Below are 115,343 nucleotides of genomic sequence, written 5' to 3'. Positions count from 1 at the left end.
ATCAGCTGCTAAGGCGGTTTGAGCTGTAGCGATAAAGTGAAGAGTATTTCGGCTGTCTTTTCCTTCTCGTAAAGGAGTGACATCAGGGTTTCCTGTATAAAAGGTGTTACCTTTTGATAAAAGATTGATTGTGTTGGAAACAAGTTCAACATGACCAAATTCTTCCGCTGTAATACTAGCAACCAGATCATAAAATGGTTTTAGCTTATCTTTTCTCCGAAAGTTAAATGATTGATACATATAGTTGTTAAGTGTGGACATCTCACCGAATTTTCCACCCAACAGCTCCTGTACGGCAGCAGCTGCGTTAGGATCTCCGTGTTCCGGGACAGGCAGGGCAATCAGCATTTTGTTTTCGCGTTTAAACATCGTACTCCTCCTTTACCCTTTTGGAATAACCCAGATAATTTGTTGAGTACGAATATAGAAAGGAGAACCACCGGATTCGACAACAATGTGATCAGGCATAACCGTTTTAAGCTTACCGGAAACTGAGCCGCGGATTGTTTGAACTACAACGAAAGCACCTGTGATACCTTGAAGAGTTTGATACACATATGGATCGATGTGACTAACAAAAGATGGGGTTTGTTGATTCATGATGATTTCACTCCTTTGTTGACTACTTAAACAGTTCAATATATGAAGGAGATAGGAGAGTTATTACATGGGTTCAGAAGGGAAATGGAGATTAAATCAAAAAAGGCCGACCGATTATGTCAACCTCCAGTAAGTTAAGTTGTATCGCCGCGAATCAATTCAACATCAATAACAGTATTATTTGCAAAATCTGGGCTTTCATTTTCGATCTGATCGATTAGTGCAGAACAAAGGGCTTTGCCGATGCGATCTAAAGGCTGCCTAACTGTTGTTAGTTTGGGATGCTGCATTAGACGTGTAAAACTATGATAATCGTAGCAGCCTATAATCTTTAGTTGTTCAGGTACTTTTATGCCCTTTCTTGTGGCGTATACATAGAGGGTATATGCCATGATATCGTTACTGCAAAAAACACCATCATAATTTCCTAACTGTGGGGAAATTACTTGTTCGAAAAAATCCCAATTATCTTGAAATGCAGCTTTAATGTGTGCGCCTTCAATAATGGTGAAATGGACATTGTTTTTCAAGCATGTCAATTGAAAAGCATCGCTTCTTCTATTTGGCAACAAGTCATATTTCAGAGGGCCTGAAATATGAAGCAGGTTTCTGCATCCGTTTTCAATTAAATGTTTTGTTGCAATTTCTCCACCTTTATAATTATCACCTGCAACATAGGAAATGGAAGATGAAATAATGCGATCAAAGGAGACGATTGGCATAGATACTTTCAAATAAGATTCAATTTCTAGAGAATGACTGCACATAATAATGCCATCAACCCTGTTTTGTCTTAGCATACTAATATAATTTGCTTCTTTATCTGAATCTTGTAGAGAGTTGCAAACAAGAATTTTGTAATTTCTTTCATTGGCGTACGCCTCAATCCAATTAATTAATTCTGAAAATAATGGATGACTTAGATCTGGCACAATGACGCCGATTAAATAAGATTGATTTTTTAATAGTGCTCGAGCTATTTGATTTATATAAGCGGTTACATTAAACGCTTTCTTAGACTGATAGAAAATTAGTTTAATGAAAGTCAGATGTATATAAATATGGTGAATGTCACATCTTATCACTATAGAAAATAATCCTTTCAGTTTAGGCAAGCGTTTGCGTCGAATTTTAATTACTTAATAGGAGTGAACAGGATGAAGAGTAAAAAATTATATTCTAAATTAGTTTCAACTTTAGCGGTATCTGGACTACTTTTGGCTGGTTGTGGCTCTGGTGGAGATGCTGGTAACGGTGCAGCTTCAGAGGATCAAATCACAATTGATATTTTCCAAGGAAAAGTTGAGTTTAATGATCAATTCAATGCATTAGCAGAGAAGTATGAAGAAGAAAATCCTGGCGTGAACATTAACATCACAAGTGTTGGTGGTGGAACAGATTATATTAGTTCATTAAAATCTCAGTTCTCATCAGGTGAAGAACCAGAAATCTTCAGTATAGCCGGTCCTTCTGAGGCAGATCAATTTAAAGAGTATCTAACGGATTTATCAGATACAAAATCTGCTGAAGCAGCTCTTGAAGGTACATTAACTGCAGTTACTGAAGGTGAGAAAGTATTAGGATTACCATTTAACCAAGAGGGTTATGGTCTTATCTATAACAAAGCAATGTTTGAAAAAGCGGGAATTAATCCGGAAGAAATTTTAACATATGATGATTTAGAAAAAGCTGTAAAAACATTAGATAGCAAAAAAAAGGATTTAGGTATTGAAGCTGTATTTGCATTACCAGCTAAAGAAAAGTGGGTTGTCGGTAACCACCTTGCAAATGTATACTTCGCTCCAGAATTTAATCATGACGTTTTAGAAGCTTTCAATGCTGAAACAGTAGGGTTTGAAAAAGGCTCTGAAATGCAAAGAATGCTTGATTTACAGAACAAATACTCAGTTCAGCCTTCATTAAGTCTTGATTATTCACAACAAGTTGAAGAGTACTTCTCTTTAGAGCAAGTGGCAATCATTCAACAAGGAAACTGGATCTACCCATCAGTTTACGAAATGGATTCTGAATTTGCCGAGAACAATGTCGGCATCCTACCAATCCCGGTTGAAGGATTTGAAGGCAGCCTTCCAGTAGGTATTCCTAACTATTGGGCTGTAAATAGCAACAGTGATGAAAAAACGGTACAAGCTTCTAAAGATTTCTTAGATTGGTTGTACACTTCTGACACTGGTAAAGAAGCAGTATTGAACGACTTTAAATTTATCCCTGCATATGAAGGATATGATACATCAAAAATTTCAGATCCTATTTCAAAAGAGATTTATGAGTATGCATCAGCAGGAAAAACAATTGGATGGGTGTTCCTAGGCTATCCTAGTGCTTGGGGAGATGATCTTGGAGCTAACATGCAAAAATACCTTAGTGATGAAATGACTTGGGAAGAACTTGAAGCGAATTCAATTAAGAAATGGGAAGAAAAACGAAAATAATAAAAGCTAAAAGCAGCTAGCAAAGTGTGAAAGCTTTGTTAGCTGTTATTTCAATACTAGATACCCGTTTATTATTTAGGTTTTAAAAATCCCTGAGAAGCTATCTTGTTGTAGTGAAGTCTTATGTAGAAACAATTTTGGAGGGATTAGCATGCGAAATCGAGATTTATCATTTTGGTTATTTTTGTCACCGGTATTACTAGGTTTAGGGCTGGTTGTCATTGTGCCATTAATCATTGGAATTTACTATTCTTTTACAGACTGGAATGGACTAAGTGCATCTCAGTTTTTAGGATTTGAAAATTACATGAGAGTATTCCAGGACGATAGTTTTCGGTCAGCCTTATGGTTTACTATAAAGTTTTCAGTTGTAACCGTTATATTGTTAAATGCATTAGGTTTAGGTTTAGCGATATTAGTTACGAGAAATATAAAATCGAATAATTTTTTACGTACAGTGTTCTTTATGCCTAACTTAATCGGCGGGTTAATTCTTGGATTTATTTGGCAGTTTATTTTCATTAGTGTGTTTGATGACATTGGGAAAGTCCTTGGAATTGAAGCTTTAAGTGGATGGCTGTCTACAACAAATACAGGTTTCTGGGGATTAGTTATTTTAACATGCTGGCAAATGGCCGGTTATATCATGATAATTTATATCGCCTATTTAGAAAGTATTCCACATGACTTAATTGAAGCGGCGCAAATTGATGGAGCGAACAGTTTCCAACGATTTAAAAACATCACGTTCCCGCTTGTTGCACCAGCTTTTACGGTTAGTATGTTTTTAACATTATCAAACTCATTTAAGATTTATGATCAGAACTTATCATTAACAAATGGTGGTCCGTTTGATTCGACACAAATGGTAGCGATGGATATCGTAAAGACGGCTTTTACTAGTAATGAGATGGCTTTAGGTCAAGCAAAGGCTGTTGTGTTCTTTATTATTGTTGCATTAATTGCTATTACACAGGTTTATTACAACAAGAAACGGGAGGTTGACATATAATGAAGAGCAGTAAACGTAATTTATTTTTAATTGAAATATTTGGTCTCTTGCTCGGACTACTATGGCTCTCACCGTTTTACTTAATGCTTGTTAATGCCTTTAAAACGAAGAAAGAAATCTTTATGAGTGTTCTTAGTTTCCCTGAAGCATTAGCAACAGAAAACTTTGTTCGTGCATTTGATGATTTGGATTTTGTTAATTCACTTGTGAACTCTTTGATCATTTCGGTTTGTAGTATCGCTGTAATTGTCATTTTCTCTTCAATGGCAGGATATGCTTTAGCCCGTAATAAAAGTAAGCTTAGTTCAGCCCTGCTATTAGTGTTTGTTGCTGCGATGCTTATTCCGTTCCAATCTGTCATGATCCCGCTTGTTTCATTATTCGGTAGTGCGAATATGTTAAATCAAGCTGGCCTTATCTTTATGTATTTGGGCTTTGGGTGCAGTTTATCAATTTTCCTATACCACGGAGCAATGACAGGGATCTCAAAATCTCTTGATGAAGCGGCTATCGTGGATGGAGCAAATAAGTTTCAAGTTTTTTGGTTTATCATTTTCCCATTGTTAAAACCAATCTCAGTTACTGTTGCAATCCTTAATGTCATTTGGATTTGGAATGACTACTTATTACCATCGTTAATTTTAGGTGAATCAAGTGCCACGATTCCTTTAAAGATGTTCTTTTTCTTTGGGCAGTATACAAAACAATGGCATTTGGCTTTAGCTGGTTTAACATTGGCGATTATTCCGGTTATTATTGGTTACTTCTTTGCGCAAAAGCAAATTATTAAAGGTGTGGCAGAAGGGGCCGTTAAGTAGTGAGGAACTGATGTTTTAGTTGATTACATGGTTTACATCCTTTATGTGCTAAAGATGGTACTTGGAGTTTGTAGACCTGTATATCTTTTCTTGGAGGTGAATGAATTGAGAGAATCAGGATTTGTGGGTGGTCTTCATTATCTTAGTGTATGGATTATGAGGCTGGGAATGATTAATATTTTATGGTTTCTAAGTAATCTCCCAATCATGATTATTAGCTTTATTCTACTATTTGCAGAAGATATGGGTGTTGTTCTAGTCTTATATTTGCTTCTATTTATACTCGCTCCGATTATGTTATTCCCTTCAACAGCTGCCCTTTTTTCTTCCGTTAGAGAGTGGCTGGTCATGAAAGAAGATCAATCTCCCTTATTTAGTGGTTTTATAAGATTTTATAAAGAGAATTATAAGAAAAGCTTTGCGGCAGGATGTATCATGTCTTTACTCTGGATGATATGGTTGGTCGATTATTATTATTTCAGTCGAAAAAATGTCATTCTGCTCATGGTATTTCTTTTGATGGGAATTATGTTGTTTGTTGTAACGATTAACTTTTTTTCTGTGAATGCCCACTATAATATGACTGTACTAGGTACATTGAAAAATGCCCTTATTTTAACTGTAGGAAGGCCTATTTTAACGATTATTATTGTATTGAGTAGTTTGTTAATTGGATATACAAGTTTAGTGAAGGTGCCTCCATTCATTCCTTTCTTTTCGATGTCTCTCATTGCATTTATCTCTTTTTCTTCCTTCTTTAGTTTCTATTTGAAGGTCAAGCAAGCATTATAGTAAAAGGTCATATCGATGGGAGAGTGTGAATTATGAAAAAGCACCAAGAAATGATAGAGAAAGCTCATGAAGAACTGAACAAGTATGAGAAAAGTGTGTCTGATCATGAGTGGAGTTTGCAATATCATGTGATGCCGCAAGCAAACTGGATGAATGATCCAAATGGATTTTCAATGTTTAATGGGGAGTACCATTTGTTTTATCAGCATCACCCATATTCACCTAAATGGGGTCCGATGTACTGGGGACATGTTAAAAGCAAAGATTTGGTTCATTGGGAACACCTCCTGATCGCTTTAGCTCCAAGTGAGCCGTATGATATTGATGGGTGTTTTTCAGGGAGTGCGATTGAAAAAGATGAAAAATTGTATTTGTTTTATACAGGTAATAGGTGGACAGGCCCTGACCAGGACAAGGATTTGAAACAAGTCCAATGTTTGGCTGTTAGTGATGATGGTATTCATTTTGAAAAAATAGCGGAAAATCCTGTGATAGAAGCAGCACCTTCTGGTGATATACATCCATTTCATTTTAGAGATCCTAAGGTTTGGAAAGAAGGAGACTATTACTACTGTGTATTAGGTTCACAAACAAAGGAGCGAATTGGGCAGGTATTGCTTTATCGTTCACCAGATTTATTAAAATGGGAATTTGTTAATGTGATGGCAAGAGGAACTGGAAATACGGGCTACATGTGGGAGTGTCCTGATTTATTTTCTCTATATGGGCAGGATGTGTTGGTTATGTCACCACAGGGAGTGAAACCTGAGGGGGATTTATATCACAATTTGCATCAATCGGTTTATGTGTTGGGGAAATTGGACTTAAAACAGGGTAAGTTCCAATTTGATCAGTTTCAGATCTTGGACTATGGGTTTGATTTTTATGCACCACAGACAACTGTAGATCATCTTGGAAGAAGGATTTTAGTAGGTTGGATGGCGATGTGGGAAAGTGAGATGTCTGAACAAGAGTATGATTGGGCAGGAGCTATTACGATCCCTCGTATCATGTCTATTGAAGAGCATCGGGTGAAATGTGTTCCTGCTCCGGAATTGGAAGCTCTGCGTTTTAATCAGGTTTCATATTCTAACGTGTTAATGGATGGAAGCAGAAATTTTGAAGGTGTTGATGGTGATTGCTTAGAGTTGAATATATTACTTGATATGAAGCAAGCATCACAATTCGGGATCAATCTTCGTATGGATACAGCACGTACCGAAAAAACAATGTTAACGTTTGATTGTCAAAATCAAAAACTGACTCTTAATCGTGATCATTCTGGAAAGGGACCTGGTGGTGAACGAAAAGCACCAGTTGAACTAAATAAGGGAACATTACAGCTTACATTGTTTTTGGATAAATCATCAGTAGAGGTCTTTATCCAAAATGGTGAGAAAGTAATGACGGCAAGAATTTATCCTGGTGAACAATCGACAGGAATTGAATTTTTTTCAGATGGAGAAGTCGAACTTCTCAAACTTGATAAATGGTCGTTAAGAAGAAGTATTTCCTGATTCTTATACTTTTTGGGAAAGGAGGTTTTGATATGGTTACGATTAAAGATGTGGCAAAGTTGGCAAATGTAGCACCATCTACTGTTTCAAGGGTGATTGCGAATAATCCAAGAATTAGTGAAAAAACAAAAAGACGCGTTCGGGAAGTTATGGAGGAATTAGGGTATCACCCTAACTTTCAGGCGAGAAACTTAGCATCAAAGAGCTCAAAATCAATAGGAGTCATTATGCCTAATTCTACATATCATGCCTTTCAAAACCCATTTTTCCCGGAGGTTTTAAGAGGAATCAGTATGAATGCTCACGAAAACCTATTCGGCATATATCTATCCACAGGTTCTACGGAAGAGGAGATTCATGAAGAAATTGTTTCAATGGTCCAAGGGAGACGAGTAGATGGTATCGTCATGTTGTATTCACGCGTGAATGATCAATCAATGAGATACTTACATGAGTGTCAATTTCCATTTACTGTTGTAGGAAGGCCTTATGAAAATGAGGATAGAGTGACATTTGTGGATAATGACAATATTTATATAACAAAGCAAGTGACAAATTATCTTATTCAATTAGGACATCGAGATGTTGCGATTATAGGTGGAAGTAAAGAGTTTGTCGTTACTCTTGATCGCATTAATGGATATAAAAAAGCATTAGAAGAAGCTGGTATTGCCTTTCGCTCTGAATTTATTGTGCAGGAAGATTCAACAAAAAACAGTATTAAAGCAGCTGTTACATCGCTAATGGCGCTGTCATCGCCTCCAACTGGAATTGTAACAATGGATGATATGGTTGCATATGAGGCTACTAGTCATTTAGAAAAGCTTGGTCTGCTTGTTCCTAACGATATCTCAATTGTTGGGTTTAACAATTTAATGTTATCAGAGCATTCCAAACCGTCGCTAACATCTGTTGATACATCTACTTATGAGCTGGGATACCAAGCGGCAAATTGCTTAATTGAAAAAATTAGGGAACCAAGCATGCTGGCCAAAAGAATTACGATCCCAACTAAGTTTATTGAACGAAAATCTTGTGCGCAAAGAGGAACTCATAATATCTAAATTTTTATCTTGGTTGGTTTCGCGAAGATTATTGCACATGAGTAATATTATTACTCTATAGTGAAATGGCGCGGAAGACACTTGACTCCTGCGGGAAGTAGAGGAAAGGCTGAGACCCCGCAGAAAGCAAGTGTCTGGAGCGCGATGGAACGAACTATATTTTCAACTTTAATAGATTAAATAATAACAATGTATGCAAAGATAACTTTAATTTTTAAGTGATAATATTGAAATTTTATATATAAATTTGAAAAAGAGAGGTCAATCATCATGAAGAAACATTGGTGGAAAGAGGCAGTAGCATATCAAATATACCCAAGAAGCTTTATGGATACAAATGGAGATGGGATTGGTGATTTACAAGGAATTATCTCTAAGCTTGACTATATAAAGGACTTAGGAATCGATGTGATTTGGATCTGTCCGATGTACAAATCTCCTAATGATGACAATGGCTATGATATTAGTGATTATCAAGACATAATGGATGAATTCGGGACAATGGCTGATTTTGATCAATTATTAAAAGAAGTACATGACAGAGGGATGAAACTGATTATCGACTTAGTAATAAATCATACAAGTGATGAACATCCCTGGTTTGTTGAGTCCCGCTCTTCTAAGGACAATCCAAAGCGTGATTGGTATATATGGAGAGATGGAAAAAACGGGAAAGAACCGAATAACTGGGAAAGTATTTTCAGCGGATCTGCATGGGAATTTGATGAGGAAACAAAGCAGTATTATATGCATATTTTCTCAACAAAACAACCTGATCTCAATTGTAAGAATCCAGAGGTCCGTCATGCATTATACGATATGATCAATTGGTGGCTTGATAAAGGTATTGATGGTTTCCGCGTAGATGCCATTAGTCATATTAATAAAGAAGAGGGCCTAAAAGATATGCCCAATCCAAAAGGATTAAAATATGTACCGTCTTTCGATAAACATATGAATGTTGAAGGTATCCATACTTACTTAAAGGAATTAAAAGAAGAAACCTTTGCGAAGTACGATATTATGACAGTCGGTGAAGCAAATGGAGTCAAAGTAGAGAATGAGCAAGATTTAGAAGAGTGGATTGGAGAAGAAAAAGGAAAGTTTAATATGGTATTCCAATTTGAGCATTTAAGTCTATGGAGTGCAGAAAAAAAGAAAAAGCTCGATATCGTGGGCTTAAAAACAGCCCTTACAAAATGGCAAAAGGCTCTTGAAAATAAAGGGTGGAATGCTTTGTTTATTGAAAACCATGATCAGCCGCGAAGGGTTTCGACTTGGGGAAATGATACAAAATATTGGTATGAAAGTGCAACAGCATTAGCAGCGATGTACTTTTTGATGCAGGGAACACCATTCATCTATCAAGGTCAGGAAATAGGAATGACGAATGTGAAATTTGCTTCTATTGATGAATATAACGATGTTGCAGATAAGAATATGTATCGCTATAAGCGTGAAGAAGGTATAGCACATGAAGACATCATGTCTATTATATGGGCGTCAAGTCGTGATAATTCAAGAACACCGATGCAATGGTCTTCAGCAAAAAATGCTGGTTTCACTTCAGGAACACCATGGCTTGGGTTAAATGATAATTATCAAAAAATCAATGTAGAGGATCAGCTGAAAGATAAAGGATCAATTTTAAATTTTTATAAGAACATGATAAAGCTTAAAAAGAGTCATGATGTTTTTACGTATGGGGTGTATGATTTGCTCTTAGAGAATCATCCTCAAATTTATGCTTATACTCGTACATTGGAGAATGAAAAGATAGTTATTATCTCAAATCTTACAGATGAAACGGCAGAAACAGGAGAGTTTTCAATCTCTGTTTCCAGTGAGAAATTACTGCTGTCAAACTATAAGGTTGAGAATCATGGGGATGTTGACCAATTCTCGTTAAAGCCTTTTGAAGCGAGAGTTTATCGAGCTTAATCTAATGAAATGAATGAAGAAAGGGAAAGGTGCAAGTCAGGGGAATAATCGGTATAGAACTTGTTCCTTTTCTTATTATTTGGGAGAGATAGGTTGAGAAAGACAGGCATTTCCTAATTCATTCACTAAGCGATATACTTGATTAGTAGAATTTTATTAGGAGGAATTTTCTTTGCAATTAAACCCTAAAGCCATATTTTTAGATATGGATGGAACGATATTAAATCATCAAAATAAAGTCAGTATTTTAACAAAAGAAATAATCGATAAATTAAGGGAGAAAGGAATATATGTTTTCATTGCAACCGGTAGAGCACATGATGAAATAGAGGAAATAGTTCCTGAAGGATTTAAAGTTGATGGTGTGATATCCTCGAATGGGATGGCGGGTTATATAGACGGTGAGGCAGTTTTTGAACATTCGTTATCCCGGGAGTTAGTTGATATTCTTATTGAAAGAGCCAGGGTTAATAAGGTATACTATGAGCTTTTTCCTTATCGGGCAGCGCGAATATCTTTAATGCAGGATCAACGATATATGCTTGATGAAATTCAAGATCCAAAGCCTGATAGTGTTGGGATTAATGAATGGTTATCTCGTAAAAAAGCGATTAAGGAAGAAATATCTTGGGAAACAGAAGTGTCGGGGGATAAGTTTTCAAAATTTTATTTTTTTGCCAGAACAAAGGAACATATTCATCATTGGAAAGAAGAGCTTGAACAATTAAAGCGAGAAATCGATTTTACCATGTCAGTTTCATCAGAGCATAATGTAGAAGTTATGGTAGCAAATGTAAATAAAGCAACTGGCATTCAACAGATGATAGAGTCTTTTAATGTAAAGATAGAAGAAGTAATGGCTATTGGTGACAGTGATAATGATATCCAAATGCTTCAATCTGTTGGCTATCCAGTAGCAATGAAAAATGCACCTGATCGGATAAAAAAGATGGTTAGTGATGTGACTGATTTCACTTGTGACGAAGATGGAGTTTATCATTATCTTTGTAAGTGTTTTACATAATAATCTTGGGCTGGTAGCTTTTTTTGCTGGCCCTTTTGTTTGATAAAAAATCGAATTCTTTAAAATATGTAAGTTTTTATTAAAAATTTATATAGATTGAAATCAAACTTTTCTATTATAATAATGGAAGATAAGTAAAGCGTTATCATTTTAAAATATTTATTTCAAGATGATGGTTTAGTTGTAGGTCTTAATCATTATTATTTTATTTAAAGTAGAAATGAAAATATTAATATAAGCCCCTTGACTTTTAAAGGAAAATAGGTAAAAATTAAGTAAAATATTTTACTAAAAGATTTCGTATCTCATTTTGGTTTTATATAGCATCTAGTTTGTTTTGAAGTGAAAAGGGGTGGTTGGAATGGCGAAAATAAAAGATATTGCTGAAGAAACAGGGTTTTCGATTTCTACAGTTTCCCGTGTGCTGAATAATGATCAAAGCCTTTCTGTACCGGATGAAACACGTGAAAAGATCTTTGAAGCAGCAGAGAAATTAAATTATCGTAAAAAAACAGTAAGGCCAATAGTGAAAAATATTGCTTTTTTATACTGGTTAACAGATAAAGAAGAACTTGAAGATGTGTATTTTAAATCGATGAGGCTGGAAATAGAGAAGTATGCGAAAAAACATAATATTGAGCTAACTACTTACAAAATTACAGATGGGATTAATGCGATACCTGAAAACATAGAAGGTTTTCTAGCGGTTGGGACTTTTTCTGATAAAGAGCTGGCACATCTGAGAGGACTGACGCCGAATGGAGTCTTTATTGATACAACGCCGGACCCGAATCACTATGATTCTGTGAGACCTGACTTAGCTCAAATTACGATGAAAACAGTCGACTTCTTAATTGAAAAAGGTCATGAAAATATCGGCTTTGTGGGCGGTACTTATCATAATCCGAATACTGATAAAGATGAAATGGATATACGTGAGAAAACATTCCGGCAATATATGCAGGAAAAAGGTTTACTGCAGGAACATTATATTTATTGTCATCGTGGGTTTTCGGTTGAAAATGGCTATAATTTAATGAGTCAGGCAATTGAAAAACTTGATGGTAAGTTGCCGACGGCGTTTTTTGTTGCTGGTGATCCAATTGCTGTAGGTTGCCTGCAGGCATTGAATGAACAAGGAATTGCGATTCCAAATCGTGTGAGTATCGTAAGTATTAATAATATTAGCGTTGCGAAGTATTTATCTCCTCCTTTAACTACGTTTGATATCGATATGAAGGAGATATGCAAGAATGCTATTGAGTTTCTGTTGGAAAGAGTGTTGGAGAAACGGAAGATTGTAAAAACATTGTATATTGGTTCAGAGTTAATCATTAGAAAAAGTACAAACTAATAATATGAAGTTTAAAGGGCGATCTACCATGTAATAGTGGGGATTGCTCTTTTTTTGTCGCTTTGGAGCTTTTAACATTGTGATTAGTAGAAAAGTAATAGGTTTTCTTGTTTTCGTAAAATATTTTACCTATTAATAGTAAAATATTTATTTACATATTTTCTAAACGGTGATATATTTATCTTGTGAAACGCTTTCACCTAGAATGTTTGAAACTTACTTGAAAGGATGATTTTCAATGAAGAGTTATAAAAAATATGCTGGTATTATTAGTACTATCGCACTAAGTTTAGCTTTAGTTGCTTGTGGACCTCAGGAAAGCAGTGAAGAAGGTTCAGGTTCAAAGGAAGCAAATACAAACAAAGAATACGATTTACTAGTTTGGGAAGATATTGAAAAAGCAGGCGGGATTGAAGATGCTGTTGCGAAGTTTGAAGAAGAACATGATGTAACAGTAAAAGTTGTAGAAAAAGCATATGCCCAACAAATCGAGGATCTACGTTTAGATGGTCCAGCCGGAACAGGTCCGGATGTTTTAACAATGCCTGGTGACCAAATTGGTACAGCTGTAACAGAAGGATTAATTAAAGAATTGGACGTTCCTGAGGATGTTCAATCTATTTATACAGAAGTTGCTATGCAATCACAAAAAGTAGACAACAAGGTTTATGGATTACCGAAAGCAGTAGAAACAACAATGCTTTATTATAATAAAGATCTTGTATCAGAAGAAGAATTGCCAACAACTTTAGATGAGTGGTACGAGCTGTCTAAAGAAATGACAGATGGAGAAAAATACGGATTCCTGGCATTATTCGATCAAATTTATTATGCCCAAAGTGTTTTGAGCGGATATGGCGGATACATTTTTGGTACTGATGAAAACGGCGGATTTAATGGTTCTGATATTGGTTTAAATAATGAAGGATCTGTTGAAGGTGCTCAGTATATTCAGAAGTTCTATAATGAAGGTTTATTCCCGGCAGGTATTATCGGTGAGCAGGGAATCAATGTGTTAGAGTCATTGTTCACAGAAGGTAAAGCAGCTGCGATTATCTCTGGTCCATGGAATATCGATCCATTCACAAAGGCTGGAGTAAACTTTGGTGTAGCGAAATTACCTGAGTTAGCAAACGGTGAAAACATGAGTTCATTTGTTGGAGTAAAAAGCTACAATGTAAGCAGTTATTCAAAGAATGCTGAGCTTGCTGAAGAATTTGTAGAGTTCGTTGCAAATGAAGAAAACTCTAAAACAAGATTTGAAGTAACAAAAGAAGTTCCAGCTGTACAAGCTTTAGCTGATGATCCGGTTGTAGCTGAAAGTGAAGCAGCTCAAGCTGTTGCAGAGCAGTCTCAATTTGCAGAATTAACACCAAACATCCCTGAAATGAATGAAGTTTGGACACCTGCAGATGCAGCATTACAAACAATTGCAACAGGCAAAGCTGAGCCAAAAGAAGCGTTAGACCAAGCGGTTGAAACGATTCAAGGACAAATCCAAGCCAAACATGGCGGTAAATAAGTAGAAATGAATAATGGTGTCAAACAATGCTTATGTTTGACACCATTTACTATAAGGACACAGTTTGTGAAAATCAATTGATGTCCGGTCTTATAAAGAGGTGAAAATAGTGCAACATCGTAGAATAGCCTTACTATTATCAATCATTCCGGGCCTTGGCCAATTCTATAATAAGCAATGGATAAAAGGTCTTATGTTCCTTATTCTTGGGGTGTCGTTCTTTGTTGTATTCGGAGATCTGTTGAATATGGGATTTTGGGGCTTATTTACGTTAGGTACAGAGGTGCCGCGTGATAACTCTGTGTTTCTTTTAGCAGAGGGGATTATCGCATTGATTGTTACATGCTTTGGTCTAGCTGTTTATTATCTTAACTTACGTGACGCGTTTAGAAATGGTAAATTACGTGATGAAAACAAAGGTTTAAGTTCTTTGAAAGAGCAGTACTATAATCTGATTTCACAAGGATATCCTTATGTGATTAGTGGCCCATCTTTGTTTATCTTAATCTTTGCGGTTATTTTCCCTATTCTATTTAGTTTTGCATTAGCATTTACAAACTACGACTTATATCACTCTCCACCTGCTAATCTAGCTGATTGGGTAGGCTTGCAAACCTTTGCTGAAATTTTCACAGTTGATATTTGGCGTGCAACGTTCTTTGATGTATTAGCTTGGACAGTTATCTGGACGCTGGTAGCTTCTACACTTCAGGTTAGCTTAGGTGTTTTCCTTGCAGTATTAGTGAATCAAAAAGAAATCCGTTTTAAAAGGTTCTTCCGTACAATCTTAGTGTTGCCTTGGGCAGTACCTGGATTTGTAACCATCTTAATTTTTGCCGGTTTATTTAATGATAGCTTTGGTGCAGTGAATAACGATATTCTTGCTGCATTTGGAATCGATGCAATTCCATGGTTAACAGATGCAAACTGGTCAAGAGTAGCCCTTATCCTAATGCAGGGATGGTTGGGTTTCCCTTATATTTTTATAGTAACAACTGGTGTCCTTCAATCAATCCCTGATGATTTATATGAGGCGGCAACAATTGATGGAGCATCAATGTTCGCGAAATTTAAAAATATTACATTGCCAATGATTTTAATCGCTATGGCACCAATTATTATTACGCAATATACCTTTAACTTTAATAACTTCAATATTATTTATCTATTCAATGGCGGAGGTCCTGCGGTTCCTGGATCAACAGCTGGTGGAACAGATATATTAGTTTCTTGGATTTACAAATTGACGATGCAGTCAAGTCAATATTCTTTAGCAGCAGCATTAACAATTCTTTTATCAGTCTTTGTCATTGCGATCGCACTATGGCAATTCAGAAGAACCAATTCATTTAAAGAGGGGGCTTAAGTGATGCTGACAAACATGAAGAGAAAAAAATCGATCAGTCTCCTAATTTCATATACAATTTTAGCATTTATGGCTGTTATCATCATTTATCCCTTACTTTGGACAATTGGTGCAAGCTTCAATCCTGGGAATAGTTTAATTAGTACATCAATCATCCCGAAAAATCCGACTCTGGATCACTATAAAGAATTATTTGCAGGAAAAGAAAGCTTGCAATATGGACAGTGGTATTTAAATTCCTTGAAAATTAGTGTCTTTACAATGATTGGAACGATTCTAAGTGTTTCATTTACTGCATATGCCTTTTCTCGCTTCCGTTTTAAAGGAAGAAAAAACGCATTGACACTATTTTTATTGTTGCAAATGATTCCGCAATTTTCAGCTTTAATTGCGTTATTTGTCCTTGCGCAGATTTTAGGAATGATGAATAGCCATTGGTTATTAATTCTTTTATATATCGGTGGGCAAATCCCAATGAATACGTATTTGATGAAGGGCTATATGGATTCGATTCCAAGGGATTTAGATGAAAGTGCCATGATCGATGGGGCAAGCAATACAAGAATTTTCTGGCAAATTATTATGCCATTATCAAGACCAATGATAGCAGTAGTTGCGATGAATGGATTTACTGGCCCATTAGGAGATTTCGTTCTCTCTTCTACCATTTTGAGATCTCCCGAAGCTTATACATTACCGATCGGTTTATATAACTTAGTTAACGATGTAATGGGAGCAAGCTATACGACGTTTGCGGCAGGAGCAATTTTAATCAGTATTCCAATCGCCATTATCTTTATCCTTTTACAAAAGAACTTTGTATCAGGTTTAACAGCAGGTGGAACAAAAGGATAAGAAATTTCTTTTTAGAGGGAGAGAATTATGTCAAAGGTTGAAAAGACTTATACAACAAAAGCAAACTTTATGCTTCACGGCGGAGATTATAACCCTGATCAATGGTTAGATAGACCTGACATCTTAGCGGATGATATTGAGTTGATGAAGCTTTCACATACAAATACATTTTCTGTCGGTATTTTTGCGTGGAGTGCACTAGAACCGGAAGAAGGAGTTTATAACTTTGAATGGTTAGACCAAATTTTTGAAAACATCCATGGTATTGGAGGGCGGCTCATCTTAGCTACTCCAAGTGGTGCCCGTCCTGCTTGGATGTCTCAGAAATATCCTGAAGTTCTACGTGTGAATGGCAGCAGAGTGAAACAGCTTCATGGCGGAAGACATAATCACTGTTTTACATCTGAAGTTTATCGTGAGAAAACCGGGCAAATGAATCGACTATTAGCTGAAAGGTACGGTAATCACCCAAGCTTGTTGATGTGGCATATCTCGAATGAATATGGTGGGGAATGTCATTGTCATAAGTGTCAACGTGCTTTTCGCAATTGGCTAAAAGAAAAATATAACAATGACCTTAAAGCATTAAATGATGCATGGTGGGGTCCGTTCTGGAGTCATACGTACAGTGATTGGTCACAAATTGAATCACCGTCTCCGATTGGTGAAAGTGCTGTGCATGGCTTAAATTTAGATTGGCGTCGATTTGTAACAGATCAAACCATTGATTTTTATAAAAATGAAATTGTACCGTTAAGAGAAATCACACCACAAATTCCGATCACAACAAACTTTATGGCTGATACATTTGACCTGATACCGTTTCAATCACTTGATTATAGTAAGTTTGCTAAACATCTGGATGTCATCAGCTGGGATGCCTATCCTGCTTGGCATAATGACTGGGAAAGCACAGCAGATTTAGCTATGAAAGTAGGCTTTATTAATGATTTATACAGAAGCCTAAAGCAACAGCCGTTCTTATTAATGGAATCAACGCCAAGTGGTGTAAACTGGCATGAAGTGAATAAAGCGAAACGTCCGGGAATGCATTTGCTCTCATCTATGCAAATGATTTCACATGGCTCGGATAGTATATTGTATTTCCAATGGAGAAAGTCACGCGGTTCATCCGAAAAATTCCACGGTGCTGTTGTTGATCATGACAATAGCTCAGAAAACCGTGTATTTAAAGAGGTAGCAAAGGTTGGGCAGACGTTAGAAAAGTTATCTGATATTGTCGGAACAAACCGTCCTGCAGATGTTGCTATCCTTTATGATTGGGAAAGCAATTGGGCTATCAACGATGCGCAAGGATACGGTTTAAAAACAAAGCAGTATCCACAAACATTACAGCAGCATTATCGTCCATTCTGGGAAAAAGATATCCCTGTTGATGTTATTACGAAGGAACAGGATTTTGCTCATTATAAATTGTTAATTGTTCCGATGCTCTATTTAGTTAGTGAAGATACGATTGCTCGTTTGAAAACATTTGTACAAAATGGCGGAAAATTAGTCATGACCTATATTAGTGGTATTGTGAATGAACATGATCTCACATATTTAGGTGGATGGCACAAAGATTTACAAGAGATATTCGGAATGAAGCCTGTTGAAACAGATACGTTATATCCAAAGGATCGTAACCGTGTCACATATCGTAATCAGTCATATGAGTTGAAGGATTATGCAACTGTCATTGATGTGAATACAGCAACTGTAGATGGAACATATGAAGAAGATTTCTATGCAACGACACCTGCTGTAACGAGACACAACTTTGGTGAAGGTGCATCCTACTATATTGGCGGACGATTAGACCCTCAATTCCATGACGACTTTTACCAAGAGCTAATAGATGAGCTTCAGCTTAAACCTGTTCAAACAGTAAAACATGGTAAAGGTGTATCTGTGCAAGTAAGGCAGGCACCTGAAAGTGATTACCTGTTTGTAATGAACTTTACTGAGGAGAAACAACCTATCAGTCTTAATGATAAGGTTAAGGACTTGGTGAGTGGTGAAGAAGTCACAGGTGATCTGACATTGGATGTATATGAAGTAAGAATCCTGGAAAAATCTAAGTAAAACGAAATGAAACAACAAAAGAGAGCGAGAATGACTTGATCATTCTCGTCCTTCTCTATGCCTTAATTTCATCATTGTTGAGCACATGAAAGGAAGCGCTTACGGTTAACTGATAGATTAATAGGGAGATGAAAATTGATGAAAAGAAACAGAATGTTGTTATCAATATTGTTAGCCATTGTTATGATTGTGAGTACACTACCCCTTCAAAATCAAAAAGGTCTCGCAGCAACAAAGGAACCCAATCTTTTAATAAATGGGGGATTTGAAACAGATATTTGGGATGGCGACTCATGGACAATAGATAATATAGATTGGGAGCAAGCTGAGGTTATACATTTTCCGTATTCTGACGATCCCTACATTACTAGTCATGAAGGACAATACGCATTTAAGTATTGGATCAAAGACACTGCAACAGGAGATCAAACATTAACAGTGAAACAATCCATTGACTCATTACCGGCAGGAAGCTACATGCTGACTGTTAGTGCGATGGGTGGTGATGGGGCTGAAGCAGCCGATATTACATTATTCGCAGGAGAACGAAAGATGGAACCAGTTGCCACGAAAGGTTATAACAATTGGGACACAATTACATATTCATTTGAATTAACCGAGGAAACAAAGAATGTAGCAATCGGTGCTACGATTAAAGGTGCTCAGAATGCATGGGGGTACTTAGATCAATTCCAACTTAGTTCACAAGATGGTTCGAGCCAACCTGTTGAAGCGGATATCTTTGTGGAAAAAGTGGATGGATTAAGTGACGACTTCATTAAAGGAGTAGACATTTCCAGCATTATTTCATTAGAAGAAAGCGGAGTGACGTTCAAAAATGAAGGTGGAGAACAGCAGGACATTTTTCAAACGATGAATGAAGCTGGTGTGAACTATGTTCGTGTACGAATTTGGAATGATCCTTATGATTCTGAAGGTCGAGGTTATGGTGGAGGAAATAATGACTTAGAAAAAGCGATTGAAATTGGAAAAAGAGCGACAGCAAACGGAATGAAGCTGTTAGTTGATTTCCATTACTCTGATTTTTGGGCTGACCCTGCTAAGCAACAGGCACCAAAAGCATGGCAGAACTTAAGCTTTGAAGAGAAAAAGAATGCTGTTTATACCTATACGAAGAATAGTCTTCAAGCCTTACTTGACGCAGGCATTGAGGTTGGTATGGTTCAGGTTGGAAATGAAACAACAGGCGGGTTTGTTGGTGAAACAGACTGGACAAAGATGAGCGAATTGTTCAATCAAGGTAGTAAAGCGATTAGAGAAATAGATTCATCTATTTTAATAGCTTTACATTTTACAAATCCTGAGAGTGCAGGGAGATATTCTACGATTTCAAAAACACTTGATCAAAATAATGTGGATTATGATGTTTTCGCGAGTTCCTACTATCCGTTCTGGCATGGAACTTTAGATAATTTAACATCTGTCCTAAAAAACGTAGCAGATACGTATGGAAAAAAAGTGATGGTAGCCGAAACTTCGTATACGTACACCGCTGAAGACGGGGACGGTCATGGAAATACAGCACCAAAGGATTCAGGTCAGACATTACATTATCCGATTACTGTTCAAGGACAAGCTACTGCTGTTCGGGATGTAATTGAGGCAGTTGCAAATGTAGGAGAAGCGGGGATTGGTGTTTTTTATTGGGAACCTGCATGGATTCCTGTAGGTACGAACCTGGAAGAAAATAAAGTGAAATGGGAAAGAGACGGTTCAGGTTGGGCTACAAGTTTTGCAGCTGAATATGATCCGGAGGATGCAGGTCACTGGTATGGAGGCAGCGCAGTTGATAACCAAGCATTATTTGATTTTGAAGGAAAACCACTATCATCTTTAAACGTCTTTAAATACGTCGATACAGGAGCAAAAGCACCACTTGAAATCGATGTGATAAAAGACATTTCAATCCATGCTGTTTTAGGGGAAGAGATTACTCTACCGGATCATGTCACGGTTACCTATAATGATGGAAGTGAAGGAACTGCAGCTGTTACGTGGGATATAACTGCATTAACACATGCAATCAATAATGGTGTTGGCACATATGTAATAGAAGGTGAAGTAGAAGGGGGAGGTAAAGTAAAGGCGAATCTCCAAATCACCCCTCAAAACTTTGTGTTGAACCCAAGTTTTGAAGATGAGGATCGCAGTATGTGGAAGATCATTCATAAAGATGAATCTGCCCCACATGCTACTTATCAACAAAAAGCTTCAGATGCCAAATCCGGAGAATACGCTGTTCACTTTTACTCAGATAATGCAGTAGATTTTAAAGTTGAGCAAACGATTACTGGTTTAGAACCGGGCTACTATAACCTCTCTATGTTCTTACAGGGTGGAGATGCTGAAGAATCGAATATGTTTCTTTATGCTAAGACAAGCAGTGATGAGATAAAGGACGAGACAGCGGTAAATGGCTGGGTGAACTGGAGTAATCCTGCGATTGAGGAGATTTTAGTTGTTGATGGAACACTAACAATCGGAGCAAATATTGAAGCGGGTCCAGGGGCATGGGGAACAGTGGATGATTTCTCCTTAACTAAAGTAAAAGATTATGAAGAAGAAAAAGAAGTAGATAAAGAAATAGATCCTCTTCCAGAAGAAGACCCAACAGTTCCAGATCTAAACGATGATGGCGAAGATCAACCGATAGGGAAAGAAACGGATAAAGACAGTAATAATCAGAAAGAAAATAATGATCCAGTCATTCCTAATGATGATGCTGAGCCTTCTGATAAACAACTAAATAATGGAAAACAGCTGCCGGAAACGGCAACAACTTTATATAACAGTCTATTATTAGGTGGTCTATTAATTGGAATTGGCTTTGTCGCCATGATATGGATAAGAAGAAAAGGTGTAGTTAAATAAAGAGTAGGAACTTAAAAGGCTGTCGCACATGTGTGATAGCCCTTTAGCGTTTATTGATTTCCTTTTTACGTTTAATAAAGAAGCACTGTCAGTTACCCTTAATCCTGTCAATAAATAGATAGGTAGATACTCTCACATAGAGTTTATTGAATTTTTCCAATTGGGATATAATTCTAGTTCAAATATGCTATGATGAAAGAAAAATCTAGGTGAAGAGGATAACAGGATGAATCGATCAGGACAAATTATTCTGGTGTTAATATCGATATTGTTTACAGCCTATCAAACAGTGATGGATCAGGAACCATTTTTTACAGTGGATTTTTTTATTTTTACAATTATTGCATTTTTCGTAGGAAGACAGTATGACTTAGCTAGATTTTATGCAAAAAAGGCAAAGCTAAAGGATGAAAGTTATAAAAAGCTGATCGATTCATTTCCGGAATCGATTATTATTCATGACGAATTTAAAATTTGTTATGTGAACTATGCAGCTGTGAAGATGATAGGGGCTGGAAGTAAAGAAGATTTGATTAATCGTTCAATCCTGGATTTTATTGTTCCAAAGTACATAGGACGTGCTGGAGAAAGAATTAAAATGATTAAAAAGAAAAATTCTCCATTGAGTTGCATTGAGTATGAATTAATGCGAGGTGATGGAACAACATTTTTCTTTGAAGGTTCATCAATGAATATCTCGTATGGAAAAAGTGAAGCAATCTTAACAATTGGTAAAGATATTACAGAAAAGAAGGAACAAACAGAAAAGCTGTTGCTAAAGTCTGAAAAACTGGCGTTGTTAGGTCAAATGGCAGCTGGAATTGCTCATGAAATACGAAATCCGCTTACATCCATAAAGGGATTTATTCAATTGTTTAAATCAAACCATCTACAAGAAGAATATTATAATATTGTGTTGTCAGAGCTTGATCGTATTAATGCAATAGTCGGGGAATTCCTTGTTCTTTCCAAACCAAGTGCCTCCATATTTGTTGAAAAGGATCTTAATGAGTTAATTAAAGATGTGATTACGTTAATGAGTACACAATCCATATTAAATAATGTGCAAATCTTTTCGGAGGTTGAATCGGATTTACCTATGATTTGTTGTGAGGAAGCACAATTAAAGCAAGTGTTTTTGAACCTGTTTAAAAATGCAATTGAAGCGATGCCTGATGGAGGAAATATCTATCTGAAGATGAAGGGAAATGAAAAGGGTACCATTGTTATTCAGGTAATTGATGAGGGGGTAGGCATTCCACCCGAGCGAATTCCTACACTAGGTGAACCGTTTTATACCACGAAAGAAAAAGGAACAGGCTTAGGACTCATGACCTGTTATAAAATCATTGAATCACATAAGGGACAGTTATCAATACATAGTGAAGTAAACAAAGGAACAAGAATAGAAATCGTGATCCCTACAATGACACAACCGCTATTAAAAAGGGAATTTGTATAAAAGATGAAACAACGCATAGATAAGAATCTATGCGGTTATTTTTGTATCTCCTTCAGTTTTTTTACTAACTCATGGAAAAGCTCTTCGTTCCGATCATCAAGTGCCTTGTTAATTTGACTTTTCAGTAAAGCAATTTCAACAACTAGGTCGGTAGCTTTTGCGTCCTTTTCAGATTGCTCAAATTGTTTGATAGAATGAATGCGATGTGTTTCAACAAGTTGTGTATAACGATGATCAGAATGTTTCCCAAAATAGTGAAGAATGATGAATATCTTATCTGCCGGGTTATTCATTAATGATCCAAAAGCTCTTGAAACATCTTCGGTTTTGAAACCATTGGAATAGAAGTGGAAGCCGGGTTCATCAGAACTAATACTGGAGATCATGATGGTGCGTTCTTTAGGATGTACTGACTCGGTAAAAGATAGGTTCTTGAGGAGATGATGATTCTTTTGAATATATTCAATAAGTCTCCGCGCTTCCTTGTTTTTTAATTGATGATGGTCTAAAAACCATTTTAGAAATTCACCTTTTTTAGTGGTTGATATCCAATTCATTATAGCCCACCTAACTATCAATCTTTTTTAAATACTTTAAGTAAGTTTAACTATATTAAAAGATTAAAGGATAAGAAAAGACATCGACTTCGGCCATTCCTTTCGGTAAATCGTGTTTTTCTAATCATAACATACTGTTGCAAAGGAGAAAACGAATGGCAGAAAAGACATATGACAGGTTACTTAACATTGATACAGATGATGAACAAAAGGGATTTCATAAATCCTTTCATTATCACCGGTATGAACCTACTCCCTATCAAGGACTGGAACAATTATTTCATCACTATAAGCTGACAGAAAATGATCGCTTAGTTGATTTTGGTTGTGGCAAGGGGAGGTTGCCACTATTTGTCCATTACTTATTTCACATACCGGTTGTAGGAGTTGAGATGGATCTTCTTTTTTACGAAAATGCTGTGAAGAACCGTACCCGTTATATCACGAAAACAAAACGGAATGGTAATCAGATTATTTTTCATCATTGTTTAGCAGAGGAATATCCAATAAACCAAGCAGACAATCGTTTTTATTTTTTTAATCCTTTTTCCGTTCAAATCTTTATGAAAGTAGTCCGTAATATTCTAAAGTCGGTTGAAAAAAGAAACCGTAAAGTCGAATTGATTTTATATTATGCAGCAGAAGACTATCTTTTTTATTTGGACAACCAAACTTCTTTTGTATTAAAAGAAGAGGTGAAAATAAATGGACTATATGAGCATAACGCCAATGAGAGGTTTTTAATTTATCAATTGGAAAGGTATGGAGTCTAAGAAGTCTCGGTACATGTTACATCTTTAATATGAAATACTAATAAAAAATTTTGTATTAAGGGAAGTGTTTTTGTGCCTGAATTACCTGAGATGGAAAATTATAAACGGATTTTTGAAAAAAAGCTTGTCGGAAAAACCATTCAGTCAGTAGAAGTGACGAGAGAGAAGTCGATCAATAAAGCGATTCCTGCTTTTATAGATGAAGTGAAAGGGAGGAAGCTAGTTGCAGTTGAGAGACGGGCAAAACATTTGGTTTTTAAATTGGATTCGGGTGGTCATTTATTGCTGCATCTTATGCTGGGAGGGCTCATGTATATCGGAAATGAGCAAGATAGTCCTGATAGAACAAAACAGGTTACCCTCACCTTTGGCGACTGCCAATTGTTTTTTATTGGGCTAAGATTAGGGTACCTTCATCTTCTTACCGCTCAAGAGGTTGAAAAGGAATTTCTTGATTTAGGTCCTGAACCCCTTGATTCGAGCTTTCAATTATCAGAATTTGATGAACAGCTTAAAAAGAAACGCGGGACATTAAAATCGAATCTTGTTAATCAAAAGTTTATTGCTGGTATTGGAAATCATTACTCTGATGAAATCTGTTTTGAAGCAAAATTGTTACCTATGCGAATAGGAGATGAACTTTCATCTAGGGAAAGAGCTTCACTATTCCATGCGATTCAAACGATATTAAATAGAGGTTTGACATATGGCGGATATATTGAAATGCCTGTATTTAAAGGGGACGAGTTAACAGGGAAGTATAATGAACATTGTTATGTTTATGACCGGGAAGGTGAGCCTTGTCCTCGCTGTAAGACTACAATCATAAGAGAAGAGATTTCTTCAAAAAAATCATTCTTCTGTCCTCAATGTCAGATTTGATGTAGTGCCAATCAACATCCCCTTTAGAATATAAACCATAGGAACCAAGACGGACATTTTCCAATATCCTATAAAGAGGGGGGAAATCCTATGAAAGAAAAGGAGTACCAATTTGCCACAAAGGCAATTCACGCAGGTTATGATCCAAATAAGCATCAAAATAGCTTAACCCCGCCAATCTACCAAACATCAACATTTACCTTTCCCACAGTGGAACATGGAGCGAACAGATTTGCAGGAATAGATGAGGGGTATATTTACTCCAGATTAGGTAATCCAACGGTGACAGTATTAGAAGAACGAATTGCACAATTGGAAGGCGGAGAAGCTGCACTGGCGTTTTCATCAGGAATGGCTGCTATTTCAGCTGTTCTCATCGGCATAACAAAAGCGAATGATCACATTATTTGTTCAAAAGGAATTTACGGCTGTACGTTTGGTTTATTACAGCTTTTAAAGGAAAAGTACAAAATTGACTATACTTTTTCTGAGCTATGTTCAGAGGAAGATATTCTTGCACAGATAAAGAAAACGACACGCTGCATATTTATTGAAACTCCTATGAACCCTACAATGAACTTAATTGATTTAGAAAAGGTTGTCTCGATTGCTAAGGAACGAAACATTAAGGTGGTTGTAGACAATACGTTTTGTTCTCCATATTTACAAACACCAATTACGCTTGGATGTGATCTGGTTATCCATAGTGGAACAAAATATATTGGTGGTCACGGAGATGTCATTGCGGGTCTGGTAGTAGGAGACAAAAATACGATCGATTCCTTAAAAAAGACTATACAAAAGGATATAGGTGGAGTTATCTCTCCATTTGATGCATGGTTACTACTTAGAGGGTTGAAAACATTAGCTGTTAGAATGGATCGTCATTGTGAGAATGCAGAGAAAATTGCGATGAAACTAAAAGAGCATCCAAAGGTTAAAGCCATTTATTATCCCAAGGATCCCGATCATTCCCACTATCAAATCATGAAAAAACAAATGAAAAATGGCGGAGGATTACTATCATTTGAAGTAAAAGGGACATTTGAGGATGCTGTTAAATTTGTGAATCATTTAAAGTTAATACCCATTGCTGTAAGCTTAGGTGATGCAGAAACATTAATTCAACACCCTGCTTCTATGACACATGCTGTTGTTCCCGCACATATAAGGAGGGAAATGGGAATTTCAGATATGTTGATGCGTCTCTCTGTAGGTCTTGAAGCCTGGGAGGATATTTGGGAAGACATACAATCAGCATTAAATCATATATAGCTAGTGGCATCATGCTACTAGTTTTTCTGGTTTATTAGAAAAAACAAACAAATAGATAGAATAGGAAATATTTTTAGGACGTATAGGTATATCCTTTTGCATCCATAAGTAAATAGAAGGACAGGGAGTTCTTGATTGACTCTTGCTCATAGAGGATCTGTCCTATAAATTAACTACATGACTTTAGAAGTAACTGTGTTTCTAGTATTAGTCTGTCTAATTCTTCGCTATACTTAATTGTTTCAGGGTTGTTCATTCCTTTTGCCTGGGCAGTAGCGATCATTAATCTTCTCACTAAATCTATTTTATGACCCAGATCTTGGTTCACATTATTCATCATTTTTCATGGCTCCCTATGCTTAACAGATCGTATATACCTATTATTATTGATTTCTTCCCATTTTGGAATGCCTTCGACAATCATTCTATCAAATAGACAAAATTTTTATTGTTTTAGACATAATTTATCTTTATATGCACGGATCGTTTTGAGTGTTCAAAAATAAACACAGAAAGATTTTGGTTCTTTCATACTAAAAAAACCACATTTGTCCATAATAAACCATATATTAGAAGGAATTAGTTCATTTTATCATTTCAAATATGGTTAAGGTGTGTAGCCAATGAGAGCTGTTATGTTTTTTACAATATTTATCCTGCTTAGCTTATTGATTGCTCAGATTGATGCGTATCTTTATAGCAGTAATTTAATTAACCAATATAAGACACTTTTAGCGATGGATCCGGGATCTAATAAATGGATGATCTATGTTTTTCTACTAGTTGGATTTCTTTATTCTGTAGGGAAAAGTGTGAAAGAAAAATTACAAAAAATAAAAAACATTGGAAGTAAGTAGAGTAATGAAGCAACTGGTAGAGAAAATTTCACTCTGGCAGCTTTATATCCTTATTGTTTGTTTTCAAATTGGTAGTGCTGCTTTAGTAGGAATAGGAAATGAAGCAAAGCAGGATGCTTGGATTGCTGTCATCATTGGAACTTTTTTTGGAATGGCTATTATGCTTTATTATTTGTTTCTCCTTTCAAAAGTACCTGGTAAGAACTTATTTGAGCTATTTGTCTTTTGTTTTGGAAAGTGGATCGGTAAATTTTTCACACTATTATATGTTATCTACTTCTTTTATGTATCTGCCAGGGTGTTGAGGGATTTTTGTGAACTTTTAGTTTCTACAATTTTTGAGGTCACACCATTAGAAGTTATCTCTATCACGATGATGCTTGTCATCGTTTATATATTTCAGCATGGATTAGAGGTGCTGGGGAGAACAAGTGAGGTATTCTTTCCATATGTTGTCGCTTTTATTGTTATGACTGGTTTAGGTATATGGTTCTCGGGTGAGTTTGAAATAAGCAATATCCAGCCGATCTTAGCTGATGGATTTAAACCTATTGTAAATGCACTTTTTCCGCAGTTAATAACCTTTCCTTTTGGAGAAGTAGTGACTTTTATGGTGATAAGCGCCTATATTGGCACAAAAAAGCATATAAAAAAGGTGAGTGCTGCCGGTGTTTTTACCAGTGGTGTTTTGCTTGCATATGGTGCTCTCATTCAAATATCTACTTTAGGAGTTGATGTAAAGGAACGGGCAAACTTTCCTTTATTAAGTGCTTCACGTGAAATATCCTTATTGAACTTTATAGAACGAGTAGATTTGATTATTGTGTTTTTCGTTATGTTCGGAATCATCGTAAAGGTGGGGATCTTTTTTTACGGAGGTTTAAAGGGTCTAGAACTAATTACGAATAAACCATATCGAAGCATGACACTTCCAATGGGATCACTCATTGCCTTTTTTTCAGCTGTTATTAGTCATAACTTTGTTGAACATCTTAAGGAAGGGCTAGTGTTCGTGCCATTCTTTATGCATATCCCTTTTCAATTCGGTATTCCTTTGCTTCTACTGCCCTTTATTTTATGGAAAACAAGGAAAAGAAAAAAGGAGTCTAGCTCATGAGTAGTTTTTCATCTTTGTTTACAAGAAGAAAAAACAAAAATAGGGGAAGAACCTCTGAAAAAGAGATATATGATCAAGAGGGGATACCAAAGCATTATGACAGAAAGCTGGATCGAAATTTATGTAGTATTCAAGAGTTATTTAAACAGACGACTGATTATGAAGAAATCCATATTAAAGTTGGAGATCTAAGGGGATGTGTTTGTTACTTAGGTACAATGTTAAATAAAAGCGAGCTGAATATGCAGGTTTTAGAACCGCTGAGAGAAGCATTTAAGCAGCCGAAAGCAGATGCACACAGAGATTTAGACTCTTTAAGAGAAGCCTTTTTTCCTGCTGTTTCTTATGAATATGCGGAAACACTTCATCAGCTTGTTTGGCAAATGTTAAACGGTTATGCTGTTGTCATGATAGATGAGCATAGTAAGGCCTTGGCGTTAAACATAGGAGGAACAGATAAGCGTTCCATTTCGGAGCCTAGTACTCAAACGATTATTCGTGGCCCGAAGGAAGGGTTTATAGAGGATATTAACACGAACATAGGTCTAATTAGGAAAAAAATAAAAAGTCCCAGGTTGGTTTTTGAAGATTTTAGAGTTGGAAGTGACTCAAATACCAACCTATCAATTGGATATATGAAAGGAATTGTAAATGAAGATATCTTAAGTGAGGTAAAGCTAAGGATAAATAAGATAAATGCTTCAGGTATACTTGATACTGGGAATGTAGAAGAGCTTATTACAGATGAAACCTTTACCTTTTTCCCTCTTATTTATAATAGTGAACGACCAGATAGCATTAGCGGAAATATTTTGGAGGGGAAAATCGCTATTCTCCTTGACGGTTCACCATTTGTGTTGATCGTTCCCTCTGTTTTTACAGATTTTTTTCAGTCTACAGAGGACTATTATCAACCATTTTTTATGACAAGCTTTATAAGAATTATCCGGTATGTGTCATTTATGATTACCCTAACATTTCCTTCTTTATATGTGGCGATTACGACTTATCATCATGAGTTAATGCCAACACCGCTTTTAATAAATATACAAAGTCAGAGGGAAGGGGTACCATTTCCTGCAGTTATTGAAATATTAATGATGGAGCTTACCTTTGAAGTATTAAGGGAAGCGGGAGTTAGAATGCCGCGGGCTGTTGGCCAAACATTATCTATTGTTGGAGCGCTAGTTATCGGACAAGCTGCAGTTGAAGCTGGTTTGGTTTCTAATGTTTTAGTTGTCATTGTTGCATTCTCTGCCATTGCCAGCTTTGTGTCTCCTATTTATAATTTTTCTATTGCAGCAAGGTTAATTCGGTTTATTTTGATTATTATGGCTGCATCATTAGGTTTATATGGAATTCTTTTATCGCTCATTGTTATGGTTATTCACTTAGTAAGTTTGCGAACATTTGGAATCCCATATTTAACTCCTGTTGCTCCGTTCAGACTAAAAGATCAAACAGATGTGTTTGTCCGTGTCCCAATTTGGGGAGACCGGTATCGCCCTTCCTATTTGATGACTAAAGCACCGGTAAAAAATAAAGATTCTTCTCGACCATCTTCTCCAGATCAAAACACTGGGGGTAAGAAGGAAAATGACTAAAAAAATCCTACTGCCTTTTTTTGCACTACTATTATTTCTAACAGGGTGTTGGGATCGGGAAGAGCTTGATGAGATAGCAATTGTGGCAGGTATTGCAGTGGACAAAGGAAAAGAAAAAAAGTATCGGATGACAGTAGAGGTTATTAACTCCGCGGAATTTGGAAAACAAAGTGCACAAGGAAATGCTCCTGTTAACATCTATACATTAGAAGGGAATTCTCTCTCGGAATTATCAAATAAAATGAATGTGGGACTAACCCGTAAGCTCGTATTTTCACATACAAGGGTTCTTTATATAAGTGAAGAGGTGGCAAGAGATGGGATTTTTGGATTTTTGGATTTTCTTGATCGAAGTGGACAGTTTCGAAATGACTTTAGTATTGTTATCACAAGTGGTTATCCTGCTTCAACTTTCACAAAAATCACCTATCCTGTGCAAAAAAGTCCTTCATTGAAGCTTAGTACTCAAATTACGACGCTAACGGACGAGTGGGGTGGAAATCCGGATGTTCAGTTATATGATTTTATTACATCCCTTATTTCAAAAGGAATTAATCCTGTTGCCGGAATAATATCCATTCGAGGTGATCCTGAAAAAGGGCAATCTGTAGATAATAATAAAGAAATTGATCCTGGTGCATTGGTTCTTGCTGATGGGATGGCTATTTTTAAAGGTGATAAAATGGTGGGGAAACTTTCACTAAATGAAACTAGGGGATACCTTTGGACGAAAGAGTTAAGAAGTACGAGTTTGAGTATTGCATGTGATTCAGAAGATGCTAATACAACAAATAAAGACGAGTTTTATTTAGATGTTCGAGTCATAAGATCAAAGGTCAACTTAGAATCCAAATATGAAAATGATCGACCGAAGATCAAAGTGAAAATTAATGCGGAAGCTAAGATACAAGGAACACAATGTGCTAAAGATTTGACAAAAATTAATGTTTATTCAGACCAGGAAAAACTAGTTGAAAAATTCGTAAAAGCAGAAATATCCCAGCTTATTAAAAAAGTCCAGAAGGAATACGAAGTAGACATCTTCGGATTTGGAGATGCTCTTAATAGGCAGGATCATAAGAAGTACAAAGAAGTGGAGTACAGATGGGATGAAGAGTTCGCAAAAGCTGAACTGGACGTTGAGGTAGATATTCAGTTATTAAGAGCGGGGATAAAAAGCAAAAGCTTTAATGCAGATATAGAGGAATTAAGTGAGTAATAATAGCCAATCACACCGCCAATTCACAGATGTGAATTGGCTTTTTACTTGTAACAAACTAGTATAATCTACTATGATGGTAACGAATGAAGAAGTGAGGGAGACTATCATGTATTTAACAGTTCAAGAAACAGCAGAATACCTGTCATTATCAGAAGAGCAAATTAAAAAACTAATCCTTGAAAAAAAGATCAGAGCACTCTTTGATGGAAATCAATATTTAATTAATAAGGAACAATTTAATACCCACCTAGAACAAATGGAAAAATATAAAAAGGTAGTGGAAGAATATATGAAAGAACCAATTCCAGAGGATATCGATGTAAAAGACGAAGACTAATTTTTCTTACTTAAAAAGTAATGACAATTCTCTGGAAAGATGTTATCATTATCAATAATGATAACAATTAAAAGGGGATAAGTCCATGAGCACAATTCGTGAAGAAGAGATCTCAATCACTCATGATATTACATTAAAGGGGACAATGTCCTATCCATGTTTAGAATCGGAAAAACACCCTGCTATTATCTTAATTAATGGTTCAGGTAGTTCAGATCGTGATGGAAACATGAAGAAACCTGCCATTCAATCAGATTTATATAAAGAATTAGCTCATTTCTTAACGGGATTAGGCTTTATTACGCTAAGATATGATAAAAGATCTGTCGGGGAAAGTGAAGGCGATCCGATCAAGTCTGGCATGTTGGATTTGGTCCGTGATGTGCAAGAAACCATTCAATTTTTGAAGAATCATCCAAAAGTAGATCATGATAGGGTTTTGCTATTAGGTCATAGTGAAGGATGTATTATTGGAACAATCGCACATCAACAAATACCTGTTGCCGGTTTGATATTACTTGCCGGGGCAGCAAGTAATATTGAAGAGCCAATGGACTATCAAAATAAACAAGTTATTGAGGAAATAAAGCACTTAAAAGGCATTAAAGGAATGATCTTGAGAAAACTTGTTACACAATCGAAGGTGGAAAAACAAGCTGCTAATCTAAAGAGAAAAATAGAGCAATCACAAGGTGATACGATGAGGTATCAATTGAAAAAGATGCCGGTAAGATGGTTTAGAGAACATTATTCTTTTTCAACAGAAATGATTATTAATATCCTTAAAAATGCTCAATGTCCTATATTGGCTATTACAGGTGATAAGGATGTCCAGGCAAATCCCGAAAATGTAAAAAGGATAGAGCAACTTGAAAAACCGAACGCAACTGCAATTGTTATCGAAAACATGGATCATATGCTAAAGGAATTTAATGGAGAAAGAACAATTTTAAACCTATTAAAACAATACAAAAAGGAAGCAAAAGCTCCAATTCATCACAAGCTTAAAGAAGAATTGAAAGACTGGTTGATCATAAATTATCTATAATGTGTAAGGAACTCAGTGTGGATTAAGCGCTGAGTTTGTTCTTTGTAAAGAACAAATATCCTTATTTAGGCTTCCTGATGCAAATGCTATTTTGTTATGGAATTTTTAAAAAAAGTGGGAGATTCGTACGATTGTCGAATAATGTAGATATTTCTCATAAATATATAGCATGTGGTTGGATTGTTCGCTATAATGATGTCAGATACTGTACAATCTTTAGGGAGAGAAAGAATGATGCAACAATCGACACAACTTAGATTTATTGGGATAATAGCAGTGATTGTTGGAATTATCTTTATTAGTATAATTGGATTTAAGATGAAAGATATCATCTCAGAAGCTGTTTCAACTGGAACTGATGGGAAAACAAAGGTGACCATCATAACATCAGATGTCATTGTAGATCAAAGTTGGGGGAGCTTGGCATATAAAGGAAAACTGAAAATGGAAGAGCTTTTTCCAGTTGACGTAACTCTATATAGTGAAATTAATACAAACAAATTAATAAAGGATACAATTGAAGAAGCGGTACAAAACCAATCACAAGTGATTATCGGTCATGGTCGTGAGTTTTCGGACGTATTTACAGAATCAGCAAAAAAGTACTCAGATATTCACTTTATCACTCTACATGGATCTTCAAAATATCCAAATCAATCTGTTTACACATTTGATCAAGGGGAAATCGAATACTTTGCTGCACTTGCTGCAGCGAAAGTGACTGAAACGAATAAAGTTGGCTTAATTGATTCATATGAAGCAAGAAACAAAAATCCGGAATTTGAAACAGGGTTAGCCTACTATAAACCGGAGATAAAATTCTATTATCGTCATGTTAATAGCAGAGATGATGGTAAAAAAGCTTCTAAAATACTTCAACAGTTAATAGATGAGGGCGTAGATGTTGTTTATAGCAAAGGAAACTCCTTCAATAGAGATGTCATAGATTTGGCGAAAAAGTCAGGAATATATGTCATTGGCTATCTTGACGATCAATCATATATGGGGAAGGATCATGTTATTACGAGCGTGAAAAATGATGTATCTCAAGCATATGTTGTCATGATGGAAGATTACTTTAGTAAGGATGGAATTCCACATGGGCAAGTGATGTTAAGTGCGGAGCATGGTGTGTATAGCCTAGCTCCGTTTGGACCAATGTTGTCTGATAAAGATAAACAGTTTATAGAAAGTGAAATGAATAAATTCGAAGAAGGAGAGATTAGCTTTCCTTCATTAAAGTAAGGAGGATTACGTTGAGAAAATTATTGAAACATATGTCATTTCGAGCAAAAATTCTCTCAATCCTCCTGATGTTGACTTTTCTGTTAAGTGGTTTTTCCTACGTTTTGGTACAATCAATTGAAGCTGTTAAAGAAGTGAGTAACACAATAGAGGAGAAGAACGTACCTGAGGTCTATTGGCTTACACAATGGGATAAAGATCTTGCCGTTAGAGAGCTGGTTGTAAAAGAGTATTTAGGAGAAAATTTATGTTGTGATTTCGTTGAAGTCTATCAGTCTTATCAATATGAAGAAGAAAATGAAACGTCTGATCAACCTCCTGCTGTTCCTTCTTCCCTAATTAGTATAAAAAAAGATATAGAATTACTAGACTTTATGGTCATAAATAATATTCAAGGATTATTAGCATATGAAGAGTATGATGATGCCCGTACATATATACATTCAGATTACCTGCTACAACTTGAAGAATTACAGACCGAAATAAATGAAGAGAAGGAATTGGTTTTTACAAAGTTCACTGCACATTCGAACGAGTTTTCGAGTATTATTTCAAATGCACTTTGGCTACTCATTAGTATCACAATAGTAGCTATTTGTTTGTCTATTGTTGCAGCGTATCGAATAAGTGCAAATTTGACAAAGCCTATTGAAACAATGGTTGATAAAGTAGACCTCATTGCCAGAGGCCAGTACGGGCTTACTTTGCCACCTCTGAAACAGGTTGAATTTGAAGAATTGGCGAATTCCATTAATCAAATGTCCAAGAGTCTGAAAGATTCATTTACAACTATTTTGAATGATAAAATGTATCGCGAGCAAATCGTGAATTCTTTGCCAATTGGTATTATAACAATAAATGATGAGTTGTCAGAGCTCAAAATTAATAGAGCAGCTGCTGATATTTTACAATATAATGAAGACAGAATAAGTCAGTTTATGAATGAAAAGATTTATGATGAAAATGAACAGTTTTGGAATATCGTAACTCGTGATTCAAACTTTCATCATAGAAAGATTACATATAAAACTGCAAAAGAAAACAAAGTCTTGCTCGTATCTCAAACAGGAATGCACGATCATCAGTGTCACATTATTGGAAGAATGATTAATTTTGTTGATATGACAGAGACCGAAGAACTAGAGAAAAGAATGTACCAATCTGAGAAGTTAGCCATAGTGGGAGAAATAGCTGCAGGTGCTGCACATGAAATTCGGAATCCTTTGGCTGTTGTCCAAGGCTTCTTATCGTTGATGAATCAATCACTGGGGGATAAAGAGAAAAACCAATATCATATGGCTCTGCTGATGAAGGAACTCGAACGGATTAACAGTATCATTGAGGAAATGCTGCTTTTATCAAAGCCTGGAGCCCCCATTAAAAAAGAGGTATGTCTTCAAAGTGTATTAGAAGAGTTTTTACCATTAATTATTGATTCCTCTGAAGATATTACCATTTATATCAACCTGATTCATAGAACTGTACCAATTGATTCCAAGCAAATGAAGCAGGTTTTTCATAATCTTGTTCGGAACAGTATTGAAGCAATGCGCGGACGTGGAGAAATACGCATTTATTCACAAGTATCCGATAATTACTTTCAGATTTATGTAAAAGATAATGGTCCGGGAATATCATATGATTTAAAGGAAAAGATTTTTGACCCGTTCACAAGCTCAAAAGAAGATGGAACAGGCTTAGGGTTAATGATTGTAAAAAGAATTATTGAAAACCATGATGGATATATTACCATACATGAGACCTCTTCAGATGGTACAACTTTTTTGATAGGTCTCCCTTTAACATAAAAGAAGATGGCCGACAAAGGCCATCTTCTTTTTAAATAATGATTATTTTAATTTAAACGAACTTTTCAGAGACACGATTCGATTGAATACCGTTTTTTCTGCTGTTGTGTGCTTTGGATCTACATTAAAGTATCCATGGCGGAAGAATTGAAACTTGTCTTGTGGTTGAATATCCTTCATATTCGGTTCAATAAATCCTTGTAAAACTTCCAATGAGTTTTCATTTATATAATCAAGGAATGTCTTTTCTTCTGAAGACTCAACTTCATCTTCAATTTCTTCGTCTTTTTGCTTATCAAGGATAAGTGGCTCATATAAACGAAATTCCGCAGGCAACGCATGCTTTGCATCAACCCAGTGTAATGTTCCTTTTACTTTACGACCAGTAAAGCCGGTACCACTCTTTGTTTCTGGATCGTAGGTACAATGAATCTCAATCACATTTCCATTTTCATCTTTAATAACCTCTTCACACTTAATGAAATAAGCATGTTTTAACCTTACTTCATTTCCAGGGAACAGGCGGAAATACTTTTTGGGAGGGTTTTCCATAAAGTCCTCCTGCTCGATATAAATTTCACGGGAGAATGGAATTTGTCTTGTTCCCATCTCAGGCACTTCAGGGTTAATCTCTGCATCAAGCATTTCAACTTGATCTTCCGGGTAATTTGTAATGACAACTTTCAAAGGCTTCAAGATTCCCATTGTGCGAGGAGCTTGAAGTTTTAAGTCTTCACGGACAAAATGCTCAAGCATTGCTTCATCTGCAGTAGCAAATCCTTTAGAAACACCTGTTTCTTTTACAAACTCACGAATAGCTTTTGGCGTATATCCTTTTCTACGTAGCCCGGAGATTGTTGGCATACGTGGATCATCCCATCCATCAACAACCTTTTCATCAACCAGTTGTTTTAATTTTCGCTTACTCATTACTGTATTAGTGATACCTAAACGACCAAATTCTATTTGCTGAGGTTTATGCTCCATTTCACATTCTTCAATGACCCAGTTATAAAGAGGGCGTTGGTCCTCAAACTCTGTTGTACATAAGGAATGTGTAATGCCTTCGATTGCGTCTTCGAGTGGATGAGCAAAAGCATACATTGGATAGATACACCAAGTATCACCGGTATTATGATGAGTAGCATGTGAAACACGGTAGATAACAGGATCACGTAAATTTATGTTTGGTGATGACATATCAATTTTAGCGCGGAGAACTTTTTCTCCATTGCCAAATTCTCCATTACGCATACGCTCAAATAAATCAAGGTTTTCCTCAATAGAGCGATTTCGGTATGGACTTTCTTTACCAGGCTCAGTCAATGTGCCACGATATTCTCTTATTTCATCCGCTGTTAAATCATCTACATAGGCTTTTCCTTTTTTAATAAGGAGTACAGCACGATTGTACATTTCTTCAAAATAATCGGATGCAAAGAATAAACCGTCCCAGTCGTAGCCTAACCAAGCTACATCTTCTTTAATGGATTCTACATATTCTGTATCTTCTTTTAATGGATTTGTATCATCAAATCGTAAATTTGTTTTTCCTTTAAATTCATCTGCTAATCCGAAGTTAATAACAATCGATTTTGCATGACCAATATGAAGATACCCATTTGGCTCCGGCGGGAAGCGAGTGTACACATAATCCCGTTTTCCTGTCTCAAGATCCTCTTTAATAATTGTTTTAATAAAGTTTGAGGAATTGTGTTCCAAATCAGATCAAACCTTTCTTTTATATGTAAGAATAAATTCTACCCTCCATTATACCAATAGATGATAAAAAGGTTAATTTACTTGCGGTATTTATTTGTAATAGTATATATAATTGCTACATGAATCAATGTGTATACAAGAATTGAAGAAAAGATAAGCTGTTTTCTGAAAGAATTTATTTAGTTCCTAGTTTGAATCGGTAGTGTCTGGAGCGAAATGGAACGGACTAATATTACATGTAACTTTATTAAAAGACCATAGTACGCAAAAAAACTAAAGGAAAGTTAAGTGTATGCATCTTAACCAGTTGTGCAAAATAACATAGTCTGGTAGGAGGTGAGAGTATGCCAAATAGAAACGATAATAAATTCAGAAAGATTGAATCTGAAAGTCAAAAACAAGGTAAATCTCAAGAAGAATATGCGGCAGAGTTAGCGAGCAACAAAATGAAAGCACAGAAAAGAAAATAATAACTCAAATGGACAAGCATAAATGCTTGTCTTTCATATTGAAAAAATGTAAGCCTTTTAATATAAAGATAAAATAATTCGGATATTATAAATATTCAAAAAATGGTTGACATTCATTCTATACCGGATTAAAGTATATGTATTGTTATTTTACTTAATCGCATAAAAACAACTCTTATCAAGAGTGGCAGAGGGACTGGCCCGATGATGCCCGGCAACCGTTCTATTTCCGAATAGAATTGGTGCTAAATCCTGCAAAGCTGTATGGCTTTGAAAGATAAGAGAGGAGACTCCTATTATTGTGGTGAAACCTCTCTGTCTAAGAGAGGTTTTTTGTGTTACCCGGACTTGTGAAATTAGAGAGAACAAGTTCAAGGCATGAGTAAATCATATTCTATTAATTGAGGGGAGCAATGCAGCTATGAAGAACAAACTATTTAACACATTATTTATTTTAACATTGGTATTAACCGTATTTGTTTCAGGGTGTTCATCTAGTAATGGTGAAACGAATGAGTCGACAAAATCAAAAGGAAATCCTGACGTGTCACTTGATAATGTGCCTGAAAGATTTAAAGATGGCGAAGAAGTGAAAATTAAAGTAATCCGCAAAATTGGCGGGGATGATCATACAGCTCAATTTCTAGCAGGAGCTAAAGAAGAAGGGGAGGCATTAGGCTTCCAAGTTGATGTGTTCACAGCAAATGGTGACACAGCTAAATTCCATGATGCCATCGCACAAGGACTTGAAGAAGATTATGATGGATTTATCATTTCTCATGGTGATGACGAAGCAACAATTAATGCTGTGCAAAAGTTGGTTGATGCAGGTAAAAGTGTTGTTACATTTGACTCAATTGATGGATTATCAAAAATTAATGGAGTGACATTAACTTCACAGGATGATGAAGCACTGGCTAAATTAGCTTTAGATCAATTAGTGAAAGAGACAAAAGGTGAAGCGAATATCGTATACCTTTGGGTTGACGGGTTTCCTCCAATGGTTAGAAGAAATGCTGTTTACCAAGATGTTTTAAAGAATAATCCGGGAATTAAAGAAGTAGAGCGCTTTGGTATTGCATCTGCAGATACATCTGTTCAAACGCAAAACGCTGTTGCTTCTATGCTTAATAAGCACCCGAAAGGTGAAATTGATGCGATTTTCGCAACATGGGATGCATTTGCAATCGGTGCAGCACGTGCCATTAAAGAAGCTGGAAGAGATGAAATTAAGATTTATGGTATTGATGTTTCGAATGCGGATCTACAAGAAATGCAAAATGAAGCAAGCTCATGGAAATACACGGCAGCTGTTGATCCAAAGCTTATCGGTGCAGTGGACATGAGGATTTTGGCTAAAAAACTTGCTGATGAAGAAACACCTGAAACATATAATCTTGAAGCATCACTTATTTCACAAGATGCGTTACTTCAATCGAATGAGCCTATTAATATGGTGAACTTAGCTGACACTGTGGAAGGTTGGGGTCAGTCAGATGCATTTGAAGAAGAATGGATGAAAACATTAAAAGAATATTATAAGAAATAATATCTCTAGCAGAGAACGGGCGGAAGTCGAGTTCTTACTCTCGGAACACCCGTCTCGCTCCTTTTTTCCTCTATATAAACCTCCTATTAAAAATTCCAATAAAACCAAGAACAGATCAATAAGGAAGGAGGAAGGACAATGAATACATCAGTATTAAATATGAGAGAAATTTCAATTGAGTTTCCTGGAGTAAAAGCACTTGACTCTGTTAATTTTACGATGAAAAGCGGTACGACTCATGCGCTAATTGGAGCAAATGGTGCAGGAAAATCGACTCTAATGAAAGTTTTATCTGGTGCTTACAATCATTACACAGGACAGATCCAAATAGACGGCAAAGAAGTGTTGATTAAAGACCCTAAGGATGCACAAGTACAAGGTATTCAAATTGTTCACCAGGAAGTGGATACAGCTCTTATCCCATATTTAACAGTAGGAGAGAACATTATGCTCACCAAAACAGTGAGTGAGATGGGAAAGAGGCAATTCATTCGCTGGAAGCAAATCCATCAACAGGCAGCTGAAATTTTAAATAGCTTAAAAATTAAGGTGTCATCTAAAAAGCTGGTAAGTGAACTGACTCTTGCAGAAAAACAGATGGTACTGATTGCAAGAACAGTCTCGTCAAAATGTAAATTCCTTATCCTCGATGAGCCGACTGCACCGTTAAGTCATGCTGAGACAAAGGAATTATTCAGGATTGTTCGTGATCTAAAGGAGAAAAATGTCGGAATTATCTTTATTTCACACCGTCTTCCTGAAATATTTGAGGTTTGTGATGAGATTACAATCATGAGAAACGGAATGCTTGTCACACATGAACGTATTCGTGAGACAACTCCTAATAAAGTAATAGAAAACATGCTTGGTAGAGAACTAGAAGAGCAGTTTCCGGAGAGAACATTCCAAATTGGTGAAACGGTCCTGGAGGTCAACCATCTTTACGATGATGAAAAACTATCAGGTGTTTCCCTGCATGTAAGACAAGGTGAGATTATTGGAATCGCGGGCTTAGTAGGAGCAGGTAAAACAGAGCTATGTAAAACCTTGTTTGGTGAAAAGAAGCTTGCATCAGGAGAAATAAAGCTGCATGGTAAAAAACTAAAAATGGCCAACCCTTATCAAGCAGTTAAACAAGGGATTGCCTTGGTTCCTGAAGAAAGACGAAAAGAAGGGATCTTGGTAGAAGAGTCTGTTGTAACAAATTTAACCGCAGCAAACCTGGGAGCTTTCACAAGTGCACTTAGCTTTGTAAAGCGCAAAGCTGAAAAGCAACAAGCTGTAGAGCTTATTAAAAGCCTTGGAATCAAAACACCATCAGATGAAACGAAAGTGAAAAATCTATCCGGTGGAAATCAACAGAAAATTGCAATAGGAAAATGGCTTATTACAGATGCTGATGTTTATATTTTTGATGAACCTACAAAAGGGGTAGATGTAGGAGCGAAAAAGGATATTTTTGAACTCATATGTGAGTTGGCGAGAAGAGGAAAGGCTATTCTTTATGCCTCTTCAGAATTAGCCGAAATCATTGGAATTACAAATCGCTTATATGTTTTGTACGACGGTAAGGTTGTTAAAGAAGTAAATACAGATATAACGAACGAAGAAGACCTATTATTATATTCAACAGGAGGCAACTAAGATGGCTGAATTAAATCCTGTGCAAACCAATAAAGTGAAAAGATCATTTGATTTATTTCAATTTCTGTATAAATACGGAACAATTTTAACGATCTTTATTCTCATCATCGTGTTTGCAGTAACGAATCCAACGTTTATTCAAGGAAATAATATTATAAATATATTACGATCAATATCTATTGTAACGATTATCGCAATTGGAATTACCATCTCTCTTTCTGTAAATGGATTCGACTTATCTGTGGGATCTGTTGCTTCATTATCTAATGCGATTGTCATTTCAATGTTCGTATGGTTCTCACAGAATACACTCATTGCCATATTCTCAGCTATTGTTGCGTCATTATTAGTCGGGGTTTTAAATTCATTTATTATTGTAAAATTAAAAGTTCCTGATATGTTAATAACCCTTGCAACAATGTTTATTGTGCAGGGAATTGCTCTAACATATACAAAAGGTGCTACTGTATCACAAAATATGGTCATGCCTGACGGAACTTTTGCAACAGGACTTATTAGTCCGGTTTTTGAGCATATTGGACAAGTACCTTGGATTATTGTCATTATGGTGGTCGTAGTGATTGCTGTTCATATTTTTTTAACGTACACAAAGCATGGCCGTTATATGTATGTGATCGGCGGGAATATTGAAGCGGCAAGATTATCTGGAATTCCGGTGAATAAATATAAAGTAGCTGCTTATCTTTTATCAGCTCTTTTTGCATCAATTGGAGGAATCGTACTGGCTTCAAGAGTCATGACAGCGGAGATCAACGCTGGAGCCCCTTATTTAATGGATTCAGTTGCTGCTGCATTTATTGGATTTTCTGTACTTGGGGCAGGAAAGCCAAATGCTTTTGGAACATTTGTCGGTGCCGTCTTAATTGGTATATTACAGAATGGACTTGTTATGATGTCCGTACCATATTATGCAATGGATATTGTGAAAGGAACGGTTTTGGCGTTTGCCCTTGCCCTTACTTACTACAAGCAAAAATAGCTGCTGATTGAATCAGCAGTTTTTTTTGTTCTATCAGATATGTAGTTAAATTTTATGAATGATAGCATAAAAAAATGTCGAATTATTCAGACAAATTATCCGTATATTTCCCAGGAAAGGAATTTTTCTGTGAATTTTAGACAAGCCTTGCGTTATAATTGGAAATAATTGAAATAGTTAGGGGGGACACTATGAATATATTATCAATTAGTGATTTAGAAAAGCATGAAGGCAATGCAGTTATCTTTTCGTCTTTCAGTTTGACAGTCGATGCGGGAAATGCTGTTGCCATTCATACCAATATGGATGTGCAGAAAATAGTAATGAATATGCTGTTAGGAGAGCTTCCAATTTTGACAGGAGCAATAAAAGTGAATGATATAAATATTGCTGGTTCAAAGAAGAAATATTTACAGCATATCGGAGTTTTATCCTTAAATGACGGTCTATATGAGAGGCTTACTGTAAAGGAGTATTTATCATTTTATCAAAAACTGTATGATTCTAAATCATCACTTGAACAAATTCTGCTAACTGTCCAACTAGAAGAACAGAAGAATACAAGAATTGGAAAGTTAAGCTTTTCGGAGAAAAAAAGAGTACATCTTGGTAATTTGCTGCTAAAACCGGTATCTCTTTATGTATTAGAGGAACCTGACCAAAACACGGATCTGGAGACGAACAGAGTCCTTAATATGGTCGTACAGGAGTTGATTAGCAAAGATAAAGCAGTTGTGATTCTAACCGGCAATATGGAAAGCGCATTGACCCTAACCGACAATGTCTATCGTTTAGATAGTTCTGGTCTTTCTAAGCTTGATGTAACTGCAGAAGAATCTGATCAGGAGACCGAGATGGAAGCTATGATTCAGCCTGTGAGGTTTGAAAAAATTCCAACAAAGGTGAATGAAAAAATTGTTTTATTTGATCCGCCCGAAATTGATTATATTGAAAGCAGTGAAGGCCAGTCGCAGCTTTATATTAAAGGGGAAATTTATCAAAGTATGTTCACGCTAAATGAGCTGGAGGAACGCCTGCAACCATTTGGTTTTTTTCGCTGTCATCGTTCCTATATAGTTAATTTGCAAAAGGTGAGGGAAGTTGTAACATGGACGAGAAACAGCTTTACACTTATCTTAAATGACGCTAGCAAATCCTCTGTTCCGCTCTCGAAAGCAAAAATGGCGGAATTAAAAGGGATGCTTGGCCTAAAATAGTGCTCCATTCATGGTGAATATGCGCCACTTACATAGAATTTTGCTCCTTTTGCGGGGTTATTACTGCACCATTGTGACTCCTCCTATATGATGAAGTCAAATCACAAAGCAATGCAGGAGGATGACAATGGAAAAGATAATTGAAGTGAGGTCATTGGCAAAACTGTTCGGTAATCAGCGTGCACTTGAGGATGTTTCATTTGAAGTAAATAAAGGAGAAGTATTGGGTTTTCTCGGGCCGAGTGGTTCAGGAAAGACAACAACTATAAAAATCTTAACAGCTCAACTGTCTCAAACAGATGGAGCTGCACTAGTGTTCGGGGAACCTGCTTTCCAATTAAAAAAACCGATTAACAGAAAAAAAAATCGGGATTATTACTGACAATAGCGGCCTGTATGAACGCTTATCAATTTATGACAATTTAAAACTGTATTGTGGGCTTTATGATGTGAGTATTTCGCGAATAGATGAAGTATTGGAAATGGTTAATTTAAAGGAAGAAAGTAAAAAGATTGTTTCAAAGCTTTCAAGAGGGATGCTTCAGCGAGTGACGCTTGCGCGGGCATTTCTTCATAAACCAGAGCTGCTTTTTTTAGATGAGCCTACATCAGCTCTAGATCCTGTCAATTCGCGCCATATTTATCGCGGCTTACAGGAACTAAAGGATAATGGTACAACAATTTTTCTAACAACTCATGATATGAATGAAGCAGAATTACTGTGTGACCGTGTTGCTTTTCTTCATAATGGCTCCATTCAGCTGATCGGACCGCCGAAGGAGTTGCGCAAGAGCTATGCAGATAATACACTGACGGTCGAATTAACGGACGGCACAACAGAAGTCATTTCAAAAGGGGAAGATGGTGCGGAAAAGCTGTATCGCTTTATGTCAGGAAATAAAGTAGTGTCAGTTAAAACAAACGAACCAACTTTAGGTGATATATTTGTTGAGATAACAGGGAGGAAATTATCATGACATTTTCAGTAAAAAGGACCTTAGCAATTTTTCAAAAAGATTATAAAGATATTTCAAAAAATATGTATGTTTCCTTTACGGCTATTATCCCTTTAGTTATGGCACTGCTATACGGTTCACAAGGAGAAATGACAATAGATACACAATATATCATCATTAATATGACATTGTCTCTTGTTGCTGCGTTTATTCAATGCTCACTTATTGCTGAGGAAAAGGAAAAGAATACATTGCGGGGCTTAATGCTTTCACCGGCTAGTACGGTAGAAATCTTGGCTGGTAAAGGGATGCTGACATTTATAACGACTATTTTTATTATTACTGTTTCTTGTTTTTTAATTGAGTATAAGCCGGAAAATGTCATGGTCATCGCAATCGCCATTGTTTTATCTACATTGTTTTACATTGGTTTAGGAACCTTTCTCGGCTTGATGACAAAATCAGTCATGGAAGCCTCTGTAGTGATTATGCCTTTTTTCTTTCTATTTACTTTCAGTTCATATGCCTTACTGCTTGCTGAAAAATTTCCTATCTTAAAGGCTGTGGAATATATGCCAAACACGCAGCTTGTCGAATTGGCCCGAGAAGTACAATCAGGTGCAGGTATTGTAGATGTATGGACTAACCTTATTGTCATTATGATTTGGATCATCGTGATTTTCGCTTTAGCTTATCGCATATTTAAGAAACGTATGATGGACTAATATATCCCATTCTTAACGGCCAGTAAGGCTCCGACTTCAAGATTAGAGAGAAACAAAGATGATAAGTGGGAGATAACTGGCCGTAAAGATCGGATAAGTTTCGCTAACCATCAATGGGGGATGAAGGAAACCCCCATTGATGGAAGTCTCACTTTAATTGAAAAAAGCATAACAACTCTCTAAAATGAAACTAATAATAAGGAGGGATTAAAGTAATGAATTTACTAGATTGGTACAACAATGGTTTAACAAAAGAAGAGTATATAAATGGAATGAACGTGAACAAATCAGAAATGATGGGGATATATGATAAGTTTTCATTAAATGAAACACATCAAAGCCGCTTAGCTTCGTTAAAAGGTAAAGATCTAAAAGTGATTGTACTGACGGAAGACTGGTGTGGCGATGCAATGTTGAACAATCCTATCCTCCTGAAAATTGCTGAAGAAATCGGTATGGAAGTTCGCTTTGTACTTCGTGATTCAAATTTAGAGCTCATGGATCAATATTTAACAAATGGTACATCTCGTGCGATACCAATTTTTATATTTCTAAATAGTGATGGTGAAGAAATAGCAGTATGGGGACCCCGCGCAGCAAAAATGCAGGAGTTTGTAATGGAGGAACGAAGCAACTTACCATCTAAGGAAGATCCTGCGTTCTCTGAAAAGCAATCGGCAATGTACAAAAAAATAACATCTGCTTATCAGGGAACACCTGGTTATTGGGATGTAGTAGCGGAAAGCATTATCGAAAAATTAAATGGTTAATAATAAAAGCTGGCGAATAGTTATGCCGGCTTTTTTTTTGTAAAAAACACCGCACCTGTCTCCTTTATAAGGACAATTGTACATCGTATAAAGAAAACCCTTGATTATTTGAAGAAAACAGAGGATAATAGTGATTAAAATTTGACTGAAAATTTTAAATAGTAGGAGATGTAGAAATGAAAGTTGTAAAGTTCGGTGGTTCTTCTTTAGCTTCAGGTGAACAATTAAAAAAAGTTTTGAATATTGTTGTGTCAGATCCAACTCGAAAGGTTGTTGTTGTATCTGCACCGGGAAAACGGTATTCAGATGATATAAAGGTAACTGATTTACTGATCGAATGTGCGGAGAAATATTTAGCAAATGAAAATGCTGAGGGTGTCTTTCAAACAATCATTGAAAGGTATGCAAGTATTGTAAAGGAATTATCGATCCCTTTGGATATTGTAGAAACCATCTCAAAAGACTTAAAGGCATTATTAGCAGGAGACAAAAGTAAGCCTGAAAGCTACCTTGATGCAGTAAAAGCAAGTGGAGAAGATAATAATGCAAAGTTGATTGCCGCGTTCTTCAGACATAGCGGGCTTAATGCCGAGTATGTTAATCCAAAAGATGCCGGTTTACTTGTTTCAGATGAGCCTGGTAACGCTCAAGTATTACCTGAATCGTACGAGAACTTATTTAAACTTCGTGAAAAAGAAGGGATCGTTGTATTCCCGGGATTTTTCGGTTATAACAAAAAAGGTGAGGTTCTAACATTTTCAAGAAGCGGATCAGACATTACAGGGTCAATTTTAGCAAATGGTATCAAAGCAGACCTGTATGAAAACTTCACAGATGTTGATGCGGTATATTCAGTTAACCCAACGTTTGTTCAAAATCCTAAGGAGATTAGTGAGCTGACATATCGTGAGATGCGTGAGCTTTCATATGCAGGCTTTTCTGTATTCCATGATGAAGCATTAATTCCCGCATTTAGAGCAGGTATTCCTGTAAATGTGAAAAACACAAATAATCCATCAGCACCGGGAACAAGAATTGTAAATGAGAGATCAAATTCTAACGGGCCTGTTATTGGTATCGCAAGTGATAAAGGTTTTTGCAGTATCTATGTAAGTAAATACTTAATGAACCGTGAAATTGGCTTTGGGCGTAAACTATTACAAATCTTAGAGGACTATGGTTTAACATATGAGCATGTTCCATCAGGTATTGATGATGTAACAGTAATTTTACGACAAGATCAGATGGATGAAGCGCTTGAAGCACAAATAAAAGACCGCATTATGACAGAGCTGCATGCTGATGAAGTCATCATTGAGCACGATCTTGTTTTAATTATGGTTGTTGGTGAAGGAATGCGCCATAATGTTGGCACAACAGCTCGTGCAGCAAAGGCTCTCGCGCATGCTGACGTAAACATTGAAATGATCAATCAAGGATCCTCAGAGGTTAGCATGATGTTTGGTGTAAAAGAGCCTCAGGAGAAGAGTGCTGTTCAAGCGTTATATAATGAATTCTTTGTTGCTGTACCAGTTTAAAAATTATTAATAAGGGGATAGTCTGCCGGTACAATAAATGTGTGGGAGGGACTGTCCCTTTATGTTTGATAAAGATAAAATACTTTGGATCGATCTATTTTTTATAAAGGTAGATTGTGTATACTTATAAGTAGTTTACATAAATATGAGGTGAAGATGATGGCCAGGTTATTTTCGATTGGAGAGGTTTTAATTGATTTCATTCCCGCTCAAAAGGGAGTTGCTCTAAAAGAAGTAGTTTCGTTTGAACGGGCTCCAGGTGGTGCTCCAGCAAATGTTGCAGCAGCTGTTGCAAAAGCTGGAGGACAAGCTTCAATGATTACGAAACTGGGTGAGGATGCGTTCGGTGATTTCTTAATAGATACGTTGAACAAGGTTGGTGTCAATACAGAGTATATTTTGAGAACCAAAAAAGCAAACACAGCTCTTGCTTTTGTCTCTCTCAAAGAAGATGGAGAAAGGGATTTTTCATTTTATCGTAATCCATCAGCAGATCTTTTGCTATCAGAGGATGAGATAAGTGACAACTGGTTTAATGAAGGAGATATTCTTCACTTTTGTTCTGTTGACTTAGTCGAGAGTCCGATGAAACAGGCTCATGTAAAGGCAATAAAAGTGGCCAAAGAAAAAGGAGCTTTGATAAGCTTTGACCCTAATGTGCGATTGCCATTATGGGAAAGCGCTGAAGAGTGTCAAGCAACGATACGAGAATTTCTTCCACAAGCGCATTTAGTAAAAATATCAGATGAAGAGCTGGAATTTATTACAGGAATCAAAGATGAAAAAGAAGCGATACAATCTCTTTTTACAGGTGATGTAAAAGCGGTGATTTATACAAAGGGTGCAGAAGGGGCTATCCTTTATGTAAATGAAGATAGCTTCTCATCAACAGGTTATAAGGTTACTGTTCAGGATACAACAGGTGCAGGGGATGCATTTATAGGTGGGTTTTTATATAAATTAATAGAAAAAAATGCAACAATTTCTAATCTTGAATCACTGTTAAAACAAGAGCATGAAGATATATTATCTTATGCTAATGCAAGTGGAGCTCTTACGACGACTGGTAAAGGAGCAATTTCTGCTTTACCCTCAAAACAAGAGATCTATGATTTCATTGAGAAACAAAAGGGATGACATACAGGACAGTCCAAAGGGATAGGGCTGTCCTTATGTATATTATTCACTAGTAGCAGCAATATTCTTATTTAATCTCCCCTTGAATTTACTTTGCCTATTTAATTTTAGATTTTGAGATCGTAACCGATTTGCTGGAATATTATTATTTGGTGCCGCTTGTTCGTTCCAATCACCCATATAGTTTCATTCCTTTACTCTTCAATTTTCTTGCCTCTCATGATCTGTTCAAATGCAGCCATTGATGGATCCTGCTTGATCTCGTGATCAAAAGGGTTTTTTTCTTGTGTGAATTCAGGGTCTGCCTCCAAGCGAATTCCCATTTGTGAACCAGTTGTTGATAAGGAATCATTAAGAATGGATTCTTGTTCCCCATCCTGATGAGGGGTTACTTTTGAATGTTGATTTCTTCGATCCATATTATCACCTCGGGAATGTTAATAAGTACAATCTTATGATTTCTCTAATGGCTGGAACTATACTAGTGGATAGCGGGTTAAATCTGTTGCGGAGTCTTTATAATAATGTTACTATTTATAAGACTAATTTCTTGCTGTTATTAGTTAATTTCTTAAACTTAAACACATCCCAATTACAAATGAAAATAAATATAAACCTTAAATGGTAAATGGAAGAAACTATTTTGAAAAATAGCCCGTCTTTCCATGGCCTAACTTCTATATGGAGTTAGGCCTTTTTTGTTTTTTTATTGACTTAGGATTTAGGGGGAACATATGAATGAAAAATACAAATAGTTACTACCAAGAAGATCTTCTTCTGCTAAGTAGTACCTTAAGTAAGATTTTAAAACGAAGGTTTGGAAAAGGGCCTGAAATGTGTTTTGTCACGTTACATTCAAATAGAATCATCGTATTTATTCGTAAATATATCACTCCTGCTGAGGAAGTATTACTAAAGAATGATAACGTAAATTTGGTCTATAAGTTCCGATCTGCAGTAATGGAGGATGTTGTTGATGAATTCATTGGGAAAGTGAAAGATTCTCTGGGAATGAGTTTCGATTCTTATTTTGAGGATTGGAACTTTAACAGGAATACTGGGATGCTGATATTAGAAAATAGCCAATCCAGGAATTGGATTAATACGGATATTCACCCCGCTATAAAAGAAAAGCTGTTTCAAGGTATTAGTGAGGTACACAATGATATTTATAAAGCACCAACAAGTATGGAAATCGTTAAGATCAATCAAAACATGTATGCTGTGGAATGCCGAAATACATTAATACAAATGGAGAAAATCTTATATAACAAGGGGTATTTCGGGCTATTACAAGAACGTTCAAATGATATTAAAAATTCTTATTTTTTACATAAGGGGAAATTCGACTCCATTTTTGACACAAAGGTAGAGGATATATTTTTATTTTGGGATTACAAAAATGATAGAAACTATATGTTTTTCTATTTACTTTAAAACATCTATATACAATAATTTCAATTTTTAATATGATATATTAAACGATTTATTTATAAAAATAATGATAGTACTAGAAGTCATTAAATAATCTTGGTAGATATGCTTTAGAATAGTTAGCTAAACAAAAGCCAAAATAGCAAAAAGACAGATACTTTTTGCTATTTTGGCTTTTTATTTTTTGGGAGATATTAATGATTGGGTTTTAGTAGGATGGTGAAGCGAATGGAAAATTGTTATGAATATTCACAATCATTAAAGGTAATGACCAAAATGACACCTGTAAAGTTAAGTGAAATTTGTAGTCTGCTAAATGAAATAACTGAAATCTTTCATTATTATAACAGTAAGGAGGAAAACAAACATATTCAAGAAATAAAAAATAATCTCTCTGATCTGCGTAATTTATTGGAACAGAGTATGATTTTATTAAATGATGTCAGAATAGAAAAGCAGCTATTAATTAATATGGTTGTTTCCATTGTTGGATTTCTCTGTAATATTATGGAAGAATTGGATTCATTACAAGGCAAGCTCGATGTCATACCGATATCTCATCATCTAACATTGAAGTATAGAATAGCTTATTTACATACGATCATAAAAGAAATAATAAAATAGGGAAAAGAGGTGAAGTGAATGGATCAAGAAATACTAAATTCAATTAGTAGCTTTACAAGTAAAATCCTTAGAAAGAATTTTGGAAGAGGTCCTCGATTATGTCAATCGACTTTATCTGACCGATACTTGGTTGTTTACATTAGAGGTTTCATATCACCTATGGAAGAAGTTCTCATTCAGCAAGGTTATAGGAATCAGGTTGATAAAGCTAGAACCGTTATTATTAACCATACCATTGAGGAATTAAAAGGAGTAGTAGAAGTATCATTAAATCGAGATGTTGTAGATCATTACCATGATTGGAATTTACCAAATAACACCGGAATCATGATGTTTGTATTAGATGAAAGAGTAGGCAGTGAATGTATGCCGGAAGAACACGTTAATTTTAAGTTGTTGGAATCAGAAGTGGCTAGAATTAGTCTGTTAGTAGAAAAAGTACCAGATGAAATAAAACTATATCCATTATCTAAATCTCTTTATGTAATTGAAAGAAAAGGAATTTTGGTTCCTATTGAAAAATCTCTTATTCAAAAGGGGTATGCAGATGAATTAAAAGTGACAAAGGATGAGTTAGAGAAAAGTCACTTTCATCGAGATGGGAAATTTGATGAGATTTTTCAGGCTAGTGTCAAAGATATTTTTATTGATTGGAATTTTAAAGAGGATAAATCTTATATGGCCTTTATCTTAGATAATTAATCTAAAGTTGCTTATTCTACAGCCATCTTAAAAACAAAAGGATAGATAAGCCAGAAGGTTTTCTGGTTTATCTATCCTTTCGTTGCAGCCAAATTTAATCCAATATTTTAATTTTTACGGTTTTACGTCCCCACTGAAGTGCTTTTGCACTTGAAGGCATTAACACATCTATTTTATGTCCGATAATAGCTCCACCTGTGTCACCTGCGATGGCAACTCCATATCCTTCTACCCAAACTTTCGAGCCGAGAGGAATGACACCTGGATCAACGGCAATGAGCTTCATATTCGGATTCTTTTTAATGTTATATCCGAGATAAGTCACATCATTTTTCGTATCTTCATGACTGTAAGCAGTCGCTGATACATACAATTCTTTTCCTGATGAAGATGAAGTGTCACTGTCTTTTTTATTTGTTTGTTTATTTGTTTGTTCTTTTGACGCTGTTGGCGGTGGAGCAACTGTTTGTTGTACAACAGCTTCTTCCTTTGCTTTTTTAGCTTTAGCTAATTCAACAGCTCTAGCCTTTGCAGCTTCCTCTTCTTTTTTAATCTGATCTTGAATTGTGCTTATCTTAGATTGAATCGTTGTCTTTTCTTTTTCTGCTAGAGTAATTTCAGTTGACAATGATTGATATTTATCTTGTAAGGCAACAAGTGCCTGATTTCTTTTTACACGTTTTTGTTCAAGCTCAGCTCTTTTAGTTTCTAATTCAGCCTGTTGGGAAACTAAAAGTTGTTCTTGTTTATCAATTTCTTTCTTTTCTTCTTCAATTTGATTTATATCTGCTTGTTGTTGTTCAACGATATTTTGATCGGCATCCAATATTGTGGCAACGGCCCCAACACGTTCAAAGAAATTACCGATGCTTTCAGAATTAATAAGTGTATCAATAACGATTGATGTACGATCACTATGCTGAAGAGCGACTAAACGCTTTTCCATCATATCTTCGCGTGCATATACCTTGTCCTGAAGAAGAACAATTTCTTCTTTCTTCTGTTCTATTAATTTTTGGATCTCTGATATCTTTGTTTCAACATCAGCTAGGCTTTGTTCACTGCTTGAAATTTCCTGATCAAGAGCTTGTACATTTTGTTGAATCGTATTCACTTCTTCATTTATAGCTTGCTGTTCTTTTTCCTTTTGAAGAATGGTTTGTTGATTCTGCTCTAGCTGTTCATTCGCACGATTTAACGTGTCATTTGTTGATTCTGCTTTTGCCACATATGTAATAGGTAAGGATAATAATAGGATTCCAACTGTGGCAATTGTTTGTTTCAAAGCTCGCATAAAGCAACCCCTTTCTCATCTATCTAGTTATAACACAGAAAAATGTCCCGTAGGTTACAAATAGATTAAAAGTTATGGTAATTTATGTAAGTTAATCTATTAATTTCAAATAAAAGAAGGACAAATTCCATATTTTATAGAATTTGTCCTTCTTTTATTTTTTCAGTTAGTTTGCCTGTTGCCATTCAGTTAATTTGCGATCAGTTGGAAGTAAAAACGCCAAAATACCAAGTAATGGAAGTAAGGCGACGCCGATCATGGTTGTGGTTAACCCGATCCAATCGATTAAGGCACCTAAGGCGACTGAACCGATTGCTCCCATGCCAAATGCCAATCCAACTGTTAACCCTGACATTAATCCGATCTTACCAGGAACAAGCTCTTGTGCATAGACAACGGTAACAGAAAAGCTGGACATCAGAATAACCCCTATTAGTGCAAGAATAATAATAGATAGAGTTGAACCCACAAATGGCAGCAATAATGATAGAGGTGCTGTTGCTAGCAAAGATGTCAGGATAACTGTACGTTTTCCAAAACGATCAGCTAAAGGCCCTCCAAGAAACGTTCCAACAGCTCCCATTAGCAAAAAAGTGAAAATATAAATTTGGGAACTGGCAATTGTTAACTCATATTTAGCAATCGCAAAAAAAGCATAGAAGCCTGAAATGGCACTTACATACCATGAACGAGCAAAAATCAAAAAGATAATAATAATGACTGCATTTCGTATAGACTTTGATAAAGCTTTTGTATCGGTATTTTTTACTTTAACCTTTTTAGTAGCTTTAATCTCTTTTAGTTTACGAGAATACCAGCTTGCAATATAAAATAAAAATCCAACTGCCAAGGCAGCAACAACTGTGAACCAAATGGCCCCAAACTGCCCGAGAGGAACAAGTATTAAAGCTGTAATTAAAGGTGCCAATGCTTGACCGCTATTCCCACCAACCTGGTAAATCGATTGGGCTAAACCTCTCCGATTTCCGGCAGCCATATAAGCAACACGTGAACCTTCAGGATGGAATATGGCAGATCCTAACCCGATAAAAACAACGGATAAAAGGATTGTTAAGAATGATGGGGCAAAGGCTAAACCCAGTACACCTAACATGCTGCTCGTTAATCCGATCGGTAAGGCGTAAGGCATCGGCTTTTTATCTGTGTATAAGCCGACAACAGGCTGCATGACTGAAGAAACCATGTTCAATGCAAAAGCAATAAGTCCAAGCTGTGTAAACGAGAGACCCATCGATTCCTCTAAAATAGGAAACATTGCAGGAATGACTGACTGAATACTGTCATTTAAAAGATGACACAGACCGATTATAAATAAAATGTTATACATTGTCCCTGATTCTTGTTGAAGGGAAGCAGGTTTTTTGTGGATTGATGCGGTTGCCATAAATATATCTCCCTTATGTAAAATTGTTTCGATGCGCGAAATAGATCTAATATTCATATTATTGTCATCACTTGGAAAAAATTCAAGTGAAATATGAACTTCATGCTGAGAAAAAAATATGAGTTAGCTTCCTGTACTTAGTTTACAGATTTTCTCAACGATCCCCCTGATGGAAATAGCTAACAAAATATAGATAGGAAATGAATAAAAATTTGACCAAATTAAGGGTTTGTAAATTCCTAAATACATGGCAACCGGTTCAAAAACAAGGGCGAATATTCCGGATAAAAAAATAGAAGCAAAAATAAACGTTTTCCATTTTACAAAAAATTGATACAGCATCATGAAAAAGAGGGCAATCATTACATCAATACATATAACTCTTGGACCCCAAGGTAACACCATTTTTGGATATTCCCAAAGTTGTAATTCACCGCCGAACGTATCAAGAACTGTAGCAATGTTAAACGTAAGTAGCCCATATAATAAAATAGGGAATATTCTGCTATGATCAAGGATTCGGATCCAGACAAAAATAAGAATGATAAGGAATATGAGCATAAACCACCATTGCGGAGTAAAAACAATTTCATCACGCCAATAGTACAAGCGTAAAGTAGAAACTTTTTCTTGAGCTTTCATAATATCTTGCAAGGAAGGGTTCATTGTATACCTCTTTGGAGTATTATTCTAATTTTAGTATGGTCGATATGGGTTGTTGTTATGAAGTTTTTTGATGTAGTGTTGAAGATGAAATAGTTCGTTCCATTACGCTCTATAGTTAAAATATCATTAATAATCAAGTATCGATGTGAAATAGCTTTAATAGTAAGTCAACTCAAAACATAAAATCAATGAAACATTCTACTCGGCAAGTGATGTAATAATTGATAAACTATTTTTATACTCATTTTTCACTATGTACTTTTTTAAGAAACCGGTTTTTCGTAAAGATTGTTGCTATTCAATATTTTTTTTAATCGATAGTGGAATGGAGCGCAATGGAACGAACAACTTTTACACTCAATCTTATACTATATACAGTTTATTTTTATAATGATAAATTACATAGCTTCAAAAAATGAAAGCCTTTTCTATATAGGGTAGTATTTAAGAGTCTGGAGGATAGATGCAGTATGATAAAATTACGATCAATTTTACAGCCATATCGAATATCCGTGATGATCGCATTATCATTAATGCTTATCGAACTAACTGTGGAGCTTTTGCACCCATTATTAATGGCAAAAATTATTGATGATGGAATTTTAAAAGAAGATATGGATGTTGTCATGGTTTGGGGAGCAATCATGGTTGGAATATCACTGCTTGCTTTTGCCTCAGGAATGATTAACTCATTTTATGCCGCACATGTAAGCCAAGGCTTTGGATTTGACCTAAGAAAACAGATTTTTGTAAAAGTGCAATCCTTCACCTTTGAAAAATTAAGTAAATTCCCCGCAGCCTCACTTGTTACACGAATGACAAATGATATTACCCAACTTCAAAATACCTTATTTATGGGTCTGCGAATTATGTTACGAGCACCACTCCTTATTATTGGCTCTGTAATCATGTCCTTTTTTGTAAATGCACAAATTGCGATGATTTTTGCCATCGTGATTCCATTGGTCATAGGTGTACTCGTTTGGATTATGAAGAAAGGGAGCAAGATGTTCCACTATGTCCAATCAAAACTAGATCAAGTAAATGATGTGTTACGTGAAAATTTAATTGGAATGAGACTGATAAAAGTTTATGTTCGCAGGGAACATGAAGTGGACCGTTTTAAAGAAGCATCCTCGTCACTAAAAGATAATACTGTGAAAGCATTACGAATGATAGAAACCTCTATGCCTATATTGTTACTGATTATGAATTTGGGTATCTTGTTAATTCTATGGATAGGGCAAGCGCAAGTTACAGGAGGAAATGTTCAGGTAGGTGAAGTTGTTGCCATTGTCAATTATGGACTAAGAGTTACATCGGCTTTATCAATGTTTTCTTTTATTATTATGTTTTTGTCAAGGTCACGTGCATCTGCTTCAAGAATTTTGGACGTACTTGATGTGAAAGAAGATGTAAAACATGAGGGGGAGGTGTCAGGGATTTCGGATGGGAAAGTGATTTTTGATGGTGTGTCGTTTTCTTATCCTGGAACAGAGGAAACTGTGCTTAAAGAAATTTCCTTTACAGCAAATGCTGGGGAAACAATTGCTGTGATGGGAGGAACAGGTTCAGGGAAATCTACTCTTTTTCAGCTTATTCCAAGACTTTATGAAGTGAATTCAGGCATGATCTATATAGATGATCAACCTATAAACACGTTGGATATGGAGTTTTTACGTAATCAAATTGGTCTAGTTCCACAGGAAGCAGTTCTTTTTTCTGGAGAAATAGAGAATAATATCGCTTGGGGAAACAGTCATGCTACAGAAGAACAAATAATTAATGCAGCTAAAGCAGCCCAAATACATGAAACAATTGAAAAGCTTCCGAAAAAGTATAAAACAAAAATTGGGCAAAAGGGAGTGAATCTTTCTGGAGGACAAAAGCAGCGTTTGTCTGTGGCAAGAGCATTAGTACGAAAACCGAAAATACTTCTATTGGATGATAGTACAAGTGCACTCGATGTGAAAACAGAGAAAAAATTATTGGATGCCCTTGAAAGCTACTCCTGTACGACAATGCTGATCACTCAAAAAATTAGCACAGCAAAACTGGCAGATAAAATTCTGTTATTAGATGATGGAAGGTTAGTTGCTGAAGGGACTCATCTGGATTTATTGAAAAACTCAACACTCTATCAAAAAATCTCTCAATCACAAATGAAAGGAGAGATGGCAAATGTTAAAACAGCTAACTAGTCCGTTTAAATATAAAAGAATTGAACTAAGTACAAGTGTTCAAAACAGCAAACGAAAGCAAAGAGTGGGACTAAAAGAAGGTCTTCATACAATTTTAAAGCTCTGGAGGTATTTATCTGAAAAGAAGGGGCAGTTTCTTTTAGTGTTGATAATGGTTTTGATTAGCTCTGCATTAGCATTATTAGGGCCTTATTTAATCGGAAAAACCATTGACGATTATATTGTGTCACAAAAGAGTGGTGGGCTAGGGATTTTACTTGTAGGGATGGTGCTTGTTTTTGCCTTTCAGTCACTTTCTTTATTTTTACAAAATTTCTGGATGATTGGAATTTCCCAATATACTGTGAATGAAATGAGGTCAGATTTAGTTCAACATCTTCATCGATTACCGATTTCTTTTTTTGACAAGAAACAGCATGGTGAATTAATGAGCAGGGTCACAAATGATATTGAAAATGTTAGTTCAACATTGAACAGCTCGGTCATTCAAGTGTTCTCGAGTCTTTTAACTCTCATAGGCACAGTGACAGTCATGCTTTTGCTAAGTCCGATGCTTACAGCTATTACCTTATTAATCATTCCTTTAATGGTTTTGGGAATGAAATGGATTACGAAAAGAACAGGGCGGTTATTTAAATATCAGCAACAGAATTTAGGGGAACTTAACGGGTATATAGAAGAAGTGATTTCAGGACAAAGAATGGTTAAGGCCTATTCACAGGAAGAGCGTGTCATAAAAGAATTCATTGTTAAAGGCGAGAAATTAAGGAATTCAGGCTTCTGGGCTCAAACTATTTCAGGTTTTATTCCGAAAGTAATGAATATGTTAAACAACTTAAGTTTTGCCGTTATTGCCGGTATTGGTGGTTTGTTTGCTTTAAACGGTCTGATTACAATTGGGGTAATTGTAATCTTTGCAGAGTATGCACGACAATTTACCCGCCCGTTAAATGATCTTGCCAATCAATTTAATACATTGTTATCTGCTATTGCAGGAGCAGAACGGGTCTTTGATATTCTTGAAGAGGAGATAGAAAAGGATGATCAATCAAATGAGGAATACTTAGACATTCAAGGTGAGGTCACTTTTGAAAACGTATCGTTTGCATATGAAGAAGGAGAAGATCAACAAACGATCCATTCTGTTTCTTTTCATGCTTCACCTGGTGAAGTAATTGCCTTGGTTGGTCCTACTGGAGCTGGAAAAACAACGTTAATTAATCTTATTACACGCTTTTACGATCCGCATGATGGAAGAATATTAATTGACGGAGTCAATATTGACAAGATTGGACGAAGTGCCTTACGACAGCAGATGGCATTTGTTTTACAGGATACGTTTTTATTTCAGGGAACAGTTATGGATAATATCCGTTATGGACGATTGGATGCCACAGATGAAGAAATTATCGAAGCTGCAAAACTGGCAAATGCAGATTCATTTATTCAGAAGCTGCCGGATGGATATCATACGCAAATTCAACATGATGGAAATGGAATTAGTCATGGACAAAAGCAGTTATTAGCCATTGCCAGGGCGATGCTTGCAAATCCGAAGATTCTGCTCTTGGATGAAGCAACGAGCAGCATTGATACAATAACGGAATTGAGTATTCAAGAAGCTCTCTCGAGGTTAATGAAAGGAAGAACAACGTTTGTCATTGCACATCGATTAAATACGATTCAGCATGCTCATCAAATTATCGTCTTAAAAGATGGAGAAATCATTGAAAAAGGAACACATCATGAATTACTAAAGAAACAAGAGTTTTATTACGAAATGCAGACACAACAATATGCAGTTAACTAAGAAGATTATAGGTATATATAGTCTTCTTTTTTTATGTTTACAAAAAATTTAAATTAAATTAACAAATATATACAAATTCTTCATTCTACCTTTATATTCCGTTGGTAAGATAATGCCATGAAGGCATGTGAATAGCCGCAACAATGGAGAGGAGAAGCCATAAAAAGAAATAGGTGAATTACGACTGCGTAAACCTGTGTTTTTTTATGGCTTTTTATTATGCCTACCAGTCTATCTTAAACGAGGTTGTCGGGTATTTATGTTATCAGGAGGTTAATTTTATGAAGCAAGTTGAGCTAAGGAATGTGTCCAAATCCTATGACGGGAAGTCTCAGGTGTTAAAGGGAATTGATGTCACGATCAACCCAGGAGAGTTTTTCGTTTTAGTTGGGCCATCGGGATGTGGTAAAAGCACAATGCTGCGGATGATAGCAGGTCTTGAGGAAATTTCGGGTGGTGACCTTTATATTGGAGAAGCTTATTCCAATCATAGTCCGCCAAGTAAAAGAAATCTATCAATGGTCTTTCAAAATTATGCTCTTTATCCTCATTTAACAGTAGAACAAAATATTTTGTTTGGATTACATACAAAGAAAATTACAAAAACAGAGCAAAAGAAACGTTGTAACGAAACAGCTGAAATGCTTGGTCTTTCAGAGTTGCTAAAACGTAAGCCCCGGCAGCTATCAGGTGGGCAGAGGCAAAGGGTGGCGTTAGCAAGGTCCATTGTTACACATGCTCCGATTTGTTTAATGGACGAGCCCCTTTCAAATTTAGATGCAAAACTGCGTTCAAAAATGAGATCGGAAATCAGACAAATTCAAAAAAGGCTAGGCATTACTATGATCTATGTGACTCATGATCAAACAGAGGCAATGACGATGGCTGACAGAATGGTGATCTTGCATCATGGACAAGTTCAACAAATTGGTCGACCCATAGACATTTACAATTTTCCATCAAATACGTTTGTTGCCTCATTCATCGGAGCACCGCCTATGAATCTATCACAAGTAAGTTTCAGAGACCATGAAATTGTTCTTGATGATCACCGGTCCATTTCAATTAGTGAAGAAATGGCCCGTTCAATCCCTCTTGAGGAGAGGATCATAGCAGGGATCCGTTCAGAACATATTAAGCTTGCAAAAGGTGGGAAAGTTAGCTTTTATGCTGAAGCGGTAAATGTGGAAGTACTTGGTACAGAGACCTTAATTACGTTTATCGCTGGAAACAAGCAGTGGATCGCGAAGTGGAGTGGGCAATGGAATATTTCAATAGGTGAAAAGCTGCCATTATATATTGACTGTGCTGATCTATATTTATTTAAGCAGGAGACAGGTGAATGCATATGGCACCAGTCTAATCGTCATGATCAATATTCTCTTAAGGAGGCGATCTTTTGAGTAGCCTGCCAAATCTCTCACCATCAACAATTGAGGTGAAAAAGGAGAAGGCAATCTATAGAAAAAGAGAAGGATCCAATCTAGTAATAGGATTACTCTATTTAGCGCCTTCTATCATCCTATTTGGGTTATTTCTTTTTTATCCAATGATTCGAACATTATATTTAAGCTTTTTTCTGACAGATGGCCAAGGTGTACCGGTTTCCTTTGTTGGCTTTGAAAACTTTACATATCTCTTTCAGTCTGCGAGTTTTCAAAAAAGTATGACAGCAACCATATTATTTGTTTTGTATACAGTTCCACTTGGTGTCATTCTAGCTCTATTTCTTGCTATTATCGCAAATGAGAAAGTTAGAGGGATGGGATTCTTCAGAACAATGTTTTCTTCGACTATGGGCATGAGTGTAGCAGCTTCATCTGTTATTTGGATGTTTATGTATAACCCTGCGATCGGAATCTTTAATAAGCTGGTTGGTGCGTTGGGTGGTTCAGAAGTGCAATGGTTACTTGATCCGAAGTTTGCCTTGCTTTCTGTTGCCGTTTCAACCATCTGGATGAATACCGGCTTTTCGTTTCTCATCTTATTAGGCGGCTTGCAAAATATAGATGAGCATCTCTATGAAAATGCGGACATTGCAGGGGTGAGTTATTGGTACAAACTTAGAAAAATAACAGTTCCTTTGCTATCACCGACTTTGTTTTTTATAGTAACCGTTTCATTAATCAATTCATTTCAAACTTTCGGCCAAATTGATATTTTAACAAAAGGCGGTCCAATCGAATCAACAAATGTCATCGTCTATTTAATTTATAAGGATGCCTTTGTAAACTACAATGTTGGTTCAGCAAGTGCTCAGGCAACGATTCTATTCTTTTGTATTTTATTTATTACGATTCTTCAATTTAAGCTTGGAGAACGGAAGGTGCATTATCAATGAGTATTACTAGAAAAATTGTTTTATATAGTCTGCTAATACTATCAGTTCTATTTATGATGTTTCCAATTTTTTATGCGTTAATGATCAGCTTTATGCAAGGTGGAGAGATTTTAAGAGGAAATCTTATTCCCGATTCTTTCACGTTCGCTAATTACCAATCTGCGTTTGAGAAGGTTCCTCTTTTTCAGTATCTATGGAATAGTTTTTATGTTTCAGCCGTTGTTATGATAGGACAGTTAATAGTTTCAAGTCTGGCAGCATATGCATTTGTATTTATGACCTTTAAAGGGAGAGACTTTATTTTCTTTGTTTTTATCTCGACGATGATGATCCCTTGGGAAGCAACAATGGTCCCGAATTTTTTAACGGTGCAAAAGCTTGGATGGCTTAATTCGTATTCAAGTTTGACGATTCCATTCTTTGCCTTAGCATTCGGCACGTTCTTATTAAGGCAACAGTTCAAAACGATTCCTAAGGAACTATTTGAAGCTTCACAAGTGGCAGGGATAAGTCGTTTTCGCTTTTTTTGGAATGTCGTACTGCCTGTATCCAAGACAAGCTTAATAACATTAGGTATTTACAGTTTTTTAACAACATGGAATATGTATTTATGGCCGCTGCTTGTTACAAATAATGAAAGTGTCCGAACGGTACAAATTGGCCTTAAACAGCTCCAATCACAAGAAATTTCAACTGAATGGGGGGTGGTTATGGCAGCAGTTGTAGTCGTTATACTTCCAACTCTGATTCTTTTATTTATTGGACAAAAACGTCTTCAAAATGGATTGACTCAAGGTGCAATTAAGTAGAAAGAACCTTAAAATAAGGAGGAACGAATGATGCAAAAGAAAATGCTTATTGTCTTAGCTGCTTTATTTTTAATGCTATTAAGTGCTTGTTCAAGCTCAAATTCTTCTACAAACGGTTCCCAAACTGAAGGTGAAAGTACAAGTGGTGCAGGAGCCGAAGAAACATCTGGAAAGCAGGAAGTTGTGTTCTGGCATGCCATGAGTGGTGAACTGGAAACGGTGTTAAATGATATTGTGGCGGACTTTAATGAGTCTCAAGATAATATTGAAGTAAAACCAATTTTCCAAGGAACGTATGAAGAGGCATTAACGAAATTTAATACAGTTGCAGGTACGGAAGATGCGCCCACGATCATGCAGGTTTTTGAAGTTGGGACAAAGTACATGATTGATAGCGGACATATCCAACCGGTTCAAAAGTTTATTGATGAAGACAATTATGATACATCACAATGGGAAAAAAATATTTCAAATTACTATACAGTTGATGGAGAACAGTATTCAATGCCATTTAACTCTTCAACACCTGTTTTAATTTATAATAAAGACGCATTTGAAGCAGCAGGACTTGATCCGGAAAAAGCACCGATGACTTACAGTGAATTAAAGGATGCTGCTAAAAAACTAACAAAAGCTGAAGGTGGAGAAACAAGTCAATATGGATTCTCGATCTTAAACTACGGATGGTTCTTCGAGGAATTATTGGCAGAACAGGGTGGTCATTATGTGGATAATGAAAATGGCCGGGCTGGTCATGCAACAAAAGCAACATTTAACGATGAATTAGGTTTAAATGTTTTTCAATTGATTTCAGATATGCACAAGGAAGGTACATATTATAATGTTGGTCAAAACTGGGATGATATGCGTGCAGCATTCCAATCAGGTAAGATGGCCATGTACTTAGATTCCTCTGCAGGTGTAAAAGCAATTGTTGATAATGCAGACTTTGAGGTTGGTGTTTCATATCTTCCAATACCGGATGAATCAGAAAGAAATGGGGTCATCATAGGTGGTGCTTCCGTATGGATGTCAAGTGGAATTGCTGAAGAGAAGCAAAAAGCTGCATGGGAGTTTATGAAATATTTAACAACTCCTGAGGTGCAAGCAGAGTGGCATGTGAAAACAGGGTATTTTGCCATTAACCCTGCTGCTTATGATCAAGATGTTGTCACTCAAGAATGGGAAACATACCCGCAGTTAAAAGTAACAGTTGATCAATTACGTGATACAAAAACAAATACAGCAACACAAGGTGCTTTAATATCTGTGTTCCCGGAATCAAGGCAAAAAGTAGTAACAGCCATGGAGAGTTTATATCAAGGAATGGATCCGCAAGAAGCTCTGGATCAAGCAGCTGAAGAAACAAATCGTGCTCTGGAAGTAGCAAACAAAAAACAGAGCAACTAATAGGAGCATAGTCATTTACTATATTGACCCTGGAGAGATTTAAGCTTCCGGGGTCTTTTTTCTTATCGGGAAAAAGTAGAATATGTCCCAAAAATTGATAGAATAGACGATTGGTTGCACAATCTATTATTTCCATAATAACAATTAAGTAAAGGTTATCAATTAAGAGTTTATCCAATTTAGGCAATGAACAACTTCACCGCGTTAAAAAAACCATGTACAACAGTTGTCAGAACTGATTATTCAAAAAATGTTTTCTTTAGCAAATTAAATTTTTATTATTTTTTTAGAACAGGTAATTTATTTTATTACAATAAAATTAAAATGTGAGATCCTCTGACATTTCTATTGTTTTCTTTGGGCACATTGATTATAATCTGCTTAGAAAGAAAATTCTGTATTTTCAAAAAGGGGGTAATGCAATTGGAGGAATTTGTTACGGCATTAAACGGCATTTTATGGAGTACACCTGTTATTTATATTTTACTTGGTGTTGGTCTTTTGTTTTCGATCTTAACTCGCTTCCTGCAAGTAAGGCATATTAAAGAAATGGTAACGCTTATGTTTAAAGGTAAGAGCTCTGAAGCCGGAGTTTCATCTTTTCAAGCCTTAGCGATGGCACTTTCTGGACGTGTAGGAACAGGTAATATTGCAGGGGTAGCCACTGCAATTGCCTTTGGTGGACCAGGGGCAGTATTTTGGATGTGGACTATTGCTTTTATAGGTGCTTCCAGTGCGTTCATTGAGTCTACTCTTGCTCAGATTTATAAGGTTAAACAAGATGGGCAATATCGAGGTGGTCCAGCTTATTTTATTGAAAAAGGAATTGGATGGAAATGGTTTGCTGTTCTTTTTGCATTTGCAGCACTCATTGCCATGGCAATTTTAATGCCTGGGGTTCAATCGAATTCCATTGCGGTTGGGATGGAAAATGCATTTGGAATTCCAAAAGCAGCAACTGGCTTAGTTGTTATTTTATTATTAGCATTTATTATTTTCGGAGGGGTTAAACGAATTGCTTCAACTGCACAGCTGATTGTACCGTTTATGGCTTTAGGGTACATTGCTTTATCACTCGTTATTATTTTAATGAATATTACAGAATTACCTGCCGTTATTTCTCTTATTTTCCGTAGTGCTTTTGCATTGGATTCAGCCTTTGGTGGTTTAATCGGGATGGCCATTTCTTGGGGTGTAAAGAGGGGGATTTACTCAAACGAGGCAGGTCAAGGTACTGGTCCGCATATGGCGGCAGCAGCAGAGGTTTCACACCCTGCCAAGCAAGGTTTAGTTCAAGCTTTCTCTGTTTATATTGATACATTATTTGTTTGCTCAGCAACAGCATTTATGATTCTTTTTACAGGTTTATATAATACTCAGGCACCGGACGGTTCCTTTATTGTGAACAAATTAGAAGGTGTTGAAGCAGGTCCTGGATTTACACAAGCTGCCATTGATAGTGTTATCCCTGGATTTGGAGCTGGATTTGTAGCCATTGCATTATTTTTCTTTGCTTTTACAACGATTATGGCGTATTACTATATTGCTGAAACAAATATTGCCTATTTGCTTCGTGGGAAAAATAATAAAATTCCGATGTTAATACTTAAGTTTATCTTATTAGCTGCAACATTCTATGGTGCGGTGAAAACGGCAAGCCTGGCATGGGCTCTAGGAGATGTCGGATTAGGACTGATGGTATGGCTGAATGTTATCGCAATCTTAATCTTGGCTAAACCTGCTTTACTTGCGCTAAAAGATTACGAGCGACAAAAGAAGGAAGGGAAAGACCCTGTCTTTGATCCTAAAGCATTAGGAATAAAAAATGCAGACTATTGGGAAACAGAATATAAAAGTGATCAAGATCAAGCTTCATAAAAAAGTGGGTTAGCCAAAATTGGCTAACCCATTTTTTTGCTTAAATTTGTTGAAAATGCACAAAATAAAAAGACGTAAGGAGGGGATAACATGTCCAAGCAAGGAAAGCAGAATGCTGAGCAAACGAGTCAGCAATTAGCAAAACAAAAGGCAAAAAATGATGTGGAATTTGGTTCTGATGTACAAGTTGGGAACAGCCAGCACCAAAGTCAGAAAAAAAGCGGTAAACAAGTTAACAAGAAATAATGAAAAACAAAGAGGGCAGCCCCAATTTACTTTGGGAACTGTCCTTAACAACTACTGAACCTGACTCTTTATACCTTCTGGTAAATGTTGAGTTGGAATAGATCCGTACCATACATTTCCATCATTTAACGTAAGCTTAACGTAGTACATATTTTCTTCGGAATACTCAGAGAAATGATAGATGATAGTAGAAAGTGTTTCTTTATCTGAAATTGTTGCATGTTTTTTGCCACTTTCATATATCTCTTCTGTCATAAAGGCATCCTCTTGTGGATTATGAGGTACGTATGTCACTTCTGCCTTCGCAATATCTTCTTCATCCACTCGAGCTTTTTCTAGATAATCATGCTCCTCTAACCATTTTGTAACATGAGTATAAGATTTCTTCCAATCTACCATATATCCCTCAAGCATATAATTTGTATCAGTGTTTGTTGGTTTATATCCCATTTCGATATAAGCCCATGGAGTAGCTGGGCTTACAACATCATCTGCAGACTGTGATAGAAAGTCTTTTTCTATTGCTTTTTTGAATTCCAAAATTTCTTTTTCATCGGTAATCATAACAGGGTTGTGCTGATTGCTAGGGCCGTAAGGAACAACCTGAATATTGATAACATCTTCTCTTTGGAGTTGCAGGTATTCAGGTAAATTCATTTTATAGTCACTTGCTTCCAATATTGGTTTAAGTTCATCCTGCAATGTGTTAACCGGGATTTGATATTCGCGTTTCAGTTCTTCCCCGTTATTTAACCTGTACACAAAAACCGCTGAAAGTTGGTGTAAATGAATAGTATCTTTTTGCTTTTCAATAATATCTCTTTGTTGAATAATTTCCTCGTGTAAGTTTCGTATATCCTGGATATAAAGTTTTGAGTCAGAATAAGGGTCTATACCTATATCACTGTCCTCTAATTCTTGTAAATAGTATGATTCACCAAAGTAAACCTCTTCTATTTGATCCATTCTAGGTAGTTTTGTTTCATAATTAAATACATCTGTTTTAATACTAAAAAGAATGGCGACAAACATGATACTATAAACAGCAAAACCTGTTAAGAAGCGAAGGTGAAAGATGCGCCAAGTTTTTTGCAAAATCATTTCTGCAGCCGTGTATCCAATTAAAGCACCGATAATATAACCAAATATAATCCAATTCCAATTCAAGGTTCCTGAAACTGAAAAATAGGTTCCTCCCAGAATCATAGCGCAAAAGGTAACACCATACTTAAAGATTGGCTTCATAAATGAGAATGCAAAAACTTCGGTTGCTCGTTCAAGTTGTCTATAACGATAGAAGACTAACCCCAACACAAATGACAAAAGGGTTATCCCTGTATAGATGATTAATTCGATCATCGAGTATGGTTCACTTTCTCCCCAGTTTTCAATAAAACGTATAAATGGAGACAAATACATTACTTTATCTTCGATGAAAATAGGTGTAAAACCAAATAGTAAATAAGATAGATTATATGAAACTAATGAAACCAAGCCAATCGGCAAAAATAAGAATACATATGTTAGAATTGCCTGTGCTGTTGTCATACCTGTTATTAAGCCGACAGCTACAGGAAAAGCAAACATCATACATGTTAAAAGTATAGTTAAACCTGTCCACGTTAATAAATCCGATAAGGTTAGAATCCCATCAAAACCTTCAATAGAATTTGCTACGAAAAATGTAATGATGGCAGTAATCATGATCGGGACAATTAATAATAGTAGACCACTGATAATATGGCTAACATATAAGGTTTCTCTCCGTATGGGCAGGCTGTGCATCATATCTACTGAAGATTCGCTTTGGATATAGCGAAAAAGTAGTAAGGCAGCTGCAACTGGGATTGAAAAATATAATAATACCTGGATTTCAGTATTGACCTTCAGGTAATGATCGTAATCTGTAAATAAAATATACTCTTGTGAAGCGAGCTGTAGAATTCCTAAAGGAACAGCGAATAGTAAACCGAGAAAGTAGACGATGCTAACCCAGCCATGCTGTCTAAAATCTTGTTTAATCACTGCAGGTTTAAAGAAGGATTTTTTCGATTTCATAGCCTACATCCTCCATTTCATAAATGAAAATTTCTTCTAATGTTAACGGCAATAAATCATAGATGAGAACAGTGGATGAGTGAATAATTTTGTTGATTTGCTCTTCACTCCCCCGAACGATTAAGAGAGATACACTTCCACGTTTCTCATGATGTAAAATTGTTAATTGATTTAATATGTGCTCTTCATGGGTTGGATCTGCTAAGGCTAATTGAATTTTGTGAGTATCCGACTTTATATCATCAATTTCCTTTTCAATGATGATTTTGCCATTATGCATAATTCCAACATGATCACATAAATCTTCAATTTCCCGTAAGTTATGAGAAGAAATAATGACTGTCAGCCCTCTTTCAGCTACATCTTGGAATAGTAAATTCTTCACTTTTTGTCTCATAACCGGATCCAGACCGTCAATCGGCTCATCAAGGATAAGAACATCAGGCATTGCAGATAATGCCAGCCAAAAAGCTACCTGTCGCTTCATTCCTTTCGACAATCGGTGAACTTTCCGATGTAATTCAATATTAAAGGCGGAACTCAGTTGCTCAAAGCGTTCTTTACTCCAACCTGGATAATATTCTTCATATTGAGAAGCCATCTGTGCAACAGTAGCCTGAGGAAAGAAGTAAATAACATCAGGGATAAAAACAACTTTTTCTTTTACAGCTAAATTTTCATAAGCTGGTAAATCATTAATCTCAATCATACCTTTATCAGGTCGATTAATGCCTGCAATCATTTTTAATAGTGAGGTTTTACCCGCACCGTTTGATCCGAGTAAGCCGTAAATGGAGCCTTTTTTCACTTGGAGTGTTAGATCATCTACTGCTAAGTGCTTATTGTATGTTTTGCTTATGGATCGCACTCTAATCATTTCTTCTTTCCTCCCTTTGTTTGTTGATGTGCTTCATCAAACAAGACATATAGATCCTCTTTTGTTAGGCCCAGGTATATGGCTTCTGCGATAAGCTTTTGGATATCTTTTTTTAGATCCAGCAGGTTTTGTTCGTTTGTCATTTGTTCAATTGCCGCAACAAAGTTTCCTTTCCCTTTAATGGAGTATAAGTACCCTTGGTTTTCAAGCTCTCGGTAAGCTCTTTGAATGGTATTCGGGTTAACGGTCAATTGACTGGAAAGCGCCCTTACCGAGGGTAATTGCTCATCTGGTCTTAAGATGCGGTGAATAATAAGCTCTTTAATTTTATCGACTAACTGTTCGTATATAGGCTTTCTGCTTCTAACATCAAGCTGGAACATTTGCAGCCCCCTTTGTGTTAACTGTATTAATAATGTTAGTACAGTTAATATAGTATATGTTCGTTGTGGAGATTGCAATCGTAAACAGAGGAATATTTTTCAACTTTTTATAAAATAAGCGTACACATAGTGAAAAAGTACCTGTACATTAGATTTTAAATATACAAATATAGTACAAATGTTATACAATGTGTTGAGGATAAAATTGAAAGGTGGAAGGTATATGTTAGGGTTTAAGAGAAAAAGTTTAGAAACTGTTCAATCATTTCAGCCTATACTACAATTTCCGGAAGAGAAAGAGATTGCTTTTGTAAAAGACAAGGCTATTGCTGCACGGTTGCATTATATGGGACTAACAAATCAACATATCCAGGTTCTACAGCAATCACAATCATTTTTACTTGAAATTATTGATGAAGTATTACAAAAAGTATTGAATCAATTATATAAGCAGCCATTGCTTACGAATATTGTTAAGGAAAACTCAAATAGAGAAAGGCTTTATCAAGTCTTTGTTCGCTATTTTCAAAGTATCCTTAGCGGAAATCTAGATGATGAATATTTCGAAATGAGAAAACGAATTGGCCGTACACATAATGGGGCGAACTTGCCAGCTTCTTGGTTTATTGCGACCTACTCGGCGTTAAATACATTGTTGATTCCACAGATCATTAAGAAATTTGAGGGAGACTCTGAAACATTATCCAACTTACTATTAGCTGTCACTCATATTACAAATTTGGATACCCAATTAGTTGTTGAGAACTACATAGAATCTAGAATGAAGGAACTAGAAGAAGTGAATTCAACAAAAGAGCTTCTCCAAAAAGATTTGGCTTCAATTAGCCAAGAAGTTGCCGCATCAGTTGAGGAGTCAGAATCTACAATTAATGAAACAAGTCAGAAGGCTGAGCAAATCCGACAAGAAACAGAGGTGACACAAAAGAGCAGTCAAAACCTGGTGAATTTAACGAATGAAAACCAAGAGCAAATGAACTCAATGATGGAGGCATTCAACTTAGTTATACAAGAAGTAGATACCTCAATTAAAGGTATTACCCATTTAAGAGATACTTCTGAAAAGATTTTGGCTATGACAAAGAACATTGAAGAGATCGCTGATCAAACAAACTTACTGGCACTGAATGCCTCAATAGAAGCCGCTAGAGCAGGTGAAGAAGGAAAAGGCTTTGCAGTTGTTGCAACTGAAGTTCGTAAATTGGCCGAAAACTCTAAAAAAATGAGTCTGGAAATTAAAGATTTGGTTGAAAAGAACAACACATCTACTAGACATTTGGTAGATAATATGCAAACGATGAATCATTCAAGTCAGGAATCAAAACAAAAGATCCAACAAGTCCAGAGTGGCCTCATTACGGTTAGAATGGAGATGGAAAACTATTTATCTATGTTTAATCGCAATAAGACAGATCTGGATTCAATTGTTCAATCGATTAAGGAAATCAATCAAACAACAAAAAATCTATCTACATTAGCTAACACATTATTAAATAAAGCTGAAGATCAATAGCCGCTAATACCGGCTTTTTTTCTTGGAATTTGACTTTTGAAAAACATCTCTGGCAAGGCGCTTGCGCTTTTCTTAATTCAAACTACCTGTTATTCTATACAGAGATAAAACTGTGAAGGATTGGATAAGATGAGTATATTACAGGTGGAAAATTTATATAAAACATATGGAGAAAAGGTTTTATTTGATCATATTTCCTTTACGATTGCAGAGAAACAAAGAATCGGATTAATTGGTGTCAATGGTACGGGAAAATCGACATTGTTGAAGGTGATAGCCGGAATTGAATCAGCTGACTCAGGAGAAATGACTCATTCTAATTCAATACGTATAGAGTATCTGCCACAGCAGCCTGAGCTAACAGTGGGCTTGTCTATCTTAGAACAAATATATTTCGGAGATGCACCCATCATGCAGGTTATGAGGGAGTATGAACTGGCTTTAAGTGAGTTGGAGAAGGATCCGGAAAATGAATCAAAATTAAAGCAGTTAATGAATATGCAGCAAAAAATGGATCAACACGATGCCTGGGAGGCAAATACTGTCGCAAAAACAGTTCTGACGAAACTGGGAATCACAGATTTCCAAAAACCTGTTACTCATTTGTCAGGTGGACAGAAGAAGCGTGTGGCGATTGCAAAAGCTCTCATCCAGCCGGCTGACATTTTAATTTTAGATGAACCAACAAACCATCTTGATAATGAAACAATTGAATGGCTGGAAGGTTTTTTAGCTCAGTATAGAGGCTCAATTGTGCTCATAACTCATGACAGATACTTTTTAAATCGAGTAACAAATCAAATCTTTGAGTTGGACCAAGGACAGCTTTACACATACTCAGGTAATTATGAAGTATTTTTAGAAAAGAAGGCAGAAAGAGAACTGAATGCTGAACACGCAGAAGAAAAAAGACAGAATTTATTAAGAAGAGAGTTAGCTTGGCTTAGAAGAGGGGCAAAAGCTAGAACAACAAAGCAAAAGGCACGTATTGGCAGGGTTGAAGAGCTTCAGGAACAAAAAGGGCCACAAGCAAAGCAGGATTTAGACTTTGCAATAGGTTCAACCCGATTAGGGAAAAAGGTGCTTGAGCTTGAAGGTATATCGAAAGCATATGACGGAAGGCAGTTAATTAAAGACTTTAGTTATTTAATAAACCCTGGTGAAAGACTCGGAATCATAGGTCCTAATGGTACAGGAAAATCAACACTTTTAAACATTATGGCAGGACGAATTAAACCGGACGAGGGAACACTTGAAGTAGGAACAACTGTTAAGATCGGTTTCTATACACAAGAACAGGAAGAAATGGACGAAAATCTTCGAGTTGTTGAGTATATTAAAGAAACGGCAGAGGTTGTTTATACGATTGACAATCAAGTCATCACGGCGGAACAAATGCTGGAACGCTTTCTTTTTCCAAGATCATCTCAATGGACATACATTCGCAAGCTTTCCGGTGGTGAAAGAAGAAGACTGTATCTACTAAAGGTTTTAATGGAAGAACCAAATGTTCTCTTCCTGGATGAGCCGACAAATGATTTGGACACACAAACATTAAGTGTGTTAGAGGATTATTTAGATCAGTTTCCAGGCGTAGTGGTAACTGTATCACATGATCGCTATTTCTTAGACCGAGTTGTGGACCATTTAATTGCATTTGAAAATGATGGTCATATCTCCAGATTCCAAGGAAGTTATTCTGAATACATGGAAGAGAAAAAGCTGCAAGAAATGATGAAGGAAAAAGAAGCTCCTTCATCAGAAAAGGTTGTGTATAAAAAAGATAAGAAAAAGCGCCTATCCTACAAGGAGCAACAGGAATGGGAGCAAATTGAAGATAAAATAGCTGATCTCGAAGAGCGTAAAACCCAGCTTGAACAGGAAATCGCAGCTGCAGGAAGTGACATCGGGAAAGTAACTGAGCTCTATAAGGAACAAGAGCATGTTGAAAAGAAACTGGAAGAAACAATGGAAAGATGGGAAGAATTATCACTTCTTGTTGAAGAAATTGAACAGAATGAATAATTAATAGTGGGGCCTAAGGCAATGATGTGAAATTGTTTTAGGTCTTTTTTATAAGGTATGATACTAGTGTTAACCTAGAAAAGGAGTTATCTGAATGACAACAAAGGATGAAATCAGACATAAAGTGTGGAAGCAGCTCACAGACGAAAAGAATGGACGCTTTCCTTTTCCATTAGTAAACCGAATTCCAAATTTTAAAGGGGCAGAAAAAGCCGCAGCACATATTGCTTCATTGTCTATATATAAAGAAGCAAAGGTTGTAAAAGTAAATCCGGATGCTCCACAACTTCCATTAAGAAAACAAATTCTTGTCGATGGGAAAGTACTACTGGTCCCGACTCCACGCCTCAAAGCAGGCTTTATTATGGTAAAACCGGAATGGGTTCCACCTGGAGAGGAAAGAAAAGCTGCTAGCTTAAGCCATATAAAATCGTATGGGAAAGTAATACCATTAACCGAAATTCCTCCTATTGATTTAATGGTCGTAGGCTCAGTTGCAATCCATCCCGATGGACGACGACTTGGTAAAGGAGAGGGCTATGCAGACAGGGAGTATGCCATTGTACGTGAGCTTGGAAATCCCCCGGTTCCAATTGTAACATCCATTCATAGTACACAGTTAGTTCATGAAGACATCCCAAGAGATACCTATGATTTAACAGTTGATTGGATTGCGACAGAAAAAGGAATTACAAAAACAAATACACCGTACGAAAAACCAAATGGGGTAGAGTGGGACCATGTATCAGATGAAGAAATGGAAGAAATGCCTGTGTTAAAGGAGCTTTGGGATCTTAAATATAAACACTGAGGATTAAAATTGGACGAGAACTTAAAGGGAAAGTTTGATGCATTCGAACAAATTGAAGAAAGATTATAAGAGGTGACCAAGTGGTTACAAACACAAAACAACTAGAACAAGAGGCGGTTGATTTCCTAAAGATTGCTTATCATGAGCTTGAAAAAACAAATGCAGAGTTAGAAATGAGAATACAAGATGTAAAGGTACAAATTGCTGAAACCGGCTATTATGAGCATACCTTTGAAGAGTTGGAGCATGGTGCTAAAATGGCTTGGCGAAATAGCAATAAATGTATTGGACGACTATTTTGGAACTCCTTAACCGTTTTTGATGAACGAATGGCAAAGAAGGAAGAAGAGGTGTTCAAAGCATTACAGCAACATATCTCATTTGCTACAAACTCAGGGAAAATTAGACCGACAATCACAATTTTTAAGCCTTCACGTGGAAAAACGGATTGTTTACGAATTTGGAACCATCAGCTTATTCGTTATGCAGGGTATGAAACAGAACATGGAATAATCGGAGATCCAGCCTCTATTGAATTTACAAGAGAATGTGAAAAGCTTGGTTGGAGAGGGGAAGGCACCAATTTTGACATATTGCCATTGATGATTCAGTGTGATGATCGTAATCCAAAGTTGTATTCTTTAGAACATGAAGATATTCTAGAAGTACCGATTACGCATCCGGAAAGAGAAGAGTTTAAGGATTTGCAGATCAAATGGTACGGAGTTCCAATTATATCCGATATGATGTTGGAAATTGGAGGAATTGTCTATTCGGCTGCTCCTTTTAATGGCTGGTATATGGAAACAGAGATTGGGGCAAGAAATCTCGCAGATTCATTTCGTTATAATCTGTTACCTAAGGTCGCTTCCATCATGAACTTAGAAACAAAAACACATGCAACGCTTTGGAAAGACAGGGCATTAGTAGAATTAAATGTAGCGGTTTTACACTCATTTAAAACAGCGGGAGTAAGTATTGTTGACCATCATACAGCAGCACAACAATTCAAGCTGTTTGAACAAAATGAGCGTTCAAGCTGCAGAAAGCTTACTGGTGATTGGACATGGTTAATCCCGCCAGTTTCCCCAGCGACTACTGATATTTTTCATCAAAGTTATGATAATAAGGTGGTAAAGCCAAATTATTTTTACCAACAATGTCCCTATTAAAAAAGGATGACTCCGCGTGTGTGAGTCATCCTTCATTCATTTGGAAAATGATCATTTAGTCAGTACTATGGATGGGTTGCATCTCATCCAGCTCCAGCGCCTAGCCCCTCGGAGTCATAAGCCACTCAGGAATTGAAGACAAAGAACGTCTTCTATTCCTAAGCGTCTTATGCCTGTCGGGGCTGTTCAAGGCGCTTGCGCTTTAGTTCCAAGGTAAGAAAGTATAACATTTTGAAATTAGTTTTAGTGTCTAGCTCCAGGCGCCCGCCTTGCGCTTTTCTTATTACTTAGAATGTTTTTCAAGTAGATTAGCTAGAAAATGTTTTTTATAGCTTTCGAGCTTTCTCTCTTCATGACGGCGAACACCAATTTTCTTCAGTTCGTTCACATACCATCCTTTGCTACCGCGATGCATTGAAATCACCCTTTCAGCTTATTTTTTAGAAAAAACTTATCATCCCAAACAGACGGGATAAAAATAGCCCCTACTCCGTAATCGGAATAGAAGCTATGTTAAGTTTTGTGGTGCCATTGTAACATCTATAAATAACTATGAAAAGGGGTTGAATTTTACTAATATAGCAAAAACGCGCCATAGAGGGAAAGAGGGAAGGGAAGAAAAATATTTCAATATTACTCATTCTCTATCTCTCTAGCTCAATTCAACTTTTTCTATCACGTTCGTTTCTGCCTTCTTAAACATCGCATAATATAAAAATCCGCTAAAAAACGCGAATAAAGCAAGAATAATAAATGTGATTTGATATCCAAACCATAATGACATTGGAATAGCGATCGGTGCAACTGTTCGGCCGATTGTATAACGCAGGCTTGCCGCAGCGAAATATTGGCCGCGCATATGCTCCGGTGCAAGTTTTGACACAAATGTTTGCTGTATTCCAGCCGTCATGAGTTCTGCAAGTGTAAAGATTGCCATGGCAATGATGAATAACCAGATAGACTGTGTAAATCCAAAAACAAGCATGGAAAAACCATAAACAATGGAGGAAAGTATAAATACATTTCTTTCTTTATATTTCGTCATCCACTTTGTGATAATAATCGTAAATAAAGCAACAAGAAAACCATTTTCAGATAAAATAATGCCGAATACTTGCTCACCATCTAGAGAAAGTGACCAACTACCAATTGAAAGCATTTCTTGTTGATGGATTGTATCTGTAATATAGACAGGGAGAATCATGTCTAATTGCATAAAGGTAAGTGCAACAAGAACTCCTGCTATGATATACAATAAAAATGCTTTATCACGAAAGATAATTTGGTAATCTCGAACTTGTTTAATGATAGGGCTGAACCATTTAGCAGCTTGTTCATTAGGATCTGTTTTGTAAGCGGGTGCTGTTTCTCTTGTTTGTTTTGCAAGTAAAATAGAAAGGAAGATACAGACGACCCCAGCTGCAACAAGCACTTCAAATGGGTGATGAACGTAGAAAATGGTACCTAAAATCGGTCCGATAACAACTGCTATATTAATAGATGTATAGAAAACAGCAAAAACACTGCTGCGATCCTTTTCCTCCACAACATCTGCGACCATCGCCTGTGACGCAGGCCAATAAAAGGCACCGAAAACACCTGCAAAAGCAAAACAGATAAATCCTAAAATCGGTATTTCAAGCCAAGGAGAATTTGAAAAAGCAAAAAGGATGAATGCAATGCCTTGACCAAATGATGCAAGAACCATCATTGTTTTTCTCCCGAAACGATCAGCAAAATACCCTCCCATTAAGTTTGCAAGAACAGAGAACACTTGCGATATAATAAGAAAGAGACCAGCCTTTTCTTTGCCGAACTCACTTGCAAAATAGATGGTTAAAAAAGGGAAGAACATCCAATAGGTAATGTTCATTAACGCTTCACCAAACAAACGTATTTTAAGGTTAGTATCCCAGTCTTTAATTCTCATCATGAAAACCTCAATTCTTTAATCCTATCGTTCATCATACTCTTTCGGGACTCGTAATACAACGAAGATTTAGTATTTTAAAAAAATAATAATCACAAGGAGTGAGACCATGGATCTGTTTTCAATCATTGCAGAAGATAAGATCAAAAAGGCTATTCAAGAAGGGGAATTTGACAACCTCCCCGGTCAAGGAAAACCCTTGAAATTGGATGATCTGTCACAAATCCCTCAAGAATTACGAGTAGCATACAAAATACTTAAAAACTCAAATATGCTTGATGATGTTGACCAATTAAAAAAAGACATCAGCTCCATCGAAGACCTGCTTCTTGCATGTGATGATTTAAAAGAATCTGAAGTTTTAGAACAGAAAAAACGGGAAAAACAATTAAAAATAGAAACACTAATGAAAAAAAGAACCCCATTTAACTCCCCAGCCTCATCGTTTTATAGAAATAAGATTTTGGATCGGTTTAAATAAGGTAGTATGTTAACTTTTTTAAAATGATTGTTTTGGGAGAATATCCATTCTTTCATCCTTATTTAAATGAAGATAGTGGAGCGCAATGGAACGAACCTTGTATGTACTTTAATTATTTTTAGGCACGGAGAGCTATTTTTCAAAAACCAGTAATAATTTTTCCAAAGAACGTGCAAAATGGACAATACAACCAAAACGAGGAGGGCTAACATGAACAAAACCATTTCCGCTTTTATTCTTATTGGCCTACTTCTCCTATCAGGCTGCCAACAAACAACTGAAGAGCAACCTGAACGAGCAGAAGAGTCAGAAGAAACAAACCCGGAAAAAGAAGAAAATCAGAATCAAGACACTCCTGAAAAATCTGAAGAACAACTGGTCCAAGAAAAAGCCGATAAGGTAATCTCCCTCATAAAAGCAAAAAATGCCGAAGCACTTAAAAACTATGTCCATCAAGAGAAGGGTGTATTATTTTCTCCTTACGCTCATATTGAAAAAGATGCGATCACCATGAAAAAGGACGAAATAGTCAACTCTTTTCAATCAAAGGACAAGCAGACATGGGGCACGCGAGATGGAAGTGGAGAACCAATTGAGCTAACACCAATAGAGTATTTCAATGAATTTATTTATGATGCCAATTACGCAGAAGCAGATGAAGTTGTACTAAATCCAACAGAGCCAAGAGGAAATACGATTAAAAATATACAAGACTTCTTCCCAGATGCCCATGTGGTGGAGTATTACGTAAAAGGGACAGAGGAAAATGAAAATATGGACTGGAAAGCATTAAACCTTGTGTTTGAAAAAGATTCAACAGGAGAGTGGAAGCTTGTCGCAGTCGTTCGTGATCAATGGACCATATAATAAAACATCCTTCATGAATTGTGAAGGATTTTTTTATTATAAGAATAATGTGTAAAGAATGTTTCTTTGAATTTTAGCTTTATAGTGGAGCGTAATGGAACGAATCAATTCTCATGTTTATCTGGAGTAATAACAATTAATTATGCGAAAATACCCAAATTAGTTCTCACACCTTCTAGCCTTTTAAATAAACTATAAAAAAGCCTAGAAGGGAAGAGAAGTTGATGGTAAATTGGATTATTTGGATTGTGCTAAGCTCCTTATTAATGTTCCTAATCAGCCTTTACCTTGTAAGCCGGCTGCTTCTTTCACCAAAAAAGGTACCTTATGAAAAAACATATAAACTTGGCATTCAAAAAGGTGAAATAGATGATCGCTTGTTCCGGGAAAAGAAAAAAGAAGAGCTTTTTATTCCATCTTATTATGGCTATAAACTCCATGGGCTGCTGTTTCCTGTGGAAAATAGCAGGAAAGTAATGATCATTGCACATGGTATAAAGTGGTCATTATTTGGGAGTTTTAAGTATGTTGAGATGTTTCAAAAAAGGGGTTTTAATGTTCTGTTATGTGATCATCGATTTCATGGATTAAGCGGAGGAACATACACCTCATTTGGTTATTATGAAAAAGACGATTTAAAAGCATGGATCGATTATTTTTGCGCTGAAATGGGTGAAGAGGTTTTTATCGGCTTGTTAGGTGAATCATTGGGTGCAGCTTCCGCGTTGGAGGCAAGTAAACAGGATCATCGTGTGAAGTTTTGTATTGCAGACTGTGCCTTCAGTGACTTTTCGTCATTATTACGGATCAGGCTGAAGCTTGACTTCAAACTGCGTTTTTATCCGATCATTGATTTGGTGAGCTTCATCATTAAGCTCAGACACGGATGGAGCTTTCCTGAGGTTTCTCCTATAAAAGGCTTGGAAAAAACTAAAACGCCAATCTTGTTTATTCATGGAAAAGAAGATCGCTTCATTCCTTTGCAAATGACTTTAGACATGTTTAAAAGAAAAAAAGAAAACAAAAAGTTATACTTGGTTCCACGTGCAGGTCATGCAGAAGCCTTCAATGTAGATCCTAAAGGGTATGAAAAAAAGGTTATTGATTTTATTAAAGAAATTGAAGGTGTAAAAGCCAACTTGTGTTAAGTTGGCTGATCGTTTTTTAACCTAAGTTCCATTCCTCATTCAGCTTCGGTACATCTGAAATGAGTTGCTGGGTGTAGGGGTGCTGTGGGTTTATCAGAACCTGGTCTGCACTGCCCTGTTCCACAATTTTTCCTTTTTCCATAATGTAAAGGGTGTCGCTTACGTAATAGGCTAATCCTACATCATGTGTAATAAAAATAATTGTCATATCATTTTCATCTCGTAGCTTTAGTAACATATCAAGTATAGTGGAACGGGAGCATGCATCAACCATGGATGTTGGTTCATCAGCGAGAAGTACCTTTGGGTGAAGGAGAAATATTCTCGCAATCATGAGCCGCTGCATTTGTCCGCCCGACAGTTCAAATGGATATTTATTATACAATTCTTCAAACTTAAGATTTACAAACGTACAGGCTTCTTTCATTTTTTCGAATCGTTCTTCTTTTGAGAGCTTTAGTCCTTGCAGATCTATACAATCGTTTAATAATTTTTCAACCTTATGAAACAAGTTGAAGGATGAAAAGGGATCTTGAAAGATAGCTTGGATGTCTTGCCAGTAGGCTTTTCGATCACGATGATTTTTCAGTTTACGAGGCTGCCCTCTATAGGTGATTTCTCCACTTGTTTCTTTTAATAGTCCCATGACAATTTTAGCTAATGTGGTTTTTCCGCTTCCGCTTTCACCAACGATTGAAATGATTTCACCGCGGTGGAAGGCAAAGTTGACAGAATCAACGGCAGTATTTTTGCTTTTGCCATACCCAAATACCTTGGTGACATCTTTGCCGCTGATTAATAGCTCCTGATCAGGCTTCATTTGCGTACCACTCCTTTAGTGTGTCACTGTCCATTCGACATCGATACAAACGGTCACCAACATGTGTAGTGGTTATTTTGCTGCTTTTGCATTCATCTGTTGTGTAAGAGCATCTGTCTGCGAATCGGCAGCCTTGTATTTTCTTTTTTAAGTTTGGTGGAGCACCCGGAATAGCCGCTAATTTGTGGTCTTTCATTCCTGATTCAGGAACAATAATGGATCCCATCAGTTTTTTGGTGTAAGGATGTATCGGATTAAAGATGACGTCTTCCGCTTTTCCTCTTTCTACGATTTCCCCCGCGTACATGACCATGATTTCATCTGTTACATGATAAAGCAAAGGAAGCTCATGTGTGATAAAAACTAATGAACGAATGAATTTTTTATCTAATAAATCTTTTAAAAGCTTGATAACTACTTTTTGTGACGTAACATCCAGGGCAGAGGTTGGTTCATCGGCAATGAGAACCTTAGGGTTTAAAATCGTTGAGATCGCAATAACGGTTCTTTGCTTCATACCGCCGGATAATTCATTGGGATATGAATTTAACACTTTAGAAGATAGATTTAATGTCTCAAATCGTTCAGCAGCCATTTCATAAACCTGCTTTTTTGTTAGTTCCGGTCGATGCTCCTTCATAATATCTTCAATGAATTGAATGATTTTAATTGTCGGGTTTAATGCATTCATTGCAGCTTGTGGAATATAGGCAATTTCCCGTCCGAGTACCTGTTTTCTAAGTTTTTCTTTTTCCAGCTTCATAATATCAACATCATTGATTGAAATCGTTCCGCTTCCAAAGTGGAGGGGAGGAAAATAAAATCCCATTAAACTTAGTGCTAATGTTGATTTTCCGCAGCCTGATTCACCGGCAATTCCGATCGTTTTTCCATCTTCAAGATGAAAATCAACACCATCCACAGCAAAAACTTTTTCTTTTAATCTCGTTTTATAATAGGTTTTTAGATCTTTTACTTCTAAAATATTTTTACTCATGTATCTTAGCTCCTTATCTTAGGATTGAAGATTTCATCCATACCTGTGTTCATCAAATAAAGAGAAAATGTAATGATTGCAATGGAAATCGCGGCTGGTATAAAAGCCCACCATGCACCGGAAACAGGAGCTTCAAATGTTAAAGCCCAGTTCATAATAATTCCAAGAGATATCGTATTATATGGCCCTAAACCAAGCATGGAAATGGAGGCTTCTGAAAGAATTCCTGATGCAGTTTGCAACACAAATGCCATCACGACGTAAGACATGATATAAGGAAGAATCTCAAAAGTAATGATTCTTGGTGTGCTGTGTCCCGAGATTTTGGCGATATTAACATGATCTCTGTTCCGAAGAGAAGAAGTTTGTGCTCTTACCGCACGAGCTGTCCACGGCCAGCTGGTAATCCCGATGACTATTGCGGTAATCAATGTACTTCTTGAATCAATGCTTACTGAGATCAAGATTAAAACGATAAAAGAAGGGATAACAATGAATATATTTGTTACCGCTGTTAAAATATCATCCACAATTCCACCGATGTAGCCTGCTGACAATCCGATAATTAACCCAATGATGGTTGCACTTAAACCGGCAACTAAACCTACAAAAATGGAAGTTTTAATACCATGGACAAGCTCCAAAAATAAGTCTCTACCAAAGTTGTCTGAACCTAAAAGTAACTCAGCACTCGGAGGTTGAAAGGCTAATGCTACCATTTCTGTCGGATCACTTGTATTAATTAGCGGATATACCGTGACAAATGCAAGCATTAATAAAAAGGTAATGGCACCAATGAGAAATTTAGGGGAGCGAATTAATATTTGAAAAGAACTATTCATATTATTCTTCCTCCATTTGTGTCGCTTTGATTCTTGGATCAACTAAGCCATAGATGATCTCAATGGTAAAGTTCGCTAAAAGAACAGAAATCGCGATTAAGAGAGTTGCACCTGAGATGAGCGGGTAATCCAGTTGGCGAATGGCTGTAAATAGCCATGTCCCAATGCCGGGATAACTAAAGACAATTTCTGTAATTAACGATCCGCCAATCATCGTACCAATTGATAATGCCAGACCTGTAATCTGCGGAAGCATTGCGTTTTTAAATACATATCTAGCAATCGTGGAATCTTTTATTCCTAATAATTTGCTATAAAGCACATAATCTGTGTTTAATTCATAAATAGACATCTCTCTCATTCCGATAGCTTGACCACCAATTGTGACTAAAACAATTGATAGGAACGGAAGAAAGTGATGGCTTATTACAGATCCGATAAATTCAAAACTTAAGTTTGGTGTCATTTGATAATTGTATCCGCCAGATGTAGGGAACCAATTAAGAGTTAATCCGAAGATATACAGCATAATGATCGCAAGGATAAAGAATGGAATAGAATTAATAAACAGGAATGTCGGAAAGAGTACTTTATCAAAGATGCCTTTTCTATAAGCAGCAATAGCTCCTAAGGCATTTCCGATTATCCACCCAACTAGAATGGCAGGAAGTTGTAAGGCCAATGTCCAAGGTACAGCTGATGCAAGAATGGATGTGACAGGTGTTGGATAAAGCCCAAATGAGGTTCCCAAATCACCCTTCACAAGATTTCCTAAGTAAATGAAAAATTGCTGCCATAATGGTTTATCAATTCCAAACTCCTCGGCAAAGGTATCATACACTTTTTTTATGGAATCACTGTCAGTCATTCCTTGTGTCATTTGGCCAGCGATTACACTGACAGGGTTGCCATCAATGAGTCTTGGTAAGAGAAAGTTTAATGCTACGGCAATAATGAGTGTCACTAAATACCAGAGGGACTTTTTAAAGAAAAATTTCCGATAAGCGTTCATGTATGTTCTGCACCCCCATATGAATGTTTCTAATTGAAAGTTGGGGGAATGTCCCCCAACTATCTTTCTGATAGGAAACTATTTATTCTTAATTTGATAGAGATCTTTTATTCCCGCTCCGTCTATTGAAATTTGTGGAGGAATATTGCTTCCGTCTCCATCAGTTGCAAAACCTTCCCATACTGATTCGTTCACTGTATGGAATACCCAAGGTCTGTACATGAGCGGAATAGTTGGAACGTCTTCTAAATAAATCTTCGTAAGCTCTGTATACATTTCTTTTAGTTTGGCTTCGTCTGTAACAGTAGGAATTTCTTTAATTAACTCATCAGCTTTTTCATTTTTATATCTTCCCCAGTTCCAAAATGCCATCTCACCAATTGGGGCAACACCTTCAGAATACATGATGGTTCTTGCTCTGTTCCAAGGTTGGCTCGGGCTTACAGCACCGGCAGGGGTATCCATGATAATATCGAATTTTCCTGTTTGGCGGTTATTTGTCCACACCGGAGCTTCAGGGAAGTTTGTTCTAATTTCAATACCGATCGCTTTCGCGTTTTGTGCGACGATCTCAAGAGAAGCATTCCAATCTGACCAACCATATGGAGCTTCAATATCCCAAGGTCCAAGTCTTACTCCATCAAGGACACGTATGCCGTCAGCACCTTTTTTAGCTCCGATACTGTCAAGCAACTTATTAGCACCATCCACATCTGTTGTCCATTGAAGAGATTTGATTGCTTCCTGATCAACGAATTTTGACTCGGAAGGTGTATCCAGGGTAATGGATGGCTTCATTTCACCGGAATATCCACTCATCGCTAATTCAGAAATTTTATCGTAATCAATTGCCATCGCAATCGCTCTTCTAACATCAGGATTATCAAGGCCTTCCTTCGTTGTATTAAAGAAGATCGATGGCATTGAACCAGGCAGATAGTATGGTTTGTCTTCTAAGTATGTTTTAATTGGGGCTCCGTCTTCCCACATTTTCCACACTTGTGGAATGAATTGTTGAGATACATCTACTTCACCTTTACTGAAGGCAAGTGATCCGGCAGCATTATCTTTATAAATAACATGGCTTATATATTTAGGTGCCGGTAAACCTCCAAATAGCTGTTGACCCCAATAATTGTCATCTCGTATTAACGTAATTTTTTGGTTATCAAATGTATGCATTTTGTAAGGACCTGTTCCAACAGGCTCAGGATTTACTTCCTCACGAATAGCAGCTATGTCATTGTTATGTGTTTTTTCAATTTCTTCCCAAACATGCTTTGGCATCATAGGTACTAATTGAAGACTGTCTAAAACAGTGAGTCGATTAGGATTATCTTGTTTTAAGTTAATATTGACAGCATTCTCACCGACAGCTTCAACACTTTCAATCGCTTCCCAGAAATTACTCCAGGAAATAGGATATTTGTTTCCAAGCTCGTACGAATAAACCACATCTTCAGACGTGAAGGCTTCTCCATCATTCCACTTTGCATCTGGATTAAGCTCAATGTGAAGCGTTGTATCATTTGTCCATTCATAACTTGTACCAAGTAAAGGCTCCAATGCACCATCAAGCATGTTAATCATAAACAGATTTTCATAAACGAGTGATCTTGAGTTTGCATAAGCAATAGGGAATGATGGATTCCCGCCTAATGGACTAAATGTTGAAGGAGGTCCCCACTGTAATCCATTTACATATAGTGTTTCATTTCTTGGAGTTGAACCCTTTGAAGTATCTTCTTCTTTTGTTCCCGGCTTTTCAGTTGTTGTATCAGTTGTAGCAGGCGGCTTTACTTCATTACTACAAGCCGCAAGTAAAGCAAAAATCATAATCAATCCAAAAATTAATCCTAATACTCTTGTAAATCTCATAACTATTTCCCCCCTCTTGCAATTATCGGAAAGCGCTTTCAATGATAAATATATTAAAAATATGGGAAACGAGAACTACTTTTTATAAAAATATTTATTAAGTGAATTTTATGTATAAAAAGTTTAACCTCGGCTTGTCCGGGTATTGATGATATATACAAAAATTGAAGGAGGATGCATAGTATGTCAAAAAAAATTGCTGTCGTGTTAACTAGTTCTTTTGAAGATTCCGAGTATACTGAACCAGCGAAAGCCTTTGAAGAAGCTGGCCATACTCTGACAACGATTGAAAAAGAAAAAGGGAAAACAGTTGAAGGAAAACAAGGAGAAGCAAAGGTAGAAATCGATGCAGGTATTGATGAAGTGCAGCCAAATGAATTTGATGCGTTATTTATACCAGGAGGTTTCTCCCCTGACATTTTAAGAGCAGATGATCGTTTTGTGAATTTCGTAAAAGAGTTTATGAATGCGGAAAAACCGGTATTTGCAATTTGTCACGGTCCACAGCTGCTCATTACAGCTGAAACCTTGGAGGGACGAGATGTGACAGGCTATAAATCCATTCAGGTTGATCTGAAAAATGCGGGTGCAAATTTTCATGATAAAGAGGTTGTTGTATGTCAGAATCAATTAGTGACTAGTCGGACACCTGAGGATTTACCTGCATTTACGAGAGAATCATTAAAGCTATTAGCTAATTAAACGTTTGTTTAAAGAATGAACAAGGGCTGTCTCTAAAAAGAGACAGCCTAAAAACAACCTATTTTTCTATTTCATCGTCAGAAGGCAATGGGTCGATACGATTGGAGTCTTCTGCATTTACGGCACCTTTTAAGGCATATAAAACAAGTACAATGGCGACGACGAGGAATCCACATATACTGAGTGTTCCTAACCACCAGCTAAGCATAAAAATCCCCCTCCTTATTTACATTCATATGTAAGTAAGAAGGGGGGAAGAATCATTTTATGATCCTTTTCTAACAAGGTAAGAAAATATAAAATTCTGTACTTAGTTTTAGTGTCTAGCTCCAGCGCCCAGCCCTATGCTGACTAAGGCCCTTACGCTTTTCTAAGGTTGCCAAGCTCTTCAGCGATGGCTTGCATTTCATTTGGGCTAAAAGAGTTTCGTTTCATAACATGTTCATAAATATCCTTTAGCTCTTCATACATTTCTTCGTCAAAGTGAGAAGGTTTGATGGCTCCTAAGTTTAAAACTCTAAGTTTTTCTTTAATTTGTTCAATCATGTATTCAACATTTTCTACCGACTTTTCAGTAAGATTCATGCCCTTCATCCTTTCTCAAGCTAATTACTGTCTATTTTAACATGAAAAGATATTAAGCATTCAAAAACTTCATGATCTCCTTGAAACATATTATAATATGATCAAGAAACTATACGCAGGAGGATATCATGGTAAAAGTTTTATTTATATGCTTAGGAAATATCTGTCGTTCACCAATGGTAGAAGCGGTAATGAGGGATTTGGTAAGGAAAGAAGGCTTAGAGGACAAAGTGATCATTGACTCTGCCGGTACTGGAAATTGGCATGTCGGAAAATCTCCTCATGAGGGGACGCGTCGCATTTTAGATCGTTATAACATATCTTATAAAGGTCAAAAAGCAAGACAATTAATAGCAGAAGATTTAACTCAATATGATTATTTAATCGGCATGGATTCTGAAAATGTAGGGAATATTAGACGTCTAGCCGGTTATCAAAAATCCGGTACAATCCAAAGGCTCCTTGATTACCTTGAAGACTCTCCCGTAGCTGATGTACCTGATCCTTATTACACAAGGAACTTTGATGAGGTTTATGAAATGGTTAGTAAAAGCTGTGTGAACTTGTTAAATGAGATCAAACAAGTACATAAACTTTAGTAGGGGGACATGTTTTATGACAAACGGCAATAAACTGGTAAGAGGAATGTTGGTTGGAGCTATAGTAGGAGCAGTTGTTTCATTGCTTGACAAAAAAACTCGTGATGATGTGATCACAACAAGTAAAAATGTATCATCTAAGATTAAAGGGTATGTAGAGGATCCAACGGTCCTGACGAATGAAGTGAGAGAAACAATTGATTCTGTCAAAGATACAGTTCAAGAGGTATCAGAGGATCTTACATTTATTAACGAAAAGGTGAAGGAGTTAAAGGAAACGACTCCACAAGTGATGAACTTAATTCAGGAAACAAAGGAGCGGTTCATTCCAAAACGAGATTAATCGTGAGGTGAATTCTTTGTTGAAAAAGGGATCTTTTTTAAAGGAGTTAGTTTCTAGATTTTTAAGTGATGAAGTGCCAGGATTATCTGCGCAATTATCGTACTTTTTCCTATTATCACTATTTCCGTTCCTTATTTTTTTAATTACTCTAATAGGATATCTTCCCATTTCACAAACCGAGGTCCTAAACACAATAGAAGAGTTTGCTCCCGGGCAATCCATGCAGCTGATCAATACTACGTTGGATGAAATTTTGAATGATCGAAATGGGGGATTGCTCTCTTTTGGTATTATTGCAACTCTCTGGTCTGCTTCTAACGGAATTAATGCTATTGTTCGTGCCTTTAACAAAGCATATGATGTAGATGAGAGTCGTTCGTTTATTGTTGCTAGGGGAATGGCGATTTTACTTACGATTGCCATGGTTTTTGTCATTATTGTAGCACTTTTATTACCTGTGTTTGGGAAGGAAATTGGTGTATTTATTTTTTCTAATTTCGGATTTTCTGCAGAGTTTTTAACGATATGGAATACTCTCAGATGGCTTGTGAGTGGTATCATCCTATTCATCGTGTTTACAGCTCTTTATTTTGTTGCACCTAACAAACGATTACATATAAAAGATGGACTACCTGGTGCTTTTGCAGCAACACTTGGCTGGATGGTCGTATCGTTAGCATTTTCCTATTATGTAGGAAACTTTGCAAATTACAGTGCAACATACGGCAGCATCGGAGGAATTATTGTCCTGATGATTTGGTTCTACCTATCTGGAATGATTATTATTTTAGGTGGAGAATTAAATGCCATGTTATATAAAAGAAGAACAATCGGTTAATTTTGTTACCAATTGAATTCATTCATAGTCAAAACTCATCAAGGGAATAGTAATCAAGAAGACAAAAGTCTTTACTATTCAAAAGGTGGGGATTATGATGACAAAACATACAAAAAAAGGCGGAAGCCATAACAAACAAAACTCTAAACAAAAGCCAAAACATAAAACAAGTGGTAGTGCAAACGGACAAAACGGCTACCATTAACCAAAAAGCTGACTGGTATTCGTATCCCAGTCAGCTTTTTGTTACTCTGAATGCTCTATTAAATCTTGATAAATACCACTATAAATATGTTCGATATCAGCATCTGTCATAAAAAGAAACGAGTTCCTATCAATATCCTTCATTCTTTCAATAAATTCAATCATATTCTTTCGTTCCTGTCTGTTCATCATCCCATCTCCCTTTTTTGTTGTTATGATACAGCTTATTATATTTATATGTATTATATAACAGATTACAAAGACAGTTCAATCATTTTTTCTATTATAAAGGTTATTTGGGCAGAAAAAATTAACTTGCTCTATACTTGTTACAAACAACAAAGTATCAACAAAGAGCCGACATAGATAAACCTATGTCAGCTGGATACATTTTGCGAAGATGAAGCAGGCATGCTGTTTGTTTTAGAAAATGTTACAGCAACCGCTATGAAAAGAAGCATCATACTAATAATCATAAAATAACTAATATTCGTTGTATATTCAATAAAAAGTCCGCCAAAATAAGGACCTGCAAGGCTTCCAACACTAAATGCGATTCCGCATAACAAATTACCGGTAGGAAGTAAGTTTTTCGGCATAAGATCTGTCATATAACTGATACCTAATGAAAATGTTGATCCAACAACCATGCCGGAGATCAACAAACAAATCATTAGAGCTATCAGTGACTCCTCTAAAAATCCGGCCGCCGTAAAACTTAAAAAGCCTATGAAAAGAATGGACATCAATACTGTTCGCCTTCCTAGTTTATCACTAAGAATTCCGAGAGGAAGCTGAAAAATAATCGCCCCTATTGCAAAAGTGAATAAGAGAACAGATATGTTTGGTACCTCGAGCCCTATGCGCAATCCATATACAGGAAAGCTTCCATTGAGAGAGGATTCTAGGAATCCGTAGCCAAATGGAGGTAAAAAAGCGACCCAACTATATTTCCACGCCTGTTTAAATCGTTTTAATGTTTCTTTCATCGAATTTACTTCAATTGTTTGTTCAGGATAATCATTTTTCAACAAAAATACTAACAACCAGCCAACAAAGCAAAGAACCGATGAAATAATAAATGGAAGTGCTTCATTTATTGTAACCAATGGAGCGAGAAGAGGCCCTACTGCAAAACCAACCCCAAAGAAAAGACCGTAAAGAGAAATATTGCGCCCGCGTTTTTCTTCTGATGAAAATGAAGTGATCCACGTTTGTGAAGCAAAATGTAGGGCATGGTCACCAATTCCGATAAACAATCTCAGGAAAAACCAAAACCAAAATGTTTGCCATAAAGGAAACAGGGCAAGTGATAAGGCTACAACTAGCCCGCCAAATATAATAATCGGTTTATATCCAAATCGCTTTAATGGATATTCCATAAAAGGAGATACCAACAAAATGCCGATATAGAGTGCAGTAGCATTTAGGCCGTTAAGATCTGATGACAACCCTGTATTTTCAAAAATAACCGCGATAAGCGGTAAAAGCATACCTTGGCTAAAGCCTGATATTCCGACAACTGATACTAAAATCCAAAATCTTAATCGGTGAGTATTCATATGCAACCCTCAATTTCCGTATGAACTAAATTCATCAAATGCCAGTAATACTTTATACTGAAATAGGAAATTTAACAAGAGCAAACACCTTTAATGAAAAACAGTTTTCAGATACAATAACCTAAAAAAGATGAGGTGAATCAAAATGGATTTTAAAATGAAAGAAGAAGAAGGATTTACAACAACAACTGAATTTGGCGAGCTTCATGTAGCAGGTGACGAACAGTATGGTTATCGTCCTTTTCAATTAATGGTTGCATCCATTGTTGTTTGCAGTGGTGGTGTATTAAGGAAAATTTTAAAGAAAAAGAGAATTGATATAGAGGATATCGCGATCTCAACAAATGTTGAAAGAAATGAAGAAAAAGCAAATCAAATTGAAAAGATACATATCCACTATAAAATCAAAGGGCAAAATTTAAATGAAAAGAAAATTCATCAATCGATTGTATTAGCAAATAAAAATTGCCCAATGGCACAATCTGTTGCTGGAAGCATCGAAATTGAAGAGACGTTTGAATTACTCTAAAGTTTTAATAGGGTAGTAATAGGGAACTTCATTCATAGTATAAGGATATTTTTTCCTTTAATGTGAAGAATAACTTCATAAACTATGTTGAGGAATGGAGAGTTCTAATGGTTAATCGTGTTTTTACAATTTTTGTATTAATTGGAGTGCCTCTATCGATAGCTGGAAGTTTGATGCATTGGCCATCGGTTCTTATGTTTGTGGTCTATTGTTTAACGATCATTGCTCTTGCAGGATTTATGGGCAGGGCCACGGAAAGTTTGGCGATTGTTGCCGGTCCAAGAATAGGCGGGCTGTTAAATGCAACCTTTGGGAATGCGGTTGAGCTCATTATATCCATTTTTGCCTTAAAGGCCGGACTTGTAGGTGTTGTGTTGGCATCATTAACAGGTTCAGTCGTGGGAAACCTGCTTCTTGTTGCGGGCTTGAGCTTTTTTATCGGGGGCCTTAAATATAAGCGCCAAGAATTTAATATTTATGATGCAAGACATAACTCAGGCTTATTAATATTTGCTGTCATTGTTGCTTTTGTTATTCCGGAAGTGTTTACAACAGAAATGGATCCTGCAGGTACAATTTCTTTAAGTGTTGGAATCTCAATTATACTAATCATTCTTTATTTAGCAGCATTGTTCTTTAAATTGGTTACACACAGGGGCGTTTATCAGCAAAAAACAGATGAAGTGGGAGGACATGAGGAGCCTGAGTGGAAAAAAGGAAAAGCCATCGCAATTTTGTTACTTGCGACTGTAGCGGTTGCATATGTATCTGAAAACTTAGTCCATACATTTGAGACGGTTGGAGAAAGATTTGGATGGTCTGAATTATTTATAGGAGTGATTATCGTTGCCATTGTGGGTAATGCTGCAGAGCATGCATCAGCAGTCCTTATGGCTTATAAAAACAAAATGAACATTGCTGTAGAAATCGCAGTCGGATCAACTTTACAGGTCGCGATGTTTGTAGCTCCATTGCTTGTATTAATTTCACTTTTATTTACAGAGAACATGCCGCTCGTTTTTACATTACCAGAGTTAATTTCGATGGCAACAGCTGTCTTTTTAACCATCTCGGTCACAAATGACGGCGATACAAACTGGTTTGAAGGGGCGACCTTACTAGCGGCATATATTATCATTGGAATTGGCTTTTATTTACTACCGGGCTAAATCAAAAAAAGAGACTCTGTGTATGAAAACACAGAGTCTTATAATTTGTGTAGGACGAAACAGATAACTAGAGAAATTGGTAACGCTTGCAAAAAGCATCATTAAAGACTCAGATACCTTTCGTATAATTTTATTTTACAGCATATATGCTAATTTGTAAATCTTCTGTTTATTTATTTTTGAAATTGTTTTAAAGTTATGGTTGTCCTCATATTTTAATTAACATCTACATAGGAAAGGAACAAACATAATCATGAAAATAAGGGTCTTTTTTTATTTAATCGGTTTGTTTTTTATGGGACTTGGTGTGACGTTCACAATAAAAGCAAATTTAGGAGCAGGAGCATGGGATGCGCTGAATGTAGGGCTTTCCAAAGTCATTGGTCTAACAGTAGGAAGCTGGGTATTTGTTATCGGTGTTATCTTGATGTTTATAAATGCCTTCATAACAAAAGGAAAACCGAAATTTTTAGCCATCATTACAATTCTTTTAATTGGCTTTTTCGTTGATTTTTGGATGCTCGTCGTTTTTAAAAACATGTTTCTTGATGGAATGTTAAAACAAGTTATTTCTTTATTATTAGGTATCTTTTTCATCGCTCTTGGCGTCTCAATGTACTTGCAAACAAAGTTCCCTGCAAATCCTATTGATCAATTAATGATCTCCTTACATGAAAGATTTTCTCTTAATTTCATGGTTGCCAAAACAATAGGTGAAGTCGTTGCGTTAATATTAGCATTTATCTTTCAAGGTCCAATTGGAATAGGAACAATTATTATCACATTTTTAATCGGTCCGATTATTCAAATGTTCTCAAAACCCATATCAGCCCGCTATGACTTGTTATTGAAAAGATAAACGTATTTGTTGAAAAAACTTCCAAATAAACGAAGGGATTTTTCTGGATAAACAGCAGATCACTTGAAAACAATAAGGATAAGCATGTTGAAGGGAGTAAAGAAAATGAAAAAGAGATTGCTCGTTTCTTTCGTTTTGCTTTTATCATTTAGTTTTTCAAGTGTTGTTTTAGCAGAAGGAAAACCTCAAAAACCGAAAATTCCCGGCTCTGTTATGGAAATATCTAAGGAAAATACGTATCCAAACCCGACTCAAGACTTACCCTACTTACAACCAAGTGAGTTAACACAGCAACTGATCGACACAGCCGAGGTTCCGATTGAAAACCCTGATTTAATTCGTATTTTAAACGAATCCACCATCTCTGATGCACCATTGGCTTTTGGCTACCGTGCAACCATTTACTTGGGAGAATGGGCGTTGAATTATGAATCATCCGAAACGGCGACAAATTGGGAGTATCAAAAAATAAATACAAATTATCAGGATAATCGCGGTGGGAAATCACAAATTCAAATGAGTTATCGTCAAGAAGCACAAAAATCTGTTAAAGGCGGTTTAACAGCAAAAGTTCCTGAAGCAGAACATGTCAAGAAAATGATGCTTCTTAAAGCAATGAAGAAAACAAACTTACCACTTGCTTTTGAAACCATTATTGGAGCTGGAACGAAGAAAGACCAAGTCTATAATGTTCCTCCAAAAAAGCTGGGTTATCTTTATGCATATGCACCTGCTGTAAATGAAAAAGGAAAAGTTACGTATGGTGAAGTATATCTGGTCTTAAAAGGAAATAAGAGAAGTATTGTGGTGAAAAATATCACTTCACAAGGAATCGGTGCGTGGATTCCTCTGCAAGATCATGCTTCATTTGGATTTGTCACATCTGACCGTCCAAGATAAAGAAAAAAGGGCTTTCCAAGTAATTTAGTTGGAAAGCTCTTTTTCAACAGGTAAGAAAGTATAAAATTTTGTACTTAGTTTTAGTGTCTAGCTCCGAAGCACAGGATGTGCAAGTGCAATCGTTGGGACAGGACGTCGCGTAGTTAGACTGCCAGCGCCTATCGCCTATCAACCTTCAGATCATCTCCCTACGATAAGTTAATGCTCCTCCAGTTTGTACGGCGATGACCAAGGCGCTTGCGCTTTTCTATTTTTGATTTATAAGGACTCGTGATTCCGCAAGATTAATATTAGCGTCAAATAAAGCTTTTGCAATTATTCTCCGTGCTCCTTTTGCTGTACTCCAATAAAATTGATCATCAACTAAACCGATAATCGTGTATTCATAGCCGCGAAATTGACCATTAAGGGATGTAATGCCGAACACTTGAAAGGTCTCAATAATCTCATTTTGCAAATCCCTTTTTAAACATGATTCAAATTCCTGATTGATCTTTTCACAAGCTTGCTCAAGTACCTTCCAAACAATGTCCGGATCCTCTCGATAGCTAATAACAACACGTTCAATGACTCGCATCCGGTCAATATTGTAGTTGTGAATTTGTTTTATTTCACCATTACTGATTGTTAAGAGCTTTCCGCTCCATTCACGAATTTTTAATGACCTAAGGCCGATTTCCTCAACAGTCCCGTGAAACGTATTATTTATCGTAATAAAATCTCCTTGATGAAGCTGTTTTTCATAGATAATAAACATACCTGCAAGAATATCTTTAATAAGGCTTTGAGCACCGAAGCCGATGATGATACCAGCTACACCGGCCCCGGCTAAGATGGAGCCGAAATTATCAACAAATTGAGAAAGAAGATACAAAATAAAACTAATGGTAGCGGTATATTTGGTTAATGACCGAATCAAGCTTTCGATTGTTTTTTCTTTTCGTTCTTCGATGAAGTTCGTTTTCTTAAAAAATTTACCCACAATAAAATTAATCAATGTCACACTTATCACTAAAATGACTGCAACTAGTATGATTTGAACAACTTTTAATCCCAACAGTTCTTTTATTGTTTCCATTTTGCCACCTTATATCTTGGATTTTCGTTTCGTAAAGTCAACATCTTGATAATAACTATTCTTTACAAGTACATTCGGACCTAGACATTGAACAGCCGGACAATGACAGTTTAGTGATTTTGCTATAGTAGAATCCATCCATTTAGAATAGGCGGATTGAAGAGTGTTATCCTTTATATTTCCAAGAGCAGGTGTATCACCGAAATCCGTCACGATAATATCTCCGTTAAAAATATTCACATTTAAGCGTGAGCGGCCATCAGGATCATTGCGCACAGTGACATTTTTACTTTCTCTTAAGCGTTGAATAAGTTCGATATCTTCCGGGTTTTCACTGCAAGCGTAGAAGGGTAATGTACCAAATAGCATCCATGTGTTTTCATCTCTGGTATCAAGTAAATGATGAATGGATTTTCGCATTTCAGGAAGTGACAAGGTTTCCAATGCACTCGCAAAATCACTTGGATACATGGGATGAATTTCATGACGCTGACAATGCATCTCTTCCACTACCTGCTTATGGATTTTTTCAATATATGGAAGTGTTCGTTTGTTTAACATCGTTTCTGCCGATACAATTACTCCGGCTTTTACAAGAGCACGGCTATTTTCAATCATTCGTTCAAACAATTTTGCTCGTTGTTCATAGGTTGGTTTTCGGTCCATTACAGCAAAACCAACTTCAACAAATTCATCAACTGTGCCCCAGTTATGTGAGATATGTAGAACATCTAAATAAGGAATAATCTTTTCATAACGTTTCAAATCAAGTGTCAAATTTGAATTTATTTGTGTACGAACCCCTCGTTCGTGGGCATACTTTAAAAGAGGAACAACATATTGGTCGACTGATTTCAAGGAAAGCATCGGCTCCCCGCCTGTAATACTGAGAGAACGCAGGGTTGGTACCTCATCTAATCTCTTTAATAAAAGCTCTATCGGAAGTGCTTGCGGATCTTTAGGCTGCAGTGTATAGCCAACAGCACAATGTTCACAACGCATGTTACAAAGTGTTGTTGTGGTAAATTCTATGTTTGTTAACGTCATTTGCCCATACTGCTTTACATCTAAATAGGCTTCCCATGGATCATATGACGTTGTAATAGGGTTTGCGGATTTTAGTGCATTCATTTGTTTATGCTCCTTTTTTAAAGGTAGAAATAACAGCTATAAGAAAATAGCATACCTTTCATTTTAACATGAACATGTCTTTTATACATCCTGTGAGTAAACAATAGATACTTGTCAAACAATTTGAAATAGTCTACGATACACTTATCTGAAAGGGGCGAAATAATGGGTAACGCAGTACATGACAAGGATTCCCAACTATCTTATTTGAAAAATCGGTTAAATATGTTTTTAGAAGTTCTGGACTCAATGGACCCGGAATCTACAGATGTTGATGATATTGATCGATTAATTCAAATGCTTGATGATCTTGAGATGAAACAAAATCAATTTAAAAAAGATTGGGATAAGTAAGCTGACACAAAGGATGTCGGCTTTTTTGCTGCAGAATTTGAAAACGCTTTGATTCGGCTTTTCAATAAATAATCTTACGAGTATAATAAAAATTATGGGAAAAACCTGAAAGTTTATGAAATGACTAGAGTGATAGAATTGACCGAAGCACGTTTATTAAAGGTTTAAGAAATATTATTAAAAAGGAACAGGGGTAAGCGCTTGACATCCAGCTCCAGCGCCTAGCCCCTCGAGGTCATAAGCCAATTTAGAATTGAAGGCAAAGAACGCCTTCTATTCTAAATTGTCTTATTTGCCCGAGGCTATTCAAGGCGCTTACGCTTTTGTTCATGGGGGGAATCGAGATGAAAAACTTTTATGAAAGTATGTACCAATTAGTTGTTGAAACTTCGACCAATTTACCAAAAGACGTAAGAAGAGCAATTGCTCAAGCTAAACTGAAGGAAAGTGCCGGGACACGTTCGGCAATGTCATTAGCAACAATTGCAAATAATATAAAAATGGCAGATGACAATATTTCGCCAATTTGCCAAGACACCGGTTTACCAACATTTAAAATAAAAGTGCCTGTCGGTGCAAACCAACTTGAAATGACCAAAGACATTAAACGTGCTATTGAGCAGGCGACAAAGGATGGAAAGCTTCGCCCTAACTCAGTTGATTCGATCACAGGAGGTAACAGCGGTGATAACCTTGGTGAAGGGACGCCTGTAATTAAATTTGAACAATGGGAAAACGATTATATAGATGCACGCCTGATTTTAAAAGGTGGCGGCTGTGAAAATAAAAATATTCAATACAGTCTTCCATGTGAACTTGAAGGCTTAGGAAAAGCCGGACGTGATTTGGACGGAATTCGTAAATGTATTATGCATTCTGTTTACCAGGCACAAGGACAAGGCTGTAGTGCAGGGTTCATCGGAGTTGGCATTGGTGGAGACCGGACAAGCGGCTATGAGCTTGCGAAGAATCAACTTTTCAGACGTGTTGATGATGTTAATGAACGTGAAGAGCTGCGTCAATTAGAAGAATACGTAATGGAACATGCTAATGAACTTGGTATTGGTACAATGGGATTTGGTGGAGAAACAACGTTGCTCGGTTGTAAAGTTGGTGTCATAAACCGTATACCGGCAAGCTTCTTTGTATCTGTTGCTTATAATTGCTGGGCATATCGCCGTTTAGGAGTCCTTATCAATCCTGAAAGTGGTTCGATCAATGAGTGGCTATATCAAGATGGTGAGGATATTGACTTTTCACAAGGTGAAGTAGCTGCAACTGAAGAACAAACGGCAGATATAAGAGAAGTTGTTCTTGAAGCACCTATTACAGAAGAAAAAATAAGAGAACTAAGAGTTGGAGATGTTGTTCGTATAAATGGAATGATGTACACAGGCCGTGATGCAATCCATAAGTACCTCTCTGAAAATGACTCCCCGGTTGATTTAAATGGACAAATTATTTATCACTGTGGGCCGGTTATGTTAAAAGATGAAGATGGTAATTATCATGTGAAAGCGGCGGGTCCAACAACAAGTATCCGTGAAGAGCCATATCAAGGCGATATCATGAAGCGATTTGGAATTCGGGCTGTCATCGGAAAAGGCGGAATGGGTCCTAAAACGTTGAAAGCATTAGAAGAGCATGGCGGAGTATACCTAAATGCAATCGGTGGGGCTGCCCAATATTATGCAGATTGTATTAAATCAGTTGAAGGTGTAGATCTCATGCAATTCGGTATTCCTGAAGCGATGTGGCATTTAAAAGTTGAAGGATTTACAGCAGTAGTTACGATGGATTCTCACGGAAATAGTCTTCATGCTGATGTGGATAAAAGCTCACTTGAAAAATTGGAGAATTTTAAAGAGCCGGTATTTAAATAAACGATTAATTAGGAGGAGGATCCGCAAAAATGCGGGTCTTTTTTTTGTATCGGCTGGGCAATTTGCGTTTTATCTTCGATTATGAGGATTTATCAACGATTCTGGGATTTTATCAACGATTTTGAGAATATATCAACGATTTTGAAAATTTATTTTCGATTAGACTTTTTTCGACAAAATCCATCAATATCCGCACAGACAAACAACTGCCATTTTTTCTCAGTATTGAATTCCTCTCTTAATCAACACTATAACTAATTATGTGAAATGAGGAGAGAACTGTCATGAAAAAATGGTCTATGCTTTTGACTCTTTTTTGTCTTCTTTTTTTAACGATAAATACAGCACAAGCAGTATCAAACAAGCCGATTCACTGGGGATTTAAAAAGAGCCAAAATCACGAGCCGGCTTCAGCAGGTAAGGAATTAGATGAGCTTTTAGCTAAGTATGGCTCTTTTTATATGGGGGATACCTCAAAGAAAGAAATCTATTTAACGTTTGATAATGGATATGAAAATGGATACACAGAAAAAGTATTGGATGTGTTAAAAGAACGGAAAGTTCCGGCGACCTTTTTTGTGACGGGGCATTATTTAGACACGGAACCCGACTTGGTAAAGCGAATGGTAAATGAGGGGCATATTGTGGGAAACCATTCATGGTACCATCCTGATTTAACAACACAAAGTGATGCTGAGTTAAAGAAGGAGCTGGAATCTGTCCGCCTCAAAGTCGAAGAACTAACAGGTCAAAAAGGGATGAGCTATCTGCGTCCACCACGGGGGATTTTTAGTGAAAGAGTAATGGCTGATGCAAAAGAACTTGGTTACACATCTGTTTTTTGGTCGTTAGCTTTTGTTGATTGGAAAGTAAATGATCAAAAAGGCTGGAGATATTCCTATGACAACATTATGAGGCAAATTCATCCAGGATGTATTTTACTGCTTCATACCGTATCAAAGGATAATGCTGAAGCATTAGACAATGCCATTGTGGAATTAAGAAAACAAGGCTACACTTTTAAAAGCCTTGATGATTTAATGCTCAATAAAATGCTCGACAATCGTTATCTCATTTCCCTTTGAATTCTATTCAAAGGGTTTTTTCGACTTTCATTTAGATCAGTGTATGGAATGGTATAATAATAGGAAAAGGTGAAAAGGAAGAAAAATAATGTGGATGGAAATAATAAGATGTAAAGGTCCATATAATTTTGACTCGGTTTTGGACAGATTATCAATGGATCCAATCATATCATTAAGTAAGAGTGAAAAGACAATAAATGTCCCTTTACATATTGAAGATATGCCTCACGTCATAACAGTCAAAGCGATCGGTACGATAGATAAACCTGTTTTTGAAGTAAGCGGAAAAGATGAAAAGGTAAAAAAAGCTGCACTTAAACGAATAAACAGTATATTTCGTTGGGATTTCTCTCTTGAAGATGTAGCTATTCATTTTCAGAAGACAAATATTGCTAAGATCTTTGAACAACACAAAGGAACGCCAATTGTGTTAGAATTTGATCTTTATAACTGTTTGGTCAAGTGCATCATTCATCAACAACTAAACCTTGCTTTTGCTCATACATTAACAACAAGGTTCGTCAAAAGGTACGGTTATGAAGGTGAGGGTGTTTGGTTTTATCCTAAACCTGAAGTTGTTGCAGGTCTTCAATACGATGAGCTGAGAGAACTTCAATTTAGTAGGAGAAAAGCTGAGTATTTAATTGATACCTCAAAGCTTATTGTTGAAGGAATAGTGAACTTTGATGAGCTGGCACAGCAGTCTGATGAAGAAATAATGAAATCCTTGATTAAGGTGCGCGGAATTGGTCCTTGGACTGTACAAAGTCTTTTACTATCCGGACTTGGACGACCTAACCTTTTTCCAAAAGCAGATATTGGAATACAACGAGCCATACAAAAACATTTTAATCTTGAAAAAAAGCCATCACATGATGAGATGGATCAATATAGTGAACAATGGTCGCCTTATTTAAGCTATGCAACATTGTATTTATGGAGAAGTATTGAGTAGAAACGGAGAGTATAACGTTATGAAAGAAAAAAAGCAAACGAGTCATATAAAAGTGACAAAAGGACAAACCTTTCCATTAACGATCAAAAGGCTGGGGATTAATGGAGAAGGTGTCGGCTATTTTAAGAGACAAGTCGTATTCGTTCCTGGTGCCCTACCTGGAGAGGAAGTTTTGGTTGAAGCAACGAAAATTCAGCCGAAGTTTGCAGAAGGAAAGGTAAAAACAATTCGGAAGTCTTCACCGTTCCGTGTAAAACCACCATGTCCAATTTATGAAGAATGTGGAGGCTGCCAGCTTCAGCATTTGGCATATGATCAACAGTTAAAGGAAAAACGGGATATTGTTCTTCAATCTTTGGAACGTCATACAAAATTAAAGGTAAGCCAACTCGATATTCGCCAGACAATTGGCATGGAAGAACCTTGGAATTATCGGAATAAAAGTCAATTCCAAGTAGGTCAGCAAAAAGGGAAAGTCATTGCCGGTCTATATGGACTTGATTCACATCGTCTCGTCCCAATCCAAAATTGTATGGTTCAGCATCCGTTAACAAATAAGGTTTCTGAGGGAGTTAAACAAATATTAGAGGATTTTCAAGTTCCCATTTACGATGAGCGGAAAAGAAAAGGAATTGTTAGGACAATTGTAACTCGTGCCGGTTTTCAAACTGGAGAAGTACAGGTTGTATTAATTACAACTCAAAAAGAGGTTCCTCGTAAAAAATTAATTATGGCCGAAATCCAAAAACGCTTTCCAGAGGTCAAATCACTTGTTCAAAATATAAACGGAAATAACACATCTTTAATTTTTGGCGAAAAAACACTTCATCTAAGCGGAGAAGAAGTGATTCAGGAAACACTTGGTGATTTAAGCTTCGAACTATCGGCAAGAGCGTTCTTTCAACTAAACCCAGTTCAAACGGTCAAGCTTTATGATGAAGTGAAAAAAGCTGCCAGCTTAACAGGTCGAGAGAAAATAGCGGATGCCTATTGTGGAGTAGGGACTATTGGGCTTTGGCTTGCAGGTGATGCAAGTGAAGTGCGCGGAATGGATACGATTGAAGCTGCCATTATTGACGCACAGGAGAATGCGCAAAAGCATGGCTTTACCAATACTACTTATGTTACAGGTACAGCCGAGCATTGGTTGCCTAAATGGGTGGAAGAAGGATGGAAACCTGATGTTGTGGTTGTTGACCCTCCAAGAACAGGATGTGATCGCAAGTTGTTAGATGCGATTAAGAAGGTAAAACCGAAGAAATTTGTGTATGTGTCTTGTAATCCTAGTACATTGGCGAAGGATATTGATTATTTGAGCAAGGATTATAAGGTTGAGTATATTCAGCCTGTTGATATGTTTCCGCATACTGCGCATGTGGAGTGTGTGGCGCAACTCGTTTTAAAGTTGTAGAAATTAAACACATTAAAATAAACTTTTTCCATAATTCATCTACAGTTGGAATAAAGTTAGTACAAAAAAATTGTGAGAAAATAGCCTGTTATCCCCGGCAAATCAACAATCGTGGAAAAAGCTCGAAAAAACGAGATGATCTTTAGAAAAAATGGGCAAAAAGCGGGAGATGGAAAGAGTATATTTTATCTGTGGAGGGAATTCGTTTCTCGAATACCGAATTAGGAAGCTGCTAGAAGCTGGTATATTTGTGTTGCAAGGTAGTCTCGAAGTGATGCGTTTTTATAGTATAAGGTTTAAATGCTGATATTATGTGGGCAAGGTCTGGTATGATGCTTTCAGAACGGTAAAGAATTAAAGGTTAGCTGGGAACCAGGATATCAATTATGCTTCCTATCGTTTATCAGCTCAGCAGGTTAAGCATCCTGTCTGCTAAATAGACGGAAAAATTTCGCTTAATTAGAGAATACTAATAAAAATAGCTTAAATAGCCGGATAGATTCCGCCTATCAAATCGAAAAACGTAAAGATGGGAGGATTTCGCTTGCATAATTGGAAAACCTCCACTTATTTTCCTTTCGATGGCTACTTCATTATTGACAAGACTTCCTATATAAAGGGGTACCCAAGTGGATTTTTTATCATTGGGTACCCCTTAATCTCTAGGTAAGAAAGTATAAAATTTTGTACTTAGTGTGAGTGTCTAGCTCCAGCGCCTAGCCCGGAAGCAAAGGACGTGCAAGTGCAGTCAATGCGACAGGACGTCGCGCTTTTCTTATTATTTAAAACACTTTTGTCGTCCAATCCTCACAATTCCAAACTTCAGTCGCAATTTCACGATAGAATTCAGGTTCGTGGGAAACCATTAAGATACTTCCGCGATATGCCTTTAAAGCACGCTTCAATTCTTCTTTTGCGTCAACATCCAAGTGATTGGTAGGTTCGTCTAGAATTAATAAGTTCGTTTCTGTGTTAATAATTTTACATAATCGGACTTTGGCTTTTTCGCCACCGGAAAGGACTTCGATTTTACTTTCAATATGTTTTGTCGTTAATCCGCATTTTGCAAGAGCAGCTCTGACTTCGGCCTGATTCATACTTGGGAATTCGCTCCAAATCTCTTCAATACAAGTATTGTAGTTGGATTGTTTAACTTCCTGCTCGAAGTAACCGGTGTATTGATGTTCACCACGTTCCACTTTACCTGAAATTGGCTTAATCAACCCAAGAATACTTTTTAAAAGAGTAGACTTACCAATACCGTTTGCACCCACGAATGCAATTTTTTGTCCGCGTTCCATTTTCAAATTCAAAGGGCGGGAAAGTGGTTCATTGTAACCAATAACAAGATCTTCAGCCGTGAAAATCCATCGACTAGCTGCACGAGCTTCTTTGAAGTTAAACTCTGGTTTTGGCTTCTCTTTCCCCAATTCAATTATTTCCATTTTGTCGAGCTTCTTCTGACGAGACATCGCCATATTACGAGTCGCAACACTTGCCTTGTTACGAGCAACGAAATCCTTCAAATCCGCAATTTCTTGTTGTTGACGCTTGTAAGCAGACTCCAATTGCTGCTTCTTCATTTCATAAATTTTTAAGAAGTTATCATAGTCACCCACATAGCGGTTCAACTCTTGGTTTTCCATGTGATAGATCAAGTTAACAACATTGTTTAAAAATGGTATATCATGTGAAATCAAGATAAATGCATTCTCATATTCCTGTAAATAGCGCTTCAACCATTCGATATGCTGTTCATCCAAATAGTTTGTTGGCTCGTCTAGTAATAGGATTTCAGGCTTTTCTAGCAAAAGTTTAGCTAGCAAAACTTTCGTACGTTGCCCACCGCTAAGATCATTTACATCCCGATCGAGTCCAACCGCGTCTAATCCTAGACCACGAGCAACTTCCTCAACTTTTGAATTAATTTGATAGAAATCATTACTATCTAAAGTTTCTTGTAGCTCTCCAACTTCTGCAAGTAATGCATCGATATCAGCACCTTCTTCACCCATTTTTGCGTAAAGTTCATTGATCTCTGATTCGGCATCAAAAAGATATTGAAAAGCAGAACTCAAAGCGTCACGCATCGTCGTACCTTTTTGAAGGACAGCATGCTGATCTAAATAACCAACACGAACTTTTCGTGACCACTCAACTTTCCCCTCGTCGGGTTGTAACTTCCCAGTAACAATATTCATGAAAGTAGACTTACCCTCACCATTTGCCCCAACTAGTCCAACGTGTTCTCCTTTTAAAAGTCGAAAAGACACATTATTAAAAATCGCACGATCACCGAAACCGTGACTTAAATCTTTTACGTTTAATACGCTCATTTTTTTAACTCCTTATCTAATGTCACATGTGGATATCTTACTAAATTTTGGCTGCTTTTTCTATCCTTAAGTTGCTTTTGTTGAAAATGCAATTCATTTTTAAGTCTAGCCCTTATTAATTAAATTAGTTTATTGAATTTAATTATTACTTGGGCGTATAGCGATTGGGGAAAAGTCTATTATACAACCGAACTTGGAGGTAGGATACGAGTTATTTCCATATGGAAATAACTATACAAAAAAATAAGAGAATGAAGGCGAAAATTCTACAAAATACGTCGAATCAAATGGATTGTATTCTTTGAAATAATGGAATGTTATGTTAATTGTATATTCCCTGGAGGTTGGGGAGGTATGTTTTTAATCGCAGGGCTAATTGCTTCTAATGGATTACGTTTATATATTGGTAGTTATCATATAGTTGGTAAATTAGTAGAAGGAGAGCATTGTACGGGTTCGGAATGGGACGAAACCAATACAACAAGAATACAAAACTTTACTTTTGGATTCGAGACTACAACGGCCTCCTGCTATTCCATATCCTGAAAAGCTTGAATTTGTACATAAACAATCGTTTATTTTAGAAGGGTTAGGGAGAAGGGAGGCACTAACAGGAACAGAGGTTACGAATCTTTACGCAAATATACAGACCAATTATTTAGGAGTAGGTTTGGTGACCGCGTTTAGTCAGGTTGCTAAGTCTGATAAGGTACGTAAGTATTTTCTAAGGGGTAAAGAAATTTCATTGAAACATATTAAGGTTTTTGGCAGTTACTTGGAGATGGCTTCGTTACCATTGCCGGCGTCTTTTGAACAAGAGGTTTCTGAATCACAGGAAGCACCTTTTTCTGATAAAATCATGATGTTTCACTTTAGTCTAATGATTTATGCAGGAATTGGAAATTTTGGTGTATCTATTGCGGAAACTCAAAGAAGTGATTTAGTTGTAGATTATTCACGTTTAGTAGCTGAAGTTCTGAAGTTTTCGGAGGATGGGGTCAATATTATGATTGCAAATGAATGGTTAGAACAGCCGCCTTTATCAGCGAACCGCAGGGACTTATCAAAAGGGTAAAAATAAATTAAACAATTATTTATGTTTAAATATGGTAATATTATCTTGAAACCTTTACAACTTATAAAGGGGCATGTCCTCTTTATTTGGGAGGAGAAGGCAGAGAAACCTATTTTCTGCTTTCTTTGATGGGTTTTATTTTTTTATATAGGAGGAGTTTAACAATGAACAATTTATTCAAAACATGCAAGAGACAAAATCCAAGTTTGGGGGTTATCTATTATGAACCATAACATCCCCCAGCACAGAGAACATTTAGTACAGCAAATGGTTGATATTGATGAGAATATAAAGGAGCTTACAAACCTTTACAATGCTTCCACTCCAATGCAAGAACAATTAAAAAACTTTTTTCATTTATATTTGCTGGAATTGGAGGAGTTGCTAAGTGCCTGCCAGAAGAGCAACCTAAATCCTTCGCTTCCGAAAGTGTATATCGGAACAAGGGTTACAGTATTGTTTGATGATGAAAATGATACAGAGGATTTTGTCATCTGCTTCCCTGAGCAGTCAGATCCGGACTCTGGCTGTATTTCTTTTTTATCGCCGGTAGGAAGACAGCTCTTACTAAAGAAAATGGGTGAAAAGGTCATGCTCAAAGTTCCAACAGGTGAACTTCCTGTAGTGATCAAAGAAATAACATTTGTTGGACATCTTTTTGATGAACAACAAAACATGAAAGAGGCTTGATGGGAAACATTGAAAGCGTTTTAGTATAAATTAGAAACATAATTGAATAGAATGATAGTAGTCCCGGTTTTTTCTGCATTATGCAGGTAATAGTCGATGCACAAGGAAATGCCGGGGCTATTTTAAGAGAACTCCATTTTGGTGAAGTTTATCCATCTAAGTGAAGGTTCGTTTTACAGTAATTTTACGATTACGATAAATAAAAAGGAGGATACGATGAAGAAGTTTTTTAGTAAACCATCAAAGGTAGCATTATTTTCCTTAATCGCTACAATTGTTGTAACCATTTTACTTTTATGTGTCTTGAGTATAGCAGGAGTAGAATCCAAAGTTGTACACCTGTTAGGAAAAGTAACTATCGGCATTTCCTTACCCTTTTTAATTTTGAATCCTTTAACAGGCCTTATCTATTCATTTTTTATCAACGGAAAAATCAAAACCGTGTATATCCTTCTGCATCTGGCATGTGTATGTACCATATCGGTATTCGCGTTTATATCTTTTATGTTTAGGTATTTTGTTCCTTTTGCTCCATAGAACTCAAAGTATTCTATAGATGGATATTGTAAAGAAGAGAGGAAGAGTCACGTTTGAATATCAATTCACTTTTTCTTTGAGCAATTCTATTAATTTATACAAGTAATGTGCTCCTCGAAGCTGCTGCTCGATTTGATAGTCCATATATGCTAAGGAATCCATTGTAAATTTCCTTGCTTCGGAAAGACTGTGCTGGTTGATTTTTTCCAAGATCTCTCTAACTGAGTCAAGTAAATAAACCGATGATTGAACGGTTTTAATAATTAATAAACGGTGAATATCTTCATGGTTATACATACGATATCCGCTTTCCGGGTCTCTTATAGGTTTAATCAATTCTTCTTTTTCCCAATGCCTAAGCGTTGAAGCGGGTACTTCTATTTCTTTTTCCACCTCGCCGATTGAATACCACTCTTTGTTTCTTTTATCCAAGAACCTCTGCATGTTTTTTGGTTTTAATATGTCTAATGCTTTGGTTGCTTGTTGCTTTCTTAGAAATAAATCAGCTTGGATTGCATTTACTTCCCATAAGGCTTCCATGAAGTTGTTTTGTTGGATCATAGGCATTATTTTTCGGACAGTTGCCATCCCAAAACCATGATACATTGCTCGTATACATAGGAAATAAGCTTCGTGTTCTTCCGTATAAACACGATATCCATTTGGCTTTCGCACCGCTTTTGGAACGATACCCCATTCCTCATAATGTCGTAAGGCACTTGTTCCAACATCCAATTTTCGGGCAATATCTATTGGTTTTAGTTCCATATGAACCTCCAAACAAAAGATTAAATTATAACCTTTAAGTACCATGACGAGTTTGATTAGTATAAATGCCATACTAATAGTAACATAATGTGAAAAAGCTTGCACTTGCATAAATGTTGTATGCTTGAGTTAGAAGATGAAAAGGAGGAGTTAAACTTGAATGATGTCATGATTGTAAAAGGGGCAAAGGAAAACAATCTAAAGGATCTGTCTGTTTCTATTCCAAAAAACAAACTCATTGTTGTAACGGGTCCATCTGGTTCGGGTAAATCTACACTTGCGATGGATACGTTATTTAAGGAATGCCAGAGGCAGTATTTAGAATCTATGGGTCTGCAAGGGATCAATAAGCCAAAAGTTGATTCGATTAGCGGCCTTTCTCCGGCCATAAGCATTAACCAGCAAAATACAAATCGAAATCCCCGCTCAACGGTCGGTACTGTAACAGATATGTATACAAGTTTGCGAATGGTTTTTGAAAAGCTTGGAAAGAGACAGTGTCCTGCTTGTCATCATGATGTTGATCCAACGTTCAATGTAGAGGACATAGAAAAAGAAGAAGGGAGTTTTAAGGAGTACATTTTTTGCCCAAGCTGTCATCACCGGATGGAAAAACTAACACGGACCCACTTTTCCTACAATACAACAGAAGGTGCTTGTTCAACTTGTAAAGGTCTTGGTGAGACGGTTGATGTTCATAAAGAATCTGTTTTTCACCAACATCTTTCGCTTGAAGAAGGAGCTGTTGATTTGTGGAAGGGACGGTATGCGGATTATCAAATTCCGGTTGTAAAAACGGCCATGGCTTATTATGGTGTGCCGATTGAGGATGGACTTCCCGTGCAGGAATATAATCCTGCACAAAAAGCCATTTTATATTACGGTGTTGAAAGTGAAGAAGTGAAGGAATACTTTCCTGATAAGAAGGCTCCAAAGACTGTAGATAAAGGTAAATTTGAAGGTGTTTTAACTGGTATGTGGAGAAGGTTCACAGAAAAGTCCGGTTCATCTTCAGAGGCAGAGGAGTATTTTTATTCCCAAGTTTGTCCTGATTGTAATGGTGAACGGTTAAATGAAATAAGTAGAAGTGTGACTGTAGAGAATATGACAATTCCAAAGCTGGTAAGTCATTCTTTGGAGGAAATGCTTAAATGGGCGGATCAACTTGAGAAAGGGTTAGACAAAGTAAGCTATTTGCTTGTAGAAACTTTTTTACAAGATATGAAAACGAAACTTACCAGAATTATAAAAATCGGTCTTGGCTATTTAACATTGGATCGTCAAATCATCACTCTATCCGGAGGAGAAACACAAAGGTTAAGATTATCTGCTCTTCTTGATTCAGCTTTAACGGGTGTGCTTTATATTATGGATGAGCCGACTGTTGGATTGCATCCAAAGGATACTTTAGGGCTGGTAAGTGTCCTTAAAGGGCTAAGAGATTTAGGGAATACCATCTTACTCATCGAGCACGATGTAGATGTCATGAAAGAAGCAGATTACATTATTGATATCGGTCCAGGGGCAGGTAAATTAGGCGGAACAGTAGTTGGTCAAGGTACATTACAAGAACTGAAAGAGCAGGAAAGTTCTGTGACGGGAAGATACTTACGAGAAGAGGAAGAAATGGATCGAACGTATCGAAAAGGTACAGGACAAGCAATTTCTGTTCATCATGCAACAATTCATAATTTAAAAGACATAACTGTTACATTCCCTATCGGTTGTCTTACAGCTGTGACGGGTGTGTCTGGTTCAGGAAAATCATCACTTGTTTTCGATGTATTAGCTAAAGGGGATGAAAAAATTCATGATGGATTTGATCGTGTAACAGGTCTTGACCATTTTGATCAGATGATTATTGTTGGTCAGTCTCCACTCAGCAGGATGAAGCGATCTAATATTGCCACATATATTGATGTGTTTACACATATTCGAACGATTTTTTCTAAGGATAAAGCTGCAAAAGAAAAGGGGCTGACAGCAAAGCATTTCTCCTTTAATACTGTAGGTGGACGTTGTGAGAACTGTCAAGGATTGGGGTATGTCACAACAAATATGCTGTTCTTTCCAGATTTAGAGGTTGTTTGTCCCGTATGTCAGGGTAAACGATTTCAGAAGGATGTCTTGTCTATAAAATATAATGATCACTCTGTAAACGATATACTAGAAAGTTCGATTGTGGATTGTTTAAGTATTTTTGAAAATGAGAAAAAAGTCAAAGAAGTTCTCGAATTACTTGTTGAGATAGGTCTAGGGTATCTCAAAATGGGGCAGTCGTTAACAACCCTTTCAGGTGGAGAAGGTCAACGACTGAAATTAGCGAAGGAACTACTAAAGCAAGGAAACAAAAGCTCGTTATATTTATTAGACGAACCAACAACAGGATTACACCCAAATGATGTAACCCAATTACTAAAACTACTAAATCGACTCGTAGATGCAGGCCATACAGTCATAATGGTCGAACATAACAGCCAAATGATCAAAGGCGCCGACTGGATCATTGACCTGGGACCAGAAGGAGGAGGAAAAGGCGGCCAAATCACCGCACAAGGAACACCGGAATCCATCATAAAAAACTCCAACTCATACACAGGACAGTATTTGTAATAGGGACAGGTACCTTGTCCCTTTAGCTATTTCTTGTTAGTTTGAGTATTATGAGGGTTTAACTAACAAGAAGCATCTGATAAAATTAATAAACTGCAATAATATATCAAGAAATTACATACCTTTAATTCGCTGAATCTATTGTGAGCGGGGGAAACAAATTTGATAGGTAGCAAATAAGCCTATCTTGGGGTGAGTCTTACTTAGTAAGAAGGGATACTCTCAATTCCTAATCCGACAGCTAACCTCGTAAGCGTTATTTTATATTTCGAGAGAAGGTCAAAGGTTTCGCCCAAAGACCATTCTATTTGTTATGGTCTTTTTTTGTCCTTATGTAAATAAAAAGTCGATTTGATAAGGGAGTACAGATATTAGGTATGCAACGTTTTGAAGGGGGAAAATTGTAGAAATTTTAAGCATATAGAAGGGATAAGTTAAAAATGCTTAGTAAATCTAAGATGAAATTTAAGATTGAAAATTTATCACCATCTCAATTAATCGTTTTATTTTATTTAATTGCAGTAGTGATTTCAATAGCCTTACTGAGTTTGCCAATTGCCTTAAAACCAGGAGTAGAGTGGTCCTTTATTGATGTTGTTTTTACTGCAGTTAGTGCAATTAGTGTTACAGGATTAGCTGTTGTATCAACGCCAGATACTTTTAGCATACCAGGTATCATTATTCTTATGTTTATCTTGCAATTTGGTGGAATTGGAATCATGACTCTAGGTACTTTTATTTGGTTGCTGTTCGGGAAAAAAATAGGATTAAAAGAGAGACAGCTCATAAAAACAGATCAAAACCAATCAAATCTTGCAGGTTTAGTAGTATTGATGAAAAATATTTTAGTTATCATTATCATCATCGAAATAATCGGAGGAGCAGTATTAGGTACATATTTTTTGAACTATTATTCTACTTGGCAAGAAGCGTATTTACAGGGTTTTTTTGCCTCCGTTAGTGCAACTACTAATGCAGGATTTGATATTACAGGACAATCACTTATTCCCTATGCAAACGACTATTTCGTTCAACTAATAAATATTATTTTGTTAACACTAGGGGCGATTGGTTTTCCGGTTCTTATTGAAGTAAAAGAATTGATTAAAAAGAAAAAGCCTTACAGAACTTCCAATTTTTCATTATATACAAAATTAACAACGATTACTTTTTTCTTATTAATGCTTTTTGGAACAATAGCTATTTTAGTATTTGATGCCCATCACTTTTTCAAAGACAAAACCTGGCATGAATCATTCTTCTATGCTTTTTTTCAGTCTGCCACGACAAGAAATGGCGGCTTAGCTACAATGGATGTAAGTCAATTTTCTGAACCGACACTTCTGGTCCTTTCTTTGTTAATGTTTGTTGGAGCTTCGCCTAGTTCGGTCGGAGGTGGGGTTCGAACTACTACCTTTGCAATCAATTTATTATATATTTACAATTTGGCTAGGGGAAATAAAGCCGTAAAGGTATTTAAACGAGAGATCCATCAAGATGACATTCTTAAATCGATGGCCATTATGAATACAGCCATATCTATTTGTTTTTTTTCAGTAATCCTATTAAAGGTTACAGAACCTTTTACAACATTGGAGATTATATTCGAAGTAACGTCTGCGTTTGGAACTACAGGTTTATCAATGGGCATAACACCTGAGTTAAGTACGATTGGGAAAATTATTATTATATTATTAATGTTTATAGGTCGTATTGGAATTCTTTCTTTTATTTTCATCATTTCAAAAAATGGACATGAGCCAAATTATCACTACCCTAAAGAAAGAGTTATCATCGGTTAGTCTCTATAGGTAAATGTAATCCATGGATTGACAGTAATGTCTTAAGAGTTTTTTTGCTAAGTTGTTCTTTTTTACTAGATGCATGAATACTATATAGGTTAATAGGAAACTTAACGGACAAGTGGAGGATGATCAATGAGAAGTAAATCCGAAATGATAAATATGCTTATCCATTTTGCAAGAAATGATGAAAGGATCCGATTGGTCACTCTTGAAGGATCATTGACAAATAAAAACATTGTCGGTGATTCATTCCAAGATTATGATATATCTTATTTTGTAACAGATATGGATTCTTTTAAAGAGAATGATAGTTGGCTAGACATATTTGGTAAGCGGATCATGATGCAAAAACCGGAAGATATGGTGCTTTTTCCTCCAGAGCTGGGAAATTGGTTTTCCTATCTAATCCTTTTTGAAGATGAAAATAAAGTGGATTTAACGCTTATTCCAATCAACGAAGTGGAAGATTACTTTTCTACTAGTGATGGTCTGGTAGAAGTGCTTCTTGATAAAGATTCTCTTATAAAGAATCCGGTAATTCCAAGTGACCAAAAATATTGGATAAAAGAGCCAACCGCAAGAGAATTTGATGATTGTTGTAATGAATTTTGGATGGTTTCAACATATGTAGTAAAAGGGTTAGCCAGAGGAGAAATCTTATTCGCCATTGACCATCTACATGAAATTGCAAGACCTAATTTATTGAGAATGATGTCTTGGAAAATCGGCTCAGAATGTGGGTTTACCTTTAGCCTCGGGAAAAATGATAAATTCATCAATCATTATCTTCCAGAGGACGATTGGGAAGCACTGCTTTCAACTTATAACCAGAACAGCACCCAAAACATGTGGAAAGCATTATTCACTTGCTATGATTTGTTTAGAAAATACTCTAAAGAAGTGGCTGAAGCTCTCAGCTTTACATACCCGGAATATGATGCAGCCATTACAAAGTATACACTGGGACATAGGGACAGGAACCTTGGTCCAGTAGATCAAGGGTAATGTTGTACTGGTAAATCAGGTTAGGCTAGACATTGTGTGAAATCGCGGGACAAGGGACCTGTCCCCACGTCCCTATTTTTTAGATAATGTTTCCCGATCTTCAGCTAATGGAGGTTGTTCCAGCCATCCATGTTTTATTAGTAGTTCTGCTCCATCTTCAGCGTATAGTCCAACTTCTGCCATAAGACGTGTGTATTCTATTGTTAAGTCTCTTCTTTGTGAGACGGATATAGCTGCTCCGTAATAGCCTATTGCGGCCGATATTAAAATAACAATATGATTTAGCATTAATTTATCGGAGTAGGGTGGAGTTGTGGAATTTGTTACTTCTGACAGCCATGAAGCAGGTGATGCTAAACCGGCCTTCGTTAATGTATTACTAAGTATACTAAACTGTTTTTCACATAGCTTTTTTCCTCTTGGGAAATATTTCCTTACATCTTCTTTTTGACAAACTTGTGAAAATCCGACCTCTAACACAACCTTCACGATAATTTTTACCATGTTGAAGCTAAGACCGCTAATCTCAACAGCACTTAAAGGGCGTTTTTTACCAAACCAGCCAGTTAAATACCGTTGGTTATTGACAAAATCGATTTCAATAGGAGTGTTAATTCTTGGAGCTTTGCTATATAACCCCTTTTTCAACATTACATTTGCAATTCGTTCATATAATTCCATTGTTTCCTTATTACATTGAACAAAGTAGTTGATTTGGTCTGGACGGGAAGAAGTAGCTACTGCCCCGGCGTAACCTGTTAGACCAAGTAAGGTCATAACATGCATATAACTTAACATAAAGGTGTCAGTAAATAAGGAAGGGGCATTGATATTTACATCTTCTTTTACTGAAAATCCCTTTGGAATTGGGTAATTCTCTTTTTCAAAGGTCTCTGTGATTTTTGTAATATGGGATTCAGCAAGGCTGAGGGCAAATTTCAGAATTTCCTTTACTTCCTCATCTTTTGCTTTTTCAATTGAATGAGTAAGAAAACAGATTGATAAAGAATCATTTATATACTGAGTCCAAAGGTTTGCAATCTCTGATGAAGTAAGTTCAACATTATGGCTCATATTGTTCACCGAAAAACCTCCATTGATCATGTCGTCTAATCATATGTATTTGTTTGATCAAATTATTTTTATAGTATTGATCAATGTTGGCTTTTTATGATAAAGAGGGTTATTTGTTTCTATATATTTTTTAAAAGTACAATAAAAAGGCGCCAAAAGACGCCTGAAAAACTAAGTTTTTGGAGTAATGAATAGGTGATATTTGCAAATCTAATATGATTATTTAAATCACCGATTGTTATTTGTAGATGGTCAACGGCTACTCCTGTTACGTTTCCATCTAATTGGTGGCCTTGGATTGTAACAACCCAATCTTTTTTCCCATTTGCATGAGTAAATGCTCCATAAAAACAGGCTCTGTAGGGATATTGTATGTGGGAAAGAGCTGTTTCATCATGGCAGGAATATAACTTGAATAAACGTATTTTCCTGGAGGTAACACGGAAGATTGGGTTCTATATGCGTAACTTTGCAATACTTCTCACTCCTTTGTTTATTTTTTACGTATGAATGAAATGATCTATGTGTCACCGTTATGAGTGATATCGAAACTTTTGTAAATCTTAACCGTATTTATATGTGTGCGTGTCTGATCTAGATAAAGGAGGAGAAGAATTGGATTCAAGAATAAAAGAACTAATAGATCGTACGAAAGAAAAATTTGGATTGCACAACTACTATTTACAAACACATGAGTTATATAGAAGAGTCAACTTTTTCAGTGATACTGTTTATACATTATGTATGGAGTGGTTTCCGAATCGTGAAACCGTTGAAAAAGATGGCTCAAATCCGGAAGGTGCGGCAGTTATTGAAATAGATTTACATACTCAGAAATTCACGAGTGCAATTTTTGTTAGTGGTAAAACATATGCACATAATGGGGTGTCGTTTGCGAATTTTACGAATAATGACATTATAAAATGGATTAAACAGGAAACAGGATTGGTTTATGAGAAACATTTCAAATTACGTAGGGAAGAAGAGAGAGAGCTTCATTTTGTGGAATGTATTGACGGTATATCTGTGTCACCTTCAGGATATATTGAGGTTCATTATGATGAAGACAGGAAGCTGACCTTCTTTTCAAACCATGGTCACTATCCTTCGAAAGAAATGGTTCTTGATGAAACTTATTCTTTAACCTTTGAAAAGATCGAACAGTTGGCAAAAGAGCAAGTGCAGCTGCTTGAATATCCTTCATATGAGCAGGAGCGTTTATTTCCTCTTTTTGCGGTTGAAGAAATTTATATTAGAAATGATCAAAGCTACACGATTCCCTTTGAGTTGTTTGTAGATGTAAACTCATATCAGGAAATAAATCAAACGATTTTCTGGGACGAGCCACTTAAACAAACGTTTGATCAAAAAGAATTGAATTGGCATGATGAGGTATCTATAGAACAAGCATATGCAGCTGAGCCATCACCAGATTCTTTTCCCATAACAAAGGATGAAAAAGAAAAATGTATATTAGGAGTAAAAGAATTATTACGACAGGAATATTCGAATGAATCTGGTATGTGGGTTCTAAAAACACTCCATCGGGAAAAAGGATATATCCATGCCATGTTAAGAGCGAAAAAACAAGACAAGCGTGTTTTTCAAAAAAAGTTAATGCTAATGATTGATCCAGAAAATTTTCAAGTTGTTAACTATATGGACAATCAATTCATGTTGGAACTATTTGATGAATTTCAAGCACCTGATAAGATTACAATCGAAAAAGAAGAAGCCTTTGAAAAATTAAAAGACTTGTTCGAATTAAAACCCTATTATGTCTATGATTTTGATAAAAAACGCTATGTTCTTTGTGGAAAAGTAGACTGTGAATACAGCGTGAATGCATCAACCGGAGAAGTGATGATGTTAGATAATCTGTAGGAGCCAGTGCAAAACATTATAGAGAGAGATGAGATATAGATGAGCTGGGAATTAAAAGGTACAAATGTTTTACATATATATGCTCAAGACGCGTGGCATCAGGAAGCCTATATTGTTGGGAATAAAGAGGGGTTATTGGAGCTTCGAAATGCAATAGATGAGGCGCTAAAATCAAAGGAAGCTGTTGCACATGTATTCCCAACAGATGGAGAAGGCTAGGAGGCTTATGTGTTGTGCGTAGATGAAAATGAGGAAGATAATTTTCACTCTTTAAAACTTCCGTACACAGGGAAAAATATGAGGGTTGAAGTTGAATTTGATGATGAAGACGTAAATATTCATCATCCACATGTGCTTGTTAAAAAAACATAAGCCATCCCTACATAACCTTTAGTGAAGCAAGTAGCAAGATTCCTATACGCCCATAGGATATATGATAAAGGTTATGAAGAAAAGGGTGGCACAAAATGTATAATTATAGAGCAAATCAACGTGTTGTGGCATACGGAGTCGGTGATGTGACGGGTGACAAAGTTCCTGATCACGTTTATTTAACAGGTACAAAAACACCTGATAGTCCATTTATTCAACAAATCACACTTCATGTTCAGGATGGGAGAACAGGCAATATAACGAATGTTCCACTGCCAAAAAATGCAAATGCAGGATATAATCCTTACTTATTTCTTGGTGATTTCACCGGAGATGGAGTGGCGGATATTTTGATTAGCATCGCTACAGGTGGAAGTGGCGGGATCATGTATCATTATTTGTACTCCTTCTTAAATAATAAGCCAAACCTTCTTTTTGATTTTAATAAATATAACGAAGAATATACGTACGAAGTGATCTATCAGGATAACTACAAAGTAAAGGTAATCAGTCAAAAAAATAATCAAGCGTATTTAATTGATCTTTCATTGAGAGATCCTGAATATTTAAATGAAATATATGATGAGAATGGAAAGTTAAAGAACACCATTACAGGTTTTGTGAATCCGCTAAGTGGGTTATATCCAGTAGATTTTGATTACAATCATGTGTTTGAGTTATTAGCCTATCAAAAAATTGCCGGAAGATATAATGCTGATGCCTTAGGATATGTGTTAAACACATTAAGCTGGAAGAATAACAAGTTTCTTTTGCAAAATCAATATGTAGCTATATTTGGATCTTAAAAGGTTTGAATTTTCAAAAAACAATGTCATAAAATATAACATGAATGTAGAATACCTCTTTTATCTTTTATATAGTTAAGATAACAAAAAGGTAAAGGGGCTGTTGACATGAAAAAATCTAGAGTTGGCTTTATCACATTTTTAATCTTAACAGTAAGAACTGTATTCACATACTAATATGACGCGGACACAAAGAGGATAAAAATCCTCTCAGCTTGTAGAGAAAGTGGGTGTTTTTCTCTACAAGCTTTTTTATTTTCTTAAAATGTTCTTATAAAGATTAATAAATTTCCTAAGATAACCAAAGAAAAAGCTTCTCACACACC

108 protein-coding genes, 1 pseudogene and 2 riboswitches (1 of these 111 running past the window's edge) are annotated in these 115,343 nt (G+C 36.4%); of the genes and pseudogenes, 79 read left to right on the top strand and 30 right to left on the bottom strand.

Annotated features, from left to right (window positions below; all coding sequences use genetic code 11):
- From LC095_RS13560 to LC095_RS13550, 3 genes are all read right to left on the bottom strand, one after another.
- A protein-coding gene (locus tag LC095_RS13560; protein ID WP_226528650.1) for a manganese catalase family protein crosses the window boundary here: on the bottom strand, positions 1 to 369 show its start. Its footprint begins 528 nt before the window's first position; the window shows 369 of its 897 coding nt (coding positions 1–369); the start codon lies at positions 367 to 369; the stop codon falls past the left edge of the window.
- Positions 370 to 381: 12 nt separating this feature from the next.
- Entirely contained in the window at positions 382 to 600 is a 219-nt protein-coding gene (locus LC095_RS13555) for a YuzF family protein (RefSeq protein ID WP_226528649.1), read from the bottom strand.
- 134 nt (positions 601 to 734) lie between these two features.
- A complete protein-coding gene (locus LC095_RS13550; RefSeq protein WP_226528648.1) occupies positions 735 to 1,685 on the bottom strand; it encodes a LacI family DNA-binding transcriptional regulator in 951 nt (316 codons plus the stop codon).
- 72 nt (positions 1,686 to 1,757) lie between these two features.
- Here LC095_RS13550 and LC095_RS13545 point away from each other — a divergent pair, with 72 nt between their 5' ends.
- From LC095_RS13545 to LC095_RS13475, 15 genes are all read left to right on the top strand, one after another.
- Entirely contained in the window at positions 1,758 to 3,053 is a 1,296-nt protein-coding gene (locus LC095_RS13545) for an ABC transporter substrate-binding protein (protein ID WP_226528647.1), read from the top strand.
- A gap of 151 nt (positions 3,054 to 3,204) precedes the next feature.
- Positions 3,205 to 4,065: a carbohydrate ABC transporter permease gene (locus tag LC095_RS13540; RefSeq protein ID WP_226528646.1), complete on the top strand. Its 861-nt coding sequence runs from the start codon at positions 3,205 to 3,207 to the stop codon at positions 4,063 to 4,065.
- Positions 4,065 to 4,883: a carbohydrate ABC transporter permease gene (locus LC095_RS13535; protein WP_226528645.1), complete on the top strand. Its 819-nt coding sequence runs from the start codon at positions 4,065 to 4,067 to the stop codon at positions 4,881 to 4,883. The genes LC095_RS13540 and LC095_RS13535 overlap by 1 nt, the downstream gene beginning before the upstream one ends.
- A gap of 105 nt (positions 4,884 to 4,988) precedes the next feature.
- Entirely contained in the window at positions 4,989 to 5,675 is a 687-nt protein-coding gene (locus tag LC095_RS13530; RefSeq protein WP_226528644.1) for a YesL family protein, read from the top strand.
- Positions 5,676 to 5,707: 32 nt separating this feature from the next.
- Positions 5,708 to 7,192, top strand: a complete 1,485-nt coding sequence (locus LC095_RS13525) for a glycoside hydrolase family 32 protein (RefSeq protein ID WP_226528643.1) — start codon at positions 5,708 to 5,710, stop codon at positions 7,190 to 7,192.
- Positions 7,193 to 7,224: 32 nt separating this feature from the next.
- Entirely contained in the window at positions 7,225 to 8,256 is a 1,032-nt protein-coding gene (locus tag LC095_RS13520; RefSeq protein WP_226528642.1) for a LacI family DNA-binding transcriptional regulator, read from the top strand.
- Between the two features lie 270 nt (positions 8,257 to 8,526).
- On the top strand, positions 8,527 to 10,197 hold the full coding sequence (locus LC095_RS13515) for a glycoside hydrolase family 13 protein (protein ID WP_226528641.1): 1,671 nt from the start codon (positions 8,527 to 8,529) through the stop codon (positions 10,195 to 10,197).
- 172 nt (positions 10,198 to 10,369) lie between these two features.
- Positions 10,370 to 11,221, top strand: a complete 852-nt coding sequence (locus LC095_RS13510; RefSeq protein WP_226528640.1) for an HAD family hydrolase — start codon at positions 10,370 to 10,372, stop codon at positions 11,219 to 11,221.
- Positions 11,222 to 11,582: 361 nt separating this feature from the next.
- Positions 11,583 to 12,575 carry a LacI family DNA-binding transcriptional regulator gene (locus tag LC095_RS13505; protein WP_226528639.1) on the top strand — a complete coding sequence of 331 codons (993 nt, stop codon included), beginning with the start codon at positions 11,583 to 11,585 and terminating at the stop codon, positions 12,573 to 12,575.
- A gap of 238 nt (positions 12,576 to 12,813) precedes the next feature.
- Positions 12,814 to 14,097, top strand: a complete 1,284-nt coding sequence (locus LC095_RS13500) for an extracellular solute-binding protein (protein ID WP_226528638.1) — start codon at positions 12,814 to 12,816, stop codon at positions 14,095 to 14,097.
- 109 nt (positions 14,098 to 14,206) lie between these two features.
- Positions 14,207 to 15,463, top strand: coding sequence for a sugar ABC transporter permease (locus LC095_RS13495; RefSeq protein ID WP_226528637.1), 1,257 nt, complete (start codon positions 14,207 to 14,209; stop codon positions 15,461 to 15,463).
- 3 nt (positions 15,464 to 15,466) lie between these two features.
- The gene (locus LC095_RS13490) at positions 15,467 to 16,318 is read left to right on the top strand and encodes a sugar ABC transporter permease (protein ID WP_139367306.1); all 852 of its coding nucleotides are present in this window, start codon (positions 15,467 to 15,469) and stop codon (positions 16,316 to 16,318) included.
- Between the two features lie 24 nt (positions 16,319 to 16,342).
- Positions 16,343 to 18,406, top strand: a complete 2,064-nt coding sequence (locus tag LC095_RS13485) for a beta-galactosidase (protein WP_226528712.1) — start codon at positions 16,343 to 16,345, stop codon at positions 18,404 to 18,406.
- A 138-nt stretch (positions 18,407 to 18,544) separates the two neighbouring features.
- Positions 18,545 to 21,298: a glycosyl hydrolase 53 family protein gene (locus tag LC095_RS13480; RefSeq protein WP_226528636.1), complete on the top strand. Its 2,754-nt coding sequence runs from the start codon at positions 18,545 to 18,547 to the stop codon at positions 21,296 to 21,298.
- Between the two features lie 226 nt (positions 21,299 to 21,524).
- A complete protein-coding gene (locus LC095_RS13475) occupies positions 21,525 to 22,760 on the top strand; it encodes an ATP-binding protein (RefSeq protein WP_226528635.1) in 1,236 nt (411 codons plus the stop codon).
- A 35-nt stretch (positions 22,761 to 22,795) separates the two neighbouring features.
- Here LC095_RS13475 and LC095_RS13470 read toward each other — a convergent pair whose 3' ends face one another.
- The gene (locus LC095_RS13470) at positions 22,796 to 23,317 is read right to left on the bottom strand and encodes a YpiB family protein (RefSeq protein WP_226528634.1); all 522 of its coding nucleotides are present in this window, start codon (positions 23,315 to 23,317) and stop codon (positions 22,796 to 22,798) included.
- 155 nt (positions 23,318 to 23,472) lie between these two features.
- Between LC095_RS13470 and LC095_RS13465 the strand changes: the two genes are divergently transcribed.
- From LC095_RS13465 to megL, 3 genes are all read left to right on the top strand, one after another.
- Positions 23,473 to 24,090 carry an SAM-dependent methyltransferase gene (locus LC095_RS13465; RefSeq protein WP_226528633.1) on the top strand — a complete coding sequence of 206 codons (618 nt, stop codon included), beginning with the start codon at positions 23,473 to 23,475 and terminating at the stop codon, positions 24,088 to 24,090.
- Between the two features lie 72 nt (positions 24,091 to 24,162).
- Positions 24,163 to 24,972 carry an Fpg/Nei family DNA glycosylase gene (locus LC095_RS13460; protein ID WP_226528632.1) on the top strand — a complete coding sequence of 270 codons (810 nt, stop codon included), beginning with the start codon at positions 24,163 to 24,165 and terminating at the stop codon, positions 24,970 to 24,972.
- 90 nt (positions 24,973 to 25,062) lie between these two features.
- Positions 25,063 to 26,247 carry a methionine gamma-lyase gene (gene megL, locus LC095_RS13455; RefSeq protein WP_226528631.1) on the top strand — a complete coding sequence of 395 codons (1,185 nt, stop codon included), beginning with the start codon at positions 25,063 to 25,065 and terminating at the stop codon, positions 26,245 to 26,247.
- Positions 26,248 to 26,416: 169 nt separating this feature from the next.
- Here megL and LC095_RS13450 read toward each other — a convergent pair whose 3' ends face one another.
- Entirely contained in the window at positions 26,417 to 26,587 is a 171-nt protein-coding gene (locus tag LC095_RS13450; RefSeq protein ID WP_226528630.1) for an aspartyl-phosphate phosphatase Spo0E family protein, read from the bottom strand.
- Positions 26,588 to 26,870: 283 nt separating this feature from the next.
- On the opposite strand from LC095_RS13450, the gene LC095_RS13445 reads away from it, so the two are divergent.
- The 9 genes from LC095_RS13445 to LC095_RS13410 all read left to right on the top strand — a co-directional run bounded on the left by LC095_RS13445 (position 26,871) and on the right by LC095_RS13410 (position 35,485).
- Entirely contained in the window at positions 26,871 to 27,104 is a 234-nt protein-coding gene (locus LC095_RS13445) for a hypothetical protein (RefSeq protein ID WP_226528629.1), read from the top strand.
- Positions 27,091 to 28,221 (top strand): GerAB/ArcD/ProY family transporter, encoded by a 1,131-nt coding sequence (locus LC095_RS13440; protein WP_226528628.1) that lies wholly within the window; start codon positions 27,091 to 27,093, stop codon positions 28,219 to 28,221. Before LC095_RS13445 ends, LC095_RS13440 begins: the two co-directional genes overlap by 14 nt.
- Positions 28,218 to 29,825: a spore germination protein gene (locus LC095_RS13435; protein WP_226528627.1), complete on the top strand. Its 1,608-nt coding sequence runs from the start codon at positions 28,218 to 28,220 to the stop codon at positions 29,823 to 29,825. The genes LC095_RS13440 and LC095_RS13435 overlap by 4 nt, the downstream gene beginning before the upstream one ends.
- Positions 29,818 to 31,044, top strand: coding sequence for a Ger(x)C family spore germination protein (locus LC095_RS13430; protein WP_226528626.1), 1,227 nt, complete (start codon positions 29,818 to 29,820; stop codon positions 31,042 to 31,044). Before LC095_RS13435 ends, LC095_RS13430 begins: the two co-directional genes overlap by 8 nt.
- 109 nt (positions 31,045 to 31,153) lie before the next feature.
- Positions 31,154 to 31,384, top strand: coding sequence for an excisionase family DNA-binding protein (locus tag LC095_RS13425; RefSeq protein ID WP_078433304.1), 231 nt, complete (start codon positions 31,154 to 31,156; stop codon positions 31,382 to 31,384).
- A gap of 85 nt (positions 31,385 to 31,469) precedes the next feature.
- On the top strand, positions 31,470 to 32,432 hold the full coding sequence (locus tag LC095_RS13420; protein WP_226528625.1) for an alpha/beta hydrolase: 963 nt from the start codon (positions 31,470 to 31,472) through the stop codon (positions 32,430 to 32,432).
- Between the two features lie 131 nt (positions 32,433 to 32,563).
- Positions 32,564 to 32,689, top strand: coding sequence for a hypothetical protein (locus LC095_RS26805; protein WP_264196034.1), 126 nt, complete (start codon positions 32,564 to 32,566; stop codon positions 32,687 to 32,689).
- Positions 32,667 to 33,677: a BMP family ABC transporter substrate-binding protein gene (locus LC095_RS13415; RefSeq protein WP_226528624.1), complete on the top strand. Its 1,011-nt coding sequence runs from the start codon at positions 32,667 to 32,669 to the stop codon at positions 33,675 to 33,677. The genes LC095_RS26805 and LC095_RS13415 overlap by 23 nt, the downstream gene beginning before the upstream one ends.
- Positions 33,678 to 33,688: 11 nt before the next feature.
- A complete protein-coding gene (locus tag LC095_RS13410; RefSeq protein WP_226528623.1) occupies positions 33,689 to 35,485 on the top strand; it encodes a sensor histidine kinase in 1,797 nt (598 codons plus the stop codon).
- Between the two features lie 42 nt (positions 35,486 to 35,527).
- On the opposite strand, the gene LC095_RS13405 is transcribed toward LC095_RS13410, so the two are convergent.
- Entirely contained in the window at positions 35,528 to 37,207 is a 1,680-nt protein-coding gene (locus LC095_RS13405) for a glutamine--tRNA ligase/YqeY domain fusion protein (protein ID WP_226528622.1), read from the bottom strand.
- 344 nt (positions 37,208 to 37,551) lie between these two features.
- Between LC095_RS13405 and LC095_RS26800 the strand changes: the two genes are divergently transcribed.
- From LC095_RS26800 to LC095_RS13360, 10 genes and pseudogenes are all read left to right on the top strand, one after another.
- On the top strand, positions 37,552 to 37,677 hold the full coding sequence (locus tag LC095_RS26800) for a hypothetical protein (RefSeq protein WP_264142788.1): 126 nt from the start codon (positions 37,552 to 37,554) through the stop codon (positions 37,675 to 37,677).
- A gap of 172 nt (positions 37,678 to 37,849) precedes the next feature.
- Positions 37,850 to 37,961, top strand: a riboswitch (SAM riboswitch).
- Positions 37,962 to 38,098: 137 nt separating this feature from the next.
- Positions 38,099 to 39,226 (top strand): sugar ABC transporter substrate-binding protein, encoded by a 1,128-nt coding sequence (locus tag LC095_RS13400; RefSeq protein ID WP_226528621.1) that lies wholly within the window; start codon positions 38,099 to 38,101, stop codon positions 39,224 to 39,226.
- Between the two features lie 138 nt (positions 39,227 to 39,364).
- Positions 39,365 to 40,870: a sugar ABC transporter ATP-binding protein gene (locus LC095_RS13395; protein ID WP_226528620.1), complete on the top strand. Its 1,506-nt coding sequence runs from the start codon at positions 39,365 to 39,367 to the stop codon at positions 40,868 to 40,870.
- Position 40,871: 1 nt separating this feature from the next.
- Entirely contained in the window at positions 40,872 to 41,870 is a 999-nt protein-coding gene (locus LC095_RS13390; RefSeq protein WP_226528619.1) for an ABC transporter permease, read from the top strand.
- Between the two features lie 191 nt (positions 41,871 to 42,061).
- A complete protein-coding gene (locus LC095_RS13385; RefSeq protein ID WP_226528618.1) occupies positions 42,062 to 43,087 on the top strand; it encodes a LytTR family transcriptional regulator DNA-binding domain-containing protein in 1,026 nt (341 codons plus the stop codon).
- Positions 43,088 to 43,214: 127 nt separating this feature from the next.
- Positions 43,215 to 44,064, top strand: a pseudogene (locus LC095_RS13380) (ATP-binding cassette domain-containing protein).
- Positions 44,061 to 44,768 carry an ABC transporter permease gene (locus LC095_RS13375; protein WP_226528617.1) on the top strand — a complete coding sequence of 236 codons (708 nt, stop codon included), beginning with the start codon at positions 44,061 to 44,063 and terminating at the stop codon, positions 44,766 to 44,768. The pseudogene LC095_RS13380 and the gene LC095_RS13375 overlap by 4 nt, the downstream one beginning before the upstream one ends.
- A gap of 215 nt (positions 44,769 to 44,983) precedes the next feature.
- The gene (locus tag LC095_RS13370) at positions 44,984 to 45,538 is read left to right on the top strand and encodes a thioredoxin family protein (RefSeq protein WP_226528616.1); all 555 of its coding nucleotides are present in this window, start codon (positions 44,984 to 44,986) and stop codon (positions 45,536 to 45,538) included.
- 176 nt (positions 45,539 to 45,714) lie between these two features.
- Positions 45,715 to 47,076: an aspartate kinase gene (locus tag LC095_RS13365; RefSeq protein WP_226528615.1), complete on the top strand. Its 1,362-nt coding sequence runs from the start codon at positions 45,715 to 45,717 to the stop codon at positions 47,074 to 47,076.
- A gap of 159 nt (positions 47,077 to 47,235) precedes the next feature.
- Positions 47,236 to 48,213 (top strand): carbohydrate kinase family protein, encoded by a 978-nt coding sequence (locus LC095_RS13360; protein WP_226528614.1) that lies wholly within the window; start codon positions 47,236 to 47,238, stop codon positions 48,211 to 48,213.
- A 42-nt stretch (positions 48,214 to 48,255) separates the two neighbouring features.
- Here the strand turns inward: LC095_RS13360 and LC095_RS13355 are convergent, their stop codons facing one another.
- Together LC095_RS13355 and LC095_RS13350 are read right to left on the bottom strand one after the other, a co-directional pair.
- Positions 48,256 to 48,393 carry a hypothetical protein gene (locus tag LC095_RS13355; protein WP_226528613.1) on the bottom strand — a complete coding sequence of 46 codons (138 nt, stop codon included), beginning with the start codon at positions 48,391 to 48,393 and terminating at the stop codon, positions 48,256 to 48,258.
- A gap of 14 nt (positions 48,394 to 48,407) precedes the next feature.
- On the bottom strand, positions 48,408 to 48,632 hold the full coding sequence (locus LC095_RS13350) for a hypothetical protein (protein WP_226528612.1): 225 nt from the start codon (positions 48,630 to 48,632) through the stop codon (positions 48,408 to 48,410).
- A gap of 319 nt (positions 48,633 to 48,951) precedes the next feature.
- Between LC095_RS13350 and LC095_RS13345 the strand changes: the two genes are divergently transcribed.
- The 3 genes from LC095_RS13345 to LC095_RS13335 all read left to right on the top strand — a co-directional run bounded on the left by LC095_RS13345 (position 48,952) and on the right by LC095_RS13335 (position 50,973).
- The gene (locus tag LC095_RS13345) at positions 48,952 to 49,650 is read left to right on the top strand and encodes a Na-translocating system protein MpsC family protein (protein WP_226528611.1); all 699 of its coding nucleotides are present in this window, start codon (positions 48,952 to 48,954) and stop codon (positions 49,648 to 49,650) included.
- 225 nt (positions 49,651 to 49,875) lie between these two features.
- The gene (locus tag LC095_RS13340; RefSeq protein ID WP_226528610.1) at positions 49,876 to 50,271 is read left to right on the top strand and encodes a hypothetical protein; all 396 of its coding nucleotides are present in this window, start codon (positions 49,876 to 49,878) and stop codon (positions 50,269 to 50,271) included.
- Positions 50,272 to 50,289: 18 nt separating this feature from the next.
- Positions 50,290 to 50,973 carry a Na-translocating system protein MpsC family protein gene (locus LC095_RS13335; RefSeq protein ID WP_226528609.1) on the top strand — a complete coding sequence of 228 codons (684 nt, stop codon included), beginning with the start codon at positions 50,290 to 50,292 and terminating at the stop codon, positions 50,971 to 50,973.
- Positions 50,974 to 51,067: 94 nt separating this feature from the next.
- Here LC095_RS13335 and LC095_RS27065 read toward each other — a convergent pair whose 3' ends face one another.
- The 3 genes from LC095_RS27065 to LC095_RS13320 form a co-directional block, all read right to left on the bottom strand.
- Positions 51,068 to 52,267, bottom strand: a complete 1,200-nt coding sequence (locus LC095_RS27065; RefSeq protein WP_319005797.1) for a 3D domain-containing protein — start codon at positions 52,265 to 52,267, stop codon at positions 51,068 to 51,070.
- Between the two features lie 166 nt (positions 52,268 to 52,433).
- Positions 52,434 to 53,672, bottom strand: a complete 1,239-nt coding sequence (locus tag LC095_RS13325) for an MFS transporter (protein WP_226528608.1) — start codon at positions 53,670 to 53,672, stop codon at positions 52,434 to 52,436.
- 123 nt (positions 53,673 to 53,795) lie between these two features.
- Positions 53,796 to 54,314 carry a CBO0543 family protein gene (locus LC095_RS13320; protein ID WP_226528607.1) on the bottom strand — a complete coding sequence of 173 codons (519 nt, stop codon included), beginning with the start codon at positions 54,312 to 54,314 and terminating at the stop codon, positions 53,796 to 53,798.
- A gap of 494 nt (positions 54,315 to 54,808) precedes the next feature.
- Here LC095_RS13320 and LC095_RS13315 point away from each other — a divergent pair, with 494 nt between their 5' ends.
- From LC095_RS13315 to LC095_RS13280, 8 genes are all read left to right on the top strand, one after another.
- Positions 54,809 to 56,539, top strand: a complete 1,731-nt coding sequence (locus tag LC095_RS13315; protein ID WP_226528606.1) for an ABC transporter ATP-binding protein — start codon at positions 54,809 to 54,811, stop codon at positions 56,537 to 56,539.
- The gene (locus LC095_RS13310) at positions 56,520 to 58,349 is read left to right on the top strand and encodes an ABC transporter ATP-binding protein (RefSeq protein WP_226528605.1); all 1,830 of its coding nucleotides are present in this window, start codon (positions 56,520 to 56,522) and stop codon (positions 58,347 to 58,349) included. Before LC095_RS13315 ends, LC095_RS13310 begins: the two co-directional genes overlap by 20 nt.
- 281 nt (positions 58,350 to 58,630) lie before the next feature.
- On the top strand, positions 58,631 to 59,752 hold the full coding sequence (locus LC095_RS13305; RefSeq protein ID WP_226528604.1) for an ABC transporter ATP-binding protein: 1,122 nt from the start codon (positions 58,631 to 58,633) through the stop codon (positions 59,750 to 59,752).
- A gap of 35 nt (positions 59,753 to 59,787) precedes the next feature.
- Positions 59,788 to 60,690, top strand: a complete 903-nt coding sequence (locus LC095_RS13300; protein WP_226528711.1) for a carbohydrate ABC transporter permease — start codon at positions 59,788 to 59,790, stop codon at positions 60,688 to 60,690.
- Positions 60,687 to 61,499, top strand: a complete 813-nt coding sequence (locus LC095_RS13295) for a carbohydrate ABC transporter permease (protein WP_226528603.1) — start codon at positions 60,687 to 60,689, stop codon at positions 61,497 to 61,499. Before LC095_RS13300 ends, LC095_RS13295 begins: the two co-directional genes overlap by 4 nt.
- A gap of 30 nt (positions 61,500 to 61,529) precedes the next feature.
- Positions 61,530 to 62,909, top strand: coding sequence for an ABC transporter substrate-binding protein (locus LC095_RS13290; protein WP_226528602.1), 1,380 nt, complete (start codon positions 61,530 to 61,532; stop codon positions 62,907 to 62,909).
- A gap of 423 nt (positions 62,910 to 63,332) precedes the next feature.
- Positions 63,333 to 64,787: an alanine/glycine:cation symporter family protein gene (locus LC095_RS13285; RefSeq protein WP_226528601.1), complete on the top strand. Its 1,455-nt coding sequence runs from the start codon at positions 63,333 to 63,335 to the stop codon at positions 64,785 to 64,787.
- Positions 64,788 to 64,877: 90 nt separating this feature from the next.
- On the top strand, positions 64,878 to 65,033 hold the full coding sequence (locus LC095_RS13280) for a hypothetical protein (RefSeq protein WP_175638090.1): 156 nt from the start codon (positions 64,878 to 64,880) through the stop codon (positions 65,031 to 65,033).
- Positions 65,034 to 65,084: 51 nt separating this feature from the next.
- Here LC095_RS13280 and LC095_RS13275 read toward each other — a convergent pair whose 3' ends face one another.
- The 3 genes from LC095_RS13275 to LC095_RS13265 are packed head-to-tail and all read right to left on the bottom strand — an operon-like array spanning position 65,085 to position 68,351.
- Positions 65,085 to 67,091, bottom strand: a complete 2,007-nt coding sequence (locus LC095_RS13275) for an ABC transporter permease subunit (RefSeq protein WP_226528600.1) — start codon at positions 67,089 to 67,091, stop codon at positions 65,085 to 65,087.
- A complete protein-coding gene (locus LC095_RS13270) occupies positions 67,066 to 67,968 on the bottom strand; it encodes an ABC transporter ATP-binding protein (protein WP_226528599.1) in 903 nt (300 codons plus the stop codon). Before LC095_RS13270 ends, LC095_RS13275 begins: the two co-directional genes overlap by 26 nt.
- Positions 67,965 to 68,351: a GntR family transcriptional regulator gene (locus LC095_RS13265; RefSeq protein WP_026561940.1), complete on the bottom strand. Its 387-nt coding sequence runs from the start codon at positions 68,349 to 68,351 to the stop codon at positions 67,965 to 67,967. Before LC095_RS13265 ends, LC095_RS13270 begins: the two co-directional genes overlap by 4 nt.
- Before the next feature lie 223 nt (positions 68,352 to 68,574).
- Between LC095_RS13265 and LC095_RS13260 the strand changes: the two genes are divergently transcribed.
- From LC095_RS13260 to LC095_RS13245, 4 genes are all read left to right on the top strand, one after another.
- A complete protein-coding gene (locus LC095_RS13260; protein WP_226528598.1) occupies positions 68,575 to 69,882 on the top strand; it encodes a globin-coupled sensor protein in 1,308 nt (435 codons plus the stop codon).
- A gap of 129 nt (positions 69,883 to 70,011) precedes the next feature.
- The gene (locus LC095_RS13255; RefSeq protein WP_226528597.1) at positions 70,012 to 71,907 is read left to right on the top strand and encodes an ABC-F family ATP-binding cassette domain-containing protein; all 1,896 of its coding nucleotides are present in this window, start codon (positions 70,012 to 70,014) and stop codon (positions 71,905 to 71,907) included.
- Between the two features lie 94 nt (positions 71,908 to 72,001).
- A complete protein-coding gene (locus tag LC095_RS13250; RefSeq protein WP_226528596.1) occupies positions 72,002 to 72,718 on the top strand; it encodes a 5-formyltetrahydrofolate cyclo-ligase in 717 nt (238 codons plus the stop codon).
- An 80-nt stretch (positions 72,719 to 72,798) separates the two neighbouring features.
- The gene (locus LC095_RS13245) at positions 72,799 to 73,890 is read left to right on the top strand and encodes a nitric oxide synthase oxygenase (RefSeq protein ID WP_226528595.1); all 1,092 of its coding nucleotides are present in this window, start codon (positions 72,799 to 72,801) and stop codon (positions 73,888 to 73,890) included.
- Between the two features lie 283 nt (positions 73,891 to 74,173).
- On the opposite strand, the gene LC095_RS13240 is transcribed toward LC095_RS13245, so the two are convergent.
- Both LC095_RS13240 and LC095_RS13235 read right to left on the bottom strand, forming a co-directional pair.
- Complete coding sequence (locus tag LC095_RS13240) at positions 74,174 to 74,305, bottom strand: YflJ family protein (protein WP_078433335.1); 132 nt, start codon at positions 74,303 to 74,305, stop codon at positions 74,174 to 74,176.
- A gap of 237 nt (positions 74,306 to 74,542) precedes the next feature.
- Positions 74,543 to 75,820, bottom strand: coding sequence for an MDR family MFS transporter (locus LC095_RS13235; RefSeq protein ID WP_226528594.1), 1,278 nt, complete (start codon positions 75,818 to 75,820; stop codon positions 74,543 to 74,545).
- Positions 75,821 to 75,929: 109 nt separating this feature from the next.
- On the opposite strand from LC095_RS13235, the gene LC095_RS13230 reads away from it, so the two are divergent.
- The 3 genes from LC095_RS13230 (at position 75,930) to LC095_RS13220 (ending at position 78,316) form a co-directional block, all read left to right on the top strand.
- Positions 75,930 to 76,301, top strand: a complete 372-nt coding sequence (locus LC095_RS13230; protein ID WP_226528593.1) for a DUF1992 domain-containing protein — start codon at positions 75,930 to 75,932, stop codon at positions 76,299 to 76,301.
- 210 nt (positions 76,302 to 76,511) lie between these two features.
- The gene (locus tag LC095_RS13225; protein ID WP_226528592.1) at positions 76,512 to 77,168 is read left to right on the top strand and encodes a hypothetical protein; all 657 of its coding nucleotides are present in this window, start codon (positions 76,512 to 76,514) and stop codon (positions 77,166 to 77,168) included.
- Positions 77,169 to 77,392: 224 nt separating this feature from the next.
- Positions 77,393 to 78,316, top strand: a complete 924-nt coding sequence (locus tag LC095_RS13220; protein ID WP_226528591.1) for an alpha/beta hydrolase — start codon at positions 77,393 to 77,395, stop codon at positions 78,314 to 78,316.
- 16 nt (positions 78,317 to 78,332) lie between these two features.
- Here the strand turns inward: LC095_RS13220 and LC095_RS13215 are convergent, their stop codons facing one another.
- The 5 genes from LC095_RS13215 to LC095_RS13195 all read right to left on the bottom strand — a co-directional run bounded on the left by LC095_RS13215 (position 78,333) and on the right by LC095_RS13195 (position 83,865).
- Positions 78,333 to 79,136: an ABC transporter ATP-binding protein gene (locus tag LC095_RS13215; RefSeq protein ID WP_226528590.1), complete on the bottom strand. Its 804-nt coding sequence runs from the start codon at positions 79,134 to 79,136 to the stop codon at positions 78,333 to 78,335.
- Positions 79,126 to 80,133 (bottom strand): ABC transporter ATP-binding protein, encoded by a 1,008-nt coding sequence (locus LC095_RS13210; RefSeq protein ID WP_226528589.1) that lies wholly within the window; start codon positions 80,131 to 80,133, stop codon positions 79,126 to 79,128. Before LC095_RS13210 ends, LC095_RS13215 begins: the two co-directional genes overlap by 11 nt.
- A 5-nt stretch (positions 80,134 to 80,138) precedes the next feature.
- Positions 80,139 to 80,975 carry an ABC transporter permease gene (locus LC095_RS13205; RefSeq protein ID WP_226528588.1) on the bottom strand — a complete coding sequence of 279 codons (837 nt, stop codon included), beginning with the start codon at positions 80,973 to 80,975 and terminating at the stop codon, positions 80,139 to 80,141.
- A 1-nt stretch (position 80,976) separates the two neighbouring features.
- On the bottom strand, positions 80,977 to 81,987 hold the full coding sequence (locus LC095_RS13200) for an ABC transporter permease (protein WP_026561929.1): 1,011 nt from the start codon (positions 81,985 to 81,987) through the stop codon (positions 80,977 to 80,979).
- A gap of 78 nt (positions 81,988 to 82,065) precedes the next feature.
- Positions 82,066 to 83,865: an ABC transporter substrate-binding protein gene (locus LC095_RS13195; protein WP_226528587.1), complete on the bottom strand. Its 1,800-nt coding sequence runs from the start codon at positions 83,863 to 83,865 to the stop codon at positions 82,066 to 82,068.
- 183 nt (positions 83,866 to 84,048) lie between these two features.
- Here LC095_RS13195 and LC095_RS13190 point away from each other — a divergent pair, with 183 nt between their 5' ends.
- Positions 84,049 to 84,567: a type 1 glutamine amidotransferase domain-containing protein gene (locus LC095_RS13190; RefSeq protein ID WP_226528586.1), complete on the top strand. Its 519-nt coding sequence runs from the start codon at positions 84,049 to 84,051 to the stop codon at positions 84,565 to 84,567.
- A gap of 58 nt (positions 84,568 to 84,625) precedes the next feature.
- Here the strand turns inward: LC095_RS13190 and LC095_RS13185 are convergent, their stop codons facing one another.
- Positions 84,626 to 84,775: a hypothetical protein gene (locus tag LC095_RS13185; RefSeq protein ID WP_169908242.1), complete on the bottom strand. Its 150-nt coding sequence runs from the start codon at positions 84,773 to 84,775 to the stop codon at positions 84,626 to 84,628.
- Positions 84,776 to 84,927: 152 nt separating this feature from the next.
- Entirely contained in the window at positions 84,928 to 85,152 is a 225-nt protein-coding gene (locus tag LC095_RS13180; protein WP_026561926.1) for a DUF1128 domain-containing protein, read from the bottom strand.
- A gap of 128 nt (positions 85,153 to 85,280) precedes the next feature.
- Between LC095_RS13180 and LC095_RS13175 the strand changes: the two genes are divergently transcribed.
- The 3 genes from LC095_RS13175 to LC095_RS13165 are packed head-to-tail and all read left to right on the top strand — an operon-like array spanning position 85,281 to position 86,932.
- Positions 85,281 to 85,751 (top strand): low molecular weight protein-tyrosine-phosphatase, encoded by a 471-nt coding sequence (locus LC095_RS13175; protein ID WP_226528585.1) that lies wholly within the window; start codon positions 85,281 to 85,283, stop codon positions 85,749 to 85,751.
- A 16-nt stretch (positions 85,752 to 85,767) separates the two neighbouring features.
- Entirely contained in the window at positions 85,768 to 86,094 is a 327-nt protein-coding gene (locus tag LC095_RS13170) for a YtxH domain-containing protein (RefSeq protein WP_226528584.1), read from the top strand.
- A 16-nt stretch (positions 86,095 to 86,110) separates the two neighbouring features.
- Positions 86,111 to 86,932, top strand: coding sequence for a YihY/virulence factor BrkB family protein (locus tag LC095_RS13165; protein WP_226528583.1), 822 nt, complete (start codon positions 86,111 to 86,113; stop codon positions 86,930 to 86,932).
- A gap of 246 nt (positions 86,933 to 87,178) precedes the next feature.
- Here the strand turns inward: LC095_RS13165 and LC095_RS13160 are convergent, their stop codons facing one another.
- Complete coding sequence (locus tag LC095_RS13160) at positions 87,179 to 87,325, bottom strand: BH0509 family protein (protein ID WP_216775834.1); 147 nt, start codon at positions 87,323 to 87,325, stop codon at positions 87,179 to 87,181.
- A 188-nt stretch (positions 87,326 to 87,513) separates the two neighbouring features.
- A complete protein-coding gene (locus LC095_RS13155) occupies positions 87,514 to 88,698 on the bottom strand; it encodes an MFS transporter (RefSeq protein WP_226528582.1) in 1,185 nt (394 codons plus the stop codon).
- Positions 88,699 to 88,843: 145 nt separating this feature from the next.
- On the opposite strand from LC095_RS13155, the gene LC095_RS13150 reads away from it, so the two are divergent.
- From LC095_RS13150 to LC095_RS13135, 4 genes are all read left to right on the top strand, one after another.
- Complete coding sequence (locus tag LC095_RS13150; protein ID WP_226528581.1) at positions 88,844 to 89,227, top strand: OsmC family protein; 384 nt, start codon at positions 88,844 to 88,846, stop codon at positions 89,225 to 89,227.
- A gap of 107 nt (positions 89,228 to 89,334) precedes the next feature.
- The gene (cax, locus tag LC095_RS13145; protein ID WP_226528580.1) at positions 89,335 to 90,396 is read left to right on the top strand and encodes a calcium/proton exchanger; all 1,062 of its coding nucleotides are present in this window, start codon (positions 89,335 to 89,337) and stop codon (positions 90,394 to 90,396) included.
- A gap of 253 nt (positions 90,397 to 90,649) precedes the next feature.
- Positions 90,650 to 91,255, top strand: coding sequence for a YczE/YyaS/YitT family protein (locus LC095_RS13140; protein WP_226528579.1), 606 nt, complete (start codon positions 90,650 to 90,652; stop codon positions 91,253 to 91,255).
- Between the two features lie 105 nt (positions 91,256 to 91,360).
- Positions 91,361 to 92,155 (top strand): YfkD famly protein, encoded by a 795-nt coding sequence (locus LC095_RS13135; protein WP_026561918.1) that lies wholly within the window; start codon positions 91,361 to 91,363, stop codon positions 92,153 to 92,155.
- Between the two features lie 247 nt (positions 92,156 to 92,402).
- Here LC095_RS13135 and LC095_RS13130 read toward each other — a convergent pair whose 3' ends face one another.
- Positions 92,403 to 93,233 (bottom strand): mechanosensitive ion channel family protein, encoded by an 831-nt coding sequence (locus LC095_RS13130; protein WP_226528578.1) that lies wholly within the window; start codon positions 93,231 to 93,233, stop codon positions 92,403 to 92,405.
- A 9-nt stretch (positions 93,234 to 93,242) separates the two neighbouring features.
- The gene (yfkAB, locus tag LC095_RS13125; protein ID WP_226528577.1) at positions 93,243 to 94,364 is read right to left on the bottom strand and encodes a radical SAM/CxCxxxxC motif protein YfkAB; all 1,122 of its coding nucleotides are present in this window, start codon (positions 94,362 to 94,364) and stop codon (positions 93,243 to 93,245) included.
- Positions 94,365 to 94,529: 165 nt separating this feature from the next.
- On the opposite strand from yfkAB, the gene LC095_RS13120 reads away from it, so the two are divergent.
- From LC095_RS13120 to rlmD, 5 genes are all read left to right on the top strand, one after another.
- Positions 94,530 to 94,718, top strand: a complete 189-nt coding sequence (locus LC095_RS13120; protein ID WP_078433356.1) for an SE1561 family protein — start codon at positions 94,530 to 94,532, stop codon at positions 94,716 to 94,718.
- Positions 94,719 to 95,062: 344 nt separating this feature from the next.
- Positions 95,063 to 96,601: a fumarate hydratase gene (locus tag LC095_RS13115; RefSeq protein ID WP_226528576.1), complete on the top strand. Its 1,539-nt coding sequence runs from the start codon at positions 95,063 to 95,065 to the stop codon at positions 96,599 to 96,601.
- A 284-nt stretch (positions 96,602 to 96,885) separates the two neighbouring features.
- Positions 96,886 to 97,686, top strand: a complete 801-nt coding sequence (pdaA, locus tag LC095_RS13110) for a delta-lactam-biosynthetic de-N-acetylase (protein ID WP_413467486.1) — start codon at positions 96,886 to 96,888, stop codon at positions 97,684 to 97,686.
- Between the two features lie 88 nt (positions 97,687 to 97,774).
- Entirely contained in the window at positions 97,775 to 98,641 is an 867-nt protein-coding gene (locus tag LC095_RS13105; RefSeq protein WP_226528575.1) for a DNA-3-methyladenine glycosylase family protein, read from the top strand.
- A 19-nt stretch (positions 98,642 to 98,660) separates the two neighbouring features.
- Positions 98,661 to 100,052: a 23S rRNA (uracil(1939)-C(5))-methyltransferase RlmD gene (gene rlmD / locus LC095_RS13100; RefSeq protein WP_226528574.1), complete on the top strand. Its 1,392-nt coding sequence runs from the start codon at positions 98,661 to 98,663 to the stop codon at positions 100,050 to 100,052.
- 782 nt (positions 100,053 to 100,834) lie between these two features.
- On the opposite strand, the gene LC095_RS13090 is transcribed toward rlmD, so the two are convergent.
- The gene (locus tag LC095_RS13090) at positions 100,835 to 102,388 is read right to left on the bottom strand and encodes an ABC-F family ATP-binding cassette domain-containing protein (RefSeq protein ID WP_226528572.1); all 1,554 of its coding nucleotides are present in this window, start codon (positions 102,386 to 102,388) and stop codon (positions 100,835 to 100,837) included.
- Between the two features lie 354 nt (positions 102,389 to 102,742).
- Between LC095_RS13090 and LC095_RS13085 the strand changes: the two genes are divergently transcribed.
- From LC095_RS13085 to LC095_RS13070, 4 genes are all read left to right on the top strand, one after another.
- Positions 102,743 to 102,934: a hypothetical protein gene (locus LC095_RS13085; RefSeq protein WP_226528571.1), complete on the top strand. Its 192-nt coding sequence runs from the start codon at positions 102,743 to 102,745 to the stop codon at positions 102,932 to 102,934.
- Positions 102,891 to 103,463, top strand: coding sequence for a DUF3231 family protein (locus LC095_RS13080; protein WP_226528570.1), 573 nt, complete (start codon positions 102,891 to 102,893; stop codon positions 103,461 to 103,463). Before LC095_RS13085 ends, LC095_RS13080 begins: the two co-directional genes overlap by 44 nt.
- Positions 103,464 to 103,685: 222 nt before the next feature.
- Positions 103,686 to 104,153 (top strand): GreA/GreB family elongation factor, encoded by a 468-nt coding sequence (locus LC095_RS13075; protein ID WP_226528569.1) that lies wholly within the window; start codon positions 103,686 to 103,688, stop codon positions 104,151 to 104,153.
- Between the two features lie 216 nt (positions 104,154 to 104,369).
- Positions 104,370 to 104,690, top strand: coding sequence for a hypothetical protein (locus tag LC095_RS13070; RefSeq protein ID WP_226528568.1), 321 nt, complete (start codon positions 104,370 to 104,372; stop codon positions 104,688 to 104,690).
- 60 nt (positions 104,691 to 104,750) lie between these two features.
- Here the strand turns inward: LC095_RS13070 and LC095_RS13065 are convergent, their stop codons facing one another.
- Positions 104,751 to 105,458 carry a MerR family transcriptional regulator gene (locus LC095_RS13065; protein ID WP_226528567.1) on the bottom strand — a complete coding sequence of 236 codons (708 nt, stop codon included), beginning with the start codon at positions 105,456 to 105,458 and terminating at the stop codon, positions 104,751 to 104,753.
- Between the two features lie 156 nt (positions 105,459 to 105,614).
- Here LC095_RS13065 and uvrA point away from each other — a divergent pair, with 156 nt between their 5' ends.
- The 3 genes from uvrA to ant(6) all read left to right on the top strand — a co-directional run bounded on the left by uvrA (position 105,615) and on the right by ant(6) (position 110,881).
- Positions 105,615 to 108,071 carry an excinuclease ABC subunit UvrA gene (gene uvrA, locus LC095_RS13060; RefSeq protein WP_226528566.1) on the top strand — a complete coding sequence of 819 codons (2,457 nt, stop codon included), beginning with the start codon at positions 105,615 to 105,617 and terminating at the stop codon, positions 108,069 to 108,071.
- A gap of 120 nt (positions 108,072 to 108,191) precedes the next feature.
- Positions 108,192 to 108,342, top strand: a riboswitch (cyclic di-AMP (ydaO/yuaA leader).
- Positions 108,343 to 108,529: 187 nt separating this feature from the next.
- Positions 108,530 to 109,873, top strand: a complete 1,344-nt coding sequence (locus LC095_RS13055; RefSeq protein ID WP_226528565.1) for a TrkH family potassium uptake protein — start codon at positions 108,530 to 108,532, stop codon at positions 109,871 to 109,873.
- Positions 109,874 to 110,008: 135 nt separating this feature from the next.
- Positions 110,009 to 110,881 (top strand): aminoglycoside 6-adenylyltransferase, encoded by an 873-nt coding sequence (gene ant(6) / locus LC095_RS13050; protein ID WP_226528564.1) that lies wholly within the window; start codon positions 110,009 to 110,011, stop codon positions 110,879 to 110,881.
- A gap of 72 nt (positions 110,882 to 110,953) precedes the next feature.
- On the opposite strand, the gene LC095_RS13045 is transcribed toward ant(6), so the two are convergent.
- Complete coding sequence (locus LC095_RS13045) at positions 110,954 to 111,955, bottom strand: DUF3231 family protein (RefSeq protein WP_264196038.1); 1,002 nt, start codon at positions 111,953 to 111,955, stop codon at positions 110,954 to 110,956.
- Between the two features lie 615 nt (positions 111,956 to 112,570).
- Between LC095_RS13045 and LC095_RS13035 the strand changes: the two genes are divergently transcribed.
- The 4 genes from LC095_RS13035 to LC095_RS13020 all read left to right on the top strand — a co-directional run bounded on the left by LC095_RS13035 (position 112,571) and on the right by LC095_RS13020 (position 115,017).
- Positions 112,571 to 113,839 (top strand): hypothetical protein, encoded by a 1,269-nt coding sequence (locus LC095_RS13035; RefSeq protein WP_226528562.1) that lies wholly within the window; start codon positions 112,571 to 112,573, stop codon positions 113,837 to 113,839.
- Positions 113,840 to 113,878: 39 nt separating this feature from the next.
- On the top strand, positions 113,879 to 114,058 hold the full coding sequence (locus LC095_RS13030; protein ID WP_226528561.1) for a hypothetical protein: 180 nt from the start codon (positions 113,879 to 113,881) through the stop codon (positions 114,056 to 114,058).
- Between the two features lie 12 nt (positions 114,059 to 114,070).
- Positions 114,071 to 114,211, top strand: coding sequence for a hypothetical protein (locus LC095_RS13025; protein ID WP_226528560.1), 141 nt, complete (start codon positions 114,071 to 114,073; stop codon positions 114,209 to 114,211).
- Between the two features lie 95 nt (positions 114,212 to 114,306).
- The gene (locus LC095_RS13020; protein WP_226528559.1) at positions 114,307 to 115,017 is read left to right on the top strand and encodes a VCBS repeat-containing protein; all 711 of its coding nucleotides are present in this window, start codon (positions 114,307 to 114,309) and stop codon (positions 115,015 to 115,017) included.
- Positions 115,018 to 115,343 lie beyond the last annotated feature (326 nt).

Origin of the sequence: Metabacillus niabensis (genome assembly GCF_020524345.1) — a bacterium.
GTDB lineage: Bacteria > Bacillota > Bacilli > Bacillales > Bacillaceae > Metabacillus > Metabacillus niabensis_B.
This window is presented reverse-complemented; position numbering and strand designations above follow the sequence as displayed.

What these genes read in the sequence shown, in the direction of transcription:
- LC095_RS13555 (WP_226528649.1), bottom strand. Translation starts at nt 600, where the DNA reads ATGAATCAACAAACCCCATCTTTTGTTAGTCACATCGATCCATATGTG.
- LC095_RS13545 (WP_226528647.1), top strand. Translation starts at nt 1,758, where the DNA reads ATGAAGAGTAAAAAATTATATTCTAAATTAGTTTCAACTTTAGCGGTA.
- LC095_RS13540 (WP_226528646.1), top strand. Translation starts at nt 3,205, where the DNA reads ATGCGAAATCGAGATTTATCATTTTGGTTATTTTTGTCACCGGTATTA.
- LC095_RS13535 (WP_226528645.1), top strand. Translation starts at nt 4,065, where the DNA reads ATGAAGAGCAGTAAACGTAATTTATTTTTAATTGAAATATTTGGTCTC.
- LC095_RS13525 (WP_226528643.1), top strand. Translation starts at nt 5,708, where the DNA reads ATGAAAAAGCACCAAGAAATGATAGAGAAAGCTCATGAAGAACTGAAC.
- LC095_RS13520 (WP_226528642.1), top strand. Translation starts at nt 7,225, where the DNA reads ATGGTTACGATTAAAGATGTGGCAAAGTTGGCAAATGTAGCACCATCT.
- LC095_RS13515 (WP_226528641.1), top strand. Translation starts at nt 8,527, where the DNA reads ATGAAGAAACATTGGTGGAAAGAGGCAGTAGCATATCAAATATACCCA.
- LC095_RS13505 (WP_226528639.1), top strand. Translation starts at nt 11,583, where the DNA reads ATGGCGAAAATAAAAGATATTGCTGAAGAAACAGGGTTTTCGATTTCT.
- LC095_RS13500 (WP_226528638.1), top strand. Translation starts at nt 12,814, where the DNA reads ATGAAGAGTTATAAAAAATATGCTGGTATTATTAGTACTATCGCACTA.
- LC095_RS13490 (WP_139367306.1), top strand. Translation starts at nt 15,467, where the DNA reads ATGCTGACAAACATGAAGAGAAAAAAATCGATCAGTCTCCTAATTTCA.
- LC095_RS13480 (WP_226528636.1), top strand. Translation starts at nt 18,545, where the DNA reads ATGAAAAGAAACAGAATGTTGTTATCAATATTGTTAGCCATTGTTATG.
- LC095_RS13475 (WP_226528635.1), top strand. Translation starts at nt 21,525, where the DNA reads ATGAATCGATCAGGACAAATTATTCTGGTGTTAATATCGATATTGTTT.
- LC095_RS13470 (WP_226528634.1), bottom strand. Translation starts at nt 23,317, where the DNA reads ATGAATTGGATATCAACCACTAAAAAAGGTGAATTTCTAAAATGGTTT.
- LC095_RS13465 (WP_226528633.1), top strand. Translation starts at nt 23,473, where the DNA reads ATGGCAGAAAAGACATATGACAGGTTACTTAACATTGATACAGATGAT.
- megL (WP_226528631.1), top strand. Translation starts at nt 25,063, where the DNA reads ATGAAAGAAAAGGAGTACCAATTTGCCACAAAGGCAATTCACGCAGGT.
- LC095_RS13450 (WP_226528630.1), bottom strand. Translation starts at nt 26,587, where the DNA reads ATGATGAATAATGTGAACCAAGATCTGGGTCATAAAATAGATTTAGTG.
- LC095_RS13445 (WP_226528629.1), top strand. Translation starts at nt 26,871, where the DNA reads ATGAGAGCTGTTATGTTTTTTACAATATTTATCCTGCTTAGCTTATTG.
- LC095_RS13435 (WP_226528627.1), top strand. Translation starts at nt 28,218, where the DNA reads ATGAGTAGTTTTTCATCTTTGTTTACAAGAAGAAAAAACAAAAATAGG.
- LC095_RS13430 (WP_226528626.1), top strand. Translation starts at nt 29,818, where the DNA reads ATGACTAAAAAAATCCTACTGCCTTTTTTTGCACTACTATTATTTCTA.
- LC095_RS13425 (WP_078433304.1), top strand. Translation starts at nt 31,154, where the DNA reads ATGTATTTAACAGTTCAAGAAACAGCAGAATACCTGTCATTATCAGAA.
- LC095_RS13420 (WP_226528625.1), top strand. Translation starts at nt 31,470, where the DNA reads ATGAGCACAATTCGTGAAGAAGAGATCTCAATCACTCATGATATTACA.
- LC095_RS13415 (WP_226528624.1), top strand. Translation starts at nt 32,667, where the DNA reads ATGCAACAATCGACACAACTTAGATTTATTGGGATAATAGCAGTGATT.
- LC095_RS26800 (WP_264142788.1), top strand. Translation starts at nt 37,552, where the DNA reads ATGCCAAATAGAAACGATAATAAATTCAGAAAGATTGAATCTGAAAGT.
- LC095_RS13400 (WP_226528621.1), top strand. Translation starts at nt 38,099, where the DNA reads ATGAAGAACAAACTATTTAACACATTATTTATTTTAACATTGGTATTA.
- LC095_RS13395 (WP_226528620.1), top strand. Translation starts at nt 39,365, where the DNA reads ATGAATACATCAGTATTAAATATGAGAGAAATTTCAATTGAGTTTCCT.
- LC095_RS13390 (WP_226528619.1), top strand. Translation starts at nt 40,872, where the DNA reads ATGGCTGAATTAAATCCTGTGCAAACCAATAAAGTGAAAAGATCATTT.
- LC095_RS13385 (WP_226528618.1), top strand. Translation starts at nt 42,062, where the DNA reads ATGAATATATTATCAATTAGTGATTTAGAAAAGCATGAAGGCAATGCA.
- LC095_RS13375 (WP_226528617.1), top strand. Translation starts at nt 44,061, where the DNA reads ATGACATTTTCAGTAAAAAGGACCTTAGCAATTTTTCAAAAAGATTAT.
- LC095_RS13370 (WP_226528616.1), top strand. Translation starts at nt 44,984, where the DNA reads ATGAATTTACTAGATTGGTACAACAATGGTTTAACAAAAGAAGAGTAT.
- LC095_RS13365 (WP_226528615.1), top strand. Translation starts at nt 45,715, where the DNA reads ATGAAAGTTGTAAAGTTCGGTGGTTCTTCTTTAGCTTCAGGTGAACAA.
- LC095_RS13360 (WP_226528614.1), top strand. Translation starts at nt 47,236, where the DNA reads ATGGCCAGGTTATTTTCGATTGGAGAGGTTTTAATTGATTTCATTCCC.
- LC095_RS13355 (WP_226528613.1), bottom strand. Translation starts at nt 48,393, where the DNA reads ATGGGTGATTGGAACGAACAAGCGGCACCAAATAATAATATTCCAGCA.
- LC095_RS13350 (WP_226528612.1), bottom strand. Translation starts at nt 48,632, where the DNA reads ATGGATCGAAGAAATCAACATTCAAAAGTAACCCCTCATCAGGATGGG.
- LC095_RS13345 (WP_226528611.1), top strand. Translation starts at nt 48,952, where the DNA reads ATGAAAAATACAAATAGTTACTACCAAGAAGATCTTCTTCTGCTAAGT.
- LC095_RS13340 (WP_226528610.1), top strand. Translation starts at nt 49,876, where the DNA reads ATGGAAAATTGTTATGAATATTCACAATCATTAAAGGTAATGACCAAA.
- LC095_RS13335 (WP_226528609.1), top strand. Translation starts at nt 50,290, where the DNA reads ATGGATCAAGAAATACTAAATTCAATTAGTAGCTTTACAAGTAAAATC.
- LC095_RS27065 (WP_319005797.1), bottom strand. Translation starts at nt 52,267, where the DNA reads ATGCGAGCTTTGAAACAAACAATTGCCACAGTTGGAATCCTATTATTA.
- LC095_RS13325 (WP_226528608.1), bottom strand. Translation starts at nt 53,672, where the DNA reads ATGGCAACCGCATCAATCCACAAAAAACCTGCTTCCCTTCAACAAGAA.
- LC095_RS13320 (WP_226528607.1), bottom strand. Translation starts at nt 54,314, where the DNA reads ATGAAAGCTCAAGAAAAAGTTTCTACTTTACGCTTGTACTATTGGCGT.
- LC095_RS13315 (WP_226528606.1), top strand. Translation starts at nt 54,809, where the DNA reads ATGATAAAATTACGATCAATTTTACAGCCATATCGAATATCCGTGATG.
- LC095_RS13310 (WP_226528605.1), top strand. Translation starts at nt 56,520, where the DNA reads ATGTTAAAACAGCTAACTAGTCCGTTTAAATATAAAAGAATTGAACTA.
- LC095_RS13305 (WP_226528604.1), top strand. Translation starts at nt 58,631, where the DNA reads ATGAAGCAAGTTGAGCTAAGGAATGTGTCCAAATCCTATGACGGGAAG.
- LC095_RS13295 (WP_226528603.1), top strand. Translation starts at nt 60,687, where the DNA reads ATGAGTATTACTAGAAAAATTGTTTTATATAGTCTGCTAATACTATCA.
- LC095_RS13290 (WP_226528602.1), top strand. Translation starts at nt 61,530, where the DNA reads ATGCAAAAGAAAATGCTTATTGTCTTAGCTGCTTTATTTTTAATGCTA.
- LC095_RS13280 (WP_175638090.1), top strand. Translation starts at nt 64,878, where the DNA reads ATGTCCAAGCAAGGAAAGCAGAATGCTGAGCAAACGAGTCAGCAATTA.
- LC095_RS13275 (WP_226528600.1), bottom strand. Translation starts at nt 67,091, where the DNA reads ATGAAATCGAAAAAATCCTTCTTTAAACCTGCAGTGATTAAACAAGAT.
- LC095_RS13270 (WP_226528599.1), bottom strand. Translation starts at nt 67,968, where the DNA reads ATGATTAGAGTGCGATCCATAAGCAAAACATACAATAAGCACTTAGCA.
- LC095_RS13265 (WP_026561940.1), bottom strand. Translation starts at nt 68,351, where the DNA reads ATGTTCCAGCTTGATGTTAGAAGCAGAAAGCCTATATACGAACAGTTA.
- LC095_RS13260 (WP_226528598.1), top strand. Translation starts at nt 68,575, where the DNA reads ATGTTAGGGTTTAAGAGAAAAAGTTTAGAAACTGTTCAATCATTTCAG.
- LC095_RS13255 (WP_226528597.1), top strand. Translation starts at nt 70,012, where the DNA reads ATGAGTATATTACAGGTGGAAAATTTATATAAAACATATGGAGAAAAG.
- LC095_RS13250 (WP_226528596.1), top strand. Translation starts at nt 72,002, where the DNA reads ATGACAACAAAGGATGAAATCAGACATAAAGTGTGGAAGCAGCTCACA.
- LC095_RS13240 (WP_078433335.1), bottom strand. Translation starts at nt 74,305, where the DNA reads ATGCATCGCGGTAGCAAAGGATGGTATGTGAACGAACTGAAGAAAATT.
- LC095_RS13235 (WP_226528594.1), bottom strand. Translation starts at nt 75,820, where the DNA reads ATGAGAATTAAAGACTGGGATACTAACCTTAAAATACGTTTGTTTGGT.
- LC095_RS13230 (WP_226528593.1), top strand. Translation starts at nt 75,930, where the DNA reads ATGGATCTGTTTTCAATCATTGCAGAAGATAAGATCAAAAAGGCTATT.
- LC095_RS13225 (WP_226528592.1), top strand. Translation starts at nt 76,512, where the DNA reads ATGAACAAAACCATTTCCGCTTTTATTCTTATTGGCCTACTTCTCCTA.
- LC095_RS13220 (WP_226528591.1), top strand. Translation starts at nt 77,393, where the DNA reads ATGGTAAATTGGATTATTTGGATTGTGCTAAGCTCCTTATTAATGTTC.
- LC095_RS13215 (WP_226528590.1), bottom strand. Translation starts at nt 79,136, where the DNA reads ATGAAGCCTGATCAGGAGCTATTAATCAGCGGCAAAGATGTCACCAAG.
- LC095_RS13210 (WP_226528589.1), bottom strand. Translation starts at nt 80,133, where the DNA reads ATGAGTAAAAATATTTTAGAAGTAAAAGATCTAAAAACCTATTATAAA.
- LC095_RS13205 (WP_226528588.1), bottom strand. Translation starts at nt 80,975, where the DNA reads ATGAATAGTTCTTTTCAAATATTAATTCGCTCCCCTAAATTTCTCATT.
- LC095_RS13200 (WP_026561929.1), bottom strand. Translation starts at nt 81,987, where the DNA reads ATGAACGCTTATCGGAAATTTTTCTTTAAAAAGTCCCTCTGGTATTTA.
- LC095_RS13195 (WP_226528587.1), bottom strand. Translation starts at nt 83,865, where the DNA reads ATGAGATTTACAAGAGTATTAGGATTAATTTTTGGATTGATTATGATT.
- LC095_RS13190 (WP_226528586.1), top strand. Translation starts at nt 84,049, where the DNA reads ATGTCAAAAAAAATTGCTGTCGTGTTAACTAGTTCTTTTGAAGATTCC.
- LC095_RS13185 (WP_169908242.1), bottom strand. Translation starts at nt 84,775, where the DNA reads ATGCTTAGCTGGTGGTTAGGAACACTCAGTATATGTGGATTCCTCGTC.
- LC095_RS13180 (WP_026561926.1), bottom strand. Translation starts at nt 85,152, where the DNA reads ATGAATCTTACTGAAAAGTCGGTAGAAAATGTTGAATACATGATTGAA.
- LC095_RS13175 (WP_226528585.1), top strand. Translation starts at nt 85,281, where the DNA reads ATGGTAAAAGTTTTATTTATATGCTTAGGAAATATCTGTCGTTCACCA.
- LC095_RS13170 (WP_226528584.1), top strand. Translation starts at nt 85,768, where the DNA reads ATGACAAACGGCAATAAACTGGTAAGAGGAATGTTGGTTGGAGCTATA.
- LC095_RS13160 (WP_216775834.1), bottom strand. Translation starts at nt 87,325, where the DNA reads ATGAACAGACAGGAACGAAAGAATATGATTGAATTTATTGAAAGAATG.
- LC095_RS13155 (WP_226528582.1), bottom strand. Translation starts at nt 88,698, where the DNA reads ATGAATACTCACCGATTAAGATTTTGGATTTTAGTATCAGTTGTCGGA.
- LC095_RS13150 (WP_226528581.1), top strand. Translation starts at nt 88,844, where the DNA reads ATGGATTTTAAAATGAAAGAAGAAGAAGGATTTACAACAACAACTGAA.
- cax (WP_226528580.1), top strand. Translation starts at nt 89,335, where the DNA reads ATGGTTAATCGTGTTTTTACAATTTTTGTATTAATTGGAGTGCCTCTA.
- LC095_RS13140 (WP_226528579.1), top strand. Translation starts at nt 90,650, where the DNA reads ATGAAAATAAGGGTCTTTTTTTATTTAATCGGTTTGTTTTTTATGGGA.
- LC095_RS13135 (WP_026561918.1), top strand. Translation starts at nt 91,361, where the DNA reads ATGAAAAAGAGATTGCTCGTTTCTTTCGTTTTGCTTTTATCATTTAGT.
- LC095_RS13130 (WP_226528578.1), bottom strand. Translation starts at nt 93,233, where the DNA reads ATGGAAACAATAAAAGAACTGTTGGGATTAAAAGTTGTTCAAATCATA.
- yfkAB (WP_226528577.1), bottom strand. Translation starts at nt 94,364, where the DNA reads ATGAATGCACTAAAATCCGCAAACCCTATTACAACGTCATATGATCCA.
- LC095_RS13120 (WP_078433356.1), top strand. Translation starts at nt 94,530, where the DNA reads ATGGGTAACGCAGTACATGACAAGGATTCCCAACTATCTTATTTGAAA.
- LC095_RS13115 (WP_226528576.1), top strand. Translation starts at nt 95,063, where the DNA reads ATGAAAAACTTTTATGAAAGTATGTACCAATTAGTTGTTGAAACTTCG.
- pdaA (WP_413467486.1), top strand. Translation starts at nt 96,886, where the DNA reads ATGAAAAAATGGTCTATGCTTTTGACTCTTTTTTGTCTTCTTTTTTTA.
- LC095_RS13105 (WP_226528575.1), top strand. Translation starts at nt 97,775, where the DNA reads ATGTGGATGGAAATAATAAGATGTAAAGGTCCATATAATTTTGACTCG.
- rlmD (WP_226528574.1), top strand. Translation starts at nt 98,661, where the DNA reads ATGAAAGAAAAAAAGCAAACGAGTCATATAAAAGTGACAAAAGGACAA.
- LC095_RS13090 (WP_226528572.1), bottom strand. Translation starts at nt 102,388, where the DNA reads ATGAGCGTATTAAACGTAAAAGATTTAAGTCACGGTTTCGGTGATCGT.
- LC095_RS13085 (WP_226528571.1), top strand. Translation starts at nt 102,743, where the DNA reads ATGTTTTTAATCGCAGGGCTAATTGCTTCTAATGGATTACGTTTATAT.
- LC095_RS13075 (WP_226528569.1), top strand. Translation starts at nt 103,686, where the DNA reads ATGAACCATAACATCCCCCAGCACAGAGAACATTTAGTACAGCAAATG.
- LC095_RS13070 (WP_226528568.1), top strand. Translation starts at nt 104,370, where the DNA reads ATGAAGAAGTTTTTTAGTAAACCATCAAAGGTAGCATTATTTTCCTTA.
- LC095_RS13065 (WP_226528567.1), bottom strand. Translation starts at nt 105,458, where the DNA reads ATGGAACTAAAACCAATAGATATTGCCCGAAAATTGGATGTTGGAACA.
- LC095_RS13055 (WP_226528565.1), top strand. Translation starts at nt 108,530, where the DNA reads ATGAAATTTAAGATTGAAAATTTATCACCATCTCAATTAATCGTTTTA.
- LC095_RS13045 (WP_264196038.1), bottom strand. Translation starts at nt 111,955, where the DNA reads ATGAGCCATAATGTTGAACTTACTTCATCAGAGATTGCAAACCTTTGG.
- LC095_RS13030 (WP_226528561.1), top strand. Translation starts at nt 113,879, where the DNA reads ATGAGCTGGGAATTAAAAGGTACAAATGTTTTACATATATATGCTCAA.
- LC095_RS13020 (WP_226528559.1), top strand. Translation starts at nt 114,307, where the DNA reads ATGTATAATTATAGAGCAAATCAACGTGTTGTGGCATACGGAGTCGGT.